This is a genomic window from Methylophaga sp. UBA2496, assembly GCF_002341635.1.
Taxonomy (GTDB): Bacteria; Pseudomonadota; Gammaproteobacteria; order Nitrosococcales; family Methylophagaceae; genus Methylophaga.
On record NZ_DDOK01000005.1, the window covers coordinates 1 to 115343 of the forward strand.

The 115343-nt window shown below is 46.8% G+C and carries 113 protein-coding genes, 4 tRNA genes and 3 pseudogenes; 90 read left to right on the forward strand and 30 right to left on the reverse strand.

The genetic code is table 11. The features are described 5' to 3' along the window. Nucleotides 1-428 (reverse strand): annotated as a pseudogene (locus B2W60_RS07080) (cation transporter); the annotation flags it as partial. A gap of 95 nt (nucleotides 429-523) precedes the next feature. On the opposite strand from B2W60_RS07080, the gene cadR reads away from it, so the two are divergent. Continuing rightward, nucleotides 524-931, forward strand: a complete 408-nt coding sequence (cadR, locus tag B2W60_RS07085; protein WP_004364961.1) for a Cd(II)/Pb(II)-responsive transcriptional regulator — start codon at nucleotides 524-526, stop codon at nucleotides 929-931. Nucleotides 932-1123: 192 nt separating this feature from the next. Here the strand turns inward: cadR and B2W60_RS07090 are convergent, their stop codons facing one another. Then, nucleotides 1124-1306 carry a hypothetical protein gene (locus tag B2W60_RS07090; protein ID WP_168800185.1) on the reverse strand — a complete coding sequence of 61 codons (183 nt, stop codon included), beginning with the start codon at nucleotides 1304-1306 and terminating at the stop codon, nucleotides 1124-1126. A gap of 605 nt (nucleotides 1307-1911) precedes the next feature. Then, the gene (locus B2W60_RS07095) at nucleotides 1912-3189 is read right to left on the reverse strand and encodes a hypothetical protein (protein ID WP_136554454.1); all 1278 of its coding nucleotides are present in this window, start codon (nucleotides 3187-3189) and stop codon (nucleotides 1912-1914) included. Nucleotides 3190-3722: 533 nt separating this feature from the next. Between B2W60_RS07095 and B2W60_RS07100 the strand changes: the two genes are divergently transcribed. The 4 genes from B2W60_RS07100 to B2W60_RS07115 all read left to right on the forward strand — a co-directional run bounded on the left by B2W60_RS07100 (nucleotide 3723) and on the right by B2W60_RS07115 (nucleotide 6574). Beyond that, nucleotides 3723-4001 (forward strand): hypothetical protein, encoded by a 279-nt coding sequence (locus B2W60_RS07100; RefSeq protein WP_136554452.1) that lies wholly within the window; start codon nucleotides 3723-3725, stop codon nucleotides 3999-4001. Nucleotides 4002-4012: 11 nt separating this feature from the next. Beyond that, on the forward strand, nucleotides 4013-4324 hold the full coding sequence (locus B2W60_RS07105) for a copper resistance protein B (RefSeq protein ID WP_256369457.1): 312 nt from the start codon (nucleotides 4013-4015) through the stop codon (nucleotides 4322-4324). A 40-nt stretch (nucleotides 4325-4364) separates the two neighbouring features. After that, nucleotides 4365-5690 (forward strand): APC family permease, encoded by a 1326-nt coding sequence (locus B2W60_RS07110; RefSeq protein ID WP_136554450.1) that lies wholly within the window; start codon nucleotides 4365-4367, stop codon nucleotides 5688-5690. A gap of 395 nt (nucleotides 5691-6085) precedes the next feature. Next, nucleotides 6086-6574, forward strand: a complete 489-nt coding sequence (locus B2W60_RS07115; RefSeq protein ID WP_136554448.1) for a YHS domain-containing protein — start codon at nucleotides 6086-6088, stop codon at nucleotides 6572-6574. On the opposite strand, the gene B2W60_RS07120 is transcribed toward B2W60_RS07115, so the two are convergent. From B2W60_RS07120 to B2W60_RS07140, 5 genes are all read right to left on the reverse strand, one after another. Then, complete coding sequence (locus B2W60_RS07120) at nucleotides 6571-6900, reverse strand: lycopene cyclase domain-containing protein (RefSeq protein ID WP_339612373.1); 330 nt, start codon at nucleotides 6898-6900, stop codon at nucleotides 6571-6573. The genes B2W60_RS07115 and B2W60_RS07120 overlap by 4 nt on opposite strands. Next, nucleotides 6854-7270: a hypothetical protein gene (locus B2W60_RS07125; RefSeq protein ID WP_104934737.1), complete on the reverse strand. Its 417-nt coding sequence runs from the start codon at nucleotides 7268-7270 to the stop codon at nucleotides 6854-6856. Before B2W60_RS07125 ends, B2W60_RS07120 begins: the two co-directional genes overlap by 47 nt. Nucleotides 7271-7339: 69 nt before the next feature. Next, nucleotides 7340-7621, reverse strand: a complete 282-nt coding sequence (locus B2W60_RS07130) for a DUF2933 domain-containing protein (protein WP_041354475.1) — start codon at nucleotides 7619-7621, stop codon at nucleotides 7340-7342. A gap of 52 nt (nucleotides 7622-7673) precedes the next feature. Further along, entirely contained in the window at nucleotides 7674-10211 is a 2538-nt protein-coding gene (locus tag B2W60_RS07135; RefSeq protein WP_292360150.1) for a heavy metal translocating P-type ATPase, read from the reverse strand. A 591-nt stretch (nucleotides 10212-10802) separates the two neighbouring features. Then, a complete protein-coding gene (locus B2W60_RS07140; protein ID WP_136554446.1) occupies nucleotides 10803-11849 on the reverse strand; it encodes an IS5 family transposase in 1047 nt (348 codons plus the stop codon). Nucleotides 11850-12332: 483 nt separating this feature from the next. On the opposite strand from B2W60_RS07140, the gene B2W60_RS07145 reads away from it, so the two are divergent. From B2W60_RS07145 to B2W60_RS07190, 11 genes and pseudogenes are all read left to right on the forward strand, one after another. After that, nucleotides 12333-12737 carry a MerR family transcriptional regulator gene (locus tag B2W60_RS07145; protein ID WP_027948919.1) on the forward strand — a complete coding sequence of 135 codons (405 nt, stop codon included), beginning with the start codon at nucleotides 12333-12335 and terminating at the stop codon, nucleotides 12735-12737. Between the two features lie 152 nt (nucleotides 12738-12889). Further along, nucleotides 12890-13075, forward strand: coding sequence for a heavy-metal-associated domain-containing protein (locus B2W60_RS07150; RefSeq protein WP_211116140.1), 186 nt, complete (start codon nucleotides 12890-12892; stop codon nucleotides 13073-13075). 63 nt (nucleotides 13076-13138) lie between these two features. Next, nucleotides 13139-14719, forward strand: a complete 1581-nt coding sequence (locus tag B2W60_RS07155; RefSeq protein WP_247870023.1) for a thymidine phosphorylase family protein — start codon at nucleotides 13139-13141, stop codon at nucleotides 14717-14719. A 14-nt stretch (nucleotides 14720-14733) separates the two neighbouring features. Next, entirely contained in the window at nucleotides 14734-15642 is a 909-nt protein-coding gene (locus B2W60_RS07160; RefSeq protein WP_247870022.1) for a ribose-phosphate diphosphokinase, read from the forward strand. Continuing rightward, nucleotides 15639-16994 carry an MBL fold metallo-hydrolase gene (locus tag B2W60_RS07165; protein ID WP_136554442.1) on the forward strand — a complete coding sequence of 452 codons (1356 nt, stop codon included), beginning with the start codon at nucleotides 15639-15641 and terminating at the stop codon, nucleotides 16992-16994. The genes B2W60_RS07160 and B2W60_RS07165 overlap by 4 nt, the downstream gene beginning before the upstream one ends. 32 nt (nucleotides 16995-17026) lie before the next feature. Next, entirely contained in the window at nucleotides 17027-17485 is a 459-nt protein-coding gene (locus B2W60_RS07170) for an ATPase (RefSeq protein WP_136554440.1), read from the forward strand. 47 nt (nucleotides 17486-17532) lie between these two features. Further along, nucleotides 17533-17796: a DUF5676 family membrane protein gene (locus B2W60_RS07175; RefSeq protein WP_292360142.1), complete on the forward strand. Its 264-nt coding sequence runs from the start codon at nucleotides 17533-17535 to the stop codon at nucleotides 17794-17796. Nucleotides 17797-17807: 11 nt separating this feature from the next. Beyond that, nucleotides 17808-18146 (forward strand): hypothetical protein, encoded by a 339-nt coding sequence (locus tag B2W60_RS07180; RefSeq protein ID WP_136554438.1) that lies wholly within the window; start codon nucleotides 17808-17810, stop codon nucleotides 18144-18146. Between the two features lie 10 nt (nucleotides 18147-18156). Beyond that, a complete protein-coding gene (locus B2W60_RS14340; RefSeq protein WP_363104816.1) occupies nucleotides 18157-18333 on the forward strand; it encodes a hypothetical protein in 177 nt (58 codons plus the stop codon). Then, nucleotides 18330-19211: an IS110 family transposase gene (locus tag B2W60_RS07185; protein WP_292360235.1), complete on the forward strand. Its 882-nt coding sequence runs from the start codon at nucleotides 18330-18332 to the stop codon at nucleotides 19209-19211. The genes B2W60_RS14340 and B2W60_RS07185 overlap by 4 nt, the downstream gene beginning before the upstream one ends. A 7-nt stretch (nucleotides 19212-19218) precedes the next feature. Continuing rightward, a pseudogene (locus B2W60_RS07190) lies at nucleotides 19219-19407 on the forward strand (IS3 family transposase); the annotation flags it as partial. Between the two features lie 73 nt (nucleotides 19408-19480). On the opposite strand, the gene B2W60_RS07195 reads toward B2W60_RS07190, so the two are convergent. Next, nucleotides 19481-20875, reverse strand: a complete 1395-nt coding sequence (locus B2W60_RS07195; RefSeq protein ID WP_136554434.1) for a heavy metal sensor histidine kinase — start codon at nucleotides 20873-20875, stop codon at nucleotides 19481-19483. Then, complete coding sequence (locus tag B2W60_RS07200; RefSeq protein WP_111570589.1) at nucleotides 20865-21554, reverse strand: heavy metal response regulator transcription factor; 690 nt, start codon at nucleotides 21552-21554, stop codon at nucleotides 20865-20867. The genes B2W60_RS07195 and B2W60_RS07200 overlap by 11 nt, the downstream gene beginning before the upstream one ends. 155 nt (nucleotides 21555-21709) lie before the next feature. Here B2W60_RS07200 and B2W60_RS07205 point away from each other — a divergent pair, with 155 nt between their 5' ends. The 5 genes from B2W60_RS07205 to B2W60_RS07225 are packed head-to-tail and all read left to right on the forward strand — an operon-like array spanning nucleotide 21710 to nucleotide 26697. Next, the gene (locus tag B2W60_RS07205; protein ID WP_136554432.1) at nucleotides 21710-23494 is read left to right on the forward strand and encodes a copper resistance system multicopper oxidase; all 1785 of its coding nucleotides are present in this window, start codon (nucleotides 21710-21712) and stop codon (nucleotides 23492-23494) included. Further along, entirely contained in the window at nucleotides 23491-24741 is a 1251-nt protein-coding gene (locus B2W60_RS07210; protein WP_292360135.1) for a copper resistance protein B, read from the forward strand. The genes B2W60_RS07205 and B2W60_RS07210 overlap by 4 nt, the downstream gene beginning before the upstream one ends. Before the next feature lie 17 nt (nucleotides 24742-24758). Further along, a complete protein-coding gene (locus tag B2W60_RS07215) occupies nucleotides 24759-25169 on the forward strand; it encodes a copper resistance CopC family protein (RefSeq protein WP_247870132.1) in 411 nt (136 codons plus the stop codon). Nucleotides 25170-25222: 53 nt separating this feature from the next. After that, nucleotides 25223-26122, forward strand: a complete 900-nt coding sequence (locus tag B2W60_RS07220; protein ID WP_136555639.1) for a copper resistance D family protein — start codon at nucleotides 25223-25225, stop codon at nucleotides 26120-26122. A 47-nt stretch (nucleotides 26123-26169) separates the two neighbouring features. Continuing rightward, nucleotides 26170-26697, forward strand: a complete 528-nt coding sequence (locus B2W60_RS07225) for a DUF411 domain-containing protein (RefSeq protein ID WP_247870131.1) — start codon at nucleotides 26170-26172, stop codon at nucleotides 26695-26697. A gap of 93 nt (nucleotides 26698-26790) precedes the next feature. Here the strand turns inward: B2W60_RS07225 and B2W60_RS07230 are convergent, their stop codons facing one another. Beyond that, nucleotides 26791-26955 (reverse strand): hypothetical protein, encoded by a 165-nt coding sequence (locus tag B2W60_RS07230; protein WP_168800225.1) that lies wholly within the window; start codon nucleotides 26953-26955, stop codon nucleotides 26791-26793. A 40-nt stretch (nucleotides 26956-26995) separates the two neighbouring features. After that, nucleotides 26996-27211, reverse strand: a pseudogene (locus B2W60_RS07235) (hypothetical protein); the annotation flags it as partial. A 729-nt stretch (nucleotides 27212-27940) separates the two neighbouring features. Here B2W60_RS07235 and B2W60_RS07240 point away from each other — a divergent pair. From B2W60_RS07240 to B2W60_RS07275, 8 genes are all read left to right on the forward strand, one after another. Beyond that, nucleotides 27941-29293 carry a TolC family protein gene (locus B2W60_RS07240; protein WP_136555633.1) on the forward strand — a complete coding sequence of 451 codons (1353 nt, stop codon included), beginning with the start codon at nucleotides 27941-27943 and terminating at the stop codon, nucleotides 29291-29293. Further along, nucleotides 29293-31188: an efflux RND transporter periplasmic adaptor subunit gene (locus B2W60_RS07245; RefSeq protein WP_136555631.1), complete on the forward strand. Its 1896-nt coding sequence runs from the start codon at nucleotides 29293-29295 to the stop codon at nucleotides 31186-31188. The genes B2W60_RS07240 and B2W60_RS07245 overlap by 1 nt, the downstream gene beginning before the upstream one ends. Continuing rightward, nucleotides 31185-34355 (forward strand): efflux RND transporter permease subunit, encoded by a 3171-nt coding sequence (locus B2W60_RS07250; RefSeq protein WP_292360129.1) that lies wholly within the window; start codon nucleotides 31185-31187, stop codon nucleotides 34353-34355. The genes B2W60_RS07245 and B2W60_RS07250 overlap by 4 nt, the downstream gene beginning before the upstream one ends. Before the next feature lie 67 nt (nucleotides 34356-34422). Beyond that, on the forward strand, nucleotides 34423-34773 hold the full coding sequence (locus B2W60_RS07255; protein WP_136555629.1) for a copper-binding protein: 351 nt from the start codon (nucleotides 34423-34425) through the stop codon (nucleotides 34771-34773). Nucleotides 34774-34869: 96 nt separating this feature from the next. Further along, nucleotides 34870-35169 carry a hypothetical protein gene (locus B2W60_RS07260; protein ID WP_136555626.1) on the forward strand — a complete coding sequence of 100 codons (300 nt, stop codon included), beginning with the start codon at nucleotides 34870-34872 and terminating at the stop codon, nucleotides 35167-35169. 147 nt (nucleotides 35170-35316) lie between these two features. After that, entirely contained in the window at nucleotides 35317-35550 is a 234-nt protein-coding gene (locus tag B2W60_RS07265) for a hypothetical protein (RefSeq protein ID WP_136555624.1), read from the forward strand. Further along, a complete protein-coding gene (locus B2W60_RS07270; RefSeq protein ID WP_292360125.1) occupies nucleotides 35550-36014 on the forward strand; it encodes a DUF411 domain-containing protein in 465 nt (154 codons plus the stop codon). The genes B2W60_RS07265 and B2W60_RS07270 overlap by 1 nt, the downstream gene beginning before the upstream one ends. A gap of 23 nt (nucleotides 36015-36037) precedes the next feature. After that, on the forward strand, nucleotides 36038-36673 hold the full coding sequence (locus B2W60_RS07275) for a peroxiredoxin (RefSeq protein ID WP_292360123.1): 636 nt from the start codon (nucleotides 36038-36040) through the stop codon (nucleotides 36671-36673). A 978-nt stretch (nucleotides 36674-37651) separates the two neighbouring features. Here B2W60_RS07275 and B2W60_RS07280 read toward each other — a convergent pair. The 9 genes from B2W60_RS07280 to B2W60_RS07320 form a co-directional block, all read right to left on the reverse strand. Further along, nucleotides 37652-39532 (reverse strand): ATP-binding protein, encoded by a 1881-nt coding sequence (locus tag B2W60_RS07280; RefSeq protein WP_136555622.1) that lies wholly within the window; start codon nucleotides 39530-39532, stop codon nucleotides 37652-37654. Then, nucleotides 39529-40023, reverse strand: a complete 495-nt coding sequence (locus tag B2W60_RS07285) for an ABC-three component system middle component 2 (protein ID WP_136555620.1) — start codon at nucleotides 40021-40023, stop codon at nucleotides 39529-39531. Before B2W60_RS07285 ends, B2W60_RS07280 begins: the two co-directional genes overlap by 4 nt. After that, complete coding sequence (locus B2W60_RS07290; protein WP_292360120.1) at nucleotides 40020-41108, reverse strand: ABC-three component system protein; 1089 nt, start codon at nucleotides 41106-41108, stop codon at nucleotides 40020-40022. The genes B2W60_RS07285 and B2W60_RS07290 overlap by 4 nt, the downstream gene beginning before the upstream one ends. Next, a complete protein-coding gene (locus B2W60_RS07295) occupies nucleotides 41105-42100 on the reverse strand; it encodes a restriction endonuclease (RefSeq protein WP_136555618.1) in 996 nt (331 codons plus the stop codon). Before B2W60_RS07295 ends, B2W60_RS07290 begins: the two co-directional genes overlap by 4 nt. Nucleotides 42101-42172: 72 nt before the next feature. Next, nucleotides 42173-42496 carry a HigA family addiction module antitoxin gene (locus B2W60_RS07300; RefSeq protein WP_136555616.1) on the reverse strand — a complete coding sequence of 108 codons (324 nt, stop codon included), beginning with the start codon at nucleotides 42494-42496 and terminating at the stop codon, nucleotides 42173-42175. A 198-nt stretch (nucleotides 42497-42694) separates the two neighbouring features. Then, entirely contained in the window at nucleotides 42695-43201 is a 507-nt protein-coding gene (radC, locus tag B2W60_RS07305; RefSeq protein ID WP_136555613.1) for a RadC family protein, read from the reverse strand. Nucleotides 43202-43518: 317 nt separating this feature from the next. Further along, a complete protein-coding gene (locus B2W60_RS07310) occupies nucleotides 43519-44685 on the reverse strand; it encodes a PDDEXK nuclease domain-containing protein (protein ID WP_136555611.1) in 1167 nt (388 codons plus the stop codon). Then, on the reverse strand, nucleotides 44682-45881 hold the full coding sequence (locus B2W60_RS07315) for a tyrosine-type recombinase/integrase (RefSeq protein WP_292360115.1): 1200 nt from the start codon (nucleotides 45879-45881) through the stop codon (nucleotides 44682-44684). Before B2W60_RS07315 ends, B2W60_RS07310 begins: the two co-directional genes overlap by 4 nt. Nucleotides 45882-46186: 305 nt before the next feature. After that, nucleotides 46187-47263, reverse strand: a complete 1077-nt coding sequence (locus B2W60_RS07320) for an AAA family ATPase (RefSeq protein ID WP_247870128.1) — start codon at nucleotides 47261-47263, stop codon at nucleotides 46187-46189. Between the two features lie 521 nt (nucleotides 47264-47784). Here B2W60_RS07320 and B2W60_RS07325 point away from each other — a divergent pair. After that, nucleotides 47785-48252: an LAGLIDADG family homing endonuclease gene (locus tag B2W60_RS07325; protein WP_168800224.1), complete on the forward strand. Its 468-nt coding sequence runs from the start codon at nucleotides 47785-47787 to the stop codon at nucleotides 48250-48252. A gap of 156 nt (nucleotides 48253-48408) precedes the next feature. On the opposite strand, the gene B2W60_RS07330 is transcribed toward B2W60_RS07325, so the two are convergent. Both B2W60_RS07330 and B2W60_RS07335 read right to left on the reverse strand, forming a co-directional pair. Next, nucleotides 48409-48484: transfer RNA gene (locus B2W60_RS07330), tRNA-Asn, on the reverse strand. A 63-nt stretch (nucleotides 48485-48547) separates the two neighbouring features. Next, nucleotides 48548-49732: a pyridoxal phosphate-dependent aminotransferase gene (locus tag B2W60_RS07335; RefSeq protein WP_292360112.1), complete on the reverse strand. Its 1185-nt coding sequence runs from the start codon at nucleotides 49730-49732 to the stop codon at nucleotides 48548-48550. A gap of 73 nt (nucleotides 49733-49805) precedes the next feature. Between B2W60_RS07335 and uvrB the strand changes: the two genes are divergently transcribed. The 13 genes from uvrB (at nucleotide 49806) to B2W60_RS07400 (ending at nucleotide 62902) form a co-directional block, all read left to right on the forward strand. Beyond that, a complete protein-coding gene (gene uvrB, locus B2W60_RS07340) occupies nucleotides 49806-51821 on the forward strand; it encodes an excinuclease ABC subunit UvrB (RefSeq protein WP_292360110.1) in 2016 nt (671 codons plus the stop codon). Nucleotides 51822-51925: 104 nt separating this feature from the next. Then, nucleotides 51926-52002, forward strand: a tRNA-Val gene (locus B2W60_RS07345). Nucleotides 52003-52081: 79 nt separating this feature from the next. Then, entirely contained in the window at nucleotides 52082-54007 is a 1926-nt protein-coding gene (gene thrS / locus B2W60_RS07350; protein ID WP_292360108.1) for a threonine--tRNA ligase, read from the forward strand. After that, nucleotides 54003-54530 carry a translation initiation factor IF-3 gene (infC, locus tag B2W60_RS07355; protein ID WP_339612374.1) on the forward strand — a complete coding sequence of 176 codons (528 nt, stop codon included), beginning with the start codon at nucleotides 54003-54005 and terminating at the stop codon, nucleotides 54528-54530. Before thrS ends, infC begins: the two co-directional genes overlap by 5 nt. 30 nt (nucleotides 54531-54560) lie before the next feature. Then, complete coding sequence (gene rpmI / locus B2W60_RS07360) at nucleotides 54561-54758, forward strand: 50S ribosomal protein L35 (protein ID WP_014706666.1); 198 nt, start codon at nucleotides 54561-54563, stop codon at nucleotides 54756-54758. Between the two features lie 15 nt (nucleotides 54759-54773). Then, entirely contained in the window at nucleotides 54774-55133 is a 360-nt protein-coding gene (gene rplT, locus B2W60_RS07365) for a 50S ribosomal protein L20 (protein ID WP_014706667.1), read from the forward strand. 101 nt (nucleotides 55134-55234) lie between these two features. After that, nucleotides 55235-56272: a phenylalanine--tRNA ligase subunit alpha gene (gene pheS, locus B2W60_RS07370; protein ID WP_292360106.1), complete on the forward strand. Its 1038-nt coding sequence runs from the start codon at nucleotides 55235-55237 to the stop codon at nucleotides 56270-56272. Between the two features lie 15 nt (nucleotides 56273-56287). Next, the gene (gene pheT / locus B2W60_RS07375; RefSeq protein ID WP_292360104.1) at nucleotides 56288-58663 is read left to right on the forward strand and encodes a phenylalanine--tRNA ligase subunit beta; all 2376 of its coding nucleotides are present in this window, start codon (nucleotides 56288-56290) and stop codon (nucleotides 58661-58663) included. 32 nt (nucleotides 58664-58695) lie between these two features. Continuing rightward, nucleotides 58696-58992 (forward strand): integration host factor subunit alpha, encoded by a 297-nt coding sequence (gene ihfA / locus B2W60_RS07380; RefSeq protein ID WP_014706670.1) that lies wholly within the window; start codon nucleotides 58696-58698, stop codon nucleotides 58990-58992. Beyond that, complete coding sequence (locus B2W60_RS07385; RefSeq protein ID WP_292360102.1) at nucleotides 58976-59338, forward strand: MerR family transcriptional regulator; 363 nt, start codon at nucleotides 58976-58978, stop codon at nucleotides 59336-59338. Before ihfA ends, B2W60_RS07385 begins: the two co-directional genes overlap by 17 nt. A gap of 31 nt (nucleotides 59339-59369) precedes the next feature. After that, nucleotides 59370-59446 (forward strand) — tRNA-Pro (locus B2W60_RS07390). Between the two features lie 138 nt (nucleotides 59447-59584). Continuing rightward, on the forward strand, nucleotides 59585-60631 hold the full coding sequence (locus B2W60_RS07395; RefSeq protein WP_292360100.1) for an NADP(H)-dependent aldo-keto reductase: 1047 nt from the start codon (nucleotides 59585-59587) through the stop codon (nucleotides 60629-60631). Between the two features lie 156 nt (nucleotides 60632-60787). Continuing rightward, complete coding sequence (locus B2W60_RS07400) at nucleotides 60788-62902, forward strand: two-component system response regulator (RefSeq protein WP_292360098.1); 2115 nt, start codon at nucleotides 60788-60790, stop codon at nucleotides 62900-62902. Here B2W60_RS07400 and B2W60_RS07405 read toward each other — a convergent pair. Continuing rightward, nucleotides 62899-63489 (reverse strand): MarR family winged helix-turn-helix transcriptional regulator, encoded by a 591-nt coding sequence (locus tag B2W60_RS07405; protein WP_292360096.1) that lies wholly within the window; start codon nucleotides 63487-63489, stop codon nucleotides 62899-62901. The genes B2W60_RS07400 and B2W60_RS07405 overlap by 4 nt on opposite strands. 280 nt (nucleotides 63490-63769) lie before the next feature. Between B2W60_RS07405 and ectA the strand changes: the two genes are divergently transcribed. The 4 genes from ectA (at nucleotide 63770) to B2W60_RS07425 (ending at nucleotide 67692) form a co-directional block, all read left to right on the forward strand. Beyond that, nucleotides 63770-64285: a diaminobutyrate acetyltransferase gene (gene ectA, locus B2W60_RS07410; RefSeq protein WP_292360094.1), complete on the forward strand. Its 516-nt coding sequence runs from the start codon at nucleotides 63770-63772 to the stop codon at nucleotides 64283-64285. Between the two features lie 55 nt (nucleotides 64286-64340). Beyond that, nucleotides 64341-65702, forward strand: coding sequence for a diaminobutyrate--2-oxoglutarate transaminase (ectB, locus tag B2W60_RS07415; protein WP_292360092.1), 1362 nt, complete (start codon nucleotides 64341-64343; stop codon nucleotides 65700-65702). An 84-nt stretch (nucleotides 65703-65786) separates the two neighbouring features. Next, a complete protein-coding gene (locus tag B2W60_RS07420; protein ID WP_292360090.1) occupies nucleotides 65787-66191 on the forward strand; it encodes an ectoine synthase in 405 nt (134 codons plus the stop codon). A 58-nt stretch (nucleotides 66192-66249) separates the two neighbouring features. Continuing rightward, on the forward strand, nucleotides 66250-67692 hold the full coding sequence (locus B2W60_RS07425) for an aspartate kinase (RefSeq protein ID WP_292360088.1): 1443 nt from the start codon (nucleotides 66250-66252) through the stop codon (nucleotides 67690-67692). Nucleotides 67693-67910: 218 nt separating this feature from the next. Here the strand turns inward: B2W60_RS07425 and B2W60_RS07430 are convergent, their stop codons facing one another. Next, entirely contained in the window at nucleotides 67911-68447 is a 537-nt protein-coding gene (locus B2W60_RS07430; RefSeq protein ID WP_292360087.1) for a chalcone isomerase family protein, read from the reverse strand. Next, on the reverse strand, nucleotides 68444-69016 hold the full coding sequence (locus B2W60_RS07435; protein WP_292360085.1) for a nuclear transport factor 2 family protein: 573 nt from the start codon (nucleotides 69014-69016) through the stop codon (nucleotides 68444-68446). Before B2W60_RS07435 ends, B2W60_RS07430 begins: the two co-directional genes overlap by 4 nt. Before the next feature lie 143 nt (nucleotides 69017-69159). Between B2W60_RS07435 and B2W60_RS07440 the strand changes: the two genes are divergently transcribed. Genes B2W60_RS07440 through B2W60_RS07475 form a run of 8 tightly spaced genes read left to right on the forward strand, consistent with a single transcriptional unit; the run spans nucleotide 69160 to nucleotide 77011 of the window. After that, nucleotides 69160-70092, forward strand: coding sequence for an acyl-CoA desaturase (locus B2W60_RS07440; protein WP_292360083.1), 933 nt, complete (start codon nucleotides 69160-69162; stop codon nucleotides 70090-70092). Further along, nucleotides 70089-71351, forward strand: a complete 1263-nt coding sequence (locus B2W60_RS07445) for an NAD(P)/FAD-dependent oxidoreductase (protein ID WP_292360081.1) — start codon at nucleotides 70089-70091, stop codon at nucleotides 71349-71351. The genes B2W60_RS07440 and B2W60_RS07445 overlap by 4 nt, the downstream gene beginning before the upstream one ends. Further along, nucleotides 71341-72129, forward strand: coding sequence for a DUF1365 domain-containing protein (locus tag B2W60_RS07450; protein WP_292360079.1), 789 nt, complete (start codon nucleotides 71341-71343; stop codon nucleotides 72127-72129). The genes B2W60_RS07445 and B2W60_RS07450 overlap by 11 nt, the downstream gene beginning before the upstream one ends. Next, nucleotides 72126-73388, forward strand: a complete 1263-nt coding sequence (locus B2W60_RS07455) for an SAM-dependent methyltransferase (RefSeq protein WP_292360077.1) — start codon at nucleotides 72126-72128, stop codon at nucleotides 73386-73388. The genes B2W60_RS07450 and B2W60_RS07455 overlap by 4 nt, the downstream gene beginning before the upstream one ends. Then, nucleotides 73381-73923, forward strand: a complete 543-nt coding sequence (locus B2W60_RS07460; RefSeq protein WP_292360075.1) for a DUF2878 domain-containing protein — start codon at nucleotides 73381-73383, stop codon at nucleotides 73921-73923. Before B2W60_RS07455 ends, B2W60_RS07460 begins: the two co-directional genes overlap by 8 nt. Continuing rightward, nucleotides 73910-74674 carry a DUF1295 domain-containing protein gene (locus B2W60_RS07465; protein ID WP_292360073.1) on the forward strand — a complete coding sequence of 255 codons (765 nt, stop codon included), beginning with the start codon at nucleotides 73910-73912 and terminating at the stop codon, nucleotides 74672-74674. The genes B2W60_RS07460 and B2W60_RS07465 overlap by 14 nt, the downstream gene beginning before the upstream one ends. Next, nucleotides 74671-75705: an SAM-dependent methyltransferase gene (locus B2W60_RS07470; protein ID WP_292360071.1), complete on the forward strand. Its 1035-nt coding sequence runs from the start codon at nucleotides 74671-74673 to the stop codon at nucleotides 75703-75705. The genes B2W60_RS07465 and B2W60_RS07470 overlap by 4 nt, the downstream gene beginning before the upstream one ends. A 4-nt stretch (nucleotides 75706-75709) precedes the next feature. Continuing rightward, on the forward strand, nucleotides 75710-77011 hold the full coding sequence (locus tag B2W60_RS07475; RefSeq protein ID WP_292360069.1) for a sensor histidine kinase: 1302 nt from the start codon (nucleotides 75710-75712) through the stop codon (nucleotides 77009-77011). A gap of 64 nt (nucleotides 77012-77075) precedes the next feature. On the opposite strand, the gene B2W60_RS07480 is transcribed toward B2W60_RS07475, so the two are convergent. Beyond that, nucleotides 77076-77774, reverse strand: coding sequence for a response regulator transcription factor (locus tag B2W60_RS07480; protein ID WP_292360067.1), 699 nt, complete (start codon nucleotides 77772-77774; stop codon nucleotides 77076-77078). A 160-nt stretch (nucleotides 77775-77934) separates the two neighbouring features. On the opposite strand from B2W60_RS07480, the gene B2W60_RS07485 reads away from it, so the two are divergent. The 3 genes from B2W60_RS07485 (at nucleotide 77935) to ahr (ending at nucleotide 80084) form a co-directional block, all read left to right on the forward strand. Continuing rightward, nucleotides 77935-78153 (forward strand): (2Fe-2S)-binding protein, encoded by a 219-nt coding sequence (locus tag B2W60_RS07485; RefSeq protein WP_292360065.1) that lies wholly within the window; start codon nucleotides 77935-77937, stop codon nucleotides 78151-78153. Nucleotides 78154-78422: 269 nt separating this feature from the next. Continuing rightward, a complete protein-coding gene (bfr, locus tag B2W60_RS07490; RefSeq protein ID WP_292360063.1) occupies nucleotides 78423-78902 on the forward strand; it encodes a bacterioferritin in 480 nt (159 codons plus the stop codon). 183 nt (nucleotides 78903-79085) lie between these two features. Beyond that, entirely contained in the window at nucleotides 79086-80084 is a 999-nt protein-coding gene (ahr, locus tag B2W60_RS07495; RefSeq protein WP_292360061.1) for an NADPH-dependent aldehyde reductase Ahr, read from the forward strand. 112 nt (nucleotides 80085-80196) lie between these two features. On the opposite strand, the gene B2W60_RS07500 is transcribed toward ahr, so the two are convergent. Continuing rightward, nucleotides 80197-80281, reverse strand: a tRNA-Leu gene (locus tag B2W60_RS07500). 127 nt (nucleotides 80282-80408) lie between these two features. Between B2W60_RS07500 and queA the strand changes: the two genes are divergently transcribed. The 10 genes from queA to ahpF all read left to right on the forward strand — a co-directional run bounded on the left by queA (nucleotide 80409) and on the right by ahpF (nucleotide 88976). Beyond that, the gene (gene queA / locus B2W60_RS07505) at nucleotides 80409-81440 is read left to right on the forward strand and encodes a tRNA preQ1(34) S-adenosylmethionine ribosyltransferase-isomerase QueA (RefSeq protein ID WP_292360059.1); all 1032 of its coding nucleotides are present in this window, start codon (nucleotides 80409-80411) and stop codon (nucleotides 81438-81440) included. Beyond that, nucleotides 81437-82171 (forward strand): RNA methyltransferase, encoded by a 735-nt coding sequence (locus tag B2W60_RS07510; RefSeq protein ID WP_292360057.1) that lies wholly within the window; start codon nucleotides 81437-81439, stop codon nucleotides 82169-82171. Before queA ends, B2W60_RS07510 begins: the two co-directional genes overlap by 4 nt. Beyond that, nucleotides 82168-82962: a serine O-acetyltransferase gene (gene cysE / locus B2W60_RS07515; RefSeq protein ID WP_292360055.1), complete on the forward strand. Its 795-nt coding sequence runs from the start codon at nucleotides 82168-82170 to the stop codon at nucleotides 82960-82962. The genes B2W60_RS07510 and cysE overlap by 4 nt, the downstream gene beginning before the upstream one ends. 50 nt (nucleotides 82963-83012) lie before the next feature. Continuing rightward, entirely contained in the window at nucleotides 83013-83471 is a 459-nt protein-coding gene (locus B2W60_RS07520; protein WP_292360053.1) for an Rrf2 family transcriptional regulator, read from the forward strand. A gap of 18 nt (nucleotides 83472-83489) precedes the next feature. Further along, a complete protein-coding gene (locus tag B2W60_RS07525) occupies nucleotides 83490-84632 on the forward strand; it encodes a cysteine desulfurase family protein (protein ID WP_292360052.1) in 1143 nt (380 codons plus the stop codon). Between the two features lie 4 nt (nucleotides 84633-84636). Continuing rightward, nucleotides 84637-84969 (forward strand): HesB/IscA family protein, encoded by a 333-nt coding sequence (locus B2W60_RS07530; RefSeq protein WP_292360050.1) that lies wholly within the window; start codon nucleotides 84637-84639, stop codon nucleotides 84967-84969. Nucleotides 84970-85063: 94 nt separating this feature from the next. Next, nucleotides 85064-86368, forward strand: coding sequence for an adenosylmethionine--8-amino-7-oxononanoate transaminase (gene bioA, locus B2W60_RS07535; RefSeq protein WP_292360048.1), 1305 nt, complete (start codon nucleotides 85064-85066; stop codon nucleotides 86366-86368). Between the two features lie 113 nt (nucleotides 86369-86481). After that, on the forward strand, nucleotides 86482-86553 hold the full coding sequence (pqqA, locus tag B2W60_RS07540; RefSeq protein ID WP_081443609.1) for a pyrroloquinoline quinone precursor peptide PqqA: 72 nt from the start codon (nucleotides 86482-86484) through the stop codon (nucleotides 86551-86553). A gap of 176 nt (nucleotides 86554-86729) precedes the next feature. Continuing rightward, on the forward strand, nucleotides 86730-87296 hold the full coding sequence (gene ahpC, locus B2W60_RS07545; RefSeq protein ID WP_292360047.1) for an alkyl hydroperoxide reductase subunit C: 567 nt from the start codon (nucleotides 86730-86732) through the stop codon (nucleotides 87294-87296). Between the two features lie 108 nt (nucleotides 87297-87404). After that, a complete protein-coding gene (gene ahpF, locus B2W60_RS07550; RefSeq protein WP_292360045.1) occupies nucleotides 87405-88976 on the forward strand; it encodes an alkyl hydroperoxide reductase subunit F in 1572 nt (523 codons plus the stop codon). A gap of 21 nt (nucleotides 88977-88997) precedes the next feature. Here the strand turns inward: ahpF and B2W60_RS07555 are convergent, their stop codons facing one another. Further along, on the reverse strand, nucleotides 88998-89666 hold the full coding sequence (locus B2W60_RS07555; RefSeq protein WP_292360043.1) for a response regulator: 669 nt from the start codon (nucleotides 89664-89666) through the stop codon (nucleotides 88998-89000). Further along, a complete protein-coding gene (locus B2W60_RS07560) occupies nucleotides 89659-91038 on the reverse strand; it encodes a sensor histidine kinase (RefSeq protein ID WP_292360041.1) in 1380 nt (459 codons plus the stop codon). The genes B2W60_RS07555 and B2W60_RS07560 overlap by 8 nt, the downstream gene beginning before the upstream one ends. Before the next feature lie 454 nt (nucleotides 91039-91492). On the opposite strand from B2W60_RS07560, the gene B2W60_RS07565 reads away from it, so the two are divergent. The 22 genes from B2W60_RS07565 to cysG all read left to right on the forward strand — a co-directional run bounded on the left by B2W60_RS07565 (nucleotide 91493) and on the right by cysG (nucleotide 115275). Further along, nucleotides 91493-92512, forward strand: coding sequence for an AAA family ATPase (locus B2W60_RS07565; RefSeq protein WP_292360039.1), 1020 nt, complete (start codon nucleotides 91493-91495; stop codon nucleotides 92510-92512). Between the two features lie 12 nt (nucleotides 92513-92524). Then, complete coding sequence (locus B2W60_RS07570) at nucleotides 92525-93409, forward strand: MxaS protein (protein WP_292360038.1); 885 nt, start codon at nucleotides 92525-92527, stop codon at nucleotides 93407-93409. A gap of 59 nt (nucleotides 93410-93468) precedes the next feature. Beyond that, nucleotides 93469-94257 carry a hypothetical protein gene (locus B2W60_RS07575; protein ID WP_292360037.1) on the forward strand — a complete coding sequence of 263 codons (789 nt, stop codon included), beginning with the start codon at nucleotides 93469-93471 and terminating at the stop codon, nucleotides 94255-94257. Further along, the gene (locus B2W60_RS07580; RefSeq protein WP_292360035.1) at nucleotides 94254-95270 is read left to right on the forward strand and encodes a vWA domain-containing protein; all 1017 of its coding nucleotides are present in this window, start codon (nucleotides 94254-94256) and stop codon (nucleotides 95268-95270) included. Before B2W60_RS07575 ends, B2W60_RS07580 begins: the two co-directional genes overlap by 4 nt. Beyond that, nucleotides 95263-95802 (forward strand): MxaK protein, encoded by a 540-nt coding sequence (locus B2W60_RS07585; protein WP_292360033.1) that lies wholly within the window; start codon nucleotides 95263-95265, stop codon nucleotides 95800-95802. The genes B2W60_RS07580 and B2W60_RS07585 overlap by 8 nt, the downstream gene beginning before the upstream one ends. Next, nucleotides 95799-96737: a VWA domain-containing protein gene (locus tag B2W60_RS07590; RefSeq protein ID WP_292360031.1), complete on the forward strand. Its 939-nt coding sequence runs from the start codon at nucleotides 95799-95801 to the stop codon at nucleotides 96735-96737. Before B2W60_RS07585 ends, B2W60_RS07590 begins: the two co-directional genes overlap by 4 nt. 81 nt (nucleotides 96738-96818) lie before the next feature. Next, the gene (locus tag B2W60_RS07595; RefSeq protein ID WP_292360029.1) at nucleotides 96819-97832 is read left to right on the forward strand and encodes a vWA domain-containing protein; all 1014 of its coding nucleotides are present in this window, start codon (nucleotides 96819-96821) and stop codon (nucleotides 97830-97832) included. A gap of 41 nt (nucleotides 97833-97873) precedes the next feature. Beyond that, entirely contained in the window at nucleotides 97874-98359 is a 486-nt protein-coding gene (locus B2W60_RS07600) for a L,D-transpeptidase (RefSeq protein ID WP_292360027.1), read from the forward strand. A gap of 9 nt (nucleotides 98360-98368) precedes the next feature. Further along, nucleotides 98369-99418 (forward strand): beta-N-acetylhexosaminidase, encoded by a 1050-nt coding sequence (gene nagZ / locus B2W60_RS07605; RefSeq protein ID WP_292360025.1) that lies wholly within the window; start codon nucleotides 98369-98371, stop codon nucleotides 99416-99418. Nucleotides 99419-99493: 75 nt separating this feature from the next. Then, nucleotides 99494-102979 carry a DNA polymerase III subunit alpha gene (gene dnaE, locus B2W60_RS07610; RefSeq protein WP_292360023.1) on the forward strand — a complete coding sequence of 1162 codons (3486 nt, stop codon included), beginning with the start codon at nucleotides 99494-99496 and terminating at the stop codon, nucleotides 102977-102979. A gap of 78 nt (nucleotides 102980-103057) precedes the next feature. Continuing rightward, nucleotides 103058-104161, forward strand: coding sequence for a PilT/PilU family type 4a pilus ATPase (locus tag B2W60_RS07615; RefSeq protein ID WP_292360021.1), 1104 nt, complete (start codon nucleotides 103058-103060; stop codon nucleotides 104159-104161). Between the two features lie 114 nt (nucleotides 104162-104275). Then, nucleotides 104276-105232 carry an acetyl-CoA carboxylase carboxyltransferase subunit alpha gene (locus B2W60_RS07620; protein ID WP_292360019.1) on the forward strand — a complete coding sequence of 319 codons (957 nt, stop codon included), beginning with the start codon at nucleotides 104276-104278 and terminating at the stop codon, nucleotides 105230-105232. Nucleotides 105233-105266: 34 nt separating this feature from the next. Then, complete coding sequence (gene tilS / locus B2W60_RS07625) at nucleotides 105267-106610, forward strand: tRNA lysidine(34) synthetase TilS (RefSeq protein WP_292360018.1); 1344 nt, start codon at nucleotides 105267-105269, stop codon at nucleotides 106608-106610. Nucleotides 106611-106697: 87 nt separating this feature from the next. Then, nucleotides 106698-108335 (forward strand): CTP synthase, encoded by a 1638-nt coding sequence (locus B2W60_RS07630; protein ID WP_292360016.1) that lies wholly within the window; start codon nucleotides 106698-106700, stop codon nucleotides 108333-108335. Further along, nucleotides 108335-109171, forward strand: coding sequence for a 3-deoxy-8-phosphooctulonate synthase (gene kdsA / locus B2W60_RS07635; RefSeq protein WP_292360014.1), 837 nt, complete (start codon nucleotides 108335-108337; stop codon nucleotides 109169-109171). Before B2W60_RS07630 ends, kdsA begins: the two co-directional genes overlap by 1 nt. A gap of 65 nt (nucleotides 109172-109236) precedes the next feature. After that, on the forward strand, nucleotides 109237-110517 hold the full coding sequence (gene eno / locus B2W60_RS07640; protein ID WP_292360013.1) for a phosphopyruvate hydratase: 1281 nt from the start codon (nucleotides 109237-109239) through the stop codon (nucleotides 110515-110517). Between the two features lie 10 nt (nucleotides 110518-110527). Beyond that, on the forward strand, nucleotides 110528-110815 hold the full coding sequence (gene ftsB, locus B2W60_RS07645; protein WP_292360011.1) for a cell division protein FtsB: 288 nt from the start codon (nucleotides 110528-110530) through the stop codon (nucleotides 110813-110815). Further along, on the forward strand, nucleotides 110802-111515 hold the full coding sequence (gene ispD, locus B2W60_RS07650; RefSeq protein WP_339612346.1) for a 2-C-methyl-D-erythritol 4-phosphate cytidylyltransferase: 714 nt from the start codon (nucleotides 110802-110804) through the stop codon (nucleotides 111513-111515). Before ftsB ends, ispD begins: the two co-directional genes overlap by 14 nt. Continuing rightward, complete coding sequence (ispF, locus tag B2W60_RS07655; protein ID WP_292360009.1) at nucleotides 111512-111994, forward strand: 2-C-methyl-D-erythritol 2,4-cyclodiphosphate synthase; 483 nt, start codon at nucleotides 111512-111514, stop codon at nucleotides 111992-111994. Before ispD ends, ispF begins: the two co-directional genes overlap by 4 nt. After that, nucleotides 111991-113073: a tRNA pseudouridine(13) synthase TruD gene (gene truD, locus B2W60_RS07660; RefSeq protein WP_292360008.1), complete on the forward strand. Its 1083-nt coding sequence runs from the start codon at nucleotides 111991-111993 to the stop codon at nucleotides 113071-113073. The genes ispF and truD overlap by 4 nt, the downstream gene beginning before the upstream one ends. A gap of 26 nt (nucleotides 113074-113099) precedes the next feature. Continuing rightward, nucleotides 113100-113876, forward strand: coding sequence for a DUF1223 domain-containing protein (locus B2W60_RS07665; RefSeq protein WP_292360006.1), 777 nt, complete (start codon nucleotides 113100-113102; stop codon nucleotides 113874-113876). Between the two features lies 1 nt (nucleotide 113877). Further along, a complete protein-coding gene (gene cysG / locus B2W60_RS07670) occupies nucleotides 113878-115275 on the forward strand; it encodes a siroheme synthase CysG (RefSeq protein ID WP_292360004.1) in 1398 nt (465 codons plus the stop codon). Nucleotides 115276-115343 lie beyond the last annotated feature (68 nt).

Below are 115343 nucleotides of genomic sequence, written 5' to 3' on the forward strand. Positions count from 1 at the left end.
ATCAGACCGGCAGTCATTTCCACCACGAACAGAAGTGCATTGATGCCGAGCAACCAGCGCAGGGTCCCGGATTCTTGCTTAGCAGAAGCTGCCGAAAACTCGGCGGCCTTGATGGTCTCCGGATTTGCAGCGACGGTTTCCTGAAGCGAGGCGCCTAGCCCCAAGGTCTTCAGTTTCGAGGTGACGGGCTCGACCTCGCCGTCATGCACGACCTTCAGCCGGCGGTTCGACAAGTCGAAGGACAGCGCCCGAATCTCCTCAAAGCCGTTCAGGGCTAGGCGAATCATTCGTTCTTCTGATGGACAGTCCATCTTCGGCACGGCATAAACACTGACCCATCTCCCTGGCGCCTCGGAGGAGGCCTGTATATCGGTATCCGCTGCGGACGTTGCATCACCGCCACAGGCGCCACCACAGGATTTGCTCATGATACGACTCCACTTGAACAATGTTGTGGTACCATTTAAAACTATAAAGCTACTATAAGGTCAATAGAGTAAAGAATCCGTTGGGGAGGAGGCTGATGCGCATTGGTCAGTTGGCGCAGTTGGTAGGGGTCGAAACACAGACGATCCGCTTCTATGAACAGCAGGGCTTGTTGCCGCCGCCTGATCGGCAGGACAACGGTTACCGTGTCTATACCGAGAAGCATGGTGAGGGGCTGGCCTTCATCCGTCGCTGCAGAATCCTAGGCCTGTCACTGGCTGAGATTCACGAACTACAGAGCTATCAGGACGACCCTCATCAGCCTTGTACCGCCGTCAACGCCTTGCTCGATGATCACATCTCTCATGTGCGGTCGCAGATAACCGCTCTGCAAGCGCTTGAGAAACAACTCGTTTCACTGAGAGCGAGTTGCAACGATGACCGGGAAGTTGAGGCGTGTGGGGTTCTTGCTGGAATTAGCGAAGGAAACATGCACCAGCAGTAGGTGAAGCATCAACCAGATAATCCGATGAGATGCCGGTCTGTCTCACTCTCATGCAAAGGTAAGATCAACCATTTAATCCGCTTACCCTGAATAATAAGTGTATTAGGAAAGCTTACTGTCGCTGGGAATAACAAAAAAAGAATCGAAACCATTACTGCGCTGGTGAGTACTTCTTTTAGGTTTTGCTTTTTATTATTGAATGACTTCCCAACCGTCATCACTCTCAACAAGTCGAATGCTGGAGGCTGCTGATTGCTCTCCAGTGAACTCAGAAAATGATGTTACTTTTACGTCACAGACAAAACCCGAAGACTCAGAGGCTGCTTTACAGCTCAGTTTTTCAACATCCCGAATCTCTACTTCATATTGAGCCATTAAATCGCACTAAAGAAAATTTATTTTGATGCGTTAACTCAGATGTACAGCCGTGGTGAGATTAATCTCAAATTAACTGTTGTTTCTCCACAAACATAGCAATACCTGATTTAACACAGTCCCGAAGTAAATTATTACTTGCATGAAAGCTCCGTCGCTTAGCTCAACAGACACAGTCATAAATTTAATAAGAATTTAATGTGTGAGGACTAGTACTTCGGTGTTGGGGAATACACAAATACCACCTGTATATCCTAATAAACAAAAACCACATATAAAAACGACTATTAACTTAAATATTTTATCTGGCGGAGTCTGCCTCCTAGATAGTTCTGACTCTGAGTACGTTTCATCCGCAGCAGTTGCACAGATTAGTGGCGCTAAAGATGTGCGCATGGAACAAGTGACCAGTTTGCCGATGTTATCAATTAATCCGCAGCGAGAACATCTGACCCTGCTGGGACTGGACATTGCAACCTTACAAAATGCCTAGCAAATGGTCATTGGCGGTCAGGATCTGAGGCTGATTTATGAGGGCGATAAACTCTTCCGGCTGGTGATGCGGCTCGATAAACAATTACGCCGAGATGTTGATTCACATTCTTCTAACTTTGCTGCAAAAGTAGAGGTGCAAATCCACCACCCGGTGTACGTAAGTTGGTAGCTTGACCTCGATAAAGTCTTGCTGCAGCAAGTAATAATTCCCCTCGGTAAGTATACAATCGCACATCAACCTTAAGCATTTCACGTTCGTTATCAACCATCACAACACGTTCTGAGGGTGGCACATAGGCCTGTGCAACATAATCACTTTCAAGAATACGTGCAAATGTGCTTTTGGTCAGCTTGCTGCCGCGATAGACACCCTTGCTGCCATGACCTGCCACCGGTTTAAAAAACCACTGCCGCCGTTGTTGCCAGAGTGATTGCTCATCATGGGCGGTAACCTGAATGGTGTGGGGAATACCCTTTTTTAAAAGTTCAGCATTTTCAGTACTTAACCCCCAATCTAGTAGAGTCTGCTGATCTGACATTAAGGCCAAGTTTCGCTTATCAGCAAATAGGGCGTGTGTATAAGGATTCGGGGTGATAACTGCGCCACATTCTAACCAAGCAAAACGCAAAGCAGCATGTTCAGGTGCATCTAGTCCAAAGTCGACCAGACGGTTGTAAACCAAATCGATTTTCTGGTTATCACCATACAAGACTCCTGATTCGTATTTGAGATCCGTTGGTGAAAGTATGACGGCATCAATGCCATGTTGGATGAATAGCTGTTGCGCGAGTTTGAACTCCGGATAGAGATGTTGTTCTTCCGGTGCATCGTCGATGATTGCAATTCGCTCAGGTTGTCCGCTACCTCTCTGGGCCCGCCATTCACTTATAAATTGCGCAATGACTGCTTCATCGAAATCTTTTGCCCAAGACGCCTGTGTATTGCCGCTACAACATTTTAGTTGGGCGCGAGTCAGGATGGCATTAAGAAAAGCGCCACCGGCATTGGTATTGATTTCGATAAGACGAGGACCATCCTCACTGAGGTGGAAATCATAGCCCATAAAAGCGCCTACTGGACCGGGATTATGCCGTGCACTCTCAGGTGCCCAAGACATGATCTGTTGCTGATATTCTGCAAGTGAAGCAGCGGATTCGATTGCCTTAACAATCGCCTGCATTTGTTCAAGATCAGAACTTGGAACAAAAATCGCGGCATTTGAGAAGAATTGGCGCATGCCCGAAGTAGACAGGATGCCTTCAGCGTTATCACCCAATTGGTTGTTGAGATCGCGAATAATCGCTGACCAATCTAGAGTAACGCAGGTACAGTGATGGTTTAGCCGTTGTGATCTTGTCTGCTCTTGAGAACTATCGATTTTTTTCATTGATTCTCCTCTGTCGGAAAACGTTATATTAATGTCCAACGGTTAACTTTAAATCATAGGTGTTTAGTTTGATTAGTGACCGTTATTGCAATCTTTACCAGCCTGCTTAAAGCCCCTTTGTTGGACGTCCTCTATAGTTAAACAGGATGAACATTCTGCCTGAGGCTTACATAATCCTTGTAATAAGCAAAGGAAATCGTGAACACAAAAGAATAATTAACAAAGGCAGGTAGGGCAGAATATAGTTCGTATGCTCTACAAACGGTAAAAAAAAAGGATTACATAAGGATTAGGTTTTTGTAATGTTTAGGTCATCAAGGTGACAGAATCGTCCGTTAGTCTTCAAAGTAGGTTGATTTAATAGTTGAGCCAACGCTGGTCAAGCGGAAATCAAATTTAATTTATCGTGATGTTGGCTCATCCAATTAAATGTAGCTTAAGAGGCAATGACAAGATTTAACTATGTGTTGCCGCTAATAATTTTTGCTTTAATCAAGTTATTCATACTTTTAATACTATTTAGGACTAACTTTATGAAATTTCAAACCTTGCCATATTTTGTTGCGTTGCCAGCATTAATGTTGGCTCTATCTGCTCAAGCTCATAACCCTGAAGAGCATATTAACAAAGGAGAAGCACCTAACTGTGCAGCTATGAAAGATATGGATCATTCTAAAATGGATATGAAGGATCCAGTCATGCAAGCCATGATGCAGAAATGTATGCCTAAAGATGAAGTAATGTCTAAAGATGGTGATGCTGGCCATGATATGGAAGCAGGTGTTAAAAAACCTTCTGAGCATCAACATTAATTTCAGATATCATTAATGAAGATGGCGACATAGCAGCATCACTTGAAGCCGAATACGACATTCGCCTCAGTCAAGTTTCGTACTTACAGCCACGCTTGGAAGTTTCTGCTGGACTCACAGATGCCCAAGCGTTCGATCGCCCCAGTGGATTCAACGATGTTCGAATAGGACTGCGTTATCGCTATGAAATCTCTAGAGAGTTTGCACCTTACATAGGTGTTTATTGGAGCCGGGCCTTAGGTCAAAAGGCTAATCAAATCTCTGATGAAGGGGGCGATAAAATCGAAACAGGTTTTGTTGCCGGGGTTCGGATGTGGTTTTAACTAGAGTAACAAAATTAGTAAAACTGAAGAGGGAGAGTAAATGACTAACAATGACGACAGAACAACGCATTATAAGGAGGGAAGCCTCACTTTAGCGGGAACAGTTATGCTCGGTACCGGTGTGATGATTGGTGCTGGTATCTTTGCGCTTACCGGGCAAATGGCGCAGATGACAGGTGTTTTATTTCCTTTAGCGTTTCTAGCCGCCGCAGTAATCGTTAGTTTTAGTGCCTATTCATACATCAAAATTTCTAACGCTTATCCCTCTGCAGGCGGCATTGGCATGTATTTGCATAAAGCTTATGGTAACCGGTTGCCAACGGCTTTTAATGCTTTGCTGATGTATTTTTCAATGGTGATCGCCCAGAGCTTTCTCGCGCGCACATTTGGTTCATACACCATGCAACTTTTCGGTGGGGATCAAAGCGGCATTATGGTGCCTTTGCTTGGTGTCTCGCTCATTTTGGCCGCTTTTATAATTAACCTTTTAGGTAATCAATTGATTCAGGGGGTGGCCTCGTTCATTGGTATTTTGAAAATTCTGGGCATTCTCATTTTTGGATTGGTAGGTGTTTGGATCGCCGACAGTATCTCTGTCGACTTTACAAGCCCAGGAGAAGCAGGAACCTTCGGCAACTTCCTCGGTGCAACGGCACTGGGGATACTGGCCTTTAAGGGGTTTACCACTATTACTAACAGTGGTTCTGAAGTAAAAGATCCTAAACGTAACGTAGGTCGCGCAATTGTTATTTCTATCGCGGCCTGTGTGGTCATTTATGGCTTGGTCGGTTTTGCTGTGGCGAGTAATTTATCGTTGGCAGAAATCATCAAAACACAAGACTATTCCCTTGCTGCGGCTGCGCGCCCGGCATTGGGTGAATATGGTGTGTGGTTTACGGTTGCTATTGCCATGATGGCGACTGCTGGCGGTATTCTGGCCAGCATTTTTGCCGTTTCAAGAATGCTGGCAATGTTGACGGAAATGAAACTGGTTCCGCATCGACATTTCGGTATGCCGGGTAGTATTCAAAAGCATACATTGGTCTACACGGTCGTTTTAGGACTTATTCTGACGGCATTTTTTGATCTGTCTCGAATTGCTGCACTGGGTATCGTGTTTTACCTAATTATGGACATTGCCATTCATTGGGGCGTTCTTCGTTATTTGCGAGAAGACATTAACGCCAATAGATGGGTGCCAACTACCGCGATTATTTTAGATTTGCTCGCGCTAGGGGGCTTTGTCTGGGTAAAACTGAATACTGATCCATTTGTGATTGGTGTGGCGGTTGTTACTATGATTATTATCGCAGTTGCTGAGCAAATTTTCCTGAAAAGATCCGCTGAATTACATCATCATCATTAATTACAATATTTTACGTGGAGGGCAGTACCATGATGACTGATAATATTTTTGGTAACACCATGTGCGCATGACATTGGTAGTGGATGCTGGTGTTTGCCATTGTCGTTGTTATTCCGGTTTGGCGTTTTTGTCAGCGTACAGAGTGCCCAGGTTGGATGGGAATACTGATATTGATTCCTTTCATTAATCAGGCATTACTGTATTTCATTGCGTGTACCGATTAGCCAGTAGAAAAAAGATTGAGATAAAGGCAGCCGAACACTGGTATGTTCACCATCAGGATTTATTGAGGGTCTAAGCTTATGGTCATCTTCAGTAGACATAAGTGCTGGTATTTTTGCTGTGACTAACAATCTTTTCTAGCGTTTCATATCTAATAGAAGAGCGAGGTTCTGATGTTTCCGTCAAAAAATTGTCCTGTTTGTGAAATGTCCGTCGCAGATAACAAATTATCTGTAAATTTCCGTGGCATTGATCTTTGGTTTTGTTCTCAACAATGTCAGGACAGATTCAACCAACGGCCAAGCTTATACATTGGTGATCCCAAGCATGGTAAATCAGTCAAGCAACATGGTGTAAGGGTTAATAAACAGAGACTTATTAAGCTTGAACTGCCTGACAATGAGGAGTTAAAAATTAAATTGATTAATGGTTTAAATTCATTGATGGGGGTGACGCAAGCTAAAATTAATCAAAAAGTGCTTGAAATTGAATACGATTTGGTTCAAATATCACTTGATGAAATTGAGCATTATATTTTGGCCTCGGGGGTAGATATGGAGCAGTCGTGGCTTGATAAGGTTCACGATGCTCTCCTTCATCTCAGTGAGGAAGGTGAATTGGGTAATCTCGGACACCCCTATAAAGACGATAGCAGTCATTAATTAAATCTGACTTGGTTTTTCCAAGTCAAATGTTCATAAATGCCCGTCCAGTAATATCCAAAACTGGCTGCAAAAAGTAACTCTTCCAAGGGTATACCAATAAGAAACAGGCCACTCAGTGCATCCAGGTTCCATACACGTTCGATGTATCCCGGTGCAATGCTTTCAAGACCAAGGACAAAAATCGCGTAATAAACAAGAAATAGAACGCTTCCCCAAAAACTCTTGAGTGCAGGGGGGCCAGCATCGTGAAGTTCGGATGCTGGACACCTAAACCAGCTATTTCTTGTGAATATGCTTGCGGAGTTTTTTCTCTTCCATCTGATGTTCTCCCATCTGGTTCATCATCATCTGCATCATATTCATTCGCTCATCCATCATGCTCATGCAGTCTTCCTTGCCTTTGTGTTCCATGGTTTTACCTTTCATCTCCCCATGCATCATTTTCATACCTTTTTGCATGGCGGTCATATGTTCCTGCATCATTTGGTGGCGTTTTTCATGGTCCTGTTCTTGTTGAATTCGGTCCATCAGAGCTTGCATTTCCTGCATATGATCATGCATGGAAGTCATTCCCTTATCCTGCATTTTCATGGTGTTGTCTTGCATTTTGTCATTATGCTGATGGTCATCCTGGGCGAAAGCTGGCGCGGTAAGGATGGCGGTGATGATGAGTGATCGGGTAAGATTTTTCATAGTTATCTCCTAGGTTTACTTCAAGGGGAAGATTCCCCTCTGGTTTAACGGTTGTGACCTGACATGACACTACAGCCGGTCATTCGTTTTTTTTCGCCCATCTTCCAGACCACGGCGATAGGCTTCTTCCGCATCTTGGTGTTGATGTTCGTCTTTACTGTTTTCTCCATGATCGCCATGCCCCTTATGCATGAATATATGCATCAGTGGACACAACAAAATAATCAGAAATGGAAGATATGGAAGGATGTGGGCACTGTGATCAACGAAAATAAAATAGAGCGCCACTCCAATAAGTATAAGAGTTGCCATACCATGAAGGCTGGTCCAAAAACCGGGTTTGCTTGCCATCTAGTTTCTCCTATGCCGCCTTATAGACAGCGCTGTTAGATGTATGTCAGGGTCATTTATCAACATTCAGTTTCACCCGCTTAAGGCGCAGTGAGTTGCCAATCACCGACAAAGAGCTGGTTGTCATGGCGATCACCCCGATCATCGGATGAAGTAGGCCGACAGCTGCAATGGGTATCGCGGCCACATTGTAAAACCAAGCCCAAAACAGGTTTTCAACGATTTTCCGAAAAGTTGCACGGGACAGGCGAATAGCCTCCACCACCTTGGTTAGTTCACCTTTAACCAAGGTGACATCCGCAGCTTCAATGGCAACATCGGCGCCAGCACCAATAGCGATACCCACATTGGCCTGTTTCAGTGCCGGGGCGTCGTTGATGCCATCGCCCACCATGGCCACCAGTTGCCCATATTTTTCCTGCAGCCGCATAATTGCATCCACCTTGCCTTCAGGCAAAACGCCCGCCATAACTTCGTCGATCCCTACCTGGTTCGCGACGTGGCGAGCTGTACGTTCGTTGTCGCCTGTGATCATGACAGTGTGAATGCCCATCTCATGAAGCGCGGCAATGGCAGCTTTCGAGTCCTCTTTAATGGTGTCGGCCACGGCGACAATACCGGCTGCCTGGTCTCCGGCGGCAACTAGCATGGCGGTCTTACCCTCGTTTTCAAGACGGATCATGACTTCTTCGAGGTCGCCCAACTCTATATTGGCTTCGCTGAGAAGCCGGCGGCTGCCCACGCGAATGAGCTGGTCGTCGACACGGCCTTCCACTCCTCGCGCAGTAATCGCTCGGAAGTCCACCACTGTAGGAACCTCCAACCCCTTTTCCCGGGCGCCATTCACGATGGATTGCCCCAGAGGATGTTCGGAGCCGGCTTCCACAGATGCCGCGAACCTAAGTACATCGCTTTCATTGAAGCCGGCGGTAGCAATCACATCTGTGAGCGCGGGCTCGCCTCTGGTGATGGTGCCGGTTTTGTCGAGTACAACGGCCTTGATGTCCTTAAGAGACTGAATGGCTTCGCCGGAGCGGATAAGTACACCTGATTCTGCGCCCAATCCCGAGCCCACCATGATGGCAGTGGGAGTGGCGAGCCCCAAAGCACAGGGACAGGCTATCACCAGTACGGAAATTGCCGAAAGTGTACCCAGCATCAATGGTGAAAGTTCCGGGTTAACCCATGGCAGGAACTCGGCACCCCAGTAAAGAATCGGCCTAAGCGACTCGGCGAAAATTAGCCAGATTACAAAGCTAGCAAGACTGATCATGATAACCGCCGGGACAAACTTTGCGGTCACTCTGTCGGCGAATTCCTGGATGGGTATTTTAGAGCCTTGTGCCTGTTCCACCAGTCGGACAACTTGTGACAAAAAGGTATCGGCACCTACCCGAGTGGCGCGAACTTGCAGCATGCCTTCCTTATTAATGGTGGCTCCAATCACTGCTTCGCCAGGTCCTTTCTCCACCGGCACGGACTCGCCCGTGGCGATGGATTCATCCAGATGACTATTACCTTCGACAATTTCGCCGTCGGTAGGTACCTTGCCGCCAGGCCTAACCACCATGATGTCTCCGACCTGAAGCTCCGCAACCGCTACTTCAACTTCATGTCCTTCCCGTAGTACGGAGGCGGTTTTAGCACCCAGTTTTAGTAGTTTTTTGATCGCCTGTGATGCCCGCCCCTTGGCACGAGTTTCCAGGTAGCGGCCAAGCATATGGAAGGTCATGATGGTGGTGGCCATTTCAATAAAAGATGTCATGGGGTAGATAAATCCCACAAGCCCAATCAGGTAAGGGGGCAGGCTTCCCAAGGAAATAAGGACATCCATGTTGGCGGTGCGATTGGTAAGGGAACGCCAGGATGAGCGGTGGGTTGCCCACCCGCCTTGCAGGAAGACCACAGGAAAGCCAAGTAAAGCAACCCAAGTGAGATAGTTTGGCACCGGCACCCAGAACATATGCACCATCATCAATACCATAATCAATGTGGTTGGGATGGCGGCGAACCATAAACGCCTCCAAGCCTGTTCAAGGTAACGCTCTTCAACCGCCGCGTCGGCTTCCGCATTTCCCTGCGAACGACTTTCACTGATGGCTGCTACATCGTATCCCGCTTGCTCAATAGCTTCTTTGATGTTTTTTGTGTTTACTGTTACCGGATCGAAACTAACCGTCACCTTATGATTGGCAATGTTAGTTGAAATATCATTAATGCCGGTAAGGCGTTTGATGGAGGTTGAGACTAGCCCAGCACAATGATCGCTGCCCATGCTAGGTACTGTGAACAAGGCTTCGCTAGTTCCGCTAGACATTGGTGATGACATACTATCTACATCGTAGCCGGCCTTTTCGATTGCGTCCCAAATGTTCTTATCACTTAGCTGGTTTGGATCGAATTCCACAGTGACATGGTGGTTAGCTATGTTGGTACTGATATTGATGATGCCTGATAGTCGATTAATAGAAGCTGTTATGAGGCCAGCGCAGTGATTGCTGCCCATGCCGGACACCAAAAACTGTGTTGTTTCAACATCCGAAGTAGTTTTCGTAAGTTTAGATTTTGAGGGTTGTTCAGGTATGTCCATAGCTATCATCTAACTCCAATTTAGTATGCAAATAGTTAAGACGTTGTTGGGCAATTCAATCAGATTGATTTGACATTATCTGGGAATGTTCCAGACAGTTAACATCAAATTTCGGAAACTGAGTTCGAACATTCCAGCAAACTTACATCGATATGCATCTCGTGATTTATCAAAAAACCCGTCAACAAATATAGCTCCAATTTATCTTGTTGTAGAATCAATCTCGCTAACTAATATATGACGGCTAGGATCTCTAAGTTAGAGTTTCTAGCAGTAGAACAAAATAGATACTACACCTATAAGAAGATACTTAGATGCCTCTTTCAATATCATTACGTTTAGATTACAAAATCGTAATCATAAATTTCATAAAGTTGCGTATGATTGGATTTATGGATGATCTGTTTAGCAGGCTGTTGAAAAATGGGGTTTGATGAGCAAAAACTTCCCGCCGTTAAGAAAATGACGACGTATAAATCGGTAGAAACAATTGCCTCGATTTTGGTGTAACAATTACCTGCAATGCTCAATCGACGATCAGCAACAGCATCTGTTTAAAATATGCGCAGTTTTTGCCTTAATTCCCTGTTTTCAGGCCATTAAAGTCTTCAATCTCGTCACGTTGTACACCGCAGCCACAAACCGGAATATCCAGGCGACTTTGTCCCGGCCGCAGTGGCGAAGTTTTCTCATGAGACCAAACTCTTTCATCCAGCCAAAGCATTCTTCGATCCGCTTGCGTTTAACTTGACTGATACCGTAACCGATAGCTGATGTCGTTCTACCGTCAACGGCACTGCCTAATGATTTGGCCGCGACATGCGGTGTGACTTTTAACCCTCGGCACACTTCCACAAACTCGCCCGTGTCATAGCCCTTATCGGCACCCACCGTCATACCGGGACGGGTGCCTTGATATGCCAACATTGTGGTACCGGCGTCCCACTCCTGGCGGGTACCCGCTTCGGTTAATTCGGCTTCAACGATCAGCCCGTTTCGGTTTTCGGTTAGCAGGTGGCCCATATGATAGAGCTTCGATTCCTTGCCTTTACCCTTACGAAACAGGCGCGAATCACTATCGGTTGTGGACTGGTGTGTCTTGTTGCTGCGCTTATGTCCGTGGAAGTTGTCACCTGGACCGTCACTATCGTCTTTCGGTTTGAAGGATTTCATGGAGGCACAGGCTTCCAGCAAGGTGCCATCAACGCTGAAGTGTTCCCGTGACATCAATTGCTTGGCGTAGGCCTGTTTCTTGACAGCATCAAAAAAGTGCTGATCAACGTCATTGAGCATCAGGCGGTCCCGGTTCTTGGAGAACACGGAATGGTTCCATACCGTATCATCTATGCCCAGCCCCACGAACCAGCGGAACATCAGGTCATAGTCAAGGCGCTCCATCAACTGACGTTCGGAGCGAATCGTGAAGACTATTTGTAACAATAAGGCTCGGACCAGTTGTTCTGGTGGAATTGACGGACGACCAACCCTGGAGTACATCTCATCGAAACACCACTGCATATCCTCCAGCGCATGATCAACCACCGAGCGTATCTTTCGGATCGGGTGGTGCTGCGGAATACGTGATTCGAGGTCAACATAGCTGAAAAAGGAAGACTGAGGATTGATTTCTCCGCGCATTCGATTCTCTCGGTGGTTATTTATCGCTATTATCCCATATCAGGGGTTTTTCAACAGCCTGCTAGCCAGGGTAAACAAGATTACACATACATTACAGCAATGTAATACATGGGTCATCTTAAGGTCAGAAACACCGCTCTACTATGACAATGGATAAGTCCAGGTGCACCATGGGAGTTGTGTGCGGGCCGATTCAATGCAGAAACGCAGTGACAGGATATCTTGCCAATATTAACGGTTGATGGCGTACAGGCTAAAGATCGAGGAGCGTGTAATAGTGAATACGAGAAACCGGATACCTGTGAATGAAAATTGCTTGACCTGTGTCTTGGACACAGGTGTAAGGTGACAAAAAGCCGGATAAATTCTTCGGATTTACTCTCGGGTTTAGAACTGATGATTGACTCATATCAAGGCAAGGAACAGATCCTCGGGGTTAATCTGAATCCTGTGATAGTCAGACTGAGCTGCGAGGAGGGCTGTGTGAAAGTTATCGAAATGGCCAGGCGTTTAGGGGTTACGGCCGATACGGTGCGGTTTTATACCCGGATCAAGATTCTGAAACCGGGGAAGAACAAAACCAATGGATATCGGGAATACAGCGAAAATGATTACAACCGCTTGCGATTCGTGCTGAGTGCACGGCAACTGGGCTTTTCCGTTGAGGATATTCAGGAAATTTTGAACCACGCGGATAAGAAGAAATCGCCTTGCCCGACGGTACGCCGCTTGATTGACCAACGCCTGAATGAAACTGAACAACGGTTCGCGGAGACTCTGCAACTGCGGGAACGCATGCAGCAGGCCGTGGTTGAGTGGAGCCAAAAGCCAGATAAGGTGCCGACTGGCCATATGATCTGTCACCTGATTGAAGAGTTTGCCCAGTAAATCAACATAGAGGATTTGCCATGAATACACAGAAATTCGAGAGCCCTACTCATCACCGGGGCGGCTGCTGTTGCGCCAGCAAGTCATCCACTGCAGCTAACACTCGGAGCAGTGTTGACTCAGATAGCGATATCCCGCTGCAGCGGCTACAGGTGCAGGGCGCAACGTGCGGTGGTTGTGTAAGAAGCATTGAGCAAACGCTACGCTCTGTTTCCGGCGTAAGCGATGCGTGTATGGATCTGGCGACGGGTGTCGCTTCGGTCGTTGGCATGGTCGAGTCTAACGCTCTGATAGAGGCGTTGGATCGAGCGGGTTTTCCTTCGACCCAAATCAATTAGTTTATGGCTGATGGTTGGAGTAATTAGCAGTTGGTAAGCCTAAGCATGTTACAGGCGTGAAATATGGTGGTGGAGAAAGCCTGCTGGCCACTGAAAGAAAGGCAATGGCTAAATTTTGTTGTTCAGGAAATGCTAATGGATCAAATTAACACACTTAAGGTGATCGACATGGGCATCGACACCCACCAGGAACCGGTGGTGTATATGCGCAGTGATTGTCACATCTGCCGCTCTGAAGGTTTCACTGCCAACAGCCGTGTCATGCTGCGGTACGGGGAAAACAGCGTTATCGCCACGCTGAATGTGGTGGACGAACAGGTACTGAGTTCCGGGAGTGCAGGGTTGTCTAAAAGTGCCATGCAGCGCTTGGACGTCGATGATGGCGCCGCGGTTAGTGTCGACCACGCACCGGTAGTGACATCACTTGCCGCCGTGCGCAAAAAAATCTTTGGACACAAACTCAGTGATCAAGAGATTACCGCTATTGTCGAGGACATCGGCGACCACCGCTATTCGGATATCGAAATCGCCAGCTTCCTCAGTGTGTGCGCGGGTAGCCGTTTAGACGTAGATGAAATCATCAGTCTCACCCAGGCCATGGTGGCCTGTGGTAAGCGGCTGAACTGGCCAGACGAAGCCATGGTTCTTGATAAACACTGCATCGGTGGGCTGCCGGGCAACCGCACCACACCGCTCGTGGTGTCCATTGTCAGCGCTGCGGGACTCACCATCCCTAAAACCTCCTCGCGGGCGATCACCTCTCCCGCCGGTACTGCGGATACTATGGAGGCACTGACTACCGTCAATCTGGAGCTCAATGAGATTCAACGTGTAGTGGCTGAGACCCATGCCTGTCTTGTTTGGGGTGGCGCTGTCAACCTGAGTCCGGCCGACGATTTGTTGATTCGCATTGAACGGGCCCTGGATTTGGATGGTGAAGGGCAGTTGATCGCCTCGGTTTTATCAAAAAAAATCGCTGCCGGTTCCACTCATGCGGTGATAGATATTCCCGTCGGCCCCACCGCTAAAGTGCGTTCCCAGAACGACGCCGATCGCCTTTCCTCACTCTTTACCCAGGTGGGAGCCGCCTGTGGTATTCAAATTCGCTGCCTTATTACGGATGGTAGTCAGCCGGTTGGGCGTGGTATCGGCCCGGTAGAAGAAGCGCGGGATGTGCTGGCAGTATTGCAGCGCGAGCACAGTGCACCACAGGATCTTCGGGAGCGTGCCTTGTTTCTGGCTGCACATCTGTTTTCACTTGCTTATCAAGAGCGTTATGAACAAGGGCTGGAAAGAGCGATCGCGATTTTGGATGAAGGTAAAGCCTGGCAGCAGTTCCAGCGCATTTTGGCCGCGCAGGGTGGGATGAAAGCCCTGCCTGACGCCAGCTACCAACATACCGAAGCGGCCACAGCAGTGGGCACACTTACCGCTATCGACAATCGTCAACTCGCGCGTCTGGCGAAGCTGGCAGGCGCTCCGGCGACAGCGGCTGCGGGGTTGCGTCTACATGCTCGAGTCGGCGACAAGGTCACCGTCGGACAACCTTTATTTACGCTCTGTTCCGATACGATCGGAGAGCAACAGTATGCGATGGCGTTTTATCGCCAATCGACAATTTTTACGGTCGAGAAGGAACGATGAGCGAGGCGATGGCTGTGAAAGATAAATCTCCAGTGGTGTTTTCCCTGAACAATCATCCGTTGGCTGAGTCACTCAGTAACGCGATTGGTGGTCAACCTGGCGAGTTTAACGCTCGGCAGTTTCCTGATGGGGAGTCCTATCTGCGTATTCAATCTGATGTAGAAAATCGCGCCTGTATTGTGGTGGCTGATCTGTCACACCCAAACATCAAATATCTGCCGTTGTTGTTTTTATTGGAAACACTGCGGGAGCTGGGAGCGTCGCAAGTGGGGTTAGTGGCGCCTTACCTCAGTTATATGCGTCAGGATCGCCGTTTTGTCGATGGGGAAGCGGTTACTTCACGTATTTTTGCCAAGTGCCTTTCTCAACATGCTGATTGGCTGGTTACGGTCGATCCACATTTGCATCGCTATCATTCTCTGGATGAAATCTATTCCATACCCAGTCGTGTTGTGCAAGGGGCTCCGGCATTGGCGCACTGGCTCAAAACGCAAAGCAACCTACTGTTGGTAGGGCCCGACAGCGAAAGCGAGCAATGGGTTGATGAGATTGCTGCCTTTAGTCAACATCCTTTTGTGATTGGAGAAAAGCAGCGCTTCGGGGATCGCCAAGTCGAAGTGATGCTGCCCGACATCAACGAATTCAGGGATAGAACGGCAGTGATTATCGACGACGTTATTTCCAGCGGGCAAACAATCCTGGAATGCGTTAAAACACTTCGGTCCAAAGGTATCGACAACATTCAGTGCGTGGCGGTGCACGGCATATTTGCCGATCACTCCGATAAAACCTTACTGGCCTCAGGCCTGAGCCAACTGGTCACATCCAATACCATCCCCCATCCTTCCAACGCTATTGATATTACGTCGCAACTGATTGCGCCCGTTATCAGCATGCTTAAATTGGCAGGAAAATCATTATGAAAATTACCTTTGTCGGCGGCACCGAGACCGTTACCGGCTCAAAATTTCTGCTGGAAACTGAAACGACAACCGTATTAGTCGATTGCGGTTTGTTCCAGGGCTACAAGTGGCTGCGGGAACGCAACTGGCAAACCTTGCCCCTGGACATCGACAAACTGGATGCGGTGCTGCTCACTCACGCACATCTGGATCACTCCGGTTATATCCCGGTGCTATACAAGCGCGGCTTTCGCGGCCCGGTGTTTACCCATCACGCCACTAAGGCCCTGTGTCAGATTTTATTGGCCGACAGCGGCCATATCCAGGAGGAAGACGCTAAGTATTACAGCAAACATAAATTGGGCAAGCACGCGCACCCTGAGCCGCTTTACGACCGTCAAACGGCGGAAGCCAGCATGAGGCTATTTCAGTCTGTGGAGTTTGATGAACAGATCGAGGTCGGGGATATCCGTTTTTATTTACAGCCTGCCGGTCATATTCTCGGCGCCGCCAGCATTATCGTTGAAGCGGAAGGGAAACGAATCGGCTTTTCTGGTGATGTCGGTCGCTTCGATGATGTGCTGATGCCCCCCCCTCGACCATTGCCGGAGCTGGATCTGCTGTTGATGGAGTCCACCTACGGCAACCGCCGGCACGACACCCAAGATCCGTTTCAGCAGTTGGCGGAAATTGTTAACCGTGTCGCCAAAAGCGGCGGCGTGCTGCTAGTCCCGGCCTTTGCGGTAGGGCGGGCGCAGGCCTTGCAACATCTGTTGGCGACCCTGATGGATCAGGGCGATATCCCCAAAATGCCCATCTATCTCGACAGCCCCATGGCGATCAAAGTATCGGATATTTTCTGCCAGTTCAGTGATCAGCACCGGTTGAGTCACGAGCAATGCTACCGCCTATGCGATGGCGTGACCTATACCCGCACGGTGGACGAATCGAAGGCGATTGCCGGACAGGCTTTCCCCCATATTGTTATCGCTGGCAGCGGCATGGCTACCGGAGGTCGTATTCTCCACCACTTCAAACGCCTGTTAGGCAGTTCTAAAACCACGGTACTGTTTACCGGTTATCAGGCGGGCGGCACTCGCGGCGCAAAAATGCTGGAGGGTGTTGATGCGGTGAAAATCCACGGAGGCTGGGTACCGTTGAGAGCCACTGTCAAAGTCATCTCAGGTTTGTCGGGGCACGCAGACTACCTCGAACTGACCCAGTGGTTACAGCAGTCAGCGCTGACCGATACTACTCGAATTCAACTGATTCACGGTGACCCGGAAGCCCTTGAAACCCTTCGGGTGCACTTGCAGGAGCACACCGCGTTTGCGGTGAATGTGGCGGGTTATCGCGATATTTTGCGCCTGTAATCGAAGAGATAATCCACAGCGGAGAAAAAGTTATGCAAATTGAAACCTTAAAAGATGTGCTGCACTGGACTCGGGAATTTCACCAACACCTCAGCCAGTGTTTATCCCACTGTGCGGACAAGAATATGGATGAACGGGCCCGGATGATCCTTGCGTATCTGTCCGATCATGAGAAGGCACTGACCAAGGTAGTCAGCGGGTTTGAAACCTCAGGCGACGAGCATGCACTGAACACCTGGTGTTACGAATATGTGGCAAAGCACCCCATCGTTCGGCATGCGCATTGCGACGCCCCCTTTGCCGAGCTGGATGCGACGCAAATCATGGAGGTGATAGTCGATCAACACCAGCAGGTGATTGAACTGTATCGCTATCTCGCCTCCAGGGCGGAGATCCCCTCTGCCAAAGAGTTGATGGAATCACTCCGGTCGCTGGAGGAGCACGAAATGATGCGTATGGCGCAGTCTGCCAACCGGTTCGGGGATTTGTAGAGACACTAATTTCTCACAGATACACCACCATAAACGGAGGAATAATCATGACACTTAATGCGTTCAAATTCGGGATGGCCAGCGCGATTACCGCGGCAATACTGTGGCTGGCTTGCAGTCTGCTGGTGATGTTAATGCCTTCCACGATGTTGTCCATGTCCGGAGAAATGGTGCATATGCAACTGAATGAGATGGGTTGGCACTTGACTCTCACTGGTGTCGTTATCGGGCTGGTGGCCTGGTTCGTGGTAGCGGGTATCGCCGGGTGGTTGCTGGCGGCCATTTATAACCGCTTGCAGTCATCCGACTGATTATCCAGCTGATGAGCAGTTTGCCGCGCTATGACAAACCGGTTCTGTTGGTGTTGAATCCGGGTAGTTCATCCATCAAGTGGAGCAGGCATAACGTCTCGGCGCTTGAATATGCGGGTGCAACGGTGCCTGTTGCTATTGGGCAAGCAGGTGTCGGCCAATCAGCTGCGCAGACTTATCCTGGCGCGCCCCCTTGGCTGACCGATGTGCTGACAAATCATGCTGTTCGCGCGGTGATTATCAGAGTCGTACACGGGGGCTCTGAATATCATAAACCTATACCCATCAACGACGATAATTTTCGGCAACGGCAAACCAGTCGATACCACCATGGGCTTTACGCCCAATGAAGGGTTGTTGATGCGCACGCGCAGCGGAGATATCGATCCCGGTTTGCTGACCTGGTTGCAGTGGCAGGAGGGTTGGACGCCCGAGGATACCGACAGGGTTCTCAATTGCGAATCCGGCTGGCGGGGTCTGTCCGGCGGAATCGATAACCCGCGGAATCACTGGGAAAGTTTAAACAAGCAGGTATAGAGGGTACCGGTACATATGGTGCAGGACTCTGCCGTTTCCTCAGCAGTAGAGGGATTGTTGTCATAGAAGTTAATCGTCCTGATCGCAGCAATCGCCGAAGGCAGGGAAAGTCAGATCCTTTAGATGCGGAGAATGCTGCAAGAGCTGTACATTCAGGAACGGCAACCGCGATACCAAAAAAGCAAAACGGAGCCTGTGAAGCCATTAGAATAATTTCTGTAGCACGGCGAAGCGCTGTCAAAGCCAAAACCCAAGCGATGAATCAGATACGAGGCATATTAGTCAGCGGCCCACAGGATATTCGAGAACAAGTCTGGAAAACTAAGCCCCATGATTGTGCAAGAGCTTGTATTGAAATGCTCTCTTCTGACAATTCAGATTTACTTGAATCGATGACATTAACCTTAAAGCTTCTGGCGCAAAGATGGCTTATGCTGACTGATGAGCTGGCGCTACTCGATAAAAGGCTGGATAAGCTAACCAATGAACATTGCCAGCAATTAAGAACAAGAATGGGGGTAGGTCCATATACAGCAGGGATCTTAGTGACAGTGGCTGGTGATAACCCTGAGCGCCTGCGTAACGAAGCGGCATTAGCCGCATTATGTGGCGTGAATCCGTTACCTGCATCATCAGGTAAAACTATCAGACATCGCTTAAATCGCGGTGGCAACCGTGAGGCAAATAATGCTTTATGGACTATAGCATTGGTAAGAGCGCGCAGCGATCCAAGAACTCGGCTTTATGTCGAGAGACGAACCGCTGAGGGGTTAACGACTAAAGAAATTTATCGGTGTTTAAAGCGTTATATAGTCCGTGAGTTATATCCGCTTATATTGAGTGATTTGAAGCGTATTAATTTCACAGGTTTGACATAGGAGCGTCAATGCGTGTGCGGAAAGCTTTTTCCACTCTCTTAAGGTTGAGCTGATTCAGGGCGAGCCGTTACAGGATGGAAAGCAAACACGCGAATTTGTTTTTGAATATATCGAAGTAGATTACAATCGGTACCGCCGCCACAGCGCAATTGGCTTTATTAGCCCTGAGCGGTTTGAAGCAAGAACTGTATGTTAGTTAACTGTCCGATGTTGGCGGTAGGGATCACATTACGCAGGGCTTTATCAGGGTTTGTCGGGGTTTTATATCGTTAAGTCATGCGTAGTGTAATAACAAAACGTGTAAGATTTTTATCTGAGGTGACGCTGATATCACCGTCATGTGCTTCGATAATCGCTTTAGTAATAGCTAGCCCTAAACCTGCACCATCACTGTGGCGTTGTCTTGATTGATCGGCGCGATAAAAACGTTCAAATAAATACGGCAAATGCTCGGCGGATATTGCTGGGCCGGGGTTTTCGACACTGATACAAAGCGTGTTAGCAGCATGCTGATAGCTGTTAACCACAATGCTGTGGCCAGAAGCGGTGTGTCGTATCGCATTTGATAACAAATTAGTTAAGGCATGCCTTAGTAAAGAGCGATCGGCATTAATGACGCTAGGCTGACCGGCAAAAGCAAGTTTGACTCCTGCTTCTTCTGCTAAAGCTTCAAAAAACTCGAATATGGCCGAGATTTCATCGGCAATATTTAAAGGCTGTTTGTTCGGGGTAATTAAACCATTTTTACTTTTGGCTAGCCACAGCATATCGCTAACCATCTTGCTAAGCCGTTCTTGCTCTTCTAAATTTGAAAATAACACGTTTTGGTATTCCTCAGCCGTTCGTTGCCGAGATAAACTGACTTGGGTTTGGGTAATAATATTGGTTAAAGGGGTGCGAATTTCGTGAGCAATGTCGGCACTAAAGTGCGATAACTTAGTAAAGCCATCCTCTAAGCGGTTTAGCATGTGGTTGAATGACTGCACCATATGCGTTAACTCAGAAGGTACTTCGTTGGCGTTTAATCTAATGTCGAGTTTGCTGGTTTGAATGTCGCGCATATTGTCACTTAGTCCTCTAAGTGGCGCTAAACCTTGATGCACCGCAATCCAAGCTGCTAATAAAGTAAGGAGGCAGGAACCGAGTAGAATCACCCAAAGACTTTGACCGAGTTGCTGCAAAAAGTGGATGTGAAAATCCATATCAATCGCTGTAATTAACCGGTAGTTATCGTTTGCAGTGGCTATGTTCAGAGCAATACCCCGATAGGCTTTATCTTGATATTGCCAGTGTTGGATATTTTCAATTTTAAATGTATCTATGGATTCATCAGTATCTGTAAGTTGGCTTAAATCAAAATTAGCATTGTTATAAATAATTTGCTGCTGAGAATTGTTTATTTGGTAATACACGCCATGATGTCCGGCAACAGCTTGCGATAATGATTGAGCTAAAGTTTTCGGATCTGTAGGTTCTTTAAGGAACACTTGCTGAACAGAGTGAACAATAACGCCAAGTTCATCGGCATCTTGTTCGATAAAATGGTGCTCTATAGAACTGATAAGCAGTTGCCTAACAACCAGTAAACAAACCGCAATAGTGACAACGACAGACAGTACCACTCTCAGGGTCAAGGACAGTGGCCGTTTAGTGTTATGCTTCATCCGCTTGCTCGTTTTCAAGTTTATAGCCCATGCCGCGCACGGTGTGGATTAATTTTGGCATAAAATCATCGTCTACTTTAGCCCGTAACCTTCTTATAGCGACATCAATAACATTGGTGTCGCTATCAAAGTTCATATCCCAAATCTGTGAGGCGATTAAAGATCGGGGTAAGACTTCACCGCTGCGGCGCATTAATAACTCTAATAAAGAAAACTCTTTATTACTCAAGGCAATTTTGACTCCGCTGCGCATGACTCTTCTTTTGGGGACGTCTAATTGTAAATCGGCCACCTGAAGTAAATCTGGGGTGGTTATGGTTTGGCCGCGGCGTATTAGGCTGCGTACCCGCGCCAACACTTCTGAGAAAGCAAAGGGTTTAATTAAGTAATCATCCGCGCCTAATTCTAAGCCTTTAACTCTGTCATCAACGCTATCACGGGCGGATAAAAACAATACTGGCGTAAGGTTATTGCTTTCGCGAATAGATTGTACTATCCGCCAGCCATTAACATCAGGCAACATCACATCCAGCACAATCAGATCAAATACTTCGGTCATTGCAAGGTGATGGCCGTCTAAGCCGTTTCTAACCAGTGAAACTTGAAAACCCGCTTCAGTGAGGCCTTGCTTTAAATAATCACCCGTTTTGATTTCGTCTTCAACAATCAGTAATCGCATAACCTTTCCTGTAAATAGGGGTAATTGATAGCTTGCAATACACAGGCTGCCAGCTAGATGACAACAAAATTACAACTTTGTCATGTCAGAGTCATGTTGCTGACAGTTATAAATAGCTAAGCTAGATGAAATAAATAAGTTCAGGGGTTATATAAATGAATGATAACAAGTTCAAGTTACCGGCTTCTATCTCGCGGCGCCGATTTGTCCAAGGGCTTGCCATCGGAGGCGTAATAGCTAGTTTCCCGCATGTTGTTCGCGCCGGTAGCTCTTTTAAAGACAATGCCGCGACAGGTTCAGCACCTGAATTAAGTGGCAAAGTTATCGAGCTAACTATTGCTGAGTCCTTAGTCAATTTTACCGGTGTAGTACGTACAGCAACCACCATTAATGGCTCTATTCCGTCACCAACGCTGCGCTTACGCGAAGGCGATGAGGTGACGATTAAAGTGACCAATACCTTATCTGTGCCTAGCTCTATTCACTGGCATGGCATTATTTTACCTTATCAAATGGATGGGGTACCAGGCTTAAGCTTTAAGGGCATTATGCCCGGTGAAACCTTTGTTTATAAGTTTACTTTGCAACAAAGCGGTACTTACTGGTATCACTCTCATAGTGGCTTCCAAGAAATGACTGGCATGTACGGTGCACTAATCATCGAGCCTAGAGAGCAAGATATCATCGTTGCTGATAGGGAGTATGTGGTACAGCTTTCAGACTGGACCGATGATGACCCGATGAAAGTATTTAGTAAACTAAAAGTGCAAGGTGATATCTACAATTATAATCAACCAACAGTACGAGATTTTTTCCGAGACCTGTCAGAAAAAGGGCTTAGTTCAGCATTATCAAAACGTAAAATGTGGCAAGAAATGCGCATGAGCCCGACAGACTTGGGAGATGTGTCAAGCGCTGCACTAACCTACTTATTTAACGGCAGCACACCGCTGGCCAATTGGCGAGGCCTGTTTAAAAAAGGCGAAAAAGTTCGCTTGCGCTTTATTAATGGCGCCAGCAATACCTTCTTCGATGTCCGTATCCCGGAACTGCAAATGACCGTAGTGCAGTCTGATGGCCAAAATGTCCATCCAGTAACTATTGATGAGTTCCGATTCGGCCCGGGTGAAACCTATGATGTACTGGTCACACCGCAATCTGATGCTTATACCATTTTCGCCCAGACCATAGAACGCACCGGTTATGCTCGAGGCACCCTAGCGGTAGCCGACAATATTAATGCACCCGTACCGGCAGTCGATCCAGTAGAGTGGTTAGCGATGGCCGACATGATGGGCAATATGTCCCATGGCGGTTCAATGACAGAGGGCGCTATGGATCATAGCCAACATGGCGCAGCTATGCCGATGGATTTAAGTCAGCATGCAGGGCCGGCCGCTGCTTATGCTAAAGCCAGCACGCAAGTGCGCCATGCCAGTACTGAATATGGCCCTTCGGTTGATATGCGGGTAGATACGCCAAGAACTAACTTGGACGATCCGGGCATTGGTTTACGCAATAATGGCCGAAAAGTGCTGACGTTATCCGATTTACACTCACTAGAAGGTGTTATTGAACCACAGCGTCCTGAAGCTGAAATTGAATTGCACCTAACTGGCAATATGGAACGCTATAGCTGGTCAATTGATGGTTTAGAGTTTGGCCAAAGTACACCTGTGCATATGAAGTTACATCAGTGCGTTAGGGTGATTTTACATAATGACACCATGATGACTCACCCTATGCATTTGCATGGAATGTGGAGTGATTTAGAAAGTGAAAGTGGTGAAGTCCAAGTCAGACGCCATACTATTCCGGTGCAACCTGCTCAGCGAATTAGTTTTTTAACAACGCCGCATGATGTAGGACGGTGGGCCTGGCATTGTCATCTGTTATTTCATATGGATGCAGGTATGTTTAGAGAAGTGGTGGTGTCATGAAAATAACAAAATTAGTCAGTAGCGCGCCGGTGATTGCGTTAACAGCGAGTTTATTGCTAGTAAATGCTGGGGTGATGGCAGACAGCCAAATGGACCATAGCGAAATGGATCATAGCAAGATGAAGCATGGTGATAAGGCGATGGACCACAGCGCAATGGATCATAGCAAGATGAAGCATGGTGATACGGCAATAGACCACAGCGAAATGGATCATAGCAAGATGAACCATGACGATAAGGCGATGGACCACAGCCAGATGGATCATAGCAAGATGAACCATGACGATAAGGCGATGGACCACAGCCAGATGGACCATAGCAAGATGAACCATGGCGATAAAGCGATGAGCCACAGCGAAATGGACCATAGCAAGATGAACCATGGCGATAAGGCGATGGACCACAGCCAAATGAACCATGGCGATATGGCAATGGACCACAGTCAAATGGACCATGGCGATATGGCAATGGATCATAGCCAAATGGATCATGGCGATATGAAAATGCAGGGCGGAAAAGCGCCTGCAGATGCCCGAGATCCTCATGCTTATTCTGGCGGTTTTACCTTAGCCGACGGGCCTTATGCTATAGGCGGCGGTCGCCAGTTAAAACTGGCAGATGAACACCGTTTTTACGCAATTAAAGCAGATAAGTTGGAGCACCAGTTTGCTACGGATAGCTTAGCATTTGACTTACAAGGCTGGTATGGCACTACTTTTAATCGACTAGCAATAAAGCTGGAAGGTGAGGTAAGCGATGGTAAGTTAGAGGAAAGCCAAACCGATTTGCTATGGAGCCGTGCGGTTTATACGTTTTGGGATGCCCAGCTCGGAGCCCGGGTTGATACCTACACGGAAGGGGAGAGTCGGCAGTGGTTGGCATTGGGTGTCCAAGGCTTAGCGCCGTATTGGTTTGAGGTCGATGTAACTGCCTATTTAGGCAACTCTGGGCGGACAGCCATAGCAGCAGAAGCTGAATATGAATTGCTATTCACGCAACGTTTAATCTTACAAAGCACAGTGGGATTAACTGCTTATGGTAAAGACGATGCCATTAATGGTATCGGAAAAGGCTTAGCGTCTTTAAATGCTGGAATGCGTTTACGTTATGAGTTCTCACGCCAGTTTGCGCCTTATATCGGTGTTGAGTGGATGGCTAAGTATGGCAATAGCGCTGACTTTGCCCGAGCGAATAATGAAGCGACTAATACTACGAGTGCGGTCGCGGGTGTGCAGTTCTGGTTTTAATAATTAAGGTGATAAAAATGAAAATATTAAAAACATTAAAAATAGTGAGTGCTATAGCTGTTTTATTAATGGCGACTACGGTGTCTGCACATGTTGATTTAACTGAGACAGTACCAGCAGATGAGGCGATGTTAATGCAAAGCCCTGCAACGTTAAAGCTGACATTCAGTGCCCCAGTACGGATGATGAAATTAAGCTTAATTGATGCAGAGAAAAAAGCGGTTAAATTTGGTTTTGCGGCTTCAGCTACAGCCGCCTCAGAATTTGAGTGGCCACTGCCAACCCTTAAAGAGGGCGAGTATCAGGTGAGTTGGATTGTTATGGGCCAAGATGGCCATAAAATGACCGGTGATTATAGTTTTATGCTCCATGGCGATATGAAGATGGAAGCAAAACAGCCATCTAGTCACAACTCACATTCTCATTAGCATTAGCATTAGCATTAGCATTAGCATTAGCATTAGTAGAAGGTAACTTAGAGATGGTTGGCAATTGGGAGTTAATGCTATTACTAACAAAGTTTGCCACTTATGCTGCAGTCAGCAGTTGTGTCGGCAGCATATTAATGCAAACTTTACGATCAAAGCAATTAAGGACTACTGATACTAAGCTGGAGGCTTTTGATGTTTGGCTTAGCCGTTGGTTTTTAAAATGGGCGGGCTTAGGCCTAGTAATATCACTGTTACAATTGCCAATTCAAGCCGGTGCTATGGCTGAAAATGGCTTAGCAGGCATGTTTGACCCCTTAATGCTTAGTATCATGTGGCAATCAGCAGTGGGTAGCCAAGTCAGTTTCATTGTTGTCGGTTTTACGCTGTTGTTACTTAGTGAGTGGGGGATAAACAAGCTGGCAAGGTTTAAAACCATACTAAGAATAGTCACAGTGACTGGGTTTATTCTGCTAGCAATTAGCTTTACTTTTACGGGCCATACGGTAGAGCTCAATACGGTGTTTAAAGGCTTGTTAATGTTGCATATACTTGCCATGGCAGCTTGGGCTGGTTCTTTGTGGCCCTTACATCAAAGTTGTAAAGCGTTGCCAGCTGATAGTTTAGTGACATTAATGGAAAACTTTGGCAAGGTAGCGGTGTTTTTTGTATCCATATTAATCGCTTGTGGTGTGCTATTACTACTGCAGCTTGTAGAGCCTATTGGCAATTTATTCACTACCAATTATGGTCAGTTATTGATGTTAAAGCTGATATTTGTCAGTGGTATGTTGCTGTTAGCAGCTTGGCATAAACTTAAACTTGTTGCTGAGTTGGCGCAGCATAAAAATGCCCAACCGCTGCGGCTGTCAATTTTAATTGAAACGCTATTGGTGGTCTCAGTATTAGTGACGACTAGCGTGTTTACGACACTTGTTGGGCCACAAAGTTAATCTTAGCTTTATTTGTTATTAAGACTTATTTTTTTTATGAGAACCCTGTGCCAAAAATTACAACTTTAACTGCCTTATTTGCAGCAGTATTTTTGCTAACAGCATGCTCTGAACCCGCTGTAACTAATAATGATCCGAAAGTTACGGCAGAGCCTGTGGTGAGCCAACAACAGAGCGAGCCTTTATTAACTGTTTATAAAACAAGTAGCTGTGGCTGTTGTAAAAAATGGATATCGCATATAGAGCAAAATGGCATAACAGCTATCGCAAAAGACTATGATGATTTAAGCTTTATTAAAAATCGTTATGGCATTCAGCCCAATCATATCTCATGCCATACTGCAGTATCTGAGAATGGCTATGTATTTGAGGGCCATATTCCAGCAAAATATATCCTTATGTTTTTAGCCGAACCAGTGGCCAATGCTATTGGCCTTACGGTACCAGCCATGCCATTAGGTTCACCAGGTATGGAAGTGGGCGACCGTTTTATGCCGTATGAGATATTGGTATTCCTTAAAGATGGTACTAGCAAGGTTTACGCTAAAGTAGATGGTTATGATATGCAGTTTTAACAGCAACTAGTAACAAGAACTGACTTACCCGCGCTGGTAAGTCAGTTCTTCTGTAATTGACTAAACTAGCAATATTTTACATGTTCTTAATGTCTAGAACCTCGCCGACAAAAAAGGTGCGGTTCGGCTGGTTGTAGATTTTGCGACTTCTGCTGGTACGCCCTGAGCGACAATCAATCCGCCTTCATCGCCTGCACCAGGGCCTATATCAATAACCCAATCGCTATTGCTCGCGACCTGCATATCATGTTCAACCATAATAACAGTATTGCCTGCGTCAACCAGCCTATTTAATTGCAGCATCAACATCTGGCTCGTCTACTTGGTCGATTAATCTACGCGCATAAGGCGACACTGAATCTAAGTAGCGACGTTGTGATTCTGCAAACAAAGTACCAAAGGCAAGAGAAGACTTTCCAGAGCCAGAGATACCAGTAAAAACCACCAGTGCGTTGCGAGGTAAGTCGACATCGATGTTTTTTAAATTGTGAACTCGCGCACCGCGCACTTGAATACAGTTTTCTGGATCACTATCAACTTTTTTAGCTTTGTTTCCAGTGCTTGTGAAGTCTTTTCTCGTTATGGCCATAAACTGTTTATCCTGTTGTATTGCGCTGCGTCCTTTTACAACGGGTTGGTCAAGATTACAAAATCGTAATCATAAATTTCATAAAGTTGTGTATGATTGGATTTATGGATGATCTGTTTAGAAAGCTTTGATGCCATGTGGCGCTTGAAACTTGGATTATGGTGTGCAGGTCATTTTGTTATTAATTTAGACAATAAAGTATTATTGAAAAAATGCGCATAGTAAGTCTATTACTGCTTTGTTTTTCGTTGGCTTTCGCCAATGTTAGTTATGCGCAGAACCATGAAAAAAATTGCCCTATGGAGCAAGACGGCAGCATGAGTAATATGGATCATGCCAATATGCCAGACTGCTGTAATGATGCCGAGACTGCCGCTAAAACAGGTAAATCCTGTAAAGCAGATCAAGATTGCAGCATCTCTAATGTGGTTAACCTTTTTTCTGTTCCATCATGGAACTTCGTTTTCACTGATAGGCGTTTGGCACGAGCGGGTATACCGTTTGTGCCTACCTTGGCGCCTACTGACCTTTGGCGTCCGCCAACCTTAAGCTGATCCCATTTTTCCGTAGCGTTTCAAGCTGCGACTTATCTCCATGCTTGAAACATTTGCGTTGCATTTGCTGCAACGCCTCTGAACTCATCGGATCCAGCTTATGTCAAACTTATTTACCAGAGCCGTTGTGCTCAAAAGTTATTCGCCACCAATCTGGCGAATTCACTGGCTAAGCTTTATTGCATTATTGACTGCCAGTTTTGCAACTGCCGTCATGGCGCAACCACAAGTTTCATCTGAGCCACTAAGCCTTGAGAATGCATTGCAACTTGCTGAGCATCGCTCTCAGGCCTTGTTAGCGCAAGATGCTGCAGCGCAAGCCTCCCAAGAGCTGGCCATTGAAGCCGGTCAACTTCCCGATCCCATGCTGGAGTTATCTGTAAATAACCTGCCAGTCAATGGTCCCATGGCTTATAGCCTTACGGAAGATTTTATGACCTCTCGCAATATTGGCATTTCTCAGACATATACCCGTGAAGCCAAGCGCCATGCCCGTGCCAACGTGTTTGAACGTAAAGCAGATAAGGCGCAGATAACTAAAAAACTGACACTTACTGAAATTCGCCAAAACACTGCATTGGCCTGGTTTGATGTTTATTACCAGCAGCAAATGTTGGAACTATTAACACGCCAGCAGCAAGAGGCAAGCTTACAAGTTCAGGCTGCTGAAGCTGCCTATCGTGGTAGCACCGGTCCACAATCCGATATTTTTCTAGCCAGATCGACTGTCGCAGAAATCCAGGATCGTATTTATCAAGCTCAAGCGCGCCTTGATAATGCCAAAACAACGCTATCGCGTTGGGTCGGGGATATTAACAATATCTCTTTACACGCTGCGCCTGACATTACTCAGTCTTCGCTCGACACACAGCATTTATATCATCAGGTAACTGAACATCCAGATATTGCTGTAATGAGGGCTGAGGAGGCGGTTGCAATGGCTGAAGCTAAGGCCGCACGTCAAGAGAAGCAAGCTGATTGGACTTGGTCAGTAATGTATGGCGAACGAAGTTCAGGTTTTTCGGACATGATTTCGATTGGTGTCAGCGTGCCGCTGCAATGGAATCAGGAGAACCGCCAGGATCGGGTGGTAGCCGCCAAATTGGCCCAAGCGGACCAGGTGCGAGCTGAACGTGAGGAAATGACCCGGGAACATATCGCTGAGACAGCGCGCTGGCTTGATACCTGGAAAAGTAATTTAGTCCGGCTCAGTGACTATGAAGCCGCTTTGATTCCCCTTGCCAGCCAGCGCACTAATGCGGCACTCGCCGAATATCGTGGCGGGAAAGGCAAGTTAGTGGCAGTGCTTGATGCCCGAAAAATGGAAATTGCTACGCGTATAGAAAAACTGCGGATCGAAATGGAAACCGCAGCGCTTTGGGCCACATTGGAATATCTGATATTGCCCGATAGTGCCGTCATTCCTTCATCCCGCACCATGGAGTTCAACTAATGAATCGCAAATACATTTTTTTATTTTTAGTCATGGCTCTGATGACGCTTATTGCTGGTTATGCTGCTTATCAATGGGGAATGCAGCAAGGGATGGACATGTCTTCATCGAGTTCAGAGAGCATGGCGGGTAATGCCAAGACCACTGAAGATCCTTCAAGTTGGGGGATTGCCGAAGGCGAAAAAGCGACCCGCCGTCATATCGACGCTGGAATTAAAGCCGGTGATATTGATCCGGTCACGGGTCAAAAGATTCTTTTTTACCAAGATCCGATGGTCCCCGGCAATAAATTCGAGACGCCCGGTAAATCACCTTATATGGATATGATGCTGGTGCCAGTTTATAAGGGTAGCGCTGGTGGTGAGAGTGCAACCGATGAGCCCGGCGTTAGCATTAACTCCCGCCTACAACAAAATATTGGCATACGGACGGCTTTGGTAACCAAACAGGACATAGCGACACAGGTGACGGCGGTAGGTGCTATTGCATGGAACGAGCGCGAGGAAGTGAATGTTCAAGCCCGTGCGCTGGGTTATGTGGAAAAGCTTTACGTAAAGGCCACCCTGGAGCAGGTCAATAAAGACCAGCCGCTTTTGGCTATCTACGTACCTGACTGGGTGGCCGTACAAGAAGAATTTCTGGCTCTTAACAATATGCAAGGTGAAGGATTAGATGAACTGATAGCAGCCTCAATTGCCCGCATGCGCCAAGTGGGGATGAGCGAAGCACAAATCCGTCAGGTAAAAAGCACCGGCAGACTTCAAACGCAGCTGATTATTACCGCCCCCATTGATGGCGTCATCACAGAATTAGTTGCCCGCGAAGGCATGACCATATCAACCGGTTCCACATTGATGCGTATTAATGGATTAGACCCCGTCTGGGCGAATGCTGAGGTACCGGAGAGTCAGATTGCATTACTCAATCCTGGTGATCCCATCACCGCCAGCAGCCCGGCTTTTCCCGGCAAACAATTTAAAGGTCAAATACAAAGATTATTACCGGAAGTGAACCCTATAACACGCACCCTTAAAGCGCGTGTGGTGTTGGACAATCCACAGGGTGAATTGGCGCCGGGTATGTTCGTCAATATGCAGTTGGCAGGCAAACAAATTAACGATGCGCTGATGGTGCCAACCGAAGCGCTTATCCGAACGGGCAAACGCACCTTAATCATGCTGGCACTCGATAACGGCAGTTTTCGCCCGGTTGAAGTCATAACCGGACGCGTAACTGATGATAAAACCCAAATCCAGCAAGGACTGCAGGAAGGTGAACGGGTTGTGGTATCAGGTCAGTTTTTGGTGGATTCAGAAGCCAGCCTGAGAGGTGTTGAAGCCCGACTAAGTGACGATAACACGTCGAAAGCCGATGACCATTCAATGTCTGAGATGACAATGGAGACTCATCAGACCGAGGCACAAATCGAAGCCATAAACGGGCAGATATTGACTTTGACCCATCCAGATATTCCCACCCTGGAGTGGCCGGGTATGACCATGGACTTTGAACTTTCGTCATCACTCAATCCAGATGAACTGACGGTGGGTGAGCAAATTGAAATTGCCTTTCGTTTAGAAAAAGGCGCGGCGCCATTGATTGTTGAGTTTCAACCGCTCTCAAAAGCTCCTGAAATGGCAATGGAGAGTCATGAGACGCAGGCTAAAATCGAAGCTATAGACAGGCAGATTTTGACGCTGACCCATCCAGATATTCCCAGCTTAAATTGGCCGGGCATGACCATGGACTTTGAACTGTCATCCTCGCTGGATCCTGATGGGCTAACAGTGGGCGAGCAAATAGCAATTGAGTTTCGCTTAGAAAAAGGCTCGGCACCTAAAATTATCGACCTGCAGCCTTTGTCAGCCGAGACTGAAATGGAAGGTGCAAAATGATTGCTAGACTCATACGTTGGTCGATCGACAACCGTTTTCTGGTGTTATTGGCGACGCTGATGATGCTTGCCTGGAGCTTGGTATCTTTATCACGCACGCCGCTGGATGCGCTGCCTGATCTCTCGGATGTTCAGGTGATAATTAAAACGAGCTGGCCGGGACAAGCACCACAATTGGTCGAGGATCAGGTGACTTATCCATTAACCACGACCATGTTATCGGTGCCCGGTGCCAAAGTGGTTCGTGGTTTATCATTCTTCGGCGATAGCTATGTCTATGTCTTGTTCGAAGAGGGTACCGATCTGTATTGGGCCCGCAGTCGGGTGCTGGAATACCTTAATCAGGCGCAGTCAAGGCTGCCGGATACGGCAAGTTCCTCAATCGGTCCGGATGCCACCGGTGTGGGTTGGATCTATCAGTATGCTTTGGTAGATAAATCCGGTACTCAGGATATTTCGCAGCTGCGCGCTTTGCAGGATTGGTTTCTTAAATTCGAACTGAAAACCGTCGCCAATGTAGCAGAGGTCGCAACTGTCGGCGGCATGGTCAAGCAATACCAGGTGGTTGTCGATCCCGACAAATTAGCCACTTATCGCATACCGCTTTCCCGTGTTATTGAGGCTATAAATAATGGTAATCAAGAGTCCGGCGGTGCGGTGCTGGAAATGGGTGAAGCGGAATATATGGTTCGCGCCTCGGGCTACTTGCAAAGCTTGGAAGATTTTCAATCCATTCCCTTACTAACCACTGATGCTGGTATATCAGTGACATTGGGCGATGTCGCGCATATTCAAATCGGCCCTGAAATTAGGCGGGCTATCAGCGAGCTAAACGGAGTCGGTGAAGCTGTGGGGGGCATCATCGTGATGCGTTCTGGCAAAAACGCCCTGACCACCATTGCTGCTGTGAAAGACAAATTGAAAACGCTGCAAAAGAGTTTGCCCGAGGGTGTTGAGATTGTGACGGTTTATGATCGCTCTGGGCTAATAGAACGCGCTGTCGATAATCTCACTGAAAAGCTTATTGAAGAATTTATTGTTGTGGCATTAGTGTGCCTTATTTTCCTGTTCCATCTTCGTTCAGCCTTGGTGGCTATTGTTTCACTGCCGCTGGGGATCTTGATGGCTTTTATTGTGATGCACTGGCAGGGGATCAACGCTAATATCATGTCGCTGGGCGGTATTGCCATCGCTGTCGGTGCCATGGTCGATGCAGCGGTGGTGATGGTTGAAAATGCTCATAAACATTTAGAACGCTGGTATGAAAAACATCCCGGATCAAAGCTTGAGGGCGACAGCCGCTGGAAGGTGATAGGTGATTCTGCCGTCGAGGTGGGCCCCGCGCTGTTTTTCTCGTTGTTGATTATTACGCTGTCTTTTATCCCAATTTTCACCTTGGAAGCTCAGGAAGGCCGACTATTCTCTCCATTAGCATTTACCAAGACTTATGCGATGGCCGCAGCAGCAGGCCTTGCTGTAACGCTTATTCCGGTACTCATGGGCTACCTTATTCGGGGCAAAATTCCAGCAGAAAACGCTAATCCGTTGAACCGGGTTTTAATTGCTTTGTATCGACCAATATTGGCAGGCGTACTGAAGTTTCCAAAGATGACCTTAGTGGTCGCTAGCGTATTATTACTGACAAGTTTATGGCCTTTACAACATATCGGCAGTGAGTTTATGCCACCGTTGGATGAAGGGGATCTGCTTTACATGCCCAGTGCTTTACCCAGTCTTTCGGCCGGTAAAGTAGCCGAATTGTTACAGCAGACTAATCGAATGATCAAAAGCGTGCCGGAGGTAAAAACCGTCTATGGCAAAGCCGGACGTGCGGATACGGCAACTGATCCTGCGCCACTGGTTATGTTTGAAACTACCATTCAGTTCAAACCCCGTGAAGAGTGGCGGCCGGGTATGACCAAAGAAAAATTGATCGCCGAATTAGATCGGACAGTGAAGGTGCCTGGCCTGACCAATATCTGGGTACCACCGATTCGTAACAGACTTGATATGCTGGCTACCGGTATCAAGAGTCCTGTGGGCGTAAAAGTTTTGGGGGAAGACTTAAACGTTATTGATGGCATTGCTGGCGACATTGAAAAAGTCCTCAAAGATGTACCTGGGGTCACCAGTGTTTTTGCTGAGCGCCTCACCGGTGGTCGTTACGTCGATGTTGATATTAAACGTGATGCCGCGGCGCGTTATGGCCTTAATATTAATGATGTGCAGTTGATTATCAGTTCGGCTGTGGGAGGCATGAATATTGGCGAAACGGTGGAGGGATTGCAGCGCTTTCCCATTAATGTTCGCTACCCCCGGGAGATCCGGGATTCACTAGCCTCGTTACGGACCTTGCCTATCGTGACTATTAGCGGCCAGCAGTTGATACTGTCAGATGTTGCGAACATTAGCATCAGTGACGGTCCACCCATGGTGCGCAGTGAAAACTCGCGGTTAGCGGGGTTTGTGTATGTCGATATTCGGGATCGGGATTTGGGTTCGGCGGTAGCTGATATGCAACAAACCGTCGCCGAGAATGTTGATTTGCCGACCGGTTATTCAGTTACCTGGTCGGGGCAATTTGAATATCTTGAACGTGCCACTGCCAAGCTGAAACTAGTGGTGCCTTTCACTTTGCTTATCATCTTTGTTTTGTTCTACCTCACGTTTAAGAATTTCGGTGAAGCATTGCTGCTGATGGTGACCTTGCCGTTTTCTTTAGTGGGCGGCATCTGGCTGCTCTATCTGTTGGGACATAACTTATCGGTGGCAAGTGTCGTCGGCTTTATTGCGCTAGCCGGGGTGGCAGCCGAATTTGGCGTCATTATGCTGCTGTATCTTAAGCAAGCCTGGCAAAAACGGCTGGATCAACATAAAGGAACGGAAGCTGATCTGCTTGATGCCATCGGTGAAGGCGCCGTGCTCAGGGTTAGACCCAAGGCCATGACCGCGACCGTTATCCTTGCAGGCCTGCTACCCATTATGTTTGGCAGCGGCACTGGTAGTGAGGTGATGCAGCGCATTGCTGCGCCAATGGTTGGCGGCATGGTGACGGCACCGCTGCTGTCGATGCTGGTGATCCCAGTAATTTATCTAATGATTCGTAGACCGCGTGCACAGCGGCAGACGAAAAACCAACCAATTCAATCACAAGCAAATAACGAGTGATGAATCACGCCGGGTCATTTAGCGTTTCTTGATCCGGATATTTTTTAACGCAGTGGAGAAAATTAAAATGAAAAAATTATTAGTAAGTTCTTTGACGATCATTCTGTCCTTTTCGGCAACCTCGATACTAGCGGAGCAGAGAATGAATCATGACGATATGAAGAACATGGCTCCAAAAGCGGAGACATCGGATCAACAGATCACCCATTCAGCTAAAGGCACCGTCACTAAAGTCGATGCCAGCTCAAAAAAAGTAACTTTGGCTCATGAACCGGTTGAAAGCCTCAGCTGGCCTGCCATGACCATGGGATTTATGGTCCAGGATGAGCAATTACTTAATAATCTTAATGTGGGCGATACGGTTGATTTTGAGTTTATGAAAGCAGAACAAGGTTATGTCATTACTGAAGTCAAGTAACTGACAATATGCAAACAGTTTGGAATGAGCGATTAAAAATAATTGTCTAAAAATAGGAAAACTGGGTCTTGCACCCTTTACTTGAGGTAAACAACCATGAAAACACAGTTTAAATCTTGGGCTGGAATGCTCTTAGCTACTTTATTGACGACGTCTTACAGTATTGTCAATGCTGACACTCAACGCAACTCGTCGACAAATTCTGACAAAGTAATTATTCAACCTGCCGAGGCAAAACATAAGCATCCGTATGGTCCACCCGGGAAAGGTCCCCGCCGTTACATGGAACACAAAACTGAAAAGGGCCAACAATCAAAATCTGAAGCCAAAGCCAAGAGTACTCGGCGTGGCCCACCAGGAAAAACACCTTATAGAGCACGCCGAGCGGTTGAGTAAGTGCCGTAATATTACATGCGAGAGGGATGATATTTGAATCCTTTTAGTTTTTGGATCTTTATTATTTATTCCCGTTGCAGTTAAGGCATTCTCACGCGTGCCGCCAAGCAGCTCAAATACACGTTTATTTATATTTGGAGATTAATCATGAAAAAACTGGGGCTTTCTTTTTTATTGGTACTACTGACATTGTTTACAAACACTGCATTGGCGGTTGAGCAAACTTACCCCGGAATGATGGAGGAATTCGGCATGATGGACGGTGGCTTTATGCTGGTATGTATGGCATTTCTGGTGCTGCTGTTTATTGCCTTGATCCTGGCGATCCTGTCGCTAATAAAGTTCCTGTTTTTAAGCAAATCTAAAAAAAGAGATTTATGATGAGTAATCACAAATATAGCAAATGGCAATATATGCTAGTTATTGTGGGTCTGCTACTGTTGACAGTCGCTGGATTGCAATCAACGAGAGCTACAGAAGCCGTTGAAGCAACTTTGTATAAAAATCCGGGTTGCCAGTGTTGCGATGACTACGCGGCTTATCTACGCCAAAATGACTTTAATGTGACTGTTGTGGAAAGTCCTGATTTAGAGCAATTTAAGCGTGAACAGGCTATACCTCTAAATCTGCAAGGTTGTCATACCATGCTGGTCGATGGCTATGCTGTTGAAGGTCATGTGCCGGTAACCGTAATTGAGAAGCTTTTACATGAACAGCCGGAGATCCGTGGTGTATCCCTGCCGGGAATGCCGTCAGGATCACCCGGTATGACAGGGCAGAAGCAGGAACCATTTGAGATTTATACGATCATGAATGGTGAAGCATCGGTCTACGCCACTTTATAATTTAACTCAAGGAAACTAGCATCATGAACATACATCTAGGCGATATTGCCCCAGACTTTGAGGCGAATACCACAGAAGGAACGATTAACTTTCATGACTGGATTGGCGACGGATGGGCGATCCTGTTCTCTCACCCGGCCGACTTTACGCCAGTATGCACCACGGAACTAGGTGAGACCGCCAAGCTGAAGGAAGAATTCGACAAGCGGCAATGCAAAATAATCGCTATTTCGGTTGACTCGGTGAAAGAGCATAAAGCCTGGGTCAGCGATATTGAGGAGACCCAAGGACGCGCGGTCAACTTCCCGATTATTGGAGATGAAGACAAAGCAATCTCTCGGCTTTACGATATGCTGCATCCCGGGGAGGATGATAGCTCGGCAGTGCGTTCGGTATTTCTGATCGATCCGAATAAGAAGATTAGAATGACGCTGACCTATCCGAAGAGTGCGGGCCGAAACTTCAACGAAATCTTACGGGTGCTCGACTCGATCCAATTGACCGATGGCTATAAGGTTGCCACACCGGTGAACTGGCATGATGGTGACGATGTAATCATTTTACCTTCCTTGTCAGACGATGAGGCTAAAGGGCTTTTCCCGAGGGGGTGGAAGGCCCTCAAGCCTTACCTTCGTATGGTCAAGCAGCCGAATCGTTGAGGCGCGCGTGTATTCAGTGTTAAGGGACGCATCCACGCCTATTTTGTGGCCGATGAGCGTCTACTCAACTCGAGCATATAGTGACAAGCTTTGTTCGCAGATGTGTCTCTTGTGTTGAATTAACGTAATCAATCACTTCATTGAGCACGAGATTTCCCGGTTTTTCATCTTCAATCTGGCGTTCAAGCGCTTTGATTCTTTGTTCGGAGATTGGACTGGGACATAGGCATTAACCTCACTTGATACCATTTCTGGCGACCATTTTTTTGAAGCCAAACGAGGACGGTACTTTGTCCGGGGACCTCCCACATAATGAGATTATGTTTGTTAGTACGCCAGCTCGCTTTTTTACTGGTCTATGATTCCTAGGGCGGTCCAAAATGCATGTTGTGCCGTAGTCTGAGTGGAAGAATCACGGACCGGTTATTTTGCATGTTGAAAATTCTCTAAAATATAGTCCATAAAGCAAGATCAGATGACTGTTAATGTGAACGATGCGTGATTTTCTGAAGAGGGTCTGTAAGAAGTTTTATACATTACGTGCAAAGTTATGTGATGCGAATCACAAATTATCAATATTTAGTGCATTTAATGTATTAGCATTTTTTTATTAATGAGTTCATGTTAGCTTGCGGTTGAGAAATGCTAATGTTCTAGAACTGAGAGGAGGCTTAATATGTTTAAACTATCTAAAGCATCTCACTTCGTTAAAAATAGTACAGTGAAGGGAACAGCAAGACCGCCTACTCAACTCTAACGAAGGCACCAACAGGCAAGCGTAGCGCGCAGGCCCGTAGGGGCGGAGGTGTCAGGGATGCGAAAGGCTGGCTAAGCCAGTCCCGTCAGGGATAAGCGGACAGCGAATCTGGAGTAACCAGATCCGCGAAGCGGAGATGCACGGAATTGTACCGTGTACTATTCGATAAAGAACGCTGGATCGTCACCAAGCCATTGGTGCCTTCCCATTTCCATACTCGCTTATTGTGCAGGGTCCGCTGTAAAAGGGAACAAACCGTACCGACCATGATGCGGGTTCTTGCCGAACATAAGAGACTGCTCACGCTTCATGATTGCATCAGGCGGGTCGGTGTTTTCAACAACGATGACTTGTGTGTCACCAGGCAGCGCTTCAAGGTATGCGTAGAACTGATCTTGAAGGTCAGTACCGGTCAAATCATCTTCCGTTCCGTCTGGCTCCCGGTATGCCAGCAAAGGAGAGTCGAGCACGACGAATCCCGTGTGCGGTGTCTGGCGCGCACGGCAGAAAGCAAGTAACCCGAGGGTGAAGGCTGCATGCGTAATGGCGCGAAGGCCCTTACCAAAAGCACTACGCGACTTTCCAGCAATGACAAGATCCCGAGTCTTGGAATCGAAGTACACATCCCCAGCCTCTGGGAAGTGCCAACCAGTCAGTATGCCCTCGACAATCTTGGCAAAACTATGGGTCACAGTGGTTGAGAGGTCTGCGTTAGCAACCACCCCGGCCTTCTCGTCCTCAGTCCCCTTCTCAAGATCGGTGCGACGGCGCTCCATGTCTTGCACGGTGGCGTAGAGTGCCAGCGCTTCGCGCACCTCGGCCCGCTTGTCGGCAAAGTCGGAATAGGACTTACGAAAGGTCGAGAGCTTAGGTGCGATCAATTCTTCAACCGACTTAGAGATTGCCTCCAACTCTCGAACAACAGTAGGCATCCTGCGATCAAAGTTGGCACCTTCGCGCTCAAGGCTTTGGACGGTCGCTACAAGCTCAGTGCGCAAAACTTCTATCTTGGCTATCTCCATTCGTGCGGCCTGAACGACGGCATCAATGTCTCCATTACACCCAGTATCGGCGCGATGATGATCGGGGTCCGCGCCGCAGAGAGGGCAATGCCCGGCGCCCAGTACGCTAAACAGCGTCCCGCCTTCCTCAATGGCACGTAACCTTTCAATATCGGACACGTAGTGTCTGTCGAGCAGCCTGAATCGCTCAAGCATCGCACCGACCTCTGCACGTCGCTCTCGGCTTTCCTCCAGTTTCTTGCGCAGTTCTCGCCGCTTCCCAGCAGCCTCCTGAAACTCAGCTTCTGTGGTGTTTACCTGGGCCGCCTGTTGGCGAAGTGAGGTGTCGATCTTTTCTAGCTGCTCCTCCAGTTCTCTCGGACTCTTGGTCAACTCCTTGAGCCGGTCGCGATAGTCGTCAAGAAGCTGATCGAGAAGATGCAATTGCGCCTCACGCGACAACTCCTCCGGCTCGCTCTTATTACTGGCGGCGACCAATGCGGAGTCGTCTGCCCCGGTTAGAAGTAACTTGAACGTCGCCAGGTTCGGTGTATTGGCGGTGGGATTGCCATCAATGAGCGGAGAGCTTTGTTGTGTGATCTCTGTCTCATCGACGATCATCAAGCGCGCAATGTTACGAAAGCTCAGGCTGATGGTTTCGTTCCGGGAGTTTTTGCGAACACGCTTGCCACCAAGGCCGCATAGATCCAGTAAGAATGAGGAAAGGTTAGTGTCGTTCTTATCGCTGTGCTTTTCGTCAAGCTGCGAGTACGGGATGTCGGGCGTTGGCGGCGTCTGGTGCAAGTCTTCGTAGAGCCGAAAACCACCGCCATCTATGCTGCGCCAAAGTGTAAATGACTTCCCATCAAGGGTCTCAAGCCCCAGGAGAACAAGGTCGTAACCGACGCGCTCAGGGATATCGCGCAGGGGTGGTTTTCCACCGAGCATGAAGTCGATAGCTTCGACAATAAAAGATTTTCCAGTATTCGATGCGCCGTAAATGACATTGAGTCCGGCACCGAAGGTCACCGTTGCGGGTGGCTTCTGTGGCCCGAAGAAACCGAGGAAGCGCAAGCGTAAGCCGGGAGTTACTGCCGTCATGCCTCACCTCCCAGGCTCTGCTCAACGTTCTGGAATTCCTCGACCCATTTATCGAAGAAACGGCGCATCATGCCTTTGAACTGTTCATCCGTCAGATCACCAATGGTTTCGACAAGCCATACAGCGCGATCCTTCAGGGATAGCAAATAGTTGGAAGATACTGACGATAGGAACGTCGCAGCATTCTCACCTGCGCCGTACTTGATTCCTTCGGGCGTGACTTCGCGCTCCACGAGATCCCGAGTCATCATCAGAAGCAGCGATTGCTCGACCAATTTGCGACGCACAAGCAATTCAGCCGAGTGCATTGGCGTCGGTGGGTGCAAATTGTCTGGTCCGTCAATATCGCCTGTATGAACAAGAAGGTAGTCAAGGGCGACAAGCCGCTGGAGGTCATAGGTTTGCGGATAGGCAGCGCCTAGAATCGAGACCGCACGGATACCAGCCTCAAGTGGGCTATTGAAGGTAATTGGCTTATGTTCTTGGCTCATGATCGTGTCCACCGAAGGCGCTCCTCATTCACAAGTTGGTGGCAGATTCCGTCTCTATCCTTGGGGTTCGTACAAGTGATGAGGGCATTTGCCGTAATCTGCATATCGCGGGCTGCCTTGGTGACAGCGCAGACCTTTTCATAACCATCGGCATGATTCCCGTCGTGTGTGTCGATAACACCATCGTGAATGTCGTCCAGCAAAGACTCGAATGTGCCGGGCGGCACGCTGTCGCGTGCGAAGACGCGCAGCGACTCAGCTTCATAGAACGCCTCGCGCTGGCGGCGGAAATGATCCTTGAGCTTCGGCACGGACAGGGCCGAAGGGTCCGTCACGATTGTTCCCGTGTGCTCACTATATGCACCAAACAACTGCGTCACATAGCGACTCTCGGTGGCAGCGAGTTCCTGGGGCGGCTTTTCGGATGCAGGCCGCATTGGCAATCCACCACCGAAGCGCGCTGTGTGAACCGGCGTGACACGGTGATCGTCAACAAGCTGGAGTGCAGTTTTGGCGTCGAAGATGGAGAAATCGAAGGCATCCACATAGGCTCGGAGCTTCGAGTCGAGTAGCACTTCTTGCGTGCTAGTGATCGCAGCTTTTACATGCTTATCCCAGTTCGCAAACAATTCCTCACGCAACTTCGTAGCATTCGAAAATAGGCGGCTAAGCGACGTGCCAGCGCCGCGCGGCGAAACAAAGTAATAGCGACAGGGAACCGTGTATTCACCTTTGTACGAGTACCAGATGACCTTGCCGAACTCAGCCCAAACATCGCTGGGTCTGATGGCATGGTCGTAGTGCTTGCACTGGAAGTTTTCCCACGCCCCCTGAAGGCGTTTGTCATCGACGAACCCGGCGACGTCGATCCCCATGTCGCCAGCACCAGAGAAACGCTGGACGTGCTTGTACTTCGTCGTGAGGCAGTAATAAGCCCACTCCTCGACGAAGCCCTCCCACTCGCTTGGCGAGTAGGTCAGAAGCCTTTGCTGTGGCGGCATAACAGGGCCATTCGCCACCTGAGCGGCCGTAACGGCGGTCGATGAGCTCGGCGGCTTATTGATGTCCTTCCAACTCACCGTCATAACGCACCTTGTCCTTGGCTATCGTGAGGGCAGAAGTACGGGTTTTTGTGTATCTGCGCTGCCTGAACTTTCTTTGTGAAAAACTCCGCGAGATCGTCTTGTTGCTCAAGCAGACGGACGATCTCCTGAAGCGTCGAGAGGACTAGAACTTTGTGTTGCAGAAATTCACGTACCGTATGAATGGCAGGTTCCGTGTAGTCACTGGCAGAAATGAAGATGCCTCGAACCTCGGTACGCGACATGAGGCGAACAAGATGCTCTGAAATCTCAGGCTTACCCACCGGATTGCGATACCACTTCATTTCAACGAAGTACAGAACACCACCGAGTTCAATGATCCCATCAATCTGTTCGACGATCCCTTCACCAGCCTCACCAACCAAGTGGAAGGATTTACGAATGAGAACGCCGTAGGCTTGAAAAAGATTGTTGAGAGCCGTCTCCAGCAATTTCCCGCGTTCCTGTGCCGTCGCAGTAGTGCCAAACAATGCATATAAACCCTGCTTGGCATTCTCGATCCTGACACTGCGCTCACGCTTTTCTGCTGCGATCCGCTGTGACTCAGCGAGGCGAGCTTGCCGTTCTTCTTCGCGGGCATTGTTCATACGCGTGAAAGCGTCTTTCTGGTTGACGACTTCGCGGATACTAGCGACAAGACCCTTAGCCTTGAGTTGGTCGGCGGGCCAGCATGAATCGAAGTTCGCAAAGTCCACCACGCGCCGCAGCACCTCGCGCCGTTCACGGAGAGCGGGTTCTCCCTTCGCATTGAGGCGTTCAAGCACCGTGCGAACCATCTGGTACTTGTTGACATCCTTTGGTGCAGCCCTCAAGTGAGCTGCAATATCAGAAGTTATGTTGTCAGGCACTCCTGCGCCCCGGAAGAACACCAGCACATCCTGCTTCGAGCGATTGAGTAGCGGCACGACATCCACCAGCAGATTGAACAGCTCCGGTGGATAGTGGAATGTGATATCTGAGGGTGCATCAGTCATGCGCTACTTCCCCTCCCAATACACTCATCAATGTAAGCAAAGGATTTGCTCCCTTCCGTCATAAAACTTTCCCTATTCAGGCTTCATATGCTTGTTGATATTATGGCCGTAAACAGTTGGGCCAGTAGGGAGCGATCTGATAGCCATTCCTGATTCAGCTTCGGCAAGCTCCAAATCGTACAGTGCTTGCAAGTTCATCCAGAACTGCGGGGAATCGCTGAACCAATGAGCAAGCCGAAGTGCTGAGTCGCTGGTAATCCCGCGTTTGCCGTTGATTATCTGAGTGATCCTATTGGCTGGGACGCCGAGTTGGCGCGCCAGCTCTGTCGGCGACACACCAACAGCTTCAAGCCGTTGGGCGAGAACTTCACCTGGATGATGGGCTGCTGCGGTCATATTGCGCCTCGAAATGGACAGGCTATGACCCGAGAGTAAGAGTTTTGACGACATACGTCAATCGTACATTGGTTGAGTTTAACCATATTCAATAAAAGTGGGCAGCACATATAGTAGGTACTCCAGAGCATAAGGAACACGCTGCCACGGAGAATTCGACATAGATCACAGCAAAAAGGGGGCCGAAGCCCCCTGTAATCACAACAGCCCCCGTTCAGCAAAAGACGCTGTATCCTCGCTACCGATGACAATGTGATCCAGTGTGCGCACGTCAACCATTGCCAGCGCCTCTTTAAGCCGCACGGTAATCGCCTTGTCAGCATGACTTGGCTCAGGCATGCCACTCGGATGATTATGTGCAAATATAACGGCTGCTGCGTTAAGCCGTAGCGCTTCTTTGACCACTTCGCGTGGATACACTGGAGATGCGTCAATCGTCCCCCTGAACATCTCGACGTATTCAATCAGCCGATGCTGGCTGTCCAGAAAAAGCACTGCAAAGACTTCATGCTCGAAGCCAACCAGCTTGTTCCAGAGATAGCTTTTAACAACCGCCGGGGCAGTAAAAGGTTCTCCGCGATGAATTTTTTGTTCAACAGCCTGACGAGCCGCTGCCAGGATTTGATCCGGTGTAGCTGGCAGGTAATGACCTTGTGCATCACGTACCAACAATGAAGATTCAGTAACAGGATATGAGTGCGACATGATTGTGCTCCGGTTTCTCAGGCGGAATTGCCTGGAACCGTGGCAACACGGCGCAGCGCAAGCAGTCAGGGGTCACCGACGGCTACGACGCAAGCGTGCACCGCACGCGCAGCCCTTGACGGCGAGAACGCCGTGGTACATTCAGAGAAACAGCAAGACTGCCTACCCAAACCCCAACGAAGGCACCAACAGGCAAGCGCAGCGCGCAGGCCCTCAAGGGCCGGAGAAGTCAGGGATCAAAGCCGGATGGCCGTGACTTGCAGAGTCGCGGGGCCTAGCCCGCGAGCCCGACGGCGGTACGCCGGGACACGTAGTTATCATTGATGATGCTTGGGATGAATCGCACCGCGCGATTCCAGCAATTGCCGCGTATTCTCAAGTTCCTTTTGCAGCAATTCGGCATCCGGCAGCACTGTCCGATAGTTTGCCGCCATGACCTTGTTGGGTAGGCCCTCCAGTGCATACCTCGCCAGGGCATGGCCTTTGTCGGCGCAGAGGATTAGGCCCACAGGCGGGTTCTCATCGGAAAACGTCCAGTGCTCCTTGGCATAATTGCAGTACAGGTGCATCTGGCCCACATCGGCATGCGTCAGGCTGCCGAGCTTCAAGTCGATGATGACCAGACAGCGCAATCGGCGATGGAAAAACAGCAGGTCCACCCGGTACCAGGTCTGGTCGATACGCAACCGGCGCTGCCGCCCGACGAAGGTGAACCCCTCACCGAGTTCGAGCAGAAAATCTTCCAGCCGCTGTATCAAAGCGCCTTCAAGGTCAGACTCCGAATACTCGTCCTTGAGATCCAGAAACTCCAGCACATACGGGTCCTTGATCGCGTCGTCGGCCGTGACTGTATCCTCTGGCCTCGACGCCGCTCCCTTGGTCAGCATCGCGGCCTTGTCCTTGGACAGCGCTGTGCGCTCGTAGAACTGGCTGCCAATCTGCCGGTCGAGCTGGCGGACGCTCCATCCGCCGCGCAGGGCTTCGGCTTCATAGAACTGGCGGGCATGGTCGTCCTTGACCGACAGCAGCCGGACGTAGGCCGACCACGGCAGCGTGAAGACCAGCGCAAGTTCGGCGAGGTCCAATTTCCGAGACAGTACCTCGGATTTCCCGGCAGGCAGCTCGTTTCCAGATTTCCGAGACACTGTCTCGGAAATTGCAGCCAGGGGATATGCGAGGAAGAAGCGCCGCATGTTCTCCAGATTATCCGCACTGAAACCACGCCCGAACCGCGCGGTCAAGTCGGCGGACAAGCGAGCGATCAACTGTTCGCCATAACCCGCACGCCGCTTGCCCCGTTGCTCGGCCTCCACGATACGGCGGCCAATTTCCCAATAGCTCGCCGTCATCAGCGCATTGACGCTGCGCGCTGCCGCATGTCGCGCGGCATCGAGCAGTTCCACAATACCGCTGTGGATACCGACATAACCGGCCGGCAAGGCGGCGGGGCCTTTTCCCGCCGCCGAAAGCCTTTTCTTACTCATGCTGTAGCCTCCTCGGCACGCTGCGCACCCGTGATCGTCTTACGCCGGTTCGTCACCAGTTCTGCGGCCTGGCGTATCGGATCGTCCTCGGTGTGGACATAGCGCATAAACATCGCTACGGTCTTGTGCGCGGTCAGGGCCATGCCAACTTTCACCGGGATACCTGAGTTAGCAATGTCGGTGGCCGAGCAGTGGCGGATGCCGTGCGTCCCCACATGCGTCGCACCCGCCGCCTTGAGGGTGCGGCTCCAGCCGCTGTAATACTCACCCGCAGTCAGGTGTTGCCTCGGATGGCGTGGCGACGGCAGCACGTAGGGATTGCCTTCCCGCCTCGGTGCCGTCGAAAGCAGCCGGTAGGCTTCTTCGCTCATGGGCTTGGACATGCCGCCGGTCTTGCTGTCAGGCCAGACGACGCGACGGTTTTCCAGATCGACCCATTCCCATTCGAGCGTGACGATTTCGGAGCGGCGGGCAGCGAACTCGAATTGCAAGCGGATCGCCAGAGGGATGACATAGTTCTCTAGCCCTTCGACCTCGATCTTGTCGAGCTGCCGGAACAGCTTGCCCATGTCCTCGTCGCTGATGAGGTGGGTGGACTTGCCAGCAGGGAACATCGGGACATGGCGGCACGGATTGGTGCCGTCAGGCCGATAACCCCACACTTCGGCCAGGTTGAACATCTTGCGCAGGATGCTGAACGCCTTGTTCGCCTCGGTCTGCTTGTACGAAAGCTTTTCCATCAGTCCGGCAACGTCAGGCCGTTTCACGTCGTGAACCTTCTTACGGCCCAGCAGAGGGATGATGCAGCGGTTGATGACGCCTTGATAGCCGACTCGGGTGCTGGGCTTGTTGCGTTTCTTGGAGTAGTCCTCCATGAACTTCTTGCACAACTCCTCAACAGTAGGCGCCTTACGAGCCTCGGTCTTGGCTGCACCCGGATCGCCGCCCCGGCGTACCTGGGCCAGCCACTCCTGCGCCAGCGAACGGGCCTGCTCGACGGTCAGTTCGCCGTACTGGCCAAGCGCAGGTTTGCGGCGCTCTCCAGCATTTGTACGATACTGAAGCATGAACACCTTGCGACCGGCCGGTGTGATCTTGCACAGAAAGCCGGGAACAAGCGTGTCGCGCAACTCAATGGGCTGCGCCTGGGGTTGTGCCGCATCGACGGCAGATTTGGTGAGTTTTATCTTAGCCATAGCTGACTCCTTCTTTAAAAGACCCGTTTCCAGGAGCCTGTTAGGAGCCAAGCGGTCGGAAGCCGGGTCAAGTTTCGGAAAGCACCGGCATATGATGAATTAGCCTAAGTTATTGATAAACCTGCTGTAGCGGGCTTAGGCGTAGTCCAGCGAAGTTCGGTGCTGGAGTCATGGTGAAATAAAAAATTCCTTTCGGGATTTGCGCCTCACGCAGGCACGCGGATTGATGTCAACAACAGTCGAACAGGCAGCTTTCAAATGAGCCATTAGCTGTTCATGAATTTTGGTGTTGAACTAAAGAAACGTCAGATATTGGCCATAAAACCGATGCCGCGTGATTTTGTTCTATTAGAAGCAATCGTTACGTCCTTCGGGATCACAACTATTGGTCGCTTATTTGCTGGAGAACGCTGAACAGCATTTGCCAAAGCATTTTCTAATTGGATGCGTACCAATCGAGGTGAAAGAGTAGAAAGTTTATCGATAACTTTTTTATCCAGTTTCGTAGCGAAATGCTTGCCCCAAGCATTCATATTTAAAAGTTCGTCATAAATTGAACAAATAATCGCTCTCGCTTGAGCTGTCGTTGGAGGATGAATGGCAATTTCAATCATTCGAGAGCGAATAGGCTCAGGGATTTGTTCTGGATAATTAGCAGAAGCGATCCAAATAACGAAGCTCACATCAAAAGGAATTTCCAAATATTCATCAACAAAGTGTTTTGCAGTGTGCCGTTCAAGTAGCCCATACATTGGCCCGAGAGGATTGTGGCGTGAATCGGTGGTTACTTTATCAATTTCGTCGAGCATAAAAATTGGGTTGGCATAGGTACTTTTGCGAATACTCTTGCTAACAAAACCCGGCTTGCTATCCATCCAACTGCTATATCCTCCAGCCACAACGAAACTAGATGAAACTGATGCAAAATCCAACGAGAAGAAGTCAGTTCCAAGCACAGCGGCCAGTTCAGAGATAAATCTTGTTTTACCTACACCTGGTGGGCCTGTAAGAAGAAGTGGAGGGATGTAGAGCGTCTTGGGGTCTTCTAGGCCGCTTAAACATAGCGTGCTTTTCACCCTAGCAATGACTTCATTGAAATTTCCAAATTTTTCTGCCAAATTTTCAAGTTTGCTGATGATGTCCGAGTTGAACATAGCAAGAGGCTTGTGATCAGATTCTTTTAACAAGTCACGCAATATCATTATTCTATTGCGGTTTGTCTCAGCATCGATTGCTTTAGTTACTGAGGTCTTGTCAAAAATATTAATAACTTGATCTGCTTCATTTGCTTCAGCTTCAGCTTCAGTTTCATTTGAATTCTTACACTCATTTTTAATAAGAGCAGAATTTGGAATAAATTCATTGAAATTTGAATCCATCATGTTTTATCTCCTCAAATGTCTCATTAGCATCATCATAAATACACAAAGTGTATAATTATGGGCAAAAATAACCAGAAGCTGCGTAGCTTTTTGGTTAGTTGTTCATGCGAATATAGATACACAATGTGTAGTTTTGTGTCAAGGGCGCAATGTTATGAATCGATTAGCGATTCTTGTTTATGGCACAATATGATGATTATGCAGTCAACCACTTAATAACATATGCCCATAACGTCTAAACAACTTAGAAAATTACGCGACAACTTAGGCTTAAGCCGAGAAGAAGCCGCTAAATATATATTCGTTACTCCGCGTACCTGGATGAGCTGGGAATTAGATGAAGCAACAGATAATCATCGTAATATGCCAGAGGGTTTGTTAGAGCTGTTTTGTATTAAAAATAAAATTAAATACACTGTACTTGACAATGGTGTACACATTGTGTAGATTATGCATTGCCCGCTTGACGCGGTTTTTTTAAACCTATCTAATACACAATGTGTATATTATTGGAGAGTTACATGGCTGAATATGACGATTTGGTATCTCGTTCCCACATGACTGCGTGGGTCGCAGGATTTATTGATGGGGAAGGTTGTATACATATCTACAAGCAAAAATATAAGTCTCGCTCAACTGGCGAGCATGGCGGCATTACACATTCACTTAGAATTAGTATAGGGCAGAACAACCTAGAAGTTTTAGAGCGGATAATTGATGTTTTGGATATTCATGCAAAGATATTTAAAAACAAAAGAAACATGGGTACAAATAGGCAATGTTACACGCTCCATATTAACGGTAAATATGCGCTTCGAACTATAGAACTAATTAAGCCATACCTTGTTCGTAAGCTTCCTGAAGCGTTAGCGGCGGAAAGATTCTGGGAAGAGGGCCGTAAAGATTTGAAAACCGGCAGAAAGCCTGTGCCAAAAGCGATTATGGATATCCGTGAGTGGTGGTATAACAAGATGCGTAGAATGAAATAAACACATCTTCAACTTGCGCGTTTTGAGTAAAAGATAGGGGAGGTGAGATACTTGGAGTTCACTATAGTTACTCCAGTATCACGCAGTGAAGTTACATATGAGTTACATTGAACAAAAAAGCCTCAGGAGACGAATCTTCTGAGGCTTTATAATCATTGGCTCCCCGAGCTGGACTCGAACCAGCGACCCAATGATTAACAGTCATTTGCTCTACCAACTGAGCTATCGGGGAACAGAAAGATGGGTATGATAGAGACTCGAACCGGATGGGTCAAGCCTCTATTAAGTTTTTTTGTTAACCAATAAATTCTGCGATTCGTTGCAAGGCATTTTTCAGATTTGTTTCGCTGGTAGCGATGGATAAACGAATATGATTTTTCAGACCAAATGCCGTTCCGGGAACGACAGCAACGCCTTTTTCTACCAATAAAGCTTCGGCAAAGTCCATATCATCGTTTAATTCCGGTTTGTTGGATAAAACGCCTGTGATATCCGGAAATACGTAGAACGTACCATCTGTTTCCAAAGCAGTGATGCCTTGCATTTTGTTTAATTCTTCAACCACATAGTCATGGCGCTTTTTGAATTCTATCAGCATGGTTTGTACGCAACCTTGATCGCCATTTAACGCTTCAACAGACGCCGCTTGCGAAATAGAGGTTGGATTGGAAGTACTTTGCGACTGGATCTTTTTCATCGCGCCAATCAATTGAGCAGGACCACCGGCATAACCGATACGCCAACCGGTCATCGAGTAGGCCTTGGATACACCATTCATGACAACAGTACGGTTATAGAGATCAGGACAGGCCATGACGATATTGTAAAATGGTTCATCGGCCCAATATATGTGTTCATACATATCATCAGTGGCGATGAGAATGTCCGGGTACTTACGCAGCACGTCACCCAAAGCTTCAAGTTCGGCTTTGGTGTAGGTCATGCCGGTTGGGTTGGAAGGGCTGTTGATAACAAATAAACGGGTTTTGTCAGTGATTGCGTCTTCAAGTTGTTGCGGGGTGATTTTATAACGTTGATCACGGTCACCGATGATGATGACCGGTTTGGCATCAGCGAGTAAAACCATATCAGGATAAGATACCCAGTAAGGTGCCGGGATAATAACTTCATCGCCTGACTCTAATAAGGCCTGTGCCAGATTAAAAAAGCTTTGTTTACCGCCACATGAAACCAGAATTTGATTGGCCTCATAGTTTAAGCCGTTATCACGGGAAAACTTTTTGATAATGGCGTTTTTCAATTCAGCTGTACCATCAACCGCTGTATATTTGGTCTGGCCTTTGTTAAGTGCTTCGACAGCCGCTTGCTTGATATGATCCGGGGTATCGAAGTCCGGCTCACCGGCTCCCAGACCAATAATATCTTTACCTTCGGCTCTCAAGGCCGCGGCGCGTGCGGTGATGGCTAAAGTAGGCGAGGGTTTGATGCTTTGTACGCGCTGTGAGAGTTTGATAGTCAAAATCTGTCCTTCGAGAAACGATAAGTGATTAGAAAACCGTAATATACGATAAACACGGACATTGCTAAAGAGTATGAAAAAACAATTTGAATTAGTCAGCGAGTTTGAACCGGCGGGGGATCAACCAACTGCGATTGCGTCGCTGGTTGAGGGATTAAACAACGGTGAAATGTGGCAGACCCTGTTAGGGGTCACCGGATCGGGAAAAACCTTCACCATCGCCAATGTTGCGCAAGCCGTGCAGCGTCCGGTGATGGTTCTGGCACCCAATAAAACGCTGGCTGCCCAGCTCTATAGTGAAATGAAAGAGTTCTTTCCGAACAATGCGGTGGAATATTTCGTTTCCTATTACGACTACTATCAGCCGGAAGCCTATGTGCCTTCTTCCGATACCTTTATTGATAAAGATGCGTCGGTCAATGAACAGATCGAGCAGATGCGTTTATCGGCCACCAAAGCCATGCTGGAGCGGCGCGATGCAATTATCGTATCCAGTGTGTCGTGTATCTATGGTTTGGGTGATAAAGATGCCTATCTTGCGATGGTCATGCATCTGGTTCAGGGCGATATCATTAATCAACGCGAAATTTTACGGCGTCTGGCCGAGTTGCAATATTCGCGAAATGATATTGAACTTTCCCGCGGTACCTACCGGGTTCGCGGCGAGGTGATTGATATTTTCCCGGCGGAATCCGAACGCGATGCGGTGCGGGTTGAACTGTTTGATGATGAAGTCGAACAGATCAGCTATTTTGATCCGTTAACCGGTGAGGTATTGCAACGGATGAACCGCATTACGATTTACCCGAAAACCCACTATGCCACGCCACGCGAAACCATTTTGGGGGCAGTAGATTCAATCAAAGACGAGTTGCGTGAGCGATTAGCTGAATTAAACGAGCAAAATAAACTGGTAGAAGCACAGCGACTGGAGCAACGCACCCGTTTTGATATTGAAATGTTGCTTGAGCTCGGTTACTGCAACGGTATCGAAAACTATTCCAGACATTTATCCACCCGTCAGGCCGGTGAAGCGCCACCGACCTTATTTGATTATCTGCCAGATGATGCGATTCTGATTATTGATGAAAGCCACGTCATGATTCCGCAAATTGGCGCGATGTATAAAGGTGACCGTTCGCGTAAAGAAACGCTGGTAAATTATGGTTTCCGGTTGCCTTCTGCATTGGATAATCGTCCATTGATGTTTGATGAATGGGAAAAACTGGCGCCACAGACCATTTTTGTTTCGGCTACGCCTGGAAAATATGAAGCCGAACATGCCGGTAATATCGTTGAACAAGTCGTGCGTCCAACCGGTTTGATCGATCCTGAAGTTGAAATTCGCCCGGTGGGTACGCAGGTGGATGATTTGCTGTCCGAAATTACGAAACGCACGGCTGTTAACGAGCGGGTGCTGGTCACCACATTGACCAAGCGTATGTCTGAAGATCTCACCGATTATCTTCGTGAGCATAATGTCAAAGTACGTTATTTGCATTCGGATATTGATACCGTCGAACGGATGGAAATTTTGCGTGATTTACGTCTGGGCGAATTTGATGTGCTGGTGGGGATCAACTTGTTGAGAGAAGGTCTCGATTTACCTGAAGTTTCACTGGTGGCGATTCTGGATGCGGATAAAGAAGGCTTTCTGCGTAGTGATCGATCGTTGATTCAGACAATTGGCCGTGCCGCCCGAAACCTCAATGGTAAAGCGATTTTATATGCAGATCAGATCACTGGCTCGATGAAGCGGGCGATTGATGAAACTGATCGACGTCGTGAAAAACAGATTGCTCATAATCTGAAACATGGCATTACGCCGATGGGTATTATCAAATCGATTCGTGGTGGCATGGATGATTCGAAGAGCAAGAAAGAGGAAAAACTGCGGTTTGCCGAAGTGGCCGAAGAGCATGCTAAATATGCCTCGCTGTCTCCACAACAATTGGCCAAACGTATTCAACAGATTGAAAGTGCAATGTATAAACATGCACAGAATCTGGAGTTTGAAGAAGCGGCTAAGTTACGTGATGAGTTAGATAAAGTGAGAAAGATGGCATTAGGGCCTGTTGTTCTGCAATAGCACCCCATTAAATTGCTGGAATGTATTACGAGACTTTAGCTTTATCGGTGGTATAAAGCGCTTGCAAAAACTGCCCGACTGCGTATAATTTCGCGCTTCACAGTAGGCACGTAGCTCAGTTGGTTAGAGCACCACCTTGACATGGTGGGGGTCGTTGGTTCGAATCCAATCGTGCCTACCAGATATATACATCAAGCACCTCTTGCAGGTGCTTTTTGGTTTTTAAGGCCTCTCGTATTGGCCACAACCAAGGATATAGCATGATTTCAATTACCCTTCCTGATGGCAGTCAACGCCAGTTCGATCATCCCGTTTCAATTCATGATGTTGCCGCCGATATCGGTGCCGGTCTAGCCCGTGCTGCTCTGGCTGGCAAAGTGAATGGCAAACTGGTCGATACCAATTACGTTATTGAAGATGATGCTGAACTGGCCATCATTACCGAACGTGATGAAGAAGGGCTGGATATCATCCGACATTCGACTTCGCATTTGTTAGCTCAAGCCGTCAAACAACTTTATCCGGATGCTCAGGTCACGATTGGCCCGGTTATCGAAGATGGCTTTTACTACGATTTTTCCTATTCCAAAGGTTTTACACCGGAAGATTTGCAAAAGATCGAAAAACGTATGGAAGAGCTGGTCAAACAGGATCTTGAAGTGGTGCGTGAAGAAGTCACTCGTGATGCTGCCGTGCAGATCTTCCGTGAAATGGGCGAAGAATATAAAGCGCAGATCATTGAAGATATTCCAAAAGATGAAGTGTTGTCAGTGTATCGTCAGGGCGAGTTCATGGATTTATGCCGTGGTCCGCACGTGCCAAATACCGGCAAACTCAAAGCATTCAAACTGATGAAACTGGCCGGTGCTTACTGGCGTGGTAAATCTGAAAATGAAATGCTGCAACGTATCTACGGTACTGCCTGGTCGGATAAAAAAGATCTGAAGGCTTATTTGCACCGTCTTGAAGAAGCTGAAAAACGCGATCATCGTAAACTGGCGAAAAGTCTGGATCTGTTTCATCTGCAGGATGAAGCGGCCGGCATGATCTTCTGGCATGACAATGGCTGGCGGATTTATCGCGAAGTAGAAAAATACATTCGCGACGTGTTGGCTCAAAATGATTATCAGGAAGTGCGGACACCGCAAGTAGTCGATCGCAGCCTCTGGGAAAAATCCGGTCACTGGGACAAATTTGGTGACATGATTTTCAGCACCCATTCTGAAAATCGTGATTACGCGGTTAAACCGATGAATTGCCCCTGTCATGTCCAGATATTTAATCAGGGTCTGAAGAGCTACCGTGATTTGCCATTACGGATGGCGGAGTTTGGATCATGCCACCGTAATGAACCGTCAGGTACATTGCATGGTTTGATGCGCCTGCGTGGTTTTACTCAGGATGATGCGCATATTTTCTGTACTGAAGACCAAATTCAGTCCGAAGTGGCTACCTTTATCGATCTTCTGTTTAACGTCTATGCCGATTTTGGTTTTAACGAGATTATTATCAAACTCTCAACACGTCCGGAGAATCGTGTGGGCAGTGATGCTGTTTGGGATAAAGCGGAACATGCACTTGAACAGGCATTAAATGCCAAAGATCTGGACTGGGAGCTACAACCTGGCGAGGGGGCATTCTATGGGCCGAAGATCGAGTTCTCCCTGAAAGATTGTCTGGGAAGGGTCTGGCAATGCGGTACCATTCAGGTTGATTTCTCGATGCCGGGCCGTTTGGATGCAACTTATGTGGCCGATGATGGCTCGAAACAGGTACCGGTTATGCTGCATCGTGCGATTCTTGGATCACTTGAACGTTTTATCGGTATACTCATCGAAGAATATGCTGGCGCGTTTCCGGCATGGCTTGCACCTCGTCAGGTAATGGTCATGGGAATTACCGATAAACAGTCAGAATATGTTCAACAAATTGCCCAACAATTGAAAAATCAGGGATTTAGAGCCGATACGGACTTGAGAAATGAAAAGATTGGCTTTAAAATACGCGAGCACACATTGCGGCGCGTACCTTATCTGATCGTTGTTGGGGATCGCGAAGCACAAGAAAATGCCGTGGCAGTACGTACTCGCAAAGGCGAAGATTTAGGCGCTATGTCGCTTGAGAGCTTCGTTTCATTGCTTCAAGAAGACGTTGCTCGCCGCGGTCGAATTATTTTAGAGGATTAAAAACATCGCTACAGATCAAAAAAGGCTGAATTCTGAAATCACAGCCAAAGAAATTCGTGTAACCGATGCAAACGGTGAACAACTAGGCGTTATCTCATTGGCGAGAGCCTTGGAGTTAGCGGAAGAAGCCGAGCTGGATTTGGTGGAGATTGCCCCTCAGGCAGAACCGCCAGTCTGCCGTATTATGGATTACGGCAAGTATGTGTTTGAGGCTAATAAACAAAAAGCCATTGCTAAGAAAAAGCAAAAACAGATACAGGTAAAGGAAATAAAATTCCGACCAGGGACGGAAGAGGGTGACTATCAGGTAAAACTACGCAACCTGACACGTTTCCTCGAAGAAGGTAATAAAACCAAAGTCAGCCTCCGCTTTCGTGGACGTGAAATGGCCCACCAGGACTTAGGACTGAAACTGCTCGAACGAGTAGCCGATGATCTGAAAGAACTGTCGGTTATTGAGCAGCATCCGAAGAAAGAGGGTCGGCAAATGATTATGGTTTTGGCGCCAAGTAATAAAAAATAACTATTATTAATTAACAATGCGGAGTTCCAAATGCCAAAATTGAAAAATCACAGCGGTGCGGCAAAGCGTTTCAAACGCACCGGTAGCGGAAAGTTCAAACGCGCTCAAGCGTTTACTAGCCATATCCTGACCAAGAAAAGCACTAAGCGGAAACGCCAACTGCGTTCCACGTTGACAATCTGTAAAGCAGATCATTTGTCAGTCCGCAAATTATTGCCTCTTCTATAATTAAGGAGTATTCCCATGGCTAGAGTAAAACGTGGTGTAACAGCCAGAGCCCGTCATAAAAAAGTTATCGCGCAGGCCAAAGGCTATTATGGTCGTCGCAAGAATGTCTATCGTGTAGCTGTCCAGGCAGTTACCAAAGCCGGTCAATATGCATACCGTGATCGTCGTCAGAAAAAACGTGTATTCCGTACATTGTGGATTGCGCGTATTAACGCTGCTGCCCGTGAATGTGGAATTTCGTACAGTCGTTTGATCGATGGTCTGAAAAAATCATCTATTGAAATCGATCGTAAAGTATTGGCAGATATTGCTTATCACGATTCTGCTGCATTTGCTGCTATTGCTGCAAAAGCAAAGGCGGCTTTGGCTAACTAATCACTCGGTTCACTCAGGCGAATCATATTATTAGTTGCACAGGAAAGGGCCGTTGATGACGGCCCTTTTTTATTTCTGATTGATCCTCAGGTGGAGGAAATATGGCTGAACTGTCATCGCAGTTATTGGCATTAAAAGATATTGTTGAGGCAGCGAAGACCGCGATTGAAAACGCGACCGATGCTAAAACACTGGATAACGTCCGGGTCGAATATCTGGGAAAAAAAGGTTTGATTACCGGGTATGTAAAAGAACTGGGTAACCTCAGTGCTGAAGAACGGCCACTCATTGGTAAGGAAGTGAATCTGGCCAAGCAGGAAGTCGCTGGTCTGACTGAAGCTCGCAGCAAAATTCTTGCTGAACAGGCCATGAATGCTGCTTTGGCGGCTGAAACCGTTGATGTCACCTTGCCTGGTCGTAACGCCGAAGTAGGCGGTCTGCATCCGGTGACCCGAACTTTGCAGCGTATTGAACAATATTTTCGTCAAATTGGTTTTCAAATTGCCGAAGGGCCGGAAATCGAAGACGGTGATCATAATTTCACTGCATTGAATATTCCTGAAAGCCATCCGGCGCGTGCGATGCATGATACCTTTTATTTCAACGCTGAAATGCTGCTGCGTACCCATACGTCGCCAGTACAAATCCGTGTAATGGAAGAACAGCAACCGCCGTTACGCATCATTGCCCCGGGTCGTGTGTATCGCTGTGATTCTGATTTAACGCATACTCCGATGTTCCATCAGGTCGAAGGCTTGATGGTTGATGAGAATGTCAGTTTTACCGATCTGAAAGGCATTCTGGCAGACTTTCTGCAGGCTTTTTTCGAAAAACCGTTGAATGTACGTTTTCGTCCATCCTATTTTCCGTTTACCGAACCGTCAGCAGAAGCTGATATTGAGTGTGTGATCTGTGGTGGTGAAGGTTGCCGTGTTTGTAGTCATACCGGTTGGTTGGAAGTATTAGGCTGCGGCATGGTGCATCCAAAAGTATTCGAACATGTAAACATTGATAGTGAAAAATATCTGGGTCTGGCCTTTGGTATGGGCGTTGAGCGTCTGGCGATGCTGCGTTATGGCGTGAATGATCTGCGATTATTTTTTGAGAACGATCTGCGCTTCCTGCGTCAGTTCAAATAGGATAGGAAGTTCGCCATGAAATTAAGTGAAAACTGGTTACGTGAATGGGTAAATCCTGATTTTGACGTGCAGTTGATTGCCGAGAAACTGACGCAAGCAGGGTTGGAAGTAGATTCTGTTTCACCGGTTGCTGGTGATTTTTCTGGTGTGTTGGTTGGTCAGGTAAAATCAGTTGCCCCACATCCTGATGCAGATAAATTGCGCGTCTGTGAAGTGGATGTTGCCGGTGATGCGTTATTGCATATTGTCTGTGGTGCCAGCAATGTTCGGGAAGGCCTGAAAATTCCAGTGGCTGTCGTTGGGGCAGTATTACCCGGCGATTTTAAAATCAAAAAGGCCAAATTACGCGGGGAACCGTCATTCGGAATGTTGTGTTCTGCTAAAGAACTTGGTTTGGCAGAATCTTCGGAAGGATTATTGGAATTACCTGAAGATGCTCCGGTTGGTAACGATATTCGTGATTATCTGGCATTAAATGATTTCACCATTGAAGTTGATTTAACGCCAAACCGTAGTGATTGTCTGGGCGTAGCCGGTATTGCCCGTGAACTGGGCGTGATCAGTCGTACCAATCTGACACCTGTAACGATTAATGAAGTGCCTGCGACGATACAGACAACATTTCCGGTTTCGGTAGAAGCCAAACAAGCCTGCCCTAATTATATTGGCCGGGTAATTGAAAATATTAATCCAAAAGCCAAAACACCGTTGTGGATGCAGGAAAAACTGCGTCGAAGCGGTTTGCGTAGCCTGAGTGCCGTTGTCGACATCACTAATTACGTGATGTTGGAACTTGGTCAGCCGATGCATGCCTTTGATCTGCAGAAATTGCAGCAGGCCATTACGGTACGTTATGCCAAAACGAATGAAAAACTGACGTTATTAGATGGTCAGGAAGTTGATATTGCTGAACAAACATTGGTTATTGCAGACGCATCTGGACCATTGGCACTTGCAGGAATTATGGGCGGAGACGCGTCAGCTGTCGGTTCTGCAACAGCATCATTGTTCCTCGAAGCGGCTTTTTTTGCGCCGGATGCGATTGCCGGACAAGCGAGAAGTTACGGATTACATACTGATTCATCTCATCGCTTTGAACGCGGCGTTGACCCGCAACTTGCGGAACTTGCAATGCAACGTGCTACCAGTTTGATCCTTGAGATTGCCGGTGGTCAGGCAGGCCCGCTTACTGTGGTCAGTGAAGAAAGTGCGTTACCTGAAACGCCGCAAATTCTGCTACGTGCAAATCGTATTAAACGGGTATTGGGAATTGAGCTGGAAGCTGCTGAAGTAGAAGAACAGCTGACACGTTTGGGTCTGGAAGTTACACAAGTTAGAGATGGCTGGCTGGTTATTGTGCCAAGTTTCCGGTTTGATATTAATATCGAAGTCGATTTGATTGAAGAATTGGGACGATTGTATGGCTATGATCGGTTGCCGCAAACTCGTCCTGCAATTAGTGTGTTACCCAGCGCAATTTCCGAAAAACAACTGGCGACCGAACGCTTACAAAGTTTATTGGTAGATCGTGGTTATTATGAAGCTATTACCTACAGCTTTGTTGATCCAACATTACAAAAACACTTTGCTGACAGCGAAGCTGACCCCATTAAATTGGCCAACCCGATTTCTGCTGATTTATCGGTAATGAGACATTCTCTCTGGCCAGGTTTGGTGCAAGCGATGGTGTATAACCTGAATCGCCAGCACGATCGTATCCGCTTGTTTGAAGTAGGCAGTGTATTTCGCGGAGAACTGGCAGACATCGATCAATATCAATGTATTGGTGGTCTGATTTACGGCGATGTAAATCCTGAACAGTGGGCCGATAAAAGCCGTAAAGTTGATTTTTTTGATGTGAAAGCGGATGTTGAAGCGCTTTTGGCTATAGGTGACGGTCAAGTTGAATTTCGAGCTGAAGCTCATCCAGCATTGCACCCGGGACAATCTGCGCGTATCTATCAGAACGGACAAGCTGTAGGTTGGATCGGCGCTTTACATCCAAAACTGAATAAACCATTAGGCTTTGGTGGTAAAGCCTATGTTTTTGAATTGGAATTGGCGGTTTGCTTACAATCCGCCATTCCAAAATTTACCGCTTTGTCACGTTATCCTGCTATTCGCAGGGATCTTGCATTAGTCGTCGACAACTCAGTTGTTGCCTTTGAAATAGAGCATTGCCTGAAAGGCATTGAGTCTGATATTCTTAAGTCAATTCAATTGTTTGACGTTTATTCTGGAGATGGTGTCGAGCTTGGCAAGAAGAGTATTGCGGTTGCCTTCCATCTTCAGCATGGTGAGCGAACCATGACCGACGATGAAGTCGATGCTTTAATATTACAAATCACTCAAAAGCTGCAAAGCGATTTGGGTGCGATGGTCAGAACCTAACGTCGGTTCAATAATAAGAATAGGGGTAAAGAATGGCACTCACAAAAGCCGATATGACGGAACAACTATACGAAGAGTTGGGATTTAATAAACGTGAAGCAAAAGAACTGGTTGAAATGTTCTTTGAAGAAATCCGTGGAGCACTTGAAGAAGGTGATCAGGTAAAACTTTCCGGATTTGGTAATTTCGAATTACGCGACAAAAATGAACGGCCTGGCCGTAACCCGAAAACGGGTGAAGAGATTCCAATCACCGCCCGTCGTGTCGTTACTTTCCGTCCTGGCCAAAAACTGAAAGCAAGGGTGGACAGTTATGCTAGAGGCGAGTAATAACAACGAACTACCGGCCATTCCTGGTAAACGCTACTTTACCATTGGTGAAGTGAGTGAATTATGCGGGGTTAAACCGCATGTTTTACGTTACTGGGAACAAGAATTTACGCAACTAAAACCGGTAAAACGTCGCGGAAATCGCCGGTATTATCAACGCCATGATGTGGTATTGATTCGCGAAATTCGTGGCTTGCTTTATGAACAGGGTTTTACTATTGGTGGTGCTCGCCAGCAATTGGAAACCGAGCATAAATCCGAAGCAACTCACAGCAACGAAAACCGCAAACAACTGATTGATGAAATGCTGAAAGAACTGGAACAAATTCGTACGATTCTGGCTTAATACGTTATAATTCCACTGTTTTGTTGCTTGTCGGGGCATGGCGCAGCCTGGTAGCGCACTTGCATGGGGTGCAAGGGGTCGAAGGTTCAAATCCTTCTGTCCCGACCACTAGCAACTTTAGGGCTTGTTGATCTTTCATCTCCGCCAGCAGTGGTGGATATGAAAGATCAACAAGCCCTGATATCATCACAACGCTCTTAATGGGCGTTGTTTTGTTTCTACCGTCTGAAAATCACAGGATCGACTATGCAATTCAATACCCTTGGCAATAGTAATCTAAAAGTCAGCCAGATTTGTCTTGGCACAATGACTTATGGTGAACAGAACAGCCAACAGGAAGCATTTGAACAGCTTGATTACGCGGTATCGCAGGGTATTAACTTCATTGATACGGCAGAGCTTTATGCCATTCCACCCAAAGCAGAAACCTATGGTGCTACTGAAACGATTGTTGGCAACTGGTTAAAACAGCATGGTCGTCGTGAGGATTTGGTCATTGCCAGTAAGATTGCCGGTCCGGGTGCTGATTGGGTTGGGCACATACGTCAGGGTAAATCACGATTTGATGATAAAAATATCAGCGAAGCGTTAGACAATAGTTTGCAACGCTTGCAAACCGAATATCTGGATTTATATCAATTACATTGGCCTGAACGACAAACCAATTATTTCGGCAAATTAGGTTATCAACACGATGCTGCTGAAGAAGCAATGACGCCAGTGGTTGAAACCCTGCAGGCATTGGAAAAGCAGATAAAATCCGGAAAAATTCGCTATATCGGTTTATCTAACGAAACCCCATGGGGATTGATGCAGTTTCTTTCAGTGGCAAAATCGATGAATCTTCCAGTGATTGCCTCAATACAAAATCCCTACAGTTTGCTAAACCGTACCTACGAGATTGGCTGTGCCGAAATCAGTTATCGAGAGAATGTTCCACTATTGGCTTATTCACCTTTAGGATTTGGCGTGTTGACAGGGAAGTATCTCCAGAATAATGCTCCCGACACTGCCCGAATGAGTTTATGGCCACATTATGCACGGTACAGTAATCCACAGGCTGTCAAAGCGACTCAGGCTTATGTCGATTTGGCGAAGCAACATCAGTTAGATCCTGCGCAGATGGCATTGGCTTATGTGAATAGCCGACCATTTACAGCTGCAACTATCATTGGGGCTACCACTATGCAGCAATTAAAGACCAATATCGCCAGCGAAACATTAATGCTGTCGAATGAGGTTGTTACAGCAATCGAAGAGATTCATAAAACGATTCCAAATCCCGCTCCATAACTAACATTAGAGAAATGTGCGCTAGCGCAGGTTAAAGCGTTTGAGGCTATGGTAGTTTATGGTCTTGGTTACATTGCTGATATAAACTGCCGCTGATTCTATTTCGTCATTCTTATATCAGTATTTCTATGCTTAGAAATTCAGGTATCTGGCAACATGGATAGTCAATCCCTATATACCGTGCTTATCGTCGATGACGATCCGGTCACGCGTTTATTGATGAAACAATCACTTCAGGATCCGAACTTATCCATTATCGAAGCTGAAAATGGGCAGCAGGCGATAAGATTATTTGCCGAGTTTTTGCCTGATATCACTTTACTGGATGTTTCCATGCCTGGCATGGATGGGTTTACCTGTTGTCGTCAGCTCCGTTTACTTCCTAAAGGTCAACAAGCAGCAATCGTGATGGTTACTGTGCATGACAAAGTTGATGATATTGAAGAGGCGTTTGCATCGGGGGCGACGGATTTCATTACAAAACCATTCAAATGGCCGTTATTTGCACACCGTGTTCGATATATTCTAAAAGCCAATAATACCTTACGCGAACTTAGTCTGAGCCGTTCAAAACTGGATAAAGCTCAGGCAATTGCACATCTAAGCTATTGGGAATGGGATTTCAAACAGAATCAGATTGAATGTAGTGCTGATCTTTACAGGATCTTTGGTATAGAGAAATCCTCAAAAGTCCTTTCATTTAAACAGATTCTTCATCACATTTTTCCTGAAGACAGACCATTATTCAAACAGGCGCTTCGTCGGGCCATTCATCAAAAGCATCCTTATGATATTGAATATCGTATTCAGTCAGGAAGCGGTCAATTGTTTTACCTCCATGAACGAACAGAAATTACCGAAGATTATGATGGGTGGAAGATTATTGGCACGTTGCAGGACATAACTTCACTCAAGCGATCTGAACAGGAGCTCGCTTATTACACGTATTACGATACCCTTACAGATTTGCCGAATAGACGACTGTTTATTGAGCAGCTGGAAACAGCTATTGCTCGTGCCCGACATAAACAACAGTCCTTAACACTGATGTTTATCGATCTGGATCACTTCAAGCATATCAATGATACCTATGGGCATCAGGTCGGTGATGCATTGTTATGTGAGGCTGCGTCGAGAATTAAGGACTGTCTGCGAGATGCGGATTTGATTGCAGTGAGCAAAGATAAGGATGATCGTGTGGCCCGGTTCGCGGGTGATGAATTTACCGTCATGCTGACCAATATTGATAATGTGGATGTGCTGGCAAATATCGCCCAGCGGATAGTGGCCAAATTTGAAAAATCATTTGATATCAAAGAGCATAATGTTTTCAGTACGGTGAGCATCGGTATTGCTCTTTTCCCTGAAGATGGGGACAACGTTCAGGCGTTGATGCAGCATGCTGATGTGGCAATGAATCATGCCAAGGAATTAGGACGTAACAATTACCAGTTTTTCTCAGCAGAAATGAATGATTATCTGTATGAGCGTTTACAGATGGAACAGGATCTGCGCCAAGCATTGGAACGTAATGAGTTTCTGCTGTTTTACCAACCGCAGATTGATGTGCAAACGAAGCAGATCATAGGGTTTGAAGCCTTGCTGCGTTGGTTGCATCCAGTAAAAGGTCTGTTGGGTCCGTTAGTATTTATAGACGTGGCTGAAAAGACCGGTTTGATTATTGCTATTGGTGAGTGGGTGTTAAATCAGGCCTGTTTGCAAACCCGGGGATGGCAGCAACAATTTGATGTTCAATGGCGTGTTTCGGTGAATTTGTCTGCTATGCAGTTTAATCAGCAGTTACTTCTGGAGCAGGTTGGACAAAGTCTCAATAATTCAGGGTTGCCAGCAGCCTCTCTTGAATTGGAAATAACTGAAACGGCGATGCTTAAAGATGTGATGGAGACAATCCCATTATTAAACGCATTAAAAGCAATGGGGGTAGGGCTGGCCATTGATGATTTCGGAACCGGTTATTCTTCATTGAGCTACCTGAAAAACTTTCCGATTAATACCTTGAAAATTGATAAAAGCTTTGTTGATGAAATCGTTGACAATCCCAAAGATGCGGCGATTGCCCGAACTATTGTCCAGCTTGCAGATAATCTTGGTTTGAGAACCATTGCAGAAGGGGTTGAAAGTATTGCGCAGGTAGATATGCTAACTACAATGGGGTGCAAAGAGTTACAAGGTTATTATTACAGTAAACCACTTCCTGCGGGTGAAATAGAACGCTTATTAGAAAATGGTCAGGGCCTGCAAAATCTTTAGCGACGCCTGGTCGGTATTTTGACGACATCTTGCTCATCCCCATAACGATCCAACATACCAATGTCCAGAACGGGTGATGCATCAATATGCTGAGCATCCATCATTTGTGCTACACGCTTTAAGGCAGACATGATCATAGCCTGTTCCCATTCATCCAGTTTACTGAATTCCCGGGTAAAACGATCCTGCAATGGAATTGGTGCACTTTTAAGTGTCTCGGTAGCAGATTCGGTCAGATAGGCATGTACTTTACGTTTATCTGTTTGTGAGCGTTGACGATACACCAGACCACGTTTTTCCAGGCGGTCCAGAATGGTAGTTACCGTAGCCTGGCTTAAACTCATTTCCTGAGCCAGTTCGCCGATGGTGACTTGCCCTTTATCTCGCAGGGTTTGTAACAAGAGAATCTGTGGTGCCGTCAGCCCGGTGGTTTTGGCCAGATATTTAGAATGTAGATCGGTAGCGCGGATAACTCGGCGTAACGCAATAAGCACTTCTTCAATGTGATTCAACAGGTGTTCCCTTTGCTCTTTGTCTAGTCCAAGCGCGTCGATAGTCTCAGTATTAATTTGGATTGAATTCAGCATATTCTCCCACGTTTTTTTACAAATGGTTCAACTTGGGGCAGACCTCTTTTCAAACACAATCCGGTTTAAACTACATCCAATTTCAACGTTATCAAACTAAATTGTGCGACATTGTGTGGTCTGGACTTTTAATTTGTTTAGTGTACTATATATTTAGATTCTGTCATCTGCAAGTCATAAATGTATGATTGTATTGATTAATGAAAAATGTGATGGCAATTTCTATTTTTTATAAGCCATTTAGTGCTTAGTGTAATAAACATTAGAGTTGATTATAAATATGACCCAAACCAAACCCGCACCCTTACCTATAGAGTTGATGCAACCAACGGCAGAGTTGGGTGCAGATGTGCATAAACTCATTTCAGCGTGCCCCCCTTTAGATACCAACTCAATGTATTGCAACTTACTGCAAAGCAGTCATTTTGCAGAAACAGCCGTTGCGGCTGTTCTTGACAATGAATTAGTCGGTTTTATTTCCGGTTATCGCATTCCTAAACGCCCTGAAACACTGTTTGTGTGGCAGGTAGCCGTTGGCGAAAAAGCCCGAGGTCAGGGGCTTGCCGGAAGAATGTTAAAAGCGATTCTTTCGCGAGAACAAAACCGCGATATAAAAAGAATTGAAACAACAATAACCCCGGATAACAAAGCATCATGGGCGTTATTTGAGAGTCTGGCTCGTAAGCTGGATACCGAAATAAGCAGTAGTGTTATGTTTGATCGTCATCAGCATTTTGCCAATCAACACGATACTGAAATGTTAGTCAAAGTTGGCCCATTCAAGCCAATTGCCTAACCCATAATGAATTCAGGTCAGCAATGACCAAAATTTCCACAGGAGAGAAAAGCGAATGAAAATTTTTGAAGAGATCGAATCAGAAGTGCGTTCATATGCCCGCGCGTTCCCTCGTTTATTTGACAAGGCACAAGGCGAGTTGATTTACGATGATGACGGCAATGAATATATAGACTTTCTGGCCGGTGCCGGTTCGCTGAATTATGGTCACAATCATCCGTTATTTAAAGAGAAACTGATCGAATACATTCAACGTGATGGTATTACTCAAGGCCTGGATTTACACACTCGTGCCAAGGGTGAGTTTTTAGAAAGTTTTAACGAGAATATTCTAAAACCCCGTGACCTTGATTACATCGTCATGTTTACCGGTCCAACCGGAACCAATGCCGTTGAAGCGGCATTAAAAATTGCCCGTAAAAAAACCGGTCGTGAAAATATTATCTCTTTCACTAATGGCTGGCATGGTCAAACCCTGGGGGCATTATCGGTGACGGGTAACTCAACCCATCGTGGTGGTGCAGGTATCGCTTTACACGGTTCAACCCGTATTCCTTATGATGGCTATCTTGGTGATGATGTAGATACCACCAACCTGCTCGACAAGATGTTATCGGATTCCAGCAGTGGTGTTGATAAGCCCGCTGCGGTAATTGTTGAAACTGTACAGGGTGAGGGTGGAATTAACGCTGCTTCAATGACATGGTTACAAAGCCTTTCAGAAATCTGCAAGCGCCATGAGGTATTGCTGATTGTCGATGATATTCAGGCTGGCTGTGGGCGTACTGGTACGTTCTTCAGCTTTGAAGAAGCGGGTATTTACCCGGACATTGTCACCTTATCGAAATCATTGAGTGGTTATGGACTGCCATTCGCTGTAGTACTGATGAAACCGGAAGTTGATCAATGGTCTCCGGGTGAGCATAACGGTACATTCCGTGGTAATAATCACGCATTTGTCACTGCTAAAGCCGCGCTGGACTATTTCTGGAAAGACGATAAATTTGCCAAAGAAGTACAACGTAAAGGTCAATATATTGCTGATCGTGTTGATGCTATTGTGACCAGATATGGCGAAGGTAACTTCAACTCACATGGTCGGGGCATGTTCCGTGGCATCAACTGCGTCAGCGGCGAATTAGCGGGTCAAATCACCCGTAAATGTTTCCAGAACGGTTTGATTATCGAAACCAGTGGTGCCGATGATCATGTGGTGAAATTTCTCTGTCCACTGACAATTACCGATGAAAACCTGAAAAAAGGTATCGATATTCTGGAGAAAGCCATTAAGGAAGTGTGTGATAAGGCAGATAGTATTCCGGAAGAAAAAGACTTTTTTGAAGGTGATTACTCAGTGAGTGACGAAGCCAGTAAATCCGATACGTTTGAAGCGGCCGATAACAAAGCAGCAAGTTAATCAACCGGGATCTACTTATCTTTCTAATTCGGTGACTGATCTTTCGGTCACCGGACTTTACAAGTAATTAACAGAGGACAAGTCATGATTGTCAGACAACTACAAGAAGCACAACAAACCTCTCGTCGTATCGTTTCGCCGGATGGTAATTGGGAAAGCACCCGTATGTTATTGAAAGATGACAATATGGGGTACTCATTCCATATCACTACAATTTATGCCGGTGCCGATTTCCGTATGCATTATCAGAATCATCTGGAATCAGTGTATTGCATCAGTGGCGAAGGTGAAGTGGAAACACTGGATGACGGCAAAGTCTACAAAATCACACCGGGAACCTTATACAACCTGGATAAACATGATCGCCATATCCTGCGTGCATTTAAAGAACTTCACCTTGCCTGCGTATTCAACCCACCTTTGAATGGTAAAGAAGTTCACAACGCTGAAGGTGCCTATGAACTAGACGCTGAAGCAGTAACTGAATAACAGGCAATGCAGCCTTTCCGGTTTGGTCCGGAGTACAACGAATTAACAGAGAGTAGATATGCAATTTCATACGGTAGAAAAAATAGGCGGCACCTCAATGAGCGACTATGTCGCGGTGCGCGACAATATTATTCTGAAACCGGTTCATAACGAGTCAATTTACAATCGTGTATTTGTTGTTTCAGCATACGGTGGTATCACCAATCTGCTACTTGAGCATAAGAAAAACGGGACAGCAGGCGTGTATGCTGAATTTGCCAATAGTCTGAATGATGACAGTTGGCAAGAAGCGATGGAAAAGCTCAAGCAGGAGATTTTTTCCATCAACCAGCAATTGTTTAAAGATAAAAAAACATTGAAGCAGGCTAATGAGTTTATTGGCGAACGGCTGGAAGATGCAGAACGTGTTTTGGCCGATTTACAACGTCTTTGCCAGCATGGTCATTTTGCGCTGGATATGCATTTGGCTACGGTACGTGAAATGCTGGCCAGTATCGGCGAAGCGCACAGTGCCTGGAATACAGCCACCTTATTGAAAAAAGACAAGATCAACGCCCGTTATGTGGATTTGACCGGCTGGCAGACTGACAAACACATGAAGCTGGATGAGCGTATTGATAAGGCGTTTGCCAAAATTGACCTCAGTAAAGAGTTACCCATTGTCACCGGTTATGCCCACAGCGATGATGGTTTGATGTCTACCTTTGATCGTGGTTACAGCGAAATGACGTTCAGTCGTATTGCCGTATTAACCAATGCCAACGAAGCGATTATTCATAAAGAGTTTCATCTGAGCAGTGCTGATCCACGACTGGTCGGCGAAGATAATGCGGTACCGATTGGCCGAACTAATTATGATGTCGCAGATCAGCTGGCCAATCTTGGTATGGAAGCCATTCACCCTAAAGCAGCAAAAGGGTTGCGGCAGAATAATATTCCATTGAGGGTGCGCAATACCTTTGAACCGGAACACGCTGGTACCTTAATTACCGGTGACTACATCAGCAGCAAGCCCTGCGTGGAAATTATCGCCGGTTGCAAACATGTCTATGCCTTTGAGCTGTTTGATCAGGATATGGCTGGTAATATTGATCTTTATGACCGTGAAATCCTGGCACAGATCCGCAGAAATAAAGCACATATCATTTCCAAAGATATTAATGCCAATACCATCACGCATTATCTTTCAGCCAGTCTGAAGAATATCCGCCGGATCCGAGAGGCTTTACAGGAACAGTTCCCTGAAGCTGAAATCAATCAGCAGAAAGTAGCGATTGTTTCTGCCATTGGCAGTGATATGAAAATCCCTGGTATTCTGGCACGTACCGTCAGCGCATTGGCTGAGAAAAATATCAGCGTGCTGGCAATGCATCAGTCAATGCGTCAGGTGGATATGCAATTTATCATTGATGAAGACGACTATGCGGACGCTATCAAAAATCTGCACAGTTACTTAGTTGAAGTTCATGACCACGGAAGGGCGATTTGCCTTGCGTCATAAACACGTTATGTATGGGTGTTTGCTCAATACCGGCTCCACAGAACCGGAACTGCTGCAGGTAGCGCCTTAACTGAAATCGCCCATAGGGCAATTATAAACAGAAGATGATGTATCAGAAGAGCCGGCTTTGTAACATTTGCAGAACCTTCTCAGGATAAAAGCTATTACAGCCCGGTGAAACGTCTGTCTGATTAAATCAAACCCGCCGACAGGCGGGTTTATTGTTTTAGTCCTGCCAGCAAATCCTTTTTCATGCCTTTACTAAAGGGATCCTGTCCAAACCAGATATCAAAATAGACTTCCCCTAGTTTTGCATCGTCGCTCTGGCTCAGCTGCTGGCCATTTTTGAATAATATTAAACCTTCTGCTGAAGAATAGCGTATATCGAATCGATCACCTGGTTCGGCTTGCTGATACCCGCTATTAAACTCCACCAATGCTGATTCAATTGATTCAAAGGTTGTTTGGTTTACATTACGTTTGAGCAATTCCACCGAGGATTTTTGAAAATCCTCGGCATCAAAAGCGCGCTTATAAATAAACGAAAGTTGAACCATCTGGCTGGTGAGTTCACTATCTTCGCGACACTGTTCACGATATAACGCGACATCGCCAAGATTAAACAACATGACTTTTATCGGTACCGCAGAACATTGTTGCAGGGTAGTATTATCCAGTTGAATCTTCGATTCAAAGCTATTGGCACTGGCCAGCTGTAATGGCACCAACAAGCCCCATAAAACATGTTTTTTCATAATTGATTCCGGATTTTTCTCAGTGAATAACCAATGATTGGCAGGTATTGATAAAAGCCATCCACACCATCCCAGAAATCCTGATGCAGAATGATTTTGCCATCTTCATCAAAGCGTAACTGGCTGATACCAATAGATTCGCTATCGACTTTTTTTCCCATTACCGAAAACTGCATTCGCATCACCCAACGCACATAAATATCCTGTTTGCTAAGTGCGATATCTTCAATCTGCACTTCAAGATGATCCACTTGGTGACCTGTCTGCTGCATGTAATCAATCAGCTCGTTTCTATCGGTGATGGTGCGAAAGGTGTCGTTAAAATAAAGGGTTTCGGCGTAGGTTTCGTTGATAATGGTTGCTACATCACCGTGTTGAACCTGATTAAATACTGCAATGAAACCTTTTACGGCTTCAGCTTCATTTATTGGTTTTGAACCCTCAACAGAGATAGCTTTTCTATAATCATCTAAGTAGGCACTTTGCATGGTGTTCCCGCTACAGGCTGATAACAGAATAAAAAACGGCAATAACCACGATAATCTTGATTGAATAGCTTGTTTGAGCATGGTGATATTTCCGTTTCACTATTTGCGTAGTTCATCAAAACGTATCACTTGTGAAAACGGGGTGAAGAGTATGTGCAGCTATTCTTCACACGCAATTCACGCTTTGCTGATTAAGCTTGGCACCATCGAAAAAGAGACACTTCATGAAATCAATTCGACAATGGTTTGACAATGGTGAAGCCGCCTATTCAGCAGAGTCTGTCGAGAGCGCTGAGGATGGTATTGACTGGTTGAGGGTTATTCCATTTCTGGTTTTACATCTGGCCTGTTTAGCTGTCTTTTTTGTTGGCATATCTGCTGTGGCCGTTCTCATGGCTGTAGCATTGTATTTGATAAGAATGTTTGCCATCACGGCGTTTTACCATCGGTATTTTGCGCATAAATCCTTTAAAACCACTCGACCGGTACAGTTTCTGTTTGCTTTGATCGGCGCAAGCGCCACCCAGCGGGGGCCTTTATGGTGGGCAGCTCATCATCGGCAGCATCATCGGCATGCTGATCAACCTGCCGACCCGCATTCACCCAAGCAGGGTTTTTTCTGGAGTCACATGGGCTGGTTTCTCTCCGGCAAGCACTATCAGGCCGATTACAAGCTGATCCCGGATTGGCAGCGTTTTTCAGAACTACGTTGGTTGGATCGTTATGATCTGGCTGTTCCGGTGTTATTGGCGTTAGCATTATTTATTCTCGGTGTGCTGTTGGAGAAGTATTTCCCCGGTTCCGGAACCAGTGGCTGGCAAATGCTGGTGTGGGGATACTTTATTTCAACGGTTGTTCTGTTACATGCCACTTTACTGATCAACTCCATGGCGCACTGTCTGGGCAAAAAGCGCTATCAAACGGCTGATGAGAGTCGTAATAACCTATTTCTGGCATTACTGACTCTGGGAGAGGGGTGGCACAATAATCATCATCATTATCCAGCATCAGCAAGACAGGGATTTTATTGGTGGGAAGTGGATATCAGTTATTACATTTTGAAATTAATGCAAAAATCGGGACTTATCTGGGACGTACGCACAGTGCCACTCCACAAGCGTGAAAGTAAGAAAATCCTCCCTGAGGAAAGTGTATGAAAATTGCGATAATTGGCGCGGGTATATCTGGTTTGACCTCTGCATATTATCTGGCAAAACAGCATCATGTCACGGTATTTGAAGCGAGTAATTATCTGGGGGGGCACACGGACACACATTGTTTGGAGCTTGCCGGCAGATCATTTAATGTGGATACCGGTTTTATTGTTTTCAACGAACAGAACTATCCGAATTTTACCCGGTTATTAAGTGAATTAGGGGTCGAAAGCCAGCCGACAGAAATGAGTTTTAGTGTCAGTAATGTCCAATCTGGTCTGGAGTATAACGCTGGTGATCTGAATAAATTATTCTGTCAGCGACGTAATCTGTTGAATTTCCGCTTTTACCGAATGTTATGGGATTTGGTGCGGTTTTATCGTGAAGCACCACTGCTTTTGAACGAAGATGATGATGGTCTGACTCTGGGGCAGTATCTGGCTATCAACAACTACAGCGATATATTCATTAACGATCATCTCATTCCGATGGCATGTGCCTTATGGTCCGGCCCCAGTATGTCAGTGGTGGATTTTCCGGCGCAATATTTTATTCGTTTTATGCATAACCATCATATGTTGTCGTTAACCGACCGGCCTCAGTGGCGCGTTGTAACGGGTGGTTCCAAATCCTATGTTGATGCGCTGGTAAAGCAGAGCAATGCTGAATTTATAACTGGCACGCCAATTCATCGTATCGAGCGTAATTTGCATGGTGTGACATTGACTGTAGATGGTGAAAAACGTCATTTTGATAAAGTGATCATCGCCGCTCATGCCGACCAGGCATTACGTATACTGGATCAACCCAGTGAGACCGAAGTGGCTGTTCTGGGTGGCATAGGTTTTCAGGAAAACGAAATGCATTTGCATACCGATATCAGCCTGTTGCCCAAAAATTCCCAGGCATGGGCCAGCTGGAATGTGCGGGTAGGACCAGAGTTGCAGCAACAGTGTACGGTCAGTTATCACATGAATACCTTGCAGAGTCTGGTTGCACCGGCAGAGCTGATTGTCTCGTTAAATTCAGGGCATCTAATTAACCCGAAAAATGTATTGGTACATCGTCGTTATGCCCATCCAATATATAACCTGTCAACACTCAACGCCCAACGTCGCTGGCAGGAAATCGCTGACACGCAGCATACATTTTATTGCGGTGCCTATTGGGGATGGGGCTTTCATGAAGATGGTGTGAGCAGTGCGTTACGGGTTATTGATGCCCTTGAAGAATCTAAGCCGGGAGTGGCCAATGTTGCCTGATGGCATTTATCGTGGCTGGGTTAATCATCAACGCCATTTACCCAATAAACATGGTTTTCAATATCCACTAGCGATGTTGATGCTGGACTTGGATGAATTGCAGACACACTTCAAACGCTCACGCTTCTGGTCACTGGAACGTTTCAATCTGATTAGTTTTTATCGTAATGACTACCTGCAATCCGAACAGACCGATTTAAAGCAGGCAGTGTTCGATTTGATCTATGAACGTAGCGGCGAGAATTTCGCTGGAAGTGTGAAGATACTTACTCACCCTCGCTATCTGGGGTTTATCTTTAATCCAGTGACCTTTTATTTCTGTTTTGATCAGCAACAGCTCCAATTTATTGTTGCGGAAATTAATAATACGCCGTGGAACGAACGTCATGCCTACGTATTAAAAGTCGATCAACAGCAGAGTCAGCCATGGCGGTTTGATTTTGATAAGCAATTCCATATTTCACCGTTTATGCCGATGGATATTCAATATCACTGGCGATTTAAGCTGGATAAGGGTGCCATTAATATCAATATGGTGTTACTGCGTGAAGGCGAGCGTCAGTTTGATGCAACCTTACAGGCTGATTTTCAGCCAATGACCGCCAGAAGCATGCGCTGGTTACCGATTCGTTATCCGATGCAGACACTCAGGGTCGTATTGAGAATCTACTGGCAGGCATTGCGGTTATGGGGAAAACATACGCCTACTTTCAGTCATCCTGATCAGCAAGCTGAGACTGTGACTCAACCTGTTATCCATCATGGAGATGATAAATGAGTAAAACGGCCATCATTGAAACGCAAAATAGCAAGATTAGCCGTCTGTCGAAACTCTATGAAAAAGGGGTTATTCGTCAGCTCAGCCGGATCCAGAAAGGCTGCATCCACCTTCATACTGCGGGGGAAGTCTATGAGCTGGGTGAGCCTCAAGCGGACTTGTCTGTATGTCTGACTGTCTATGACCGACGTTTTTTTGAGTCCATAGTGCAAGGTGGTAGCGTCGGAGCAGCAGAGTCCTATATGCAGGGTGACTGGCAGTGTAGTGATTTAACGGCTCTGGTGCGGATTCTGGTGCGTAACCAGTCGTTGACTGATGAACTCGAACAGGGCTTTGCCAGAATTACCGGTGCGTTATTAAAAGGCTTTCACTGGCTAAACCGTAACAGCCGGCGTGGCAGTCGCAAGAATATTGCTGCACATTATGATCTGGGGAATGATTTATTTGAATTGTTTCTGGATAAAGACTGGATGATGTATTCCTCCGCGCTTTATTACACCGGCAACGAATCATTGGAAACCGCACAACAGCAAAAGCTGGCGAGATTGTGTGACAAGCTGGATTTGCAAGCCACAGATCATTTATTGGAAATTGGCACGGGCTGGGGTGGTTGTGCGGTATTTGCTGCACAGCATTATGGCTGCAGAGTCACCACGACGACGATATCCAGACAGCAATATGACTATGCTGTTCAACGCGTTGAAAAAGCCGGATTAACCGATCGAATAACGGTTTTGCTTGAGGATTATCGTGATCTGCAAGGTCAGTTCGATAAGCTTATTTCCATTGAAATGGTCGAAGCGGTTGGGCATCACTATATTGATGATTATTTTCAGCGCTGTGCTGCTTTATTAACGACGGATGGCCTGGCGATTATCCAGGCTATTACGCTGGAAGATCATCGCTATGCACAGGCCGTAAAATCAGTGGATTTTATCAAGCGCTACATTTTCCCCGGCAGTTTTATCCCCAGTGTCACAGTGCTGAGTAATTCGGCTGCCAAAGCCAAACTCAAACTTACCAGTCTGGAAGATATCGGTCCCAGTTATGCTATTACTCTTGCAGCCTGGCGTGAACGTTTTAATGGCGCTTTGGATAAGGTAAGGGCCATGGGGTATCCCGAATCGTTTATTCGCATGTGGGAATTTTATCTGTGTTACTGCGAAGGCGGTTTTGCTGAACGCAGTATCAGTGATGTGCATTTGTTATTCAGCAAAGCTGACAATCGTCGAGCCCAGTGGTGTCCAGCGTATGCCTGAACGACTGACTATCATCAACTTTTTACTGTTTCAAATCGGTTGGTTCGCCTGTGTATTAAGTGGTGCAGCCGGTTTGAATTCGCCGGCGCTATTATTTACTGCAGCATTTTTATTTGTTCATTTCCGCTTTTATCCCTGGAAACTAACGGATTACAAACTGGTATTAGCCGCCATTTTAATTGGTGTCATTTTAGATTCCAGCTGGTCTGCCTGGGGCTTGATGGCCTATCAGGCGCAAACTATAGAACCGATTGCTCCGTGGTGGATCTGGTGTTTGTGGATTAATTTTGCCTTAACCCTTAATCATTCAATGTCCTGGTTGTTAAAACATCGTTTGCTGGCGGGGATATTATCTGCCGTTGCCAGTCCGGTTTCCTATTATGCGGGCAGTCGATTGGGTGCCTTGCAATGGTTGCAGCCGGAAATATTGATTATTGTGCTTGGCATCAGCTGGGGACTGGTTATTCCATTATTACTGACACTGACTCTCTTTTGGCGAAATCAAGAATCAGGGACGCAACATGCTGTGGTTTAGTTTTTTTATCGTTTCACTGATCATGCTGGGCGGCTGGTTGTGGCAACTTCGCAGTAAAAATGCCGGTATTGTTGATGTTTTATGGGCATTTTCACTGAGCTTTTTAGCATTGTTTCATTTGATTACCAGTGATGGTTATCTGCCATTAAGTCTGCTGGCGGCCAGTATTATGTTTTTATGGTACCTACGTTTGGGACTGCATCTTGCTCAACGGGTATTAGGTGAGGATGAAGATGGCCGCTATAAATACTTGCGAGACTACTGGGCCGATAAAACCAATTTTTACCATTTTTTCTTTTTCCAGTTCCAGGCATTACTGGCCTGGGGTTTTGCCATTCCGGTCTGGTTAATCAGTCAGGGACAGATTGAAAATTTGGGACTGGCTCAATATGCTGGCCTGGCGATAGCGATAATCGCCATTATCGGCGTCACCACGGCGGATAAGCAATTAGCCGCTTTCAAAGCGGATCCCAAAAATAAAGGCGAGGTGTGTGAGAAAGGCCTGTGGAATTATTCCAGACATCCGAATTACTTTTTCGAATGGTTGCACTGGTTTGCTTATCCATTAATGGGAATGGGGCTGGAATATGGCGGTTGGTTATGGTTGGCACCGCTTATCATGCTGTTATTTCTGTATTTCATTACCGGCATCCCATATACCGAACAACAGGCAATTCGCAGTCGTGGCGATAAATATCGCCGTTATCAACAAACTACCAGTGCATTTATTCCCTGGAGGAAAAAAACATGAGTCTTATTTCTATAGCCGAAAAAGGCCTGGTGCCTGATGCGTTAATACGACTCGGCATCCGCAAGCTGCTAAGACAAAGACTTCATGATGAAAATGCCTATGATCCTGAAGCCGCCAGTGAAATTAAAAATCAATGCATTGAAATGTTGCGCAACAGTCCTATTGCCATTGAAACTCAAGCTGCGAATGAACAGCATTATGAAGTTCCGGCCGAGTTTTATCAGCTGTCATTGGGCAAACACCTTAAGTACAGTGGTTGCTGGTGGGATGATTACACTGTGTCACTGGATCAGGCTGAAAAAGCCATGCTGGATGTTTATGTCGAACGCGGAGATTTTAAAAACGGTCAGGATATTCTTGAGCTTGGTTGTGGCTGGGGCTCGCTGACCCTATATCTTGCTGAGCGTTTCCCTTATTCACGTATTACTGGAGTGTCAAATTCAAATTCGCAACGTGAATATATCGAAAGACAGGCATTAGCCCGTGGTTTAACCAATATCCATATTATTACCTGTGATGTGAATGAACTGGAACTGGACACACAATACGACCGTATCGTGTCAATTGAGATGTTTGAGCATATGCGTAATTACCAGCAATTGCTGGATAAAGTCAGTCGGTGGCTGAATGCTGAGGGCAAATTGTTTGTACATATTTTCTGCCATCGCAGTGTGGTTTATCCATTTGAAACGGAAGGCGATGATAACTGGATGGGGCGTTATTTCTTTACGGGTGGCTTAATGCCTTCGGCAGATACCTTGTTACATTTTCAGGATGCGTTGCAAATTGAAAAGCAATGGCTGGTCAACGGCCAGCATTATCAGAAAACAGCCGAAGCCTGGCTGGAAAACACAGATAAGAATGCCCGCCAGATTAAAGATTTGTTTGATCAGACCTATGGCAAGGGCGAAGGTGCTATCTGGCTCCAACGCTGGCGGTTGTTTTTTATGGCCTGTGCCGAGTTGTTTGGCTATCGCGATGGGACTGAATGGCTGGTCACGCACTATTTATTTTCCAAACGGGTAAACTGAGGCAATGGCTAAATCCAATACCAATCTGCAAGCCAAGCTGGTTAAAGTCTTTCTGATTCAGGTAGCGTTAATCAGTCTGGTCGCTATTGCGGGTATTTATGCCGCAAAAGCTACACTGCAGGATGTATTGGTTCGCGCCGCACTGGAGGGCGAGGCGCAACATTTCTGGGATATGCGATCTGAGGATTCTGACTTTCCTTTACCTAATACTATGAATCTGAAAGCCTATATGGCTGAGGGTAATGATTATTCGCATTTACCGCCGTCATTACAGGAGCTTGGACCAGGCCTACAGCGAACTGAGCTCGGCGGACAGCAGCCAATTGTGTATGTTGAAGATAAAGCTAATCGTCGTCTGTATCTGATCTTTGATGAAGTTAAGGTTTCACGTTTGGCGCTGGTGTTTGGGTTATTACCTTTGGCTTTAGTGCTGGTGGTGCTTTATCTGTTGGCGTGGATAGCCTATCGCCAGTCACATAAAGCGGTTTCACCTATTATGAAACTGTCCCGTGCGGTCAATGATGTGGATTTTCGTGAAGGTAACTTCCCACAGCTGGATCTGGATGAACTACGGAATATTCCTGATGATGAGGTCTCCAGTCTGGTTCGGGCATTGGACGAGTTTACCAACCGGTTGGAAAACTTTGTTGAGCGGGAGCGGAATTTCACCCGTGATGTCAGCCATGAATTAAGAACTCCGATTGCGGTTATTCGCGGGGCATTGGAGCTAGTTGAACGAAAATATGGCGATCAGGCGGTAACGGAAATGAACCGAATGTACCGCACCTTGACGGATATGGAATCGCTGATTGAAACACTGCTGTTATTGGCGAGGGAACAAGTGGAGGCTTTGCCTTTACGGGAAGTGACGGTCAATGATTTGATTGCTGCAGAACTTGATAACCTTCGTATGATTCACCAGGATAAACCCATCACTGTGAATGTAGAGGAATCCGGTATTTTAGTTGTTCAGGCAGCTGAACGTGTGTTGCCTATCCTGATCGGCAACTTATTACGTAATGCCTTTAACTATACACAACGTGGCAATATCACTGTATCTATTCGTTCAGATGGTTTTTCGGTGGCAGATAGTGGAATTGGTATGGATAGGGATCAAATGCAGAAAGTGTTTAAACCGTTTTTCCGTGCGGATGATAAGCAGCAGACAACAGGGTATGGTATTGGTATGACTATTGTGAAACGGCTTTGCAATCGTTACGAATGGAATTTACGTTTATCCAGTAAAATGGGCGAAGGCACCGAGGTCAGTGTGCACTTTCCCAAAGCCCAGTTTCGTAGTCTTTGATTAGGCATTTTGGATCGATTACCGCTCGCTACTGTTGCTGAAGATTCTGCATGGTCTATGGGGCTTACAGATCTTCTTCTCTGCAGAGCTTATAGCCTACGCCCGGTAAGGTATGCATCAACTGATTCTGAAAGGGTTTATCCAGGCTTTTTCGCAGGTTGTACAAATGGCTGCGTAACGTATCACTGTCAGGCGTATCATCTCCCCAAACTTCAGCTTCAAGCCGTTCACGACTGACAATCTTGGGGGATTCGCGCATCAGAATTCGCAATATATGCAAAGTGATAGGAGACAGCTTGATAACCTGCTCACCACGCATGACACGCATGGTATCCAAATCATAGGTCAGGTCGGCAACCGTTAACTTGCCCCCCTCCAGTTCACCACGCTGACGTCTTATCATCGCAATCAGCCGCGCTTCCAATTCGCGCATTTCAAATGGTTTGATTAAATAGTCATCTGCACCCAGATCAAAGCCATTGACTTTGTCATTAATCGTGTCACGAGCCGTGAGCATAATGATTGGTGTATGTAAATGCATTTCATGACGTAACCTGCGGCAGACTTCAAAGCCGTCGATGCCGGGAAGCATGATATCCAGCACAATGGCATCATAATGATGTTCTTCGCATAACTGCAGCGCGGTGATGCCATCAGTTGCAAAATCAACAGTAAAGCCACCAAGTTCTAGATAATCGCCCACATTAGCTGCTAAATCACGGTGATCTTCCACAATTAAAACCGTTGCTGATACTGCTTTCATACTATTCTCTTAAGGCCTGATATAGCTACGTTACGATGTATATAAATTCATCGCAAGTAACATTTTTGGGAATTTCTCCCAAAATTTAACAAAAGCTGTTTGACTAATTAAATAACAATCATTATCATTAACATCAACGTTAATTAACCGGGTTTATTTCATGATAGTTTGTGTATGCAACAACGTGAATGTAGAGAAAGTTAAAGCCTCTATTGATGCAGGCGCAGACACGCTTGAAGCTATCCGTGAAACTACCGGAGCAGCAGCATGCTGCGGTAAATGCCAGTTCAAAGTGAACCGTGTTTTACAGCAACACGCGCCACAGCTCGATGATCAGAATGGCTATCTGGTTGCTCAGACTGTAAACGCCTCTCATTAAAGTTGCGCAGATATCGCAACAGCATAAACTTCCCGCATTTATTAATCTGATTCCTTTCTCAAAACCATGAAAATTTCATGGTTTTTCTCTGTTCAACAAGTTATTAATTTGTTTAGCTTTAATCTTTATTACTGATTTAGATCCGGGCGAGGAATGCAATGCAGATGATAATTGTTATCATTTGTCTTTAATATCAATAACTTATCTTTGACTTTTATGGCTTATTAACGATAATCAACACTATCGAGCAATGAGAGAGGGATAATCCGATGAAAGGCGATAAAAAAGTTATTGAGTTGCTGAATAAAGTATTGGGCAATGAGCTGGTTGCTATTAACCAATATTTTCTGCATGCCAAAATGTATAAGGATTGGGGCCTGAAAAATCTCTATGAGCATGAGTATCATGAATCCATTGATGAAATGAAACATGCGGATGCACTGACTGAAAGGGTTCTGTTTTTGGAAGGGTTACCAAACCTGCAGGATCTTGGTGCATTACGTATCGGAGAAAATACCCGTGAAATGTTGGAAGCGGATCTCTCTTTAGAGCTGGATGCGATTCCGGATCTGAAAGAGGGCATTCAATACTGCGAACAGATTGCTGATTACGTTACCCGTGACTTATTCAAGTCTATTCTTGAATCCGAAGAAGAACACGTCGACTGGCTGGAAACCCAGCTGAGTCTGATTGATAAAATGGGTATTGAAAACTACCATCAGGCACAAATCGTTAAAGAAGCCGAGTAACAATACAGGTTTCAATTTAAAAGCTCCATCAGCCATGCTGATGGGGCTTTTTTGTATTCAGAATATGTAACTTTTTCTATAAATCAGCATGAAAGTTTGCCATTTTCAGATAACTCTCCAGGAAGTGTATCCCTATAATTGAAGATATAAATATGCTTTGCAGATTCTCTTAAAGGACAAAAAATGATTAATGCTTATGCGACACTGGAAGCGGGGGCTAAACTCACCCCTTATCAATATGATCCTGGTCCGCTTGGCGATCATGAAGTCGAGATTGAGATGCGTTATTGTGGCATTTGTCATAGTGATATCAGCATTATTGATAATGATTGGGGAATGTCCTCATATCCTGTTGTGGCCGGACATGAAGTGGTCGGAACAGTAAGTCAGCTAGGTACGGCTGTGACCAATCTGGAGGTCGGCCAAACCGTTGGTTTAGGCTGGTATGCAGATTATTGTGAAAGCTGTGAACAATGTCATAACGGTGATGAAAATATATGTCCGGATCTCACACCCACCATCGTTGGGCATCATGGCGGCTTTGCCGATAAGGTTAGGGCCAATGCCAATAGTGTGATCCCACTGCCTGAAGACATTGATCTCAAATCAGTCGGGCCTTTGCTGTGTGGTGGGCTGACCGTCTTTAATCCCTTGGTTCAATTTGCCATCAAGCCAACCGATAAAGTTGGCGTGATTGGTATTGGTGGATTAGGCCATATTGCATTGCAATTTCTGCAAGCCTGGGGCTGTGAAGTCACGGCATTTACCAGCTCGTCCAAATTACAGGAAGCTCTGGATATGGGCGCTCATTACAGCGTGGACTCGCGTGATGAAAACGTCATGGCAGAACTGCCCAGAAAATTCGATATGATTCTCTCTACAGTTAACGTCAAACTGGATTGGAACCTGTACCTGAGTAAATTAAAACCCAGAGGGCGGCTGCACTTTGTCGGCGCCACGATGGAGCCATTGGATATCAAAGTGTTTAACCTGACAGAAGCGCAAAGAAGTATCTCTGGCTCTGACACCGGTAGCATACAAACCTGCAACAAAATGCTGGAATTTGCACAGCGTCATCAGGTGAAACCAGTGGTTGAAATGTATCCATTTGAGCAGATAAACGAAGCAATTGAAAAACTGCGTAAAGGCGATGTGCGTTATCGCATTGTGTTAGAGCGCTAATCAGCAAAATAAGTGAAATTTAACTTTACTGATTGCAAATAAAAAGCCCCATCAGCATAACTGATGGGGCTTTAATATTCTGGGTAACCTATTGATAATACTAGGTTAATGTTGGTACCGAGGGCGAGAATCGAACTCGCACTTCCGAAGAAACCGGATTTTGAATCCGGCGCGTCTACCAGTTCCGCCACCCCGGCAACAAGCCGAGCATTATAACGAGGGCTGTTCGATTATGAAAGCCCGTTTTTACCTTTTGATGCTATTTTCCTGCTTGAACTAGATTTTACCTAACGAAAAACACAATAGCTCTGCTATGATCTCGCCATGCATCGTACCGACTTTCAATTTGAACTCCCGCCGGAGTTAATCGCCCAGTATCCGTCCAAACATCGAACTGCCAGCCGCTTGCTGACACTTGATGGTAACAATGGTGAATTGGCCGATCGCCAATTCAGCGATTTTCTGGATTTACTCAAACCCAATGATTTGCTGGTGTTCAATAACACCAAAGTCATTCCTGCTCGCCTGTTAGGCGAAAAAGAAACCGGCGGGAAGATTGAGGTGTTGGTGGAGCGGATATTGGACGATAAACACGTCCTGGCGCATATTCGTAGCAGTAAGTCTCCCGGAGCAGGGCGAATTTTAATCCTTGAAAACGAGCTTCGTGCCGAGGTTCTGGGACGTCAGGATGCGTTATTTGAACTTAAGTTTGATATTGCAGGCGATGTAATTGAGGCGCTCGAACAATATGGACGTTTACCGTTACCTCCATATATAGAGCGTGAAGTTGATAAAAATGATCTGGATCGTTACCAAACCGTTTATGCCAAGCAAATCGGTGCAGTAGCTGCCCCGACTGCCGGACTGCATTTTGATAATGAACTGATGCAGCGTATACGGGACAGCGGTATCGACATGACCGAAGTCACTTTGCATGTTGGTGCAGGAACATTTCAGCCGGTGCGGGTTGAGGATATTCGTAGCCATCAAATGCACTCTGAACGTATTGAAGTCAGCGATACTGTTTGTGAAAAGGTTCGTCAAACCCGTGAAAAAGGCGGACGAGTGATTGCCGTGGGTACCACCAGTGTCAGAGCTTTGGAGAGTGCGTCACGAGGTGGTGAAATTGCCGCCTATTCCGGCGAAACTGATATCTTTATTTACCCAGGCTATCAATTTCGTTCGGTCGATGCGATGGTCACCAATTTCCATCTTTCCGAATCGACTTTATTGATGCTGGTCTCAGCCTTTGCCGGACGCGAGCATATAATGTCAGCCTACCATCACGCCATTGAGCAACGTTACCGTTTTTTCAGTTACGGTGACGCGATGTTTATCACCAGGAAAACTGCATGAAGCTTTTAGATCAGATTCGCTTTGTATTAGTAGGCACCACACATCCAGGCAATATTGGTGCCTCGGCCCGGGCAATGAAGACCATGGGCTTAACCAATCTGCATCTGGTCTCACCGAAAATCTATCCCAGTGCTGAAGCCACTACGCGGGCATCCGGAGCGGATGACGTGCTTGCCAGAGCCGTCGTTCACGACAGCCTGGAGTCAGCTATAACTGGCTGCCAGCATGTGTTTGGCATGAGCGCCCGGCTAAGACATCTGGCCGTACCATTAATGAATCCGCGGGAAGCGGTTACCTCGCTTGAAAAATATGATGATGACACCCATATTGCTATTGTATTTGGTCGCGAGCATTCGGGTTTATCAAATGATGAACTGGATCTATGCCATACACTGGTGAATATTCCGGCGAATCCGGAATATAGCTCATTGAATCTGGCGGCCGCTGTCCAGGTGATGGCTTATGAATTACGCATGAGCTTCACCCCGACGATTGAACGTGGTCGCATTGGTGAGGAACGGGAAGCGATTAATGCTGAAGATCTGGTGCATTTATATGACCATTTTGAGCGAAGCCTGACCACAATAGGCTTTTTAGATCCGAGTAATCCACGCTATTTAATGCGGCGGATTCGCCGATTATTTAACCGGGCAGATCTTGACCGAAACGAAGTTCAGATTTTGCATGGCATTTTGCGTGCAGCAGAGACCAAAGCGAGGAGTTCAAAATGAACGATCAATTACATGTGACCCGCTGGCAGCGTTTTAAGGAAGATATCTACTGTGTATTTGACAGAGATCCCGCCGCGCGCAATGTATTTGAAATCGTTACTACCTATCCTGGTGTACACGCATTAACCCTGCATCGCTTCAGCCACTGGTTATGGAAAAAGGGCTGGATGTGGCTGGCTCGGTTTATGTCGACTATTGGTCGCTGGCTGACCGGGATTGAAATTCATCCGGGGGCTAAAATTGGCCGACGGTTTTTTATCGATCATGGTATGGGTGTGGTGATTGGTGAAACCGCTGAAATTGGTGATGATTGCACTCTTTATCACGGGGTCACGCTGGGCGGTACTTCATGGAAAGGCGGTAAACGTCATCCAACCCTGACCAATAATGTGGTGGTGGGTGCCGGCGCAAAGGTGCTTGGTCCGATTACTGTCCATGAAGGTGCCCGGATTGGTTCAAATGCGGTTGTGGTCAAGGATGTTGCGGCCAACGAAACTGTTGTTGGTATTCCCGGCCGAGTGGTGCGAAGCCAGAAAAATCCGGATAAGAAAGCCCAGGAAAAGCTGGCACAGTCTGTTGGATTTGATGCTTACGGCACTTCCACACAAACGCCTGATCCTGTTGCCTCAGCGATTCATGGTTTGATTGAGCACATTCATTTAATGGAAAAACGCATGGATGCCATGTGCCAGACAATTCACCGTCTTGGCGGTGAAATACCAGAAGTTTCCATGCCGGAATTAGATGGCTGCGAACTGGATAAAGAGTCTGATTCTGCTAAAGTTGACTAAAATAGTCGGACATGAAAAACTATCCAAATAGTTTGTGATAGGAAATCAATATGCGCTTAACGACTAAGGGTCGCTATGCTGTGACAGCGATGCTCGATTTAAGTCTTAATTACGGTGTTGGCGCGATCACGCTAGCAGATATTTCCGAGCGGCAGGGCATCTCACTTTCTTATTTGGAACAATTGTTTGCCAGATTACGCAAGCAAGGTTTGGTGAGCAGTTCACGTGGACCGGGCGGTGGCTATAAATTGAGTCGTGCGGCGACAGAAATTACAGTATTGGATGTGATTTCAGCGGTTGATGAAAAAGTGGATAGTACGCAATGTCAGGGAAAACATAACTGTCATGCCGAAGAGCAATGTCTCAGCCATGAACTGTGGCAGAGCCTGAGTGATCAGATCCGTGTTTATCTTGCTGGCATTACATTGCATCATGTCGTAAGTGATTACGAGCGTAGCCTGAACAGCCGAAATAGCGGTGAAAAAGTCATCAAGTTTGATGCACTCTGAAATAACAGACTGAGTCTCATGTCTTTTGCTTATCTCGACCATAATGCTGGAACCGGCCTGGCTGAAGGTGTACTGGATACCATGCTGCCGTACCTTAAACAGCAACAGGGTAATCCCTCAAGCAGCCATCGGTTTGGTCGGTATACCCATGCGGCGATTGACCATGCTCGTCAGCAAGTTGCTGATTTGGTAAATGTGGAAATTGATCAAATCATTTTTACCAGCGGCGGCACTGAATCCAATAACCAGGCCATTAGTGGTGTTTCCCAGCTGTTCGATAGCGGGCGCGTTTTAATCGGCAGCACTGAACATCCCGCTGTTTTAGAGCCGGCAAAACGCTTGCAGCAACAGGGCTTTGAAGTGTTGTTCCTTCCGGTGAATGCTGATGGATTGATCAATATCGAGATATTCGAAACCCTGTTAACCGGTGATACCCGCATGGTCTCCGTTATGTGGGCTAATAATGAAACGGGTGTGGTGCAGAATATTGCACAGTTAACCGAGATGACCAAAGCCCGCGATATCGTGTTTCACTGCGATGCTGTCCAGGCGGCTGGCAAACTGGATATTGATTTTCAGGCTGCCGGTATTCAGATGATGAGTTTGTCGGCGCATAAATTCGGCGGTCCAAAAGGTATCGGCGCCTTGATTGTCGATAAAAAACTCGACTGGCCTGCATATGTGTTAGGCGGCGGTCAGGAGCATGAAAAACGCAGTGGTACCGAAAATGTTGCTGCAATCGTGGGCTTTGGAGCAGCGGCTGAAAAAGCCAAACAGCAATTAACCCATTATCAACAGCATTGCCGTGAATTAAGAGATTTACTGGAAATACGATTAAGAGTGATCCCGGGCGTTACCATTTTTGCCCAATCGACAGAACGTTTGCCCAATACAGTGTTTTTTTCGTTGCAAGGCTTCGATTCAGACACTTTGCTGATGTCACTGGATCGAAAAGGTTTTTCGGTTTCCAGTGGTTCGGCCTGCGGTACCGGCCGGCAGATACCAAGTCATGTGCTTAAGGCAATGGGAGTAGATGATATGACGGCCCTGGGGGCTGTCCGAGTCAGTGTTGCACTGGAAAATACTAAAGAACAAATCGAACAGCTGGCTGTCGTAATTGAGAAAGAAGCCAGTCGTTTTAACCATTTGATGAACAGGTAATGAAATGACAACAATTACATTGACACAATCAGCAGTAAAACGCGTACGTGATATGGTCGCCAAACGTAATAGTGGAATCGGCTTGCGTATCGGTGTGGTTAAAAGTGGTTGCTCGGGTTACAGCTACGCGCTTGATTATGCCGATGCGGTTGCGGCTAACGATATGATAATCGAGCAGGACGATGTCAAAGTAGTTGTCGATAAAGACAGCTTGCCTTTACTGGAAGGCATGATTCTGGATTTCGTTAAGGAAGGCCTGAACCAAAGCTTTAAATTCAGAAATCCGAATGTCACTTCTGAATGTGGTTGTGGTGAGAGCTTTAGCGTGACCAAATAAACTGTTCACTAAATTCGTACCTCAAACTGCCCGTTAAGTTTTTAACGGGCAGTTTTGTTTTACCCGGCGCTTAAGCTGTGATTGAATCTCCTCCATGACTGAACTTAATAATCTCGAATTTGACGCGAAACACCTCTGGCACCCATACAGCAGTGTGCAAAACCCACCATTATTGCACGAGGTGGTTTCAGCAAAAGGCGTTTATTTAACGCTGGCGGATGGCCGGCAAATTATTGATGGCATGTCTTCCTGGTGGTCCGCCATTCACGGTTATGGTCATCCACGATTAAATGCGGCTGCTAAAGATCAACTCGATAAAATGTCGCATGTGATGTTTGGCGGATTAACCCATGATCCCGCTGTCAGTCTGGCACGACGCTTAATCGATATTACCGATGATGCGTTGCAGTATGTGTTTCTTGCGGATTCCGGGTCGGTGTCTGTTGAGGTTGCCATTAAAATGGCGATTCAATACTGGTTTGCTCAAGGTGAAGTGGATAAACAAAAATTGCTGTCATTGAGAAGTGGCTATCACGGCGACACCTTTGGTGCGATGGCGGTTTGCGATCCGGTCAATGGTATGCATTCCCAATTTGCCAATGTGTTACCTCAGCACCTGTTTGCATCGGCGCCAACCTGTCGTAATGACGCCGATTGGCAGGACAGTGATATTGCCGAAATGCGTGATTTAATCGAAGCCAACCATGAACAATTAGCTGCGGTGATTGTTGAGCCATTGGTTCAGGGTGCTGGTGGCATGCGTTTCTATTGTTCGCAATATCTGCGTGAACTCAGATCGTTATGTGACCAGCACAATGTGTTGCTGATTTTTGATGAAATCGCCACAGGCTTTGGTCGCACGGGACATTTGTTTGCTTACGAAGCTGCCGGTGTGGTGCCGGATATTATATGCCTTGGTAAGGCGTTAACTGGCGGTTATATGACTCTGGCAGCCACCTTATGTCAGACTAAAGTGGCACAGGGTATTTCAGCCGACGGGCAGGGTGTGTTGATGCATGGTCCGACCTTTATGGGAAATCCGCTGGCCTGCCGGGTCGCCTGTGAAAGTATTGATGTTTTGCTTGAATCAGATTGGCAAATACTGGTGTTGAATATTGAATCCCAACTGACTGATGAACTCAGTGAATTAGCTTCTCATTGGTTAGTAAAAGAAGTTCGGGTCAAAGGGGCAATAGGGGTGGTTGAACTGAACCAGCCTCTCGACAGTTTTATGGACTGGTTGCCGGGATTTATTGTGGAGCAAGGTGTCTGGATAAGGCCATTTCGTTCAATGATCTATGTGATGCCGCCTTATATCATCAGCTCAGAACAGTTAACCCAATTAACTACGGCGATAAAAGTTATCGTCAATAAACTGGGTGAATCAGTAAAATCCTGAGACCGATCAAGAGTATGTCTGATAGTGTTCTGTTTTTTGCGGCGTAATATCTTTTTCACGCTATCCAGAAAAGCGGATTGCGATACCCTTAAAAATAGAATGGAGAAATGATTATGTGGACTAAACCAGAATATTCAGATATGCGTTTCGGTTTTGAAGTAACCATGTATATCTGCAACCGTTAATTTCGGTTCAAATGTACTTAAAAAGCCTCTGGAGCTAAGCTCCAGGGGCTTTTTTTATACAGCCTCAACTCAAATCGCTAATTCCGATTATATTAATAGAATTAAGTTGTTTGACCGTTGTATTTTCGAGCCCTAGAATGACCCTGTCGCTTTTGACAATCAACAAGGAGTAGACCATGTCGACTTTGATTAATACTACCATTAAACCGTTTAAAACCACTGCATTTCACAAAGGCGAGTTCGTACCGGTTACTGATGCCGATCTGAAAGGAAAGTGGTCAGTTGTATTCTTTTATCCAGCCGATTTCACTTTTGTTTGCCCTACAGAGCTGGGCGATTTAGCTGATCATTACGCAAAATTGCAGGAAATGGGTGTTGAAGTTTATTCAGTATCAACTGATACCCACTTCACTCATAAAGCCTGGCACGATGCTTCTGAAACCATCAAGAAAATCAACTTCCCGATGCTGGGTGATGCGACTGGTGCGATCAGCCGTAACTTTGAAGTCATGATTGAAGAAGAAGGTCTGGCGCTGCGTGGCACATTTGTTATCGATCCGGAAGGCGTGATCAAAGTGTGTGAAGTTCACGATCTGGGTATCGGCCGTAGTGCAAAAGAACTGGTTCGTAAAATCCAGGCTGCTCAGTATGTTGCCTCACATGATGGTGAAGTTTGCCCAGCTTCTTGGCAGCCAGGTGAAGAAACCTTGTCACCATCGCTGGATTTGGTTGGCAAAATCTAAAGAAAATCTGAATTTAGAATTTCTTGATCCGTTGGATCACGTGTGTCCGGGCCGATCGGTCCGGACAACACCCAAATATTTATAGAATTTTACACAGGCAGGTGCCTTATGTTGGATGCAAATATTGCTGCACAATTAAAAACTTATCTGCAGAATCTGCAACGTCCTGTAGAGATCATTGCGTCACTTGATGACGGCAAAAAATCTCAGGAAATGCGAGAACTGCTGGTTGAAATTGCAGATATGTCTGACAAAGTCAGTTTTTCCGATGCAGACAACGATGCGCGTAAACCATCATTCCGGGTGAAACAACCGGAAGGTCAGGAGCACATCCGCTTTGCCGGTATTCCGATGGGTCATGAATTTACCTCGCTGGTTTTGGCATTGCTGCACACCGGTGGTCATCCAATGAAGACCGAGCCTGAAGTCATCGAGCAAATCAAACAACTCGACGGTGAGTTTGTGTTTGAAACATATATTTCACTGTCATGCCAGAACTGCCCGGAAGTAGTACAGGCGTTAAATTTGATGGCGGTGTTAAATCCGAATATTCATCACACTATGATTGATGGTGCGTTATATCCTGAAGAAGTAGAATCGCGTCAGATCATGGCTGTGCCTACTGTTTATCTGAATGGTCAGGTATTTGGTCAGGGAAGAATGGGGCTGGCCGAAATCATTGGCAAACTGGATACCGGTGCAATCAAGCGTGAAGCTGAAAAAATCAACCAGCGCGCACCGTATGATGTGTTGATCATTGGCGGTGGTCCGGCAGGTGCTTCAGCTTCCATTTATGCTTCACGTAAAGGTATTCGTACTGGCATAGTGGCTGAGCGGTTTGGCGGACAGGTCATGGATACCCTGGCAATTGAGAACTTTATTTCGATTAAAGAAACGGAAGGCCCGAAGCTGGTCGCGGCACTTGAAGAACATGTCAAGGAATATGAAGTTGACGTGATGAAACTGCAGCGTGCTAACAAGTTACGCCAGCAAGGCAAAATGATTGAAGTAGAATTGGAAAGTGGCGCTAAGTTGCTCAGTAAATCGATTATTATCGCGACCGGTGCACGCTGGCGTGAGCTGGGTGTGCCCGGAGAAAGTGAATATCGGGGGCATGGTGTGGCTTACTGCCCGCATTGTGATGGCCCGTTGTTTAAAGGCAAACATGTTGCGGTTATCGGTGGCGGTAATTCCGGTGTGGAAGCGGCGATTGATCTGGCCGGTATTGTCGGTCATGTCACCTTGCTGGAATATGCAGACCAATTGAAAGCTGATGCGGTATTGCAGAAAAAATTGCATAGTCTGAACAACGTTACGGTCATTATCGGCGCGCAAACCATGGATATCACTGGCGATGGCAAAAAAGTGAACGGTCTGAATTATAAAGATCGGGCCACAGAAGAATCACATCATGTTGATGTGGCAGGTGTGTTTGTTCAAATCGGTTTGCTGCCTAATACCGATTGGCTGAAAGATACCCTAACGTTAAGTAAATATGGTGAGATTGAAATTGATTCTCACGGGGCAACATCAATGCCGGGCGTGTTTGCGGCCGGCGATGTGACCACCATTCCATACAAACAGATCATTATGGCAATGGGTGAGGGTGCCAGAGCCGCATTAGGTGCGTTTGATTATCTGATCAGAAACGAGTTTGATGAGAAGGATCAGGCAGCTTAACGCTTATCGATAAATTTGGATTCACTCCGCTTCGTCAATTAAATCGCGCAAGTTTAATAACTTCATGCGAATGGCGAGGCGGGTGAGTTCAATATCCGAGTTAACCTCAAGTTTACGTTTGATAATGTAATGTGAATTGGAAACCGTTTTCGGACTGATATTCAGAATATCGGCTATCTGTTGATTATTCTTGGCTTCCAGCAATAAACGTAAAATCTCAAACTCCCTCACCGTTAAATCATCTAATCTGGCTTTGTCCTGACCCAGTTTTTCCAAGGCCAGCGCCTGTGCAATATCAGGACTGAGACTGAGGTTATTTTCGTAAACCTCATAAATTCCATGAATCAATAAAGTTGGATCACTGCTTTTGGTGACATAACCCAACGCGCCTGCGCGGATGGCCTGCAAGGCAAAGCTGGGGTTTTGATGCATACTGAACACCAGAATCCGTGCCTGAGCATCATATTGCCGAATACGTGAAATGGCTTCCAAACCACTTTGTCCCGGCATCGAGATATCCATGATCACCACATCCGGCTGAAAGGTTTTGTAATTCTGATAGGCTTCAGCAGCATCCCGAGCATCGGCTATCACGGTTAAATTAGGTTGCTTTTGCAATAATGAACGATATCCTTCCCGCACAATGGCGTGATCATCCACTAATAAGATTTGAATCATTTTTTCAGTCATGCAAGTTCTCTGTTAGTGATTCTGCTGGCGGATTAACGGGTAACTCGATCAGCAGTTTTAAACCACCGTCGTTGTGAGTATCCATGGTTATTTTACCGCCGAGCGCAGTTACTCTCTCTGCGATACCGAGTAGTCCCACTCCCATGTTCTGATTTAACGTTTCCCGCTTGGCTTTGCCATTATCTTCTACCTCCAGGATAAGCTGATGTGGATCAACATATTTCAGTTGGATACTGGCTTCACTGGCTCGGGCATGTTTGGCAATATTGGTCAATGACTCCTGCACAATACGGTACAAATTGACGGGCAATGGTTCAGGCAGGATATCCATTCCATCATCAATCTGCAGGGTAAATCGTGTTTCACCGCCTGTCCGCTGGTTCCAGCTTTTAATCAGCTTATCCAGACTTCGTGTCAGTCCAATCTCATCGACATCAGCGGGACGTAAACGTGTCAGTAATCCACGTAGGGCGGACATCATATGCGCCGTAATATGGCTGATACCCTCGGTTTCGCTGAGTATGGATGGACAATCCTTTCGAGCTGTCTGGCTGATGGATGTGGTCAGGGCATTGATACCGGCCAGACATTGACCGAATTCATCATGTAACTCACGACTGATAAACCGATGTTCTTCTTCCTGTGCATTAATCAGTTTTAGTGCCAGTTGGCGGTTTTCATTCATGATCTGTTGCTGGGTAGATGCCAGTGCATTAATCGCTTCGCTGGTACGGCGCCATTCACCGATTTCAAAACTGGGAATACGGGTTTGCAGCTCGCCCTGTTGCATTTTTTCCAGGCCTCGAACAATCAATTGTGCCGGACGTAACAGTTGATTAATTGTCATAAACACCAGTAACGATACCGCCAGAATACTTACAGATAAAATACCGAAGACTGCCCGCAGATTACTCCAGGCCCGGGCAATTTCCATTTCAACATTCAACGAAACCAGAATGCTGCCATAGGTTATAGCGTTAAATGAAAAACGCCGGCTGGCTTCGTAGCTGGGATTAAACAACTGTTGATAAATTTCGCCGAACCAATTTGGCCAACGCGTTTCATCGTGTACTACTTCATTACACAAGCTGCGACGGCGGCTTTCTGTACGAGACAAAAACTGCACACAGGAACCAGGCACGCCGTTGAGTTGTTGCAGAATATCCGTATCGGGAAAGGCAACTGAATAGTCATAACGGGAAAACATTTTTAACAATTGCTGGGTGAGCTGTTTTTCTATTCGCTGCGCGGTTAAATCAGCCTCCAGCTTAGCCTGTTGGTCGGTCTGGTACAGAACATATCCAGCACTGCACACCAGACAGATAAAGCCTATCAACATGATTCTAAAGAAAAGTTGCAGTCTGAGATTCATGATTTATCCGTATTTACAATCAACACAGTCTAGGCGCAGATATCCACGCTGCAAAGCCTGGTTTCAACACACGGGAAATTTGCCCGATGTCCATGGGCAAATATCTGATGTGCTGATTGCGCTTTCAAGGTTTAATGAACATCATAAAAAAGCTATGTGAAAGTTAAGCAGTCGGCTTACCTCATCAAGCATTAAGTTATACGTTCAGTTTCGTATCATCAGCTTGGTTTCATATCAGACTGTTTGGTGATAGATTCCTGCATGAATCAAAAGCATAATCTTGATTAGCCAATGGTGAGTTCACAGGCAAAGACACAGCAACGGGATTTTTGTGCTTTTGCTGTCGTCACCTGATAAGGCGTCATGTTTAAAAAGCTAAAGTAACTTACTTACTCAATCAGTTTGGGTGAGTAAACTTAAATATATAAATATTACCTATTAAAGGGGAGAGAGAATGTCGGATAAGCAGCAATTGGATACTGCTCGTGAACACGCTTTGGCACTGGAAAAAGTGGTCAATGATGTGGTGATTGGTCAGCAACAGGCCATTCGTTTGATTCTCATCGCATTACATGCTCGCGGACATGTATTACTCGAAGGTGGTGTCGGGGTGGGTAAAACCACTTTGCTGCGTGCTTTTTCCAAAGCATTGGGTGGCGCATTTGGCCGTATTGAGGGTAGTGTTGATTTAATGCCTAACGATCTGCTTTACAGCGCCTGGGTGAATGCGGATGGTAAACCGGTCATTGAACCTGGCCCGCTGATTGCCAAAGGTGAAGAAACCGCCGTGTTTTTCTTTAACGAAATCAACCGTGCCCGTCCACAAGTTCAATCTTTGCTGCTCAGAGCGATGGCAGAACGCAGTGCTGAAGCATTCGGTAAAGAATACCGATTCCCGCATATGATTGTGTTTGCTGATCGAAATGCTGTCGAAAAAGAAGAAACTTTTGAACTGAGTGCTGCCGCCCGTGACCGTTTTCTGTTTGAAATCAACATCAGCCGTCCACTGGAAGACGAGTCACGCCGTAAATTGATTTTTGATCCAGCCTTCCATGATGTGGATGCATTGCTCAGTTCCATTGGTGCCCCAATATTAAATTATCGTGATCTCAATGAACTGGATCGTGATATTCAAAATAGTGTGTATGTTTCACCGGAAATTGAAAACTATGTAGTGCGTCTTTGGGATGCCAGCTGGGAACCACATAAACTCGGTATTACGCTGACGGATGTCTATGTTGAAGATCTTGTTGTTGCTGGTGCCAGTGTGCGAGGTATGTCAGCAATGGTAAGGGCGGCGAAAGTCTGTGCCTGGCTGGAAGGACGCGATCATGTGCTGCCGGATGATATCCATTTTGTTTTACTGCCTTCACTTACACATCGTGTGTTCCTGTCTCCGGTCTATGACGGCCGCCGTGAACAGCTGATGCCACAATTTATTCAGGCGTTACGCGATCATATAGCCACACCGTAAGAAGGCATTCTGATGAAGCCTATACAACCTCAGGAGTTTAGCTATCGCTTTCCGGATAAGGTGTTTGGTCATGTGCCCGGTGCACATAGCGGAACAGCGCTGGGCAGCGGTGATCGTTTTGCCGGTTTCGCTGATTTATTTGATTATCCGGATCCACGGCGTCTGGATGTACGCGCCAGTTTACGTACCAATATTGCTGATTCCGCTCTGGGAAATCAGGAACGATGGCTGGTAAGACGTTATCAACAACGTTCGTCCATCACTTTATGGCTGCTTTCGGATTTGAGCCGATCGATGTCGGTTTCCAGTGTCAGTAATGAACGGGTTGCCCGATTGGCGCATATGATTGCGCATAGCTCGATCAGATTCGGTGATCGTTTTGCCATGGCCGGATTTGATGCTATCTGGCGTAAAGATGTATCCGTAATGCCAACCAGGCAACGCAGTATGCCAGCGGTTGCGGCAGAAAAAATCATCAACGCTGCACCTCCGACAGCACCGGGTGCAGAGGGCTTGTTTGATGCGGCCGATTTAATCAGTAGTAAAAGGGCAATCGTATTTCTGGCCTCGGATTTTTGCTGTGATATCGATCTGGTTGATCGCACCTTACGCAAGCTGGCGCATTACACGGTGGTGCCTATCGTCTGGCAGCATGATGAGGTGGATCATTTACCTTCGCACGCGGGCTGGACGGAGACGCGCGATTCTGAAACCGGTAAACGCCATAGCGTATGGATACGTCCCGGCATCAAGAAACGCTGGCAACAGCAACTGGATGATCACTTTGAGAAACTGACGGCCTGTTTTATGCGTTATCGCGTCAAGCCGCTTTTTGTCTCCGGAGAAGTGACACCACAACAGTTGACACAGTATTTCTCCGCAATGAAAAAATCATAGGAATGCACACAATGCGCCGCTTGATCCTTATTATCAGTTTTATATTTAGCAGCCAGCTTATGGCTGAAGAAGTCACCATCAAACTGGATCGCAGTTGGGGTTTGTTAATTGGTGACCAGATTATCGCCAGAGTAAATTTGCCGGTCAATGCCAGTGAACTTGATCAGGATAGTCTGCCGCAACTTGAAAAACGTCATGGTCCCTGGCTATATCTGCAGGAAGTTGCCGCAACAGGCGAACAGTTGCAATTACATTATCTGCTGGTCAATGTGCCAGCTGAAACCCGGCAACTGGAAACACCGACGCATACATTGAGAACCTCGCAGGGTGATTTACTGACGATACCTTCTGCGAGTTTTTCTGCCGGTTCTTTTTTGAACGCTACAGATGATGCGGCTACAGTGACCTTGCGGGGTGATCATCAGTTATTGGCTGCTGATTTCAGCCCATTACATAAAAAACTGACTTATGCCACGTTAGTTGCACTGTTAACAACGTTAATTTGGTTAATCTGGCATATAGGTCTGCGTCCCGGCAAACGGTTACCCTTTGCTAAGGCTGTGTTTTCGATGAATAAACTACGCTGGTTCGGTCATAAAGATGTCGATTCGGCTACCCGGGTCATGCACCACGCGTTCAATGAAAGTGCTGGCACGGTAGTGATATACAGTCAGCTGCAACACCTGTGGGACAGCTGCCCCTGGCTGGTGGATTTACAGCCGGAAATCACCCGGTTCTATCAACATTCAGCCTCCCATTATTTCAGCCGGAATCCAATGCAATCGGCAGATTTTGACAGTTTAATCAAACTGGCTCGTGCCTGCCGGGCGAGGGAGAAGATGGCATGATGCTGCTTGGCCTTGAATGGGCTTTCCCCCTGGTTTTGTTGTTGTTGCCAGTGGCATTGTTGCCGTGGTTTAACAATAATCTGGATAAGACAGTGGCCTGGACAGCACTGGTGCCACACGATCCGTTATCCCGAACTATTAGTCTGAGCCTGAAAGTTCTGTCTTCTGTTGTCATTGCTGCTTTATTACTTGCTGTCGCCAGTCCGGCCATACCGGAACGCACTGTGGAACGATTTGGTGAAGGGGCAGAGATTGTTCTGTTGCTGGACCGCAGTCGCAGTATGGATGATGCCTTTGCGGTCACCACACAGGCGGCAAATTACTCGGTTGCCGGGGATAACTCCAAACGTCGTGTTGCTAAAACTTATCTGACCGAATTTGTAAAAAAACGTCCGGATGACCGTTTTGGCTTTGTATTTTTCAGTACCAATTCAATTAATCTGTTGCCACTCACTTATAGTAAGGAAGCCATTCTGTCGACTATTGAAGCGAATTCTTTAGGTAAAGGACTTTCCGATACTAATCTGGCCGATGCATTAATGAATTCAGCCATCATGTTTGAAGATCAGCCTTACCGTGGTGCTCGTATCGTATTACTGGTATCTGATGGTGGTCAATTGATGACAGATGAGGCAATGGAACAGATTACTAAGCGATACAAAGAAATGAATCTGAGTATTTATTGGATTTATCTCAAGTCCAGACAGGAAATGACGCTGGAACCCTCAGAGAATGACAATATTTTGTATACCGATATACCTGAACGCAAAGTCCACGAGTTTTTCAAAACTATCGGCGTGCCTTACCGTGCGTTTGAGGCTGGTTCATTGGAAGAGTTTTCTGATGCGATGGATGAAATTGATGAGCAGCAATATCAAACACTTATTGTTGAAGAGTTGGTGCCTCACGAGCCGAAAGCCGATTGGTTTTTATGGTTAGCATTGCTTGCCATGCTGCCGTTGGCGAGTTCACATCTATACAGTTACTGGGGAGTTCGAAAAGCACATGAGTAACACATTGAAATTATTTCGACTGGCATTACTGGCAACATTGACTATCAGTTTACTGTTGATGGCTTTTACCGGTTGGCAAATATGGCGCCAAGCCAAAATTGAAGCCTTTGTTGCCGCGCCTCAGGATTTCGAATCCATACCTGATCATCCCCGGGCACATTTTGCTCAGGGTGCATACCTGGTGAGTCAGGAAGAAACGGATGCTGCTTTGGAACAATACACCCTGGTGCTGGGCAGTCAGCAAGCTCAGTGGTTGCCTGCAGCTTACTTCAATCGTGGAAATATCAATTTGCGTGAAGCCATGACTATGCAGGTTAGTGATCCTCGGATGATCCCTCTGGTTGAGTTGGCCAAACAGGATTATCGCAGTGCATTAAGGCAACAACCGGAATTCTGGGATGCGCGTTTCAATCTTGAAGTGGCATTACGTTTAGTGCCAGAAGATCCTGATATGGATGGCGATTTCAAAAAGCAGGAAATATACAGCGAACGGAGTATTGAAACCAAGGCATTCAAGGTTGACCTGCCATGAGTTTGAGTTATCCCAAACGCATATTTTTAACGGCATTGGTGATGTTGTTCGGGCTGTTAATGATAATGGCAGCCTTGTGGTTGCCGCCGGTTGATCGTGAAGTGGACGTAATGGACAGCCTGTTTGTCATTGATATCACCGACAGTATGAATGTTCAAGATGTCAGTTTTGCTAACGAAAAGATTAATCGACTGGATTGGGCCAAGGAGTACACCCGCCAGGCGATCCTCAGTATGCCGTGTGGCTCACATGCAGGTCTGGCGATTTTTTCCGAGGCACGTAGTCTGATTTTAATGACGCCGGTCGAAGTGTGTGCCAATTACCATGATCTGATGCAAATGCTGTCGCAATTCCAGCCGACTATGGCCTGGGCCAGATCCAGTGAAGTGTCTAAAGCACTTTATACCGCTATTCGTCAGGCCAAGGAAATTACTCCTCAACCGACAGTGGTGTTTCTGACAGATGGTCATGAGGCTCCCCCGGTACATGAAACGCTGTTTCCTAAGTTTACCGATACCCCCGGTGAAGTCCCAGGAATAATTATTGGTATCGGTGGCAGTGATTTGATGCCGATTCCAAAAACCAATGAGTCTGGTGAGATAGATGGATACTGGGAGATCAACGAAGTCATGCATCGTGATGTTTATGCTTCAAGTCGAGGTGATGCCGCCGAATTGAATGAAAATCGGCCGCGCACTGAGCATTTATCTTCACAAAAGAAATCCCATATGGAGACGGTTGCTAAACGTATTGGTTTTGAGTTTATCTCTTCACCAAAATCACCACAGAATCTGATTAAAGAGATGCAGAAAATTTCTGAAATGCGTCAGCAGCCGGTTAAATATGATCTGTTTGTCTGGCTGGCATCGATTGCTCTGGTTCTGCTGCTTTTGGTCTTTTTGCCCTATAGCCTGTTCAGTAAACAGCATGATTAAGCTGCGGCTGGACTTGATATAACGATGAAATGGATTTTATCGATATGAATTCCCTCTGATTTGGTTAGCCAGCTGTAAAGCATGAGTTGGTCTTATCCATATCTGCTTTATCTGCTGCCTTTGGCAGTTTTGCCATGGCTGAGTCGCAATACGGAAAAACAAATTGTCTGGCAGGCCTTATTACCGCGGGATAGTGTTTCTGCTGTCATTGGTTTGACATTACATGTCTTAGCTTCAGCAACACTGGCTGCATTAATCATGGCTTTGGCAGGACCGCATATTCCTGAACACACTGTACAGCGCAGTGGACAAGGGGCAGAGGTGATTGTTTTACTGGATCGCAGTCGTAGTATGGATCAACCCTTTGCCCGTCGTCACAGCTTCCGGTTGTCCACCAAGATGAACTTCAAAGAAAGTAAGCGCAGTGTTGCCCGATATTATCTAACCGAGTTTGTGAACAGCCGTCCGGATGATCGGTTTGGTTATGTCCTGTTCAGCAAACAGGCTGCGGGAATTTTGTCCCTCACCTATAGTAAGGAAACTACGCTGGCGACCATAGAAGCCGGTGGGTTGGGCCGTGGCTTGTCAAAAACAGATATCTCTGTTGCATTAAAAAAAGCCGGTGAAATGTTTGAGGGTGAGGTCTATCGCGGAGCACGGATTGTGCTGCTGATATCTGATGGCGGACAAATTTTATCCACTGAACAGGAACAGCAGATCAGTCAGTTATTACGCGACAACAATCTGAGCTTATATTGGATTTATCTGCGATCAGTGACCGGCATGACTTTAGACGAAATGCCCGGCGAAAGCATTTTGTGGCAGGGCGCACCTGAACGACAGTTACATAGCTTTTTTAAAGACTTAAATGTGCCTTACCGTGCTTTTGAAGCGGGTTCGTTGGAAGAGTTTGCTGAAGCAATGAAAGCGATTGATCAGCAGCATTATCAGACTTTATTGCTTGATGTGAAAATGCCGCGAGAATCTTTAGCTGATTATTTCTTATGGGTTGCTCTTGTCAGTTTGTTGCTGCTTAGTGCATCACAGATATACACTTGGCTGGGCGTAACTCGTGCCTACCGTTCAAAACACTGATGGTATCGTTCTCAAACCCAGGCTGAATCTCACGAAACTTTATGTCAAATCATTATCTGGACATTTCAATAGAGCAACAGCTCTGCCAGCTTTGGCAGGATGATCGGCTGTTGTTTGCGGCGGCTGTTTCAACAGCGGAAAATGGTCCTGGTGAGCAGCATAATTCAGGGGCTACTCCAAGAGGCTGGCATATTATTCGCGCCTGTATCGGAGCCGGGCAACCTGTTAATACGGTATTTCGCGGCAGACGTCCAACAGGTGAAATCTACAGCCCGGAGCTGGCTGAACGGTTTCCGGATAAGGACTGGATTTTAACCCGTATTCTCTGGTTAAGCGGATTGGAGCCCGGCAAGAATCGGCTGGGAAATGTTGATACAATGCGTCGCTATATTTATATACATGGCACACCGGATAGCGAGCCAATGGGCATCGCCAAATCTCACGGTTGTATCCGCATGCATAATCAGGATTTGCTGGCGTTGTTTGATTTGGTCAAACCAGGCCTGAAAGTCTTTATTCACGAATAAGGTAATTACATGACATTAGGCCCGTTAATGGTGGACTTGGTCGGCTTGACGATCAGTGAGAAAGAGAAGGAAATTCTTCAACATCCATTAGTTGGCGGTGTCATCCTGTTCAGTCGTAATTATGAGTCACCCGAGCAGATTGCTGCGTTAACCACTGAAATACATGCGTTACGCCAACCACATTTGATTATTGCCGTCGATCATGAAGGCGGGCGTGTTCAACGTTTTCGCGAGGGTTTTAGTCGACTACCACCTGTTGGTACGCTGGGGCAGCATTACATGCAACATCCCCAGCAAACGCTTAAACAGGCAGAAGTGACGGGTTGGTTAATGGCGGCAGAGTTACGGGCAGTCGGTGTTGATTTCAGTTTTGCGCCAGTGCTGGATCTGGATTATGGCGTTAGCGAAGTGATTGGTGATAGGGCGTTTCATCGTGATCCTCAAGCGGTCACCAAACTGGCTGCAGCCTATATCAGCGGTATGAAACAGGCTTCAATGGCGGCAGTCGGCAAACATTTTCCCGGTCATGGGGCAGTGGAAGTCGATTCCCATCTGGGATTACCCGTTGATAAACGTCATCTGGAAGATATGTGGCAGGCTGATATGTTGCCGTTCCGACAACTTTGCTCACATACTCTGGCTGGCATCATGCCGGCACATATTGTTTATGAAAAGTGTGACAGTCTGCCGGCGGGTTTTTCGCCATACTGGATTCAGGAAATTCTGCGTAAACGTATGGGCTTTCAAGGCGCAGTCATCAGTGATGATTTGAGCATGGCGGGTGCTGCAATTATGGGTGACAGTACGGCCCGTGCCGAAGCGGCTCTGGCTGCTGGCTGTGATTTATTGCTGCTGTGCAATAATCCGTCGGAGGTCGAAAGTGTGCTGGATAATCTTAAATGTGAAGCCGATCCGCTAAGACATATGCGTCTGGTTCGTCTACACGGTCGACATCCGATTGATCGGGATACATTAATGGCCGGCGAGCAATGGAAACAGGCGGTTTATACCGTAGCCAACTATGCGCCTGATACCGATCGACAACTGGATCTTACCTGATAAATTTTCGGGAGATTCCTCTTTTACCACCAACCGGTGGTGTTATCATTTTGCTTTGAATTAAATAACGGTCTCATGACTTCGCAATTCGTACACCTTCATTTACATACCGATTATTCGCTGGTTGACGGACTGGTCCGTATCAAACCGCTGGTCAAAGCCGCTGCTGCGTCTGGCATGCCGGCAATTGCTATTACTGATCAACATAACCTGTTTGCCGCCGTCAAACTTTACAGTGCTGCCATGCAAGCCGGGGTCAAACCGATTTTGGGTGCCGATATCCGGCTGCGCGATAGTAACGACAGTAAAAAAAGCCTGCGTATGGTGTTGTTGTGCAGCACGATGGAGGGCTATCACAATCTGTCACGATTGATTTCCAGAGCCTATACCGAAGGACAACATCTGGGTGTACCCATGCTGGAACCCGAATGGCTGGATGGGCAAACCGATGGGTTGATTTGTCTCAGTGGTGGGCGTGAAGGTGTGTTAGGCCGTGATCTGCTCGGTGGTCGCCAGACAGAAGCTGAACAACTTGCCAGACATTGGATGAAGTTGTTTCCCAATCGTTTTTATCTGGAACTGATCCGTACTGGCCGTGAAGATGAAGAGCGTTATATTCAGCAGGCATTACAGCTTGCCAGTCAACTCGACTTGCCAGTGGTCGCCACCAACGATGTGCGTTTTTTAACACCCGATCAGTTTGAAGCACATGAAGCCAAAGTGTGCATTAACGAAGGCCGGTTACTGGATGACCCTCGTCGACCGAGGATGTACTCCGAACAGCAATACCTGCGAAGTCCGGAAGAAATGGTGCGCTTGTTTTCCGATATTCCGGAAGCCATCACCAACACAGTTGAAATCGCTAAACGTTGTAATGTTCCGTTAACACTGGGCGAACATTACCTGCCAGACTTTCCTGTGCCCGATGGCATGACATTGGCGGAATTCTTCTCCAAAGAATCCTTTGAAGGTCTGGCTGAACGATTACCGGTGTTGTTTCCGGATGAAACCATACGTGAACAAAAACGCGCTGAATATGAGTCGCGATTGCAGATTGAGCTCGACGTTATCAATGAAATGGGCTTTCCCGGCTACTTTTTAATCGTTGCCGACTTTATTCGCTGGGCCAAAAATAATGGTGTTCCGGTTGGCCCTGGAAGGGGGTCAGGTGCCGGTTCACTGGTGGCCTATGCGCTGAAAATTACCGATATTGATCCGCTGCAGTACGATCTGCTGTTTGAGCGATTCCTTAATCCGGAACGGGTATCGTTACCTGACTTTGACGTCGATTTTTGTATGGATGGTCGGGATCGGGTTATCGATTATGTGTCTCGTCATTATGGCCGGGATCATGTCTCGCAGATCATTACCTTCGGTACCATGGCCGCCAAAGCGGTATTGCGCGATGTAGGTCGTGTGTTAGGTCATCCTTATGGTATGGTTGATCAACTGGCCAAGCTGGTGCCATTTGAACTGAAAATGACGCTGAGTAAGGCGCTGGAGCAAGAACCGCAGCTTAAAGAGCGCTATGAAAAAGAAGAAGAAGTCCGCACATTAATTGATTTGGCCCTGCAGTTAGAAGGTTTGACGCGTAATGTCGGTAAACATGCCGGTGGTGTGGTGATCGCACCAAAAAAACTGACCGATTACACGCCATTATATTGCGAACAAAACGGAGCCGGGCTTGTATCGCAATATGATAAAGACGACGTTGAAAGTGTCGGTCTGGTTAAATTCGACTTTCTGGGTCTGAAAACCCTGACGGTTATTGATTGGGCGGTTAAAAACGTTAAAGCAATGTTGCCAGCTGAGGATGCCGACAAAATTGATATCGCGCTTTTGCCACTGGATGACAAGCCCAGTTACGATTTGTTGAAACGTTGTGAAACCACGGCGGTATTCCAGTTGGAATCGCGTGGTATGAAAGAGCTTATCAAACGGCTGCAACCGGATAATTTCGAAGACATTATCGCTTTGGTAGCCCTGTTCCGACCCGGCCCGTTGCAATCGGGCATGGTTGATGACTTTGTTAATCGTAAACATGGTCGTGCCAAAGTCGATTACCCGCATCCGGATCTTGAACCTGTTTTAAAACCCACCTATGGGGTTATCGTTTATCAGGAACAGGTCATGCAAATCGCTCAGGTATTGGCTGGCTACAGTTTGGGTGAAGCTGACATGCTGCGCCGTGCTATGGGTAAGAAAAAGCCTGAAGAAATGGCTAAGCAACGGCAAATTTTCCTCGAAGGTGCCAAAAATCGTGGCATTGAGGAAAATACTGCCGGACCTATTTTCGATTTGATGGAAAAGTTTGCCGAATACGGGTTTAACAAATCGCATTCGGCTGCTTATGCGCTCGTCGCCTATCAGACAGCTTGGCTGAAAGCGCATTATCCGGCAGCATTTATGGCGGCAGTTTTATCAGCGGATATGGATAACACCGATAAAGTTGTTGGCCTGATTGATGAATGTCGTGATATGAATCTTACGGTGCTACCACCGGACGTTAATTTCAGCAAAATTCAATTTACGGTGGAGAATGAAACCACTATCCGTTATGGCATGGGCGCTATTAAAGGCGTGGGTGAATCAGCCCTGGCGGGGATTGTGTCAGAGCGTGAACAAGGGGAAGCTTTTACCTCATTATTTGATTTCTGCCGCCGGGTCGAACTGAAAAAAATCAACCGTCGGGTGATGGAATCTTTAGTCAAAGCCGGTGCATTCGACTCATTAGGTGGCCATCGCGCCAGTCTGGAAGCCAGTCTCAGTCGGGCAATGCAGATTGCAGAGCAGCACCGCCGTGATGCGGCCAGTGGCCAGAATGATTTATTTGGTCTGGCCGAGCCGTCTCATGCCGATCAACCGCAGACAGATTTGCTGGAAATCGTGACAGAGTGGCAGGAAGAACAGTTATTACGCGCTGAAAAAGAAACGTTGGGATTATATCTAAGCGGACATCCGATTGATCGCTATGCCGATGAACTGGCTCAATTTATTCCAAAAAAGATCAGTGAACTGGATGCACCGGAATCCAAAGGTTATCAGCGTAATGAAATTCCTTTACTGACTGCCGGTTTGATTGTGGCAATTCGTACCATGAAATCCAAAAATGGCAGTCGCATGGCGTTCATTACTTTGGATGATCAGACCGCCCGTCTGGAAGTACGGGTATTTGGCGATGTGTATGAGCAGTATCAGAGCGTTATACAACCGGATAAATTGGTGGTGATTCAGGGCAAGATCGGCCAGGATAATTTTAGTGGTGGGCTCGCCGGTACCGCCGAGTCTGTTTATGACTTGCAGAAAGCCCGTGAATTATTCGGTAAGGTCCTGCAACTCACTGTGAAACATAACGGCGAAGACACGCAATGGATCAGTCAGATGCAAACCGTGATGACACCGTTTTGTGGTGGCGTCGTACCGGTTGAACTCAAATATCACAATCAGAATGCGGAAGTGATGATCCGATTGGGGCATGACTGGCAAATTACACCATCCGATACCCTGTTAAAAGAGCTTGCAGACCTGCCCGTCAGTGAAACTGTGACAGTGCGCTATTAACGGGGTAAGTCTGCTTTGTTGGCTTGATGCAATCGTGTAGGATTACTGAAAATTAGACGTTTTTTAAGGATTGCTGACGTGGAAATGATGCCTTACCTGAAACTGATGGCGGATAAAGAAGCCTCGGATTTGTTTTTTTGTACTGCCACTGAACCACAAGTCAAAATTCAGGGAGTGATACGTCCGGTAGGCAGTAAGAAAATGCAGACAGGCGAAGTCAAAGATTTGGCCTACTCGCTGATGGATGAGCAACAAATCGCTGAATTTGAAAAAAATCTGGAAATGAATTTTGCTGTTCCAGTCCATGGGGTCGGTCGATTCCGGGTTAATATTTTCCGGCAGCGTGGCGAAGTTTCAATGGTTATTCGTTACATCCGTACGCATATCCCCAATTTTGAAGAAATGAGTTTGCCGACCGTTCTCGGGAATGTGGTGATGGAAAAGCGTGGACTCATCCTGGTCGTTGGGGCCACGGGCAGTGGTAAATCCACTACGTTGGCAGCGATGATTGGTCATCGTAACCGCAATTCAGGATCGCATATTCTGACCATTGAAGATCCTTTGGAATTTGTGCATTCCCATCAGCGATCAATTGTGCAGCAACGTGAAGTCGGTATTGATACCTTATCTTATGAAAATGCATTAAAAAATGCATTGCGTGAAGCGCCGGATGTGATTTTGATTGGTGAGATCCGTGATATGGACACCATGAAACATGCGATTAATTACTCTGAAACCGGTCACCTGTGTTTGGCGACATTGCATGCCAATAATGCGAATCAGGCGCTGGATCGGATCATTAACTTTTTCCCGGAAATGATGCATCGGCAAATCCTGATGGATTTATCATTGAATCTGCGTGCCATTATTTCGCAGCGCTTATTGCCTTCCATTAAAGATGGCAATCTGGTCCCAGCAGTTGAAGTGATGCTCAGCTCACCGTATATCGCAGAATTGATTAACAAAGGCCAGATAGGCGCGATTAAAGACGCCATGAAAGAGAGCAGTGAGCCCGGCACAATTACCTTCGACCAGGCGTTATTAACACTGTATCGTGAAGGCAAAATTTCTCAGGAAGATGCACTGCGCAATGCTGATTCACGCAATGATCTCAGTCTGGAAATCCGTATGGGTGCAACCGACGATGATAACGATGCGGAAGATGAATTAATCCTCAGCTGAGCGTAAATACAGGGCTTGTTGATCTTTCATAGTAACCAGCAGTGGTGGATATGAAAGATCAACAAGCCCTAGTGCGTGTATAATCGACCTATTTTGATTCGAAGGTAATTTTTAATGCAGTTGAATTTCCTTGACTACGAGCAGCCTATTGCCGAGCTGGAAGCTAAAATTGATGAACTTCGCTACATGAGCAATGACAGCGATCTCAATATCACCGAAGAGATTCAGAAGCTTAAGGAAAAAAGTGAATCGCTGACGCGTTCCATTTTTTCCGGATTGACACCATGGCAAGTAACCCAAATGGCTCGTCATCCACAGCGTCCTTATACATTCGACTACATCAAACATCTGATCACTGATTTTGAAGAACTGCATGGCGATCGTGCTTACGCGGATGATCAGGCATTAATTACCGGAATGGGTCGTTTTAACGATCAACCGGTTATTGTTATTGGTCATCAGAAAGGCCGTGATACCAAAGAAAAAGTCGCGCGTAACTTTGGTATGCCGCGCCCTGAAGGATATCGGAAAGCCTTGCGTGTGATGAAAATGGCAGAACGTTTTGGCATGCCGGTTTTAACCTTTATCGATACCCCGGGCGCCTATCCCGGCATCGGTGCGGAAGAGCGTGGTCAAAGTGAAGCCATCGCACGTAATTTATTTGAAATGGCTAAATTAAAAACGCCGATTATCAGTACTGTTATTGGTGAAGGCGGCTCCGGCGGTGCGTTGGCAATTGGCGTCGCCGATCATTTAATGATGCTGCAATACAGTATTTATTCAGTTATCTCCCCCGAAGGGTGCGCTTCAATCCTTTGGAAGAGCGCTGAAAAGGCCTCGGATGCAGCCGCGACGCTCGGGGTGACCTCGGATCGGTTGAAATCTCTGGGTTTGATTGATGAAATCGTTAAAGAACCCTTAGGCGGCGCACATCGTGATCCTGAAGCACTGATGGCAAACATGAAAACAGCAATCAATACCAAAATTAAACAACTCCAGGCGATGCCGGTTGATGAACTGGTGAAACGTCGTCAACAACGTTTGCTGGATTATGGTGCCTTTGAAGGCTAGTGCCTGTTGAACATCATTGTCTCCGACCCCCAAAGTGTCTTTTGACACTGATTTAGTTGTAAAGACGATCCGCGAATATTGCGGATCGTCCACTTTATGGATTGCCTACAGTGGCGGCATGGACTCTCACGTGTTGCTGCACTTTCTGGCAACACATCGAGATCAATTTCCACAAAAAATTCAGGTCGTACATGTCGACCATCAACTTCAGGCACAATCGGCCAATTGGGCTGAACATTGCCAGAAAATCACTGAGTCATTACAACTGCCATTTCATTTGTTGAAAGTAACAGTAAAAGATATCAATCAATCAGGAATGGAGTCGGCTGCGCGTAGCGCACGATATCAGGCGATAAATAATCTGATTGGCAAAGATGATCTGTTGTTAACCGGCCAGCATTTACAGGATCAGGCCGAAACCCTGATGCTGCAGCTGCTCCGCGGTGCAGGAACTCGTGGATTAGGAGCGATGAGAGTGATCTCACGATGGCAGAAAATGCAGATCGTCAGGCCTTTTCTGGTAATTTCCCGAGAGGATTTACTGGACTATGCCAAGTTACATCAGCTCCAGTGGATCGACGATCCAAGCAATCAGAATACGGATATCCAGCGTAACTTTTTACGGCATCAGATCTGGCCCTTGTTACAGCAGCGCTGGCCCGCGATAAATCAGAATCTGGCGCGCTCAGCACAAAATCTGCAAGAAAGCCAAACGCTGCTGGATGCGTTGGCTGAAGAGGATCTGCTTGCCATCGATGCAAATCCCACGCAAGGCAGCTTAAAGATTAGTGAATTACTGCTGCTGAATGCCGCACGGCAGCGCAATGTACTGCGTTTTTTTATGACAACGTTAAACATGGCATTGCCATCACGTAAAAATCTGCAACGTATTCTGGATGAAGTTTGTCTGGCGGCGGCGGATAGTCAACCGCAAGTGAGATGGCATCATTATATTGCCAGACGCTATCAAAACAAGCTGTATTTAAGTTCTGAACCGGAATCGGTAAGCGTGACATCACCTGATTTGATTTACGATCAACAGCCACAAATATTAGATACGGAACGCCGTTTAGTCTGGGAAGCTCACAAAGGTCAGGGGATATCTGACGAGCTGTTTAAGGCTGGCTTATCGATACGGTTTCGTCAGGGGGGCGAAAAAATTCAGTTGCCAGGAAAGACACATCACCAATCATTGAAAAAATTGTTCCAGGAGTGGCAAATCCCGGTTTGGCAGCGTGACACAATCCCATTGTTATTTGCAGATCAAGAGTTGGTCGCAATTGTTGGCTATGTCTGCGCCAAAACAGTAAAGCCACAATCGGACCAAACTGGCTGGGTGCCAACGATTGAACGTATTTCTCAGGGAGATTTTGATTGAGGCCATCAGGCAATTCTGATACTTTATGTCGATATTTTTGAGTGTGGCTATTCTGGCTGCGCCGCTATTGCAAAAACTCTCCATAATATGACTAAATTTATATTTGTCACTGGTGGTGTTGTGTCGTCTCTCGGTAAGGGAATCGCGGCGGCTTCACTGGCAGCGATTCTTGAAGCCCGTGGTCTGAAGGTCACGATGGTAAAACTCGATCCGTACATCAATGTCGATCCGGGAACAATGAGCCCACTGCAGCATGGTGAGGTATTTGTAACGGATGATGGTGCTGAAACCGATTTGGATTTGGGTCACTATGAGCGGTTTATTGATGCCAATATGACCAGCCGAAATAACCATACTACCGGGCAGATTTACGAAAATGTGATTCGTAAAGAACGTCGTGGTGAGTATCTGGGAAATACGGTTCAGGTCATTCCGCACATCACTGATGAAATTAAACGCTGCATTTTTGAAGGTGCTGGCGATGCGGATGTGGCATTGATTGAAATCGGCGGTACAGTAGGCGATATTGAGTCACTGCCGTTTCTGGAAACCATTCGTCAAATGGCCACCGAATTAGGTCGCGACAGAGCGCTGTTTATACATCTTACCCTGGTGCCGTATATTGCTTCAGCAGGTGAAATCAAAACCAAACCGACCCAGCATTCCGTTAAAGAATTACGTACGATTGGTATCCAGCCGGATGTTTTGTTATGCCGCATGGATCGTCCATTACCGGAGTCTGAACGGCGTAAAATTTCATTGTTCACCAACGTACCGGAAAAATCAGTTATCACCTGTATTGATGTTGACAGTATTTACAAGATTCCAATGGAGTTACACAAGCAGGGGCTTGATGACATTGTGGTGAAACAACTGGGGTTGGATGCCAAACCGGCCGATTTGAGTCAGTGGCAACAGGTTTATGAAAATCTGTCTAATCCTCAGGGTGAAGTCAACATCGCTATGGTCGGCAAATATATGGAGCTGACTGAAGCTTATAAGTCGCTTTCAGAATCTTTGATACATGCGGGCATCCATACCCGTACCAAGGTTAATGTGCATTATGTCGACTCAGAAATGATCGAAAAAAATGGCACAGACAGCATTGCCAATATGGATGCGATTCTGGTGCCGGGTGGTTTTGGTAAACGCGGTGTTGAAGGCATGATTTCAACAGCACAGTTTGCCCGTGAGAATAATATTCCCTATCTGGGTATTTGTCTGGGCATGCAGGTTGCGGTGATTGAATATGCTCGTCACAAAGCCGGTTTAAACAAGGCTTTCAGCACCGAATTTGATGCCAATACGCCTGATCCGGTCATTGGTTTAATTACTGAATGGCAAAAAGAAGATGGCAGCGTTGAACAGCGTGATCACGATTCGGATCTGGGAGGCACCATGCGTTTGGGCGGGTATCCTTGTGTGTTGAAACCGGGGTCACTGGCACAACAGATCTATGGTGCCGATGAAATTATTGAACGACATCGTCATCGCTATGAATTTAATAACAATTATAAACAGAAACTGGAAGATGCCGGTCTGGTGTTTTCTGGCATGTCGAAAGATAACTCATTGGCAGAAATGATCGAAATTCCCGGTCATCCCTGGTTTGTTGCCTGCCAGTTTCATCCTGAATTTACTTCCACGCCAAGACATGGCCATCGCCTGTTTGAAGGTTTTATTAACGCTGCAGTGGCGAATCATAAAAAACGAGGACAGCAGTAATGCAATTATGTGGTCATGAAGTGGGTGGCAAACAGCCGTTATTTTTGATTGCCGGAACCTGTGTTATTGAAAGCGAACAAATGACCATGGATGTGGCTGGGCAGTTAAAAGAAATGACCGACAAACTGGGGATCCCGTTTATCTACAAATCCTCTTTTGATAAAGCCAATCGCACGTCCACTACAACCTATCGTGGTCCCGGCCTTGAAGCGGGTATGGCGATTCTGGAAAAGGTCAAAAAAGAATTCGGTCTGCCTATTTTGACAGACGTTCATGAAGACACACCGCTGGCTGAAGTCGCCAGTGTGGTCGATGTCTTACAAACGCCGGCTTTTTTGTGTCGCCAGACAAACTTTATAATCAATGTGGCAAGCCAGGGGTTGCCGGTCAATATTAAAAAAGGCCAGTTCCTGGCACCATGGGATATGCAGCATGTTGCGGATAAAGCCAAATCCACCGGTAATCAGCAGATCATGTTATGTGAACGTGGCACGTCATTCGGCTACAACACGTTAATTTCAGATATGCGTGGTTTACCAACAATGCGTCATATGGGGTGTCCTGTCGTATTTGATGCCACACATTCTGTGCAGCAACCCGGTGGACAAGGTGGCAAAAGTGGTGGTCAAAGACAATTCGTTCCAGTACTGGCACGCTCTGCGGTTGCGGCCGGTATTGCCGGCGTGTTTATGGAAACCCATCCTGATCCGGAAAAAGCATTAAGTGATGGCCCGAACTCCTGGCCATTAGCCAAAATGCAGGCCTTACTGGAAACATTGATTGCTATCGACAAAACAGTGAAACAGCAGGATTTTATCGAAGACGCCTACCTGTAACAGGTAACACTATTCGAGGTTGAATAGTGTCTGGCATTTTCAGCTTATTTTAGGTGGAGACAACAATGAGTAAAATTATCGATGTTCGTGGTCGTGAGATCATTGACTCTCGTGGCAATCCGACAGTGGAAGCGGATGTCATACTTGAAAGTGGTGCAATGGGAAGAGCCGCTGTGCCTTCTGGTGCTTCCACAGGGGCTCGTGAAGCGATTGAGTTACGTGATGGTGATGCACTGCGCTACCTGGGCAAAGGTGTGACTAAGGCTGTTGAGGCAATCAATAGTGAATTGCGTGCTGCCGTTGTTGGTTTGGATTGTTTTGATCAAAAGGCACTGGACGATAAGTTGATCGCCTGTGATGGTACAGAGAACAAAAAACGTCTTGGAGCCAATGCTCTTTTAGCTGTGTCTATGGCGAACGCTGTTGCTGCCTCCGAAGAAAAAGGACTGCCTTTATACCGCTACCTGGGTGGCGATAAAGCGGTGACTTTGCCTGTGCCGATGATGAATATTATCAACGGTGGTTCTCATGCTGATAACAGTGTGGATTTCCAGGAATTCATGATAGTTCCGGTCGGTAGCAAAAGCTTTAAGGAAGCGGTACGTGCCGGTGCTGAAATCTTTCATCAGTTAAAAGCAGTTTTATTGTCGCAAGGCCTGAATACTGCGGTAGGTGATGAAGGTGGATTCGCACCGGATCTGGCTTCCAATGAAGCCGCTATGGAACTGATTATGGAAGCTATTAAAAAGGCCGGTTATGAACCGGGTCGTGATGTCATGATTGCACTTGATGTTGCCAGTTCAGAGTTTTATAAAGACGGTTTATATCGCCTCGAATCCGAACAGCGTAGTCTCACCGCAGCTGAATTAACTGATTTGCTGGAAAACTGGTGCAATAAGTATCCCATCATCAGCATTGAAGACGGAATGGATGAAAACGATTGGCAAGGTTGGAAATTACTAACTGAACGTGTGGGTGACCGTATTCAGTTGGTAGGGGATGACTTGTTTGTCACCAACAGCGCCATTCTGCAGCAAGGTATTGAGGCCAATGTTGCCAATGCCATTTTGATTAAGCTGAACCAGATTGGTACGTTGAGTGAAACGCTTAATGCAATGAATTTGGCAGCTGAAGCTGGCTACAAGTCAATTGCTTCACATCGAAGTGGTGAAACTGAAGATACCTTCATTGCGGATTTGGCGGTTGCCACGCAATGTGGTCAGATTAAAACGGGTTCGATGTCGCGTTCTGATCGTGTGGCTAAATATAATCAACTTTTGCGTATAGAAGCTGAGCTGGGGGCAACCGCGATTTACCCTGGTTTGCAGGCATTTCCATCTAGATGATATTCGTTGCATGAAAACAGTACTCATTGTACTGACCTTCATATTTGTAATGCTGCAATATCGATTGTGGTTAAGTCATGACGGTTTGCCAGCCCTGTTACGTTTGCATCACACAGTAGAAAAACAACGGATTGATAATTCTAAACTGGAAGAACGTAATCAGGTTCTGGCGGCCGAGGTTGCTGATTTGAAAAGTGGCCTGGATGCACTCGAAGAGCGTGCTCGTAGTGAACTGGGGATGGTCAAACCCGAAGAGACTTTTTTTCATATAATCGATATTCCAGATGATGAGCAATAAAGTCTGGGCAGTCGTCCCGGCAGCGGGTATTGGCAGCAGAATGCAGTCTGATCGACCTAAGCAGTATTTATTGCTCAATGATCAACCCGTTATATTTCATACGTTGAGTCGGCTGGCTAACCATCCACGAATTGAAGGGATTGTTATCGCTTTATCCGCTAACGACCCATATTGGCCTTCTTTGAATTTACCACCACACTGGCAGATCCATACGACCATAGGGGGCGTGGAGCGGGCTGACTCGGTCAGCAATGCCTTACAGTTTTTACAGACACTGACTGAAAATGATCCCTGGGTATTAGTGCATGATGCGGCGCGTCCCTGCATACGGCATAGCGATATTGATGAGATGTTACAACAGCTAGGCAATGACCCGGTGGGTGGTATCCTGGGCGTAGCGTTAACGGAAACTGTCAAACGTGTCGATGAAAATAACACTATCCAGGCGACAGTGGATCGAAGCGGATTATGGCGAGCTGCCACCCCACAGATGTTTCGTTTAAATGTTTTGTCTGAAGCCTTAAGTCAATCTAAACAGGCCAGTATCAGGATTACAGATGAAGCCAGCGCCATGGAATTTATGGGGTATAACCCGAAAATGATTGCCGGTCATGCTGACAACATCAAAATTACCTTGCCGCAGGATCTGGCATTAGCCGCATTGTTTTTACAGCAACAAGAAAATGGAGAAGCCCCATGAGAATTGGTCATGGCTATGATGTACATCGTTTTGCCGAAAACTGTGTACTGATTATCGGTGGCGTAACTATTCCGCACTCTCATGGTCTGGAAGCACATTCTGATGGTGATGTACTTATTCACGCGTTATGTGATGCTTTGCTGGGGGCTGCCGGATGGTGGGATATCGGTCATCATTTTCCAGATAATGATATGACATATGCCGGGATCGATAGTCGGGTGTTGTTACGGCGAGTATATGATGATTTGACCAATGCCGGCTGGCAGGTTGGCAATGTGGACGCCACAGTGGTAGCACAGGCACCGAAGCTGGCGCCTTATATTCCACAGATGCGTGAGCTGCTGGCCGCGGATCTGCATATTGAATCCTCAGCAATTAATATAAAAGCCACTACTACCGAAAAACTCGGGTTTGCTGGTCGCAAAGAAGGTATTGCTGCCCATGCTGTTGCGCTGATTAAAAAGGCTGAATCAGTTTGAAACATTTTGATTATTTATCCTTGCCGCGGCAATCAGCCAGTGCAGCTGGTTGCACGGGCAAATTGCGCGAAAAAGCCATTTATTTTGAAGTAGAAGAGCATTTGCCGTTTTCACCCGAAGGTGAAGGATCGCATGTCTGGTTGTATGTCCAGAAAACCGATACCAATACCGATTGGCTGGCACAGGAAATTGCCCGTTTCGCAGGTGTCTCGCCGGTTGCTGTTGGTTACGCCGGACTCAAAGACCGTCATGCCGTGACCTCTCAATGGTTCAGTGTCAATTTACAGGGATTGCCGGAACCTGACTGGTTAGCATTTGAAAATGAGCAAATCAAAATTCTTAAAGCGGTTCGCCATAGCAAAAAACTCAAGCGAGGTGCACTTGCCGGAAATCGTTTTCGACTGCGGTTAACCAACATTACGGGCGAACAGACTGTCTGGGAACAAAATCTGCAAACAATCGCTGAGCAGGGCGTACCAAATTATTTTGCTGAACAACGCTTTGGCCATTTTGGCAACAATCTGAAAAAAGCTGAGCAATGGTTCATCGAGGGAACAGAGCCGAAAAAACGTAATCAACGCAGTATTATTATTTCAGCGGCACGTTCCTGGTTGTTTAATCTGGTGCTGGCTGAACGAATCCGACAAGGCAACTGGGATGAAATGCTTGCAGGCGATGTGATGTTGCTGGCCGGCACACGGGCCAGTTATTTTGTCGCAGAAATCAAAGATGCTGTGCTTCAACAGCGGATCAAAGACATGGACATTCATCCGACCGGTCCATTGTGGGGAAAAGGCGAAGCCATCAGCAAGGCAGAGACTCTTATGCTCGAACAAACCGTTTTGACAGATTGGCAGGATTGGCAGCGACAATTGGAAAAGCTGGGATTAAATCAGGAACGTCGGGCACTGCGACTATTTCCGCAACAATTGAAATGGCAATTTATCAATGAAACCAGTTTGCTGTTAGAGTTTGAGTTGGGACCGGGCAGTTATGCTACGGCTGTTCTGCGTGAACTGGCTGAAATTCAGGATATGTCGCAGAAAATTTCCACAGTATTACCGAGTCTTAGTGAATAGGATTCAGTGAACTGAAGGAGGCTGATATGAATCTCTCCATGCATAGGCTTTTTTGGCTGGCTCTGGTCTTTCTGCCATTAAGTGCTCAGGCAGTAGATCGCTGGCAGGCTTCGAGTAGCGCTAAACATACCGCAGTATTGGAATTATTTACCTCGGAAGGTTGTGGTCTTTGTCCTCCCGCGGAACGCTGGTTATATCAGCAGCAAACTGAGCTTAATTATATTGTTTTAGGCTTTCATATTGATTACCTGAATGACAAAAAAGGTTGGGTAGATGTTTTTGCCAAGCCGGAATTTTCCGAACGACAGAAACAACTGGCTTTACTGAATCGATATCAGACCATTTATACGCCAGAGTTTGTTTTAAGCGGTGAGTCTTTGCCAAACTGGCGAGAGAATTTCAATGAGGCGGTTAGCTTTCTCAATGAGTTTGATGCTCAGGCGCAGATTCGCCTGAGAGCCTATCTGATAGATGATGCACTCATGATTGATAGTCGTAGTCAGGTAACTGGTGAAGAAAATCGTCAACACAGTAAATTATATATCGCGATCACTGAAGATGATGTGCTCAGTGATGTGCAGGGCGGAGATAATGCCGGGCGAACATTCAACCATCAAAATCTGGTTAGGGAATGGCTTGGTCCGTTTGATCTGGATCCTTCCGGTGAAACATTTATCGAACATCAGCTGAAACTTATTCCAGACTGGCAGCAGGATAAACTGAAACTGGTGGCACTTATTCAAAATTTATCCGACGGTTATATCTTGCAAGCCGTTGAATTACCTTTAACACAACAGAAGTAAGATGGACTATTTACCTATATTTATTGATTTAAAAAATCGTCAGTGTCTGGTAGTTGGTGGTGGCGAAATTGCCGCCCGCAAAGCCGGCTTATTATTAAAAGCTCAGTCAATGGTCACCATTATTGCCCCTGAAATTGCCGAGATGTCGCGTCAGTTATTGGAAGATGCAGACTATCGGGGCAAGATAAACTGGATTAATGACAAATTTTCGCCAAATTACCTTGATGATCAGACACTGGTTATTGCCGCAACAGATGACGAGAGTGTGAATCTTGAAGTGTATCAGGCGGCCAAGGCAAAAAAAATTCTGGCCAATGTGGCCGATCAACCTGAGATGTGTGATTTTATTCTGCCGTCAGTTTTGGATCGTTCACCCATCGTAGTCGCCATCTCCAGTGGTGGCCAATCACCTATTCTGGCCAGACAACTTCGCGCCAGGCTGGAAACACTTATCCCACCTGCTTACAGCAAGCTGGGCCTGCTGGTTGGCGAGTATCGCGAAAGGGTCAAAGCGAAGTTTACTCAGTTAAAGCAGCGTCGTCGTTTCTGGGAGGCCGTTTTACAGGGGCCGGTCGCCGATCACGTATTGGCCGGTCGTGATCAGTTAGCCATCAAAACTCTGGAAACATTAATTGAAGAGACCGCAGATCATGCCTTGCAGCAGGGTGAAGTCTATCTGGTCGGAGCCGGGCCCGGTGATCCTGATTTATTAACCTTTAAAGCCTTACGTTTAATGCAGCAGGCCGATGTGGTGTTTTACGATCGACTGGTCAGCAAGGAAGTGTTGGCTTTGGTGCGTAAAGAAGCCGAAATGATTTATGTCGGTAAGCAGCGTGCCTGGCATAGTAAACGTCAGGATGAAATCAATTTGTTACTGCTTGAGCATGCCCTGGCTGGAAAACGCGTATTACGATTGAAAGGTGGCGATCCGTTTATTTTTGGCCGCGGCGGCGAGGAAATTGCCACTTTAGCCGAGAAAAAGATTCCTTTCCAGGTAGTGCCGGGAATCACAGCCGCTTCAGGTGTTGCCTGTTACTCAGGTATCCCATTAACACATCGTGATTATTCGCAAAGCTGTGTGTTTGTTACCGGTCAATTAAAAGAAGGCGAGCTTGATCTGAATTGGCAGGCCTTAGTACAACCTCGGCAGACGGTAGTGGTTTATATGGGCCTGGCCGGGCTTGATATTCTTAGTCAACAGCTGCAGAAACATGGTATGCGCGCCGATATGCCAGCGGCGTTAGTTCAACAGGGTACTACCGAGAATCAAAAGGTATGGGTGAGTACGATCGCTGAACTTCCTGAGTTGGCAAAAAAACAACAACCTGTCGCACCTACGCTACTAATCATTGGTGAAGTCGTCCAACTGCATAATCAACTTTCCTGGTTTTCCCAATAAAATCAACAGATTAATCTTCCCGTATTGTTTTGGGAATTTTTCCTAATTCTATGTGTGAAACGCCATGC

Coding starts and splice junctions, on each gene's coding strand:
- pheT (WP_292360104.1), top strand. CDS start 56,288: ATGAAATTAAGTGAAAACTGGTTACGTGAATGGGTAAATCCTGATTTT.
- B2W60_RS07590 (WP_292360031.1), top strand. CDS start 95,799: ATGAGTTTGAGTTATCCCAAACGCATATTTTTAACGGCATTGGTGATG.
- kdsA (WP_292360014.1), top strand. CDS start 108,335: ATGCAATTATGTGGTCATGAAGTGGGTGGCAAACAGCCGTTATTTTTG.
- B2W60_RS07440 (WP_292360083.1), top strand. CDS start 69,160: ATGAAATCAATTCGACAATGGTTTGACAATGGTGAAGCCGCCTATTCA.
- B2W60_RS07485 (WP_292360065.1), top strand. CDS start 77,935: ATGATAGTTTGTGTATGCAACAACGTGAATGTAGAGAAAGTTAAAGCC.
- rpmI (WP_014706666.1), top strand. CDS start 54,561: ATGCCAAAATTGAAAAATCACAGCGGTGCGGCAAAGCGTTTCAAACGC.
- B2W60_RS07135 (WP_292360150.1), bottom strand. CDS start 10,211: ATGGACATACCTGAACAACCCTCAAAATCTAAACTTACGAAAACTACT.
- B2W60_RS07630 (WP_292360016.1), top strand. CDS start 106,698: ATGACTAAATTTATATTTGTCACTGGTGGTGTTGTGTCGTCTCTCGGT.
- B2W60_RS07420 (WP_292360090.1), top strand. CDS start 65,787: ATGATTGTCAGACAACTACAAGAAGCACAACAAACCTCTCGTCGTATC.
- ectA (WP_292360094.1), top strand. CDS start 63,770: ATGACCCAAACCAAACCCGCACCCTTACCTATAGAGTTGATGCAACCA.
- ftsB (WP_292360011.1), top strand. CDS start 110,528: ATGAAAACAGTACTCATTGTACTGACCTTCATATTTGTAATGCTGCAA.
- B2W60_RS07115 (WP_136554448.1), top strand. CDS start 6,086: ATGTTTCCGTCAAAAAATTGTCCTGTTTGTGAAATGTCCGTCGCAGAT.
- B2W60_RS07180 (WP_136554438.1), top strand. CDS start 17,808: ATGAGCAGTTTGCCGCGCTATGACAAACCGGTTCTGTTGGTGTTGAAT.
- B2W60_RS07430 (WP_292360087.1), bottom strand. CDS start 68,447: ATGAAAAAACATGTTTTATGGGGCTTGTTGGTGCCATTACAGCTGGCC.
- B2W60_RS07280 (WP_136555622.1), bottom strand. CDS start 39,532: ATGACGGCAGTAACTCCCGGCTTACGCTTGCGCTTCCTCGGTTTCTTC.
- B2W60_RS07600 (WP_292360027.1), top strand. CDS start 97,874: ATGTCAAATCATTATCTGGACATTTCAATAGAGCAACAGCTCTGCCAG.
- eno (WP_292360013.1), top strand. CDS start 109,237: ATGAGTAAAATTATCGATGTTCGTGGTCGTGAGATCATTGACTCTCGT.
- B2W60_RS07475 (WP_292360069.1), top strand. CDS start 75,710: ATGGCTAAATCCAATACCAATCTGCAAGCCAAGCTGGTTAAAGTCTTT.
- B2W60_RS07565 (WP_292360039.1), top strand. CDS start 91,493: ATGTCGGATAAGCAGCAATTGGATACTGCTCGTGAACACGCTTTGGCA.
- B2W60_RS07395 (WP_292360100.1), top strand. CDS start 59,585: ATGCAATTCAATACCCTTGGCAATAGTAATCTAAAAGTCAGCCAGATT.
- B2W60_RS07110 (WP_136554450.1), top strand. CDS start 4,365: ATGACTAACAATGACGACAGAACAACGCATTATAAGGAGGGAAGCCTC.
- cysG (WP_292360004.1), top strand. CDS start 113,878: ATGGACTATTTACCTATATTTATTGATTTAAAAAATCGTCAGTGTCTG.
- B2W60_RS07270 (WP_292360125.1), top strand. CDS start 35,550: ATGAGTAATCACAAATATAGCAAATGGCAATATATGCTAGTTATTGTG.
- cadR (WP_004364961.1), top strand. CDS start 524: ATGCGCATTGGTCAGTTGGCGCAGTTGGTAGGGGTCGAAACACAGACG.
- B2W60_RS07125 (WP_104934737.1), bottom strand. CDS start 7,270: ATGAAAAATCTTACCCGATCACTCATCATCACCGCCATCCTTACCGCG.
- rplT (WP_014706667.1), top strand. CDS start 54,774: ATGGCTAGAGTAAAACGTGGTGTAACAGCCAGAGCCCGTCATAAAAAA.
- ahpF (WP_292360045.1), top strand. CDS start 87,405: ATGTTGGATGCAAATATTGCTGCACAATTAAAAACTTATCTGCAGAAT.
- nagZ (WP_292360025.1), top strand. CDS start 98,369: ATGACATTAGGCCCGTTAATGGTGGACTTGGTCGGCTTGACGATCAGT.
- dnaE (WP_292360023.1), top strand. CDS start 99,494: ATGACTTCGCAATTCGTACACCTTCATTTACATACCGATTATTCGCTG.
- B2W60_RS14340 (WP_363104816.1), top strand. CDS start 18,157: ATGCGCACGCGCAGCGGAGATATCGATCCCGGTTTGCTGACCTGGTTG.
- B2W60_RS07555 (WP_292360043.1), bottom strand. CDS start 89,666: ATGACTGAAAAAATGATTCAAATCTTATTAGTGGATGATCACGCCATT.
- B2W60_RS07140 (WP_136554446.1), bottom strand. CDS start 11,849: ATGCGCGGAGAAATCAATCCTCAGTCTTCCTTTTTCAGCTATGTTGAC.
- B2W60_RS07595 (WP_292360029.1), top strand. CDS start 96,819: ATGAGTTGGTCTTATCCATATCTGCTTTATCTGCTGCCTTTGGCAGTT.
- B2W60_RS07100 (WP_136554452.1), top strand. CDS start 3,723: ATGAAATTTCAAACCTTGCCATATTTTGTTGCGTTGCCAGCATTAATG.
- B2W60_RS07510 (WP_292360057.1), top strand. CDS start 81,437: ATGAAGCTTTTAGATCAGATTCGCTTTGTATTAGTAGGCACCACACAT.
- B2W60_RS07435 (WP_292360085.1), bottom strand. CDS start 69,016: ATGCTCAAACAAGCTATTCAATCAAGATTATCGTGGTTATTGCCGTTT.
- B2W60_RS07175 (WP_292360142.1), top strand. CDS start 17,533: ATGACACTTAATGCGTTCAAATTCGGGATGGCCAGCGCGATTACCGCG.
- B2W60_RS07520 (WP_292360053.1), top strand. CDS start 83,013: ATGCGCTTAACGACTAAGGGTCGCTATGCTGTGACAGCGATGCTCGAT.
- queA (WP_292360059.1), top strand. CDS start 80,409: ATGCATCGTACCGACTTTCAATTTGAACTCCCGCCGGAGTTAATCGCC.
- B2W60_RS07580 (WP_292360035.1), top strand. CDS start 94,254: ATGATGCTGCTTGGCCTTGAATGGGCTTTCCCCCTGGTTTTGTTGTTG.
- bfr (WP_292360063.1), top strand. CDS start 78,423: ATGAAAGGCGATAAAAAAGTTATTGAGTTGCTGAATAAAGTATTGGGC.
- ispF (WP_292360009.1), top strand. CDS start 111,512: ATGAGAATTGGTCATGGCTATGATGTACATCGTTTTGCCGAAAACTGT.
- B2W60_RS07240 (WP_136555633.1), top strand. CDS start 27,941: ATGTCAAACTTATTTACCAGAGCCGTTGTGCTCAAAAGTTATTCGCCA.
- B2W60_RS07575 (WP_292360037.1), top strand. CDS start 93,469: ATGGCTGAAGAAGTCACCATCAAACTGGATCGCAGTTGGGGTTTGTTA.
- thrS (WP_292360108.1), top strand. CDS start 52,082: ATGATTTCAATTACCCTTCCTGATGGCAGTCAACGCCAGTTCGATCAT.
- B2W60_RS07275 (WP_292360123.1), top strand. CDS start 36,038: ATGAACATACATCTAGGCGATATTGCCCCAGACTTTGAGGCGAATACC.
- B2W60_RS07460 (WP_292360075.1), top strand. CDS start 73,381: ATGCCTGAACGACTGACTATCATCAACTTTTTACTGTTTCAAATCGGT.
- B2W60_RS07090 (WP_168800185.1), bottom strand. CDS start 1,306: ATGGCTCAATATGAAGTAGAGATTCGGGATGTTGAAAAACTGAGCTGT.
- B2W60_RS07665 (WP_292360006.1), top strand. CDS start 113,100: ATGAATCTCTCCATGCATAGGCTTTTTTGGCTGGCTCTGGTCTTTCTG.
- B2W60_RS07210 (WP_292360135.1), top strand. CDS start 23,491: ATGAAAATAACAAAATTAGTCAGTAGCGCGCCGGTGATTGCGTTAACA.
- B2W60_RS07445 (WP_292360081.1), top strand. CDS start 70,089: ATGAAAATTGCGATAATTGGCGCGGGTATATCTGGTTTGACCTCTGCA.
- B2W60_RS07405 (WP_292360096.1), bottom strand. CDS start 63,489: ATGCTGAATTCAATCCAAATTAATACTGAGACTATCGACGCGCTTGGA.
- B2W60_RS07220 (WP_136555639.1), top strand. CDS start 25,223: ATGGTTGGCAATTGGGAGTTAATGCTATTACTAACAAAGTTTGCCACT.
- B2W60_RS07480 (WP_292360067.1), bottom strand. CDS start 77,774: ATGAAAGCAGTATCAGCAACGGTTTTAATTGTGGAAGATCACCGTGAT.
- B2W60_RS07300 (WP_136555616.1), bottom strand. CDS start 42,496: ATGACCGCAGCAGCCCATCATCCAGGTGAAGTTCTCGCCCAACGGCTT.
- B2W60_RS07585 (WP_292360033.1), top strand. CDS start 95,263: ATGAGTAACACATTGAAATTATTTCGACTGGCATTACTGGCAACATTG.
- B2W60_RS07250 (WP_292360129.1), top strand. CDS start 31,185: ATGATTGCTAGACTCATACGTTGGTCGATCGACAACCGTTTTCTGGTG.
- B2W60_RS07265 (WP_136555624.1), top strand. CDS start 35,317: ATGAAAAAACTGGGGCTTTCTTTTTTATTGGTACTACTGACATTGTTT.
- B2W60_RS07525 (WP_292360052.1), top strand. CDS start 83,490: ATGTCTTTTGCTTATCTCGACCATAATGCTGGAACCGGCCTGGCTGAA.
- B2W60_RS07620 (WP_292360019.1), top strand. CDS start 104,276: ATGCAGTTGAATTTCCTTGACTACGAGCAGCCTATTGCCGAGCTGGAA.
- B2W60_RS07200 (WP_111570589.1), bottom strand. CDS start 21,554: ATGCGATTACTGATTGTTGAAGACGAAATCAAAACGGGTGATTATTTA.
- B2W60_RS07295 (WP_136555618.1), bottom strand. CDS start 42,100: ATGACTGATGCACCCTCAGATATCACATTCCACTATCCACCGGAGCTG.
- uvrB (WP_292360110.1), top strand. CDS start 49,806: ATGAAAAAACAATTTGAATTAGTCAGCGAGTTTGAACCGGCGGGGGAT.
- ispD (WP_339612346.1), top strand. CDS start 110,802: ATGATGAGCAATAAAGTCTGGGCAGTCGTCCCGGCAGCGGGTATTGGC.
- ectB (WP_292360092.1), top strand. CDS start 64,341: ATGAAAATTTTTGAAGAGATCGAATCAGAAGTGCGTTCATATGCCCGC.
- ahpC (WP_292360047.1), top strand. CDS start 86,730: ATGTCGACTTTGATTAATACTACCATTAAACCGTTTAAAACCACTGCA.
- B2W60_RS07400 (WP_292360098.1), top strand. CDS start 60,788: ATGGATAGTCAATCCCTATATACCGTGCTTATCGTCGATGACGATCCG.
- B2W60_RS07230 (WP_168800225.1), bottom strand. CDS start 26,955: ATGGTTGAACATGATATGCAGGTCGCGAGCAATAGCGATTGGGTTATT.
- B2W60_RS07560 (WP_292360041.1), bottom strand. CDS start 91,038: ATGAATCTCAGACTGCAACTTTTCTTTAGAATCATGTTGATAGGCTTT.
- B2W60_RS07385 (WP_292360102.1), top strand. CDS start 58,976: ATGCTAGAGGCGAGTAATAACAACGAACTACCGGCCATTCCTGGTAAA.
- B2W60_RS07425 (WP_292360088.1), top strand. CDS start 66,250: ATGCAATTTCATACGGTAGAAAAAATAGGCGGCACCTCAATGAGCGAC.
- B2W60_RS07255 (WP_136555629.1), top strand. CDS start 34,423: ATGAAAAAATTATTAGTAAGTTCTTTGACGATCATTCTGTCCTTTTCG.
- radC (WP_136555613.1), bottom strand. CDS start 43,201: ATGTCGCACTCATATCCTGTTACTGAATCTTCATTGTTGGTACGTGAT.
- B2W60_RS07570 (WP_292360038.1), top strand. CDS start 92,525: ATGAAGCCTATACAACCTCAGGAGTTTAGCTATCGCTTTCCGGATAAG.
- B2W60_RS07245 (WP_136555631.1), top strand. CDS start 29,293: ATGAATCGCAAATACATTTTTTTATTTTTAGTCATGGCTCTGATGACG.
- B2W60_RS07315 (WP_292360115.1), bottom strand. CDS start 45,881: ATGGCTAAGATAAAACTCACCAAATCTGCCGTCGATGCGGCACAACCC.
- B2W60_RS07470 (WP_292360071.1), top strand. CDS start 74,671: ATGAGTCTTATTTCTATAGCCGAAAAAGGCCTGGTGCCTGATGCGTTA.
- B2W60_RS07205 (WP_136554432.1), top strand. CDS start 21,710: ATGAATGATAACAAGTTCAAGTTACCGGCTTCTATCTCGCGGCGCCGA.
- B2W60_RS07155 (WP_247870023.1), top strand. CDS start 13,139: ATGGTGGTGGAGAAAGCCTGCTGGCCACTGAAAGAAAGGCAATGGCTA.
- B2W60_RS07165 (WP_136554442.1), top strand. CDS start 15,639: ATGAAAATTACCTTTGTCGGCGGCACCGAGACCGTTACCGGCTCAAAA.
- B2W60_RS07310 (WP_136555611.1), bottom strand. CDS start 44,685: ATGAGTAAGAAAAGGCTTTCGGCGGCGGGAAAAGGCCCCGCCGCCTTG.
- B2W60_RS07260 (WP_136555626.1), top strand. CDS start 34,870: ATGAAAACACAGTTTAAATCTTGGGCTGGAATGCTCTTAGCTACTTTA.
- B2W60_RS07290 (WP_292360120.1), bottom strand. CDS start 41,108: ATGACGGTGAGTTGGAAGGACATCAATAAGCCGCCGAGCTCATCGACC.
- ahr (WP_292360061.1), top strand. CDS start 79,086: ATGATTAATGCTTATGCGACACTGGAAGCGGGGGCTAAACTCACCCCT.
- B2W60_RS07095 (WP_136554454.1), bottom strand. CDS start 3,189: ATGAAAAAAATCGATAGTTCTCAAGAGCAGACAAGATCACAACGGCTA.
- B2W60_RS07450 (WP_292360079.1), top strand. CDS start 71,341: ATGTTGCCTGATGGCATTTATCGTGGCTGGGTTAATCATCAACGCCAT.
- B2W60_RS07455 (WP_292360077.1), top strand. CDS start 72,126: ATGAGTAAAACGGCCATCATTGAAACGCAAAATAGCAAGATTAGCCGT.
- B2W60_RS07465 (WP_292360073.1), top strand. CDS start 73,910: ATGCTGTGGTTTAGTTTTTTTATCGTTTCACTGATCATGCTGGGCGGC.
- B2W60_RS07285 (WP_136555620.1), bottom strand. CDS start 40,023: ATGAGCCAAGAACATAAGCCAATTACCTTCAATAGCCCACTTGAGGCT.
- bioA (WP_292360048.1), top strand. CDS start 85,064: ATGACTGAACTTAATAATCTCGAATTTGACGCGAAACACCTCTGGCAC.
- B2W60_RS07320 (WP_247870128.1), bottom strand. CDS start 47,263: ATGATGGATTCAAATTTCAATGAATTTATTCCAAATTCTGCTCTTATT.
- B2W60_RS07325 (WP_168800224.1), top strand. CDS start 47,785: ATGGCTGAATATGACGATTTGGTATCTCGTTCCCACATGACTGCGTGG.
- cysE (WP_292360055.1), top strand. CDS start 82,168: ATGAACGATCAATTACATGTGACCCGCTGGCAGCGTTTTAAGGAAGAT.
- B2W60_RS07195 (WP_136554434.1), bottom strand. CDS start 20,875: ATGAAGCATAACACTAAACGGCCACTGTCCTTGACCCTGAGAGTGGTA.
- B2W60_RS07530 (WP_292360050.1), top strand. CDS start 84,637: ATGACAACAATTACATTGACACAATCAGCAGTAAAACGCGTACGTGAT.
- B2W60_RS07170 (WP_136554440.1), top strand. CDS start 17,027: ATGCAAATTGAAACCTTAAAAGATGTGCTGCACTGGACTCGGGAATTT.
- B2W60_RS07130 (WP_041354475.1), bottom strand. CDS start 7,621: ATGGCAAGCAAACCCGGTTTTTGGACCAGCCTTCATGGTATGGCAACT.
- ihfA (WP_014706670.1), top strand. CDS start 58,696: ATGGCACTCACAAAAGCCGATATGACGGAACAACTATACGAAGAGTTG.
- B2W60_RS07215 (WP_247870132.1), top strand. CDS start 24,759: ATGAAAATATTAAAAACATTAAAAATAGTGAGTGCTATAGCTGTTTTA.
- pheS (WP_292360106.1), top strand. CDS start 55,235: ATGGCTGAACTGTCATCGCAGTTATTGGCATTAAAAGATATTGTTGAG.